Below are 115343 nucleotides of genomic sequence, written 5' to 3'. Positions count from 1 at the left end.
GACTTGTTTCTGTCATTCCATAAATTTGGCGGAAGTCAATCTTAAATGTTTCTTCATACGTCTCAATCATACTCTTTGGCGCTGCCGATCCGCCAGCCCAAATGCTCTTGAGACTACTAATATCACGGTGCTTTTGCTCTATTTCTTGCAGCATATCAATCCATATCGTCGGCACACCTGCTGTCACAGTCACCTTCTCTTGCTGAATAAGATCCGCTAGTATCGCAGCATTAAAATGCGGTCCAGGCAACACAAGCTTCGTTCCAAACCACGTGCAAGCAAACGGCAAGCCCCATGCATTCACATGAAACATTGGAACAACAGGCATACAAACATCAGTTTCTGATAAATTCCCGCCGTCTACAAGACCAAGCGCATAACTATGCAATGTAATACTACGATGTGTATAAATTACACCTTTCGGATCTCCAGTTGTTGCGGATGTATAGCACATACCAGCTGGGTCTAATTCATCCATATCCTTTACAAATGGAAATGTTTCATCTCCTTCTTCTAGAAGCTGTTCATAGTGATAAACCGGTGTTAAACTAGTCTGAGGAATTTCTGGTTGGTCAGTCATAATAATGAAGGCTTGTACGTGGGAAAGCTCATGCTGAATTTGCTCTAATACAGGAACCATATCTTCATCTACAAATATAAATCGATCTTCTGCATGATTAATAATGTAAGAGATATGCTGCGGTGATAAACGAAGATTAACCGTATGTAAAACGGCTCCGATACTTGGAATAGCAAAGTAAGCTTCTAAATGGCGATGATGATTCCAAGCTAACGTACCGACTTTATCTCCTTTTTCTACCCCTAACCTCTTTAAAACGCTCGCAAGTTTGCGCGTGCGCTTTGCAATTTCAAGATATGTAAATGTTCGAATGAAAGAATGTGTACGTGACACAACCTCTTTCTTTGGAAAAAGCTTTTCCGCTCTCTCCATCATCAGCGGCAATAATAACTGTGTATCCATCATCATCTCTAACATACCTCCTAATTAATCTTGTATTGTTCCTGTATTATAGCATAGTATTTTACAAAATAATCCAAATATAATTAGGAGAATATTTACAAATATCGACATATATCTATTTAATCAAACAACCATTCTACATTTCTATACTTGCTTCTCAGCCTAATTTCGCATAGTAAGCAATTTAAATTTCCATATTTCTCCATTTATCGATTTCCTTCTATTAGACAGTAATCTCATTCAATGTTTTAATGATAGAAAGAGTGTATTCTGAAAAAAGAGGTAATACGAATGTCAATGGCAGTTGAAATTATTATTACAATGTTTGCAGTAGGACTTCTATTAGGATTCGTCGGTGCAGGGGGTTCGGGATTTATTATCTCAATCTTAGTACTGTTTGGCATACCTATTCATATTGCATTAGGAACCGCACTTGTTGCGATGATATTTTCATCTCTATCGGGGGCAGTGAGTCACTACCTTGAAGAAAATGTTTCATTAAAGCAAGGAATTGTTGTTGGTATATTTGGAGCGATTGGTGCATGGATTAGCTCGAAGTTTTCTGTTTTTATGCCTGCTGATCAATTAAAATGGATGACAGCAAGTATGTTATATTTGTCAGGAATTGTTCTTTGGCTTCGCATGTTTATTATATCTCGAAAACAATCGATTGATGATAGTAGCACGCCAATGACTGGTATTTTGTTCTTTGTGTCAGCTTGTGGCATCGGATTTATCACAGGTGCCTTATCGGGATTGTTTGGCATTGGATCGACTCCCTTTATCCAAATTGGGCTAATGGCCATTTTAGGAATGTCTGTACGAAAATCAGCAGGAACAACGATGCTTGTCATTATTCTAATCGCCATAGCTGGAGGCACTGGATACTATCATTTAGGCTATCTAAACTTACAACTACTATCGGAGGTAGTTATTGGAACGATGCTCGGATCATACATCGGTGCAAAATTTACAAAGCGCGCTCCCGCTGCTTTTTTGAAAACGTCTATGGTACTGTTCCCAATGATGGGCGGTACGTTATTGCTTATTTAACACTTGTTTAGGAGAGATTCCGTTATGAAAATTCTTGTTTTTTCGATGGCAACCTTTATGAAGGACGTTTCTATGGGAGGCTCACAACGCCATTTACGTGAGCTTTTATTTTATTTTTCTAAGAAAGGTCATACCGTTACCGTCTTAACAAATCATCGAAGCGACAACAGTGAGCCTTTTGAATTATGTGAACATGTTACGGTTTTACCTATTTTACGGTTTAAAGAAACATTTCCAATTCCTTATGACACCCATCCCTTCCATCTTGCTCACTCCTATGAATTAATACGAAGCTATGTAAAGGAGCATGATGTGTTCTATATTCATGATGGACAAATGGATTATGGCTATTTACATCAAGACATTCCAACGGTTACATCCTTAAAAAATTTCGTATATCCTGAAGCTCTCATTTCAGCCTTTCATACAAATCGAGATCGCTTTATCGTCGCTTGCGATTATACGTACCAATGTGTAAAACATACGGTAGGACGTGTGTTGCCTCATATTGACGATATTTTAACTGTTATTAAAAATGGTATTGATTTACATGTGTATAAGCCTACACAAAGCGATTGGAGAAAAAAACTTGGTATTGCAGAAAGTGATACAGTTATCCTGTTCCCACACCGACCAGACCCAAGCAAGGGAATCTATCAATCCTTTGAAGTTGTAGCACGTCTTAAGGAGCTTAGTAATCACAATATCAAATTGCTTATGCCAAAGCATTTTGATGTGAATGTATCGCAAGAAACGGCAGCTTTTTATGAATCATTGCTGGAACATGCAGAAAAGCTAGGCATCCGCGATGCAATCGTATACTATCCTTGGCTTCCAGGTCACGAAATGCCTGGCATTTATTCAATTGCCGATGTAACGCTCTGCATTGGGAATTTTATTGAAGCATTTGGCTATGTACAAATTGAATCCATTGCCTGCGGAACACCTGTGGTAGTTTCTAATGTAGGAGCACAGCGTACTATTGTTCCCGAAGGTTATTATGTAGAAAAAGTAGATTACGGTGATACAGATGCAGCAGTAGAAGCCGTACTTGCCTTACTCCAAGAAACGATTGACATGCAAAAGGTTCATCAATTTTTAGATAAAACCTATAATTATGATGCAAATCTATCAGGATATGAGCAGCTCATCACTTCAGGTACTCGCTATGCAGATGACTTAAGTCGTTCAGCTAAGCCATGTACAGCTTACAAGCTTGCCCCTTGGTGTTATGTATCAAAAAAGGGAATTTATCATGATTACTTCTATAAGTATTTAGAAAAAGATAAACTATATGACTTTTTAGTAGATCAACAGGACAAGCCATTTACAGTAGATGCTCTGCCAGATCAGATTACCGCAGAAGACATTCGGAATGCCGTTGAAGAAGGCATTCTTGTTCCTGATTTATAATGTACCTCTTGCGTTTCAACTACTACTGATTCTATCAAAACCGTTACCATTATTTTAGGATAATTGAATTTTACACAATATATTGACATATCAAAAAATTATTGATAACCTATAACCCATCAAAGACATTTGCTATCACGTAACATTATACAGACTGAAATCTCCATATGAAATCAATGACGAGAAGAGTAGAATATCGTTTTTGTTCCACAGAGAGTCAACAGTTGCTGAAAGTTGATGAATAAATTATATTTGAAAATCATCTCCGAGATGCAAAGCTGAATGATGTAGTAGGCTTTGACGGTATGTCCACCGTTACAAATGGAACACGTATGATGGTACGTTGATTGAGAGCCGCAGTGTATTATGCGGAAGTAGGGTGGTATCGCGAGCTAAAGTTCGTCCCTAATTTAAGGGGACGGGCTTTTTTATTGTCTTTAAACAAAAAAAGGAGCGATCGGTTATGAAACTCAAGGACATCTTTGCTGTAGGACTTATGCTATTTTCCATGTTTTTCGGAGCAGGAAATCTGATCTTCCCTCCCTTTCTCGGAATGAATGCTGGAACATCATTCTGGCCAGCTATTATTGGCTTCGTCGTTACCGGCGTTGGCTTACCGTTTCTTGTTCTTGCAGCAATTTCTCTTGTCAAAGGCGGCGTCCAAGCACTAGGGAGTCGCGTGCATCCTCTATTTGGATTCATCTTTACTCTTATTGTCTATTTATCGATTGGACCATTTTTTGGCATTCCCCGTAATGCCAACGTTGCCTTTGAAATGGGCCTTATGCCATTTGTCTCAAAGGGAATGAATCATTCTCTTCTACTATTTGGATACACAATTTTATTTTTTACCCTTGTTTATTTCGTTAGCATGAATCCATCCAAGATAGTAAATTACATGGGTCGATTGATTACGCCTACTCTTTTGGTTGCCATTGCATTTTTATGCGGCGTAGCTTTCTTCAATCTTCACGCTCCACTAGCAGCACCAACAGCTAGTTACACAGCTGGTCCGTTTTTCAAAGGATTTATTGATGGCTATTCGACACTAGACGCTCTTGCTGCCTTAGCCTTCGGAATCGTTATTATGAATACATTACAGCGAAGCGGAATTAAAGGTAAGAAAGCATTAACAGCATATACGATTAAGGCTGGCCTCGTTGCCGGATCGGCGCTTTCAATCGTATATATAACAATCGGCTGGCTTGGCGCACTTATGAGTGGACAAGGTACATTTAAAAATGGTACTGACCTTCTTGGGGCTGCATCGAATCATCTATTAGGATTAGGCGGCACAGTACTACTCGGCTTTATTTTTACACTCGCTTGCTTTTCAACCTGCGTCGGACTCACGACAGCATGCGGTCAGTTTTTCTCTGAGCTTACGAATAAAGTAAGCTATAAAACGTTTGTTACAATCGTTACGATTGGCAGCTTCTTAATTGCTAACCTAGGCTTAAATCAAATTATTGCTATATCTGTCCCATTTCTTGAGATGGCTTATCCACTTACCATTGTTTTGGTTGTTCTTGTCTTCATTACATCAAGAAGAAAAGTATACGGCTGCGCTATTTTATTAACGGGTATCGTTTCCGTATATGATGGATTGAAAGCATTCCTTCCTTTGCAGTCGTTTGGACACATGATGGATGTATTACCTCTATCGGCTTATGGATTAGGCTGGGTATTACCAGCAATTGTTGGAGCATTACTCGGATTTCTATGGGATAAACTAGATAAAAAACATACTGGATCCTCTGATGAACTACAAGCATCCTAAAATTGTATATTAAACAAAGAAAGGCTGTCTTTTAAGTCAAATTCTGACTAGAAGACAGCCTTTTCTCTTTCTCTAAAGCCCCCTTTTATCTTCCAACACATTTTCATTGACTTTTTTTCAAATTTGCATTAATCTAAAAAAGCAATTTTAAACTTATAAATCCGATAAAATTAGTGGGGGATAAAATATGAAGAAACTACTTACTATCATTCTTTCTTTCAGCCTTGTGCTCGCACTAGCAGCATGCGGTACAAAAAAAGACGACAAAACTGCTTCAACTTCAAACAACCTTTATGACCAAATTAAAGCAAAAGGCGAAATTACCATTGGTACAGAAGGAACGTACGCACCATTTACATTTCATGATAAATCTGGAGCATTAACAGGTTTTGATATCGAAATTGCACAAGAAGTGTTTAAACGCTTAAATATTAAACCAAAATTTGTTGAAACTAAATGGGATGGCATGATTGCAGGACTTGATGCAAAACGCTATGATATGGTTGCTAATGAAGTAGCCGTTCGTCCTGACCGCCAACAAAAATATGATATGTCTGATCCATACATCGTATCAAAAGGCGTTCTAGTCGTTAATGAAAATAACAATACAATTAAATCCTTAGATGACTTAAAAGGTAAAAAGGTTGCACAGTCCTTAGACAGTAACTATCGTAAAATTGCTGAAGACCACGGTGCTACAAACACACCTGTGGATGGATTTAATCAAGCGATTGATTTAATTTCATCTGGTCGCGTGGATGCAACATTAAATGATAGTCTATCTTACTTAGATTTGAAAAAACAACGTCCGGATGTAAAAGTAAAAACAGTATACGAAGAGCCAAATGCAACGAGCAACGCCTTCTTATTCCGTAAAAATAGCGATGACTTAGTGAAAGCAGTCAATAAAGCACTTGCAGATATGAAAAACGATGGAACCTACTTAAAGATATCTCAAAAATGGTTCGGTACAGATGTATCGAAGTAAAGGGCTGAAGCACATATGGTAAATATAGATCAAGCACAACGTATTATAGGAATCCTTAGCGATTCCTTTTTCCCTATTTTAAAAGCCGGTTTGGATTATACGATTCCATTAACACTCATTACGTTTCTACTAGGAACTTTACTGGCTTTTGTAACAGCCTTAGCTCGTTTATCCAGTAATAAACCACTTATCATTCTTGCAAAATTTTATGTATGGATATTCCGAGGAACACCATTGCTTGTGCAATTGTTCATTCTGTTCTACGGACTGCCAAGCCTTGGCTTAACATTGAATCCATTCACGGCTGCAATCATTGGCTTTACTTTAAATGTAGGTGCATATAGCTCTGAAATTATTCGGGCAGCTATTCTCTCCATTCCAAAAGGCCAATGGGAAGCTGCGTATTCTATAGGTATGACAAAATTTCAGGCGATGCGACGTATTATTTTACCGCAAGCAATACGTGTTTCCATTCCGCCTTTAGGAAATTCCTTCATTTCACTTGTTAAAGATACTTCTCTCGCTGCAACGATTACGGTAACGGAATTGTTCCAAAAGGGGCAAGAAATTGCTGCAAATACGTACGAACCTCTATGGTTATACATTGAAGTTGCATTCATTTATTTGATGTTTAGTACGGTGCTTTCGTATTTCCAAGCGAAGCTTGAAAATCACTTTGATCGAAAAACAGCAAAATAAGCGGGAAGGAGGATTCAAATGATACACATACAACAATTACAGAAAAGTTTTGGGGATTTGAACGTGCTAAAGGGGATTGATATCACTGTAGAGAAAGGCTCAACAACCGTTATTATCGGACCGTCTGGTTCCGGCAAGACGACGCTACTACGTTGCTTAAATTTACTCGAAATACCAGATGGAGGATCTATCGAGCTTGGAGATACGATAATCGATTTCTCATCAAAAAAGAAGCTGTCCCATGGGGAAATGACCGCTGTTCGGAAGAAAACAGGGATGGTATTTCAAAGTTATAATCTCTTCCCCCATTTGACAGCACTGCAAAACATAATGGAAGGCCAACTTGTGGTGCTAAAGCGCTCAAAGGAAGAAGCTCGCAAAAATGCGATGCATCTTCTGGAAAAGGTCGGCTTACTTGACCGTGCTGATATGTATCCTCATCAGCTCTCTGGCGGGCAACAACAGCGTATCGGCATTGCACGCGCAATGGCAATGAATCCAGAAGTGTTACTCTTTGATGAGCCAACTTCAGCACTTGATCCTGAACTCGTTGGCGAAGTCTTAAAAGTCATAAAAGATTTAGCGAAAGAAGGCATGACAATGGTCATTGTCACCCATGAAATGAGATTTGCACAAGAAGTGTCAGATCAAGTGATTTTCATGGATCAAGGAATTGTCGTAGAAAAGGGTACTCCAGAAGACATTTTTATAAATCCCAAAAACCCTCGTACCCTTCAATTCTTAAATAAAGTTCATGCAAGATAAAGTGAAACTTCCCTAGGTGGGGGTTTTCTCTCATCCCCCACCTAGGGTTAGCCCGACCAATACGGACTTTTACGGGCAGTTGTCCCCCACTTAGTCTTCTCCGATTACTAAGCCTTGAAGTGGGGGGCTTACTGCCCGTTAAAGCGGGATAAAGTGAAACTTCCTCAAGGTAGGGGGGCTTACTGCCGCGAATAGCGGGATAAACAAAAGGTTTCTGCCATAATTGGCAGAAACCTTTGTTCTATTAGTGAATTAACTTACTTCCTTTTGCGTTTTCAACAAACTTTCGGCTCGACTTATTAATTGGCTTTTTCAAGACCAGTGCAAATATAAGCATAACACCGACCCAGACACACAATGCGAGAAGATCTTTCCATACAATATCCCACAGCATACCGCCAACTGTTTCACGAATCATACTAATCGCATACGTAAACGGTAAAAATGGGTAAATAGCCTGGAAGAATTTCGGTGTCATCTGAATTGGGAATGTTCCACCTGAACCGGCAACTTGTAGTACGAGTAAAATAACCGCCAGTGACTTCCCGATGTTTCCAAATACAGAAACGAGCGAGTAAACAATACAGACGAATACCCCACTAATCAACATACTAAATAGAACAAACCAGAATTTATCTACTACATAAGTACCTAGTAAAAACATATCGCCCATTGCTACGATAAACGCCTGTGCAAGGCCAATCGTTAAGAACGTTAAAAAGCGCCCAAAGTAAATGTGATAAAATCTATGCTCCGCATCTTCCTCATGTACTTCTACTGTTAACAATGAAACCATAAGTAATGCCCCTACCCATAACGCTAGCACTGTATAGAACGGCGACATCGCTGAACCGTAGTTCGGTATTGGGTATAACTTATTCTCTTTTAAGTTTACTGGGTTTGCGAAATAATCACTTTGTTTTTCTACGTCATGCTTTAACAAACGGATGACATCATTTATATCTTCTTGTGATTGAAAGTCGCGGATTTTATTAGCAATGTCTGTTATTTTCTTCTGTGCATCAGGAAGCTCAGCTTTTACCTTTTCAACTTCATCTTTGCCAAGAGTTAAACCTTTCGATGCATCTTCTAATACTTTTTTCACATCAGGAAGACTCTTATTTGCTTCACTTAAGATTGTTGATGTATCTTTTGACATTTGTTTCGTACGTTCAATAGCATCGTTGAAACTTGGAACAATTTCGGAATCATACTTTCCTAAAATGTCACCTAATGCCCCTGAAGCACTTTTAGATGCAGCATTTATACCATCAACTACATCCTTTGCAGGTTTCTGACCTTTATTGATTGCATCTAATGCTAAATTGGCCCCGTCGATTCCTTTTTGGAAATCGCCTTTTACTTTGTTTAATTGATTAATTGTACTTGGTATATTTGTTGTTTTATTTAAATCTCCAGCAATTTTATCTACATCATTTAATACAGGAATAATCCCGTCTATCACTTGGATCCCCGCTGATAAACTTGCTTTTAAAGAATTCAATCCGTTGTTCGCTGGGTCTAAATCTACGCCCGGTTGTTTTAATTGACCCAAATCAGGCCATGTTCCTAAAATACCGTCGATAATCGTAATTCCATCTTTAGCAGCTTGATCTATTGCATTTATCGCATCTTGCGACGGCTGTTGCCCTTGATCTATAGTCTTAATCATATTATCAATCTTCATACTTGTGTTATCTAATACAGTTTTTAAACCTTTCAGTCCATCAATATTATCATTGAAGATTGTTGTGTTATATGTTTCATTAAGAGTTTGTAATAATGAAATGATTGTATCTACTTGTTGACTTCTAACATCAATTTGATTTTTAATGATTTGAAGATTTTGTTTTGTCGTTTTAGGATCAACAACATTATTTTGTTTCATAGCATCTGCCAATTGTTGTGTAGATACTAACACTTGTCGAGTAGATGCTAAAAAGCTTTTTACAGTTTTTGATGATTCGGTTAATGTTTGTTCGTTAATATTTGCTAAATCTAAATTCCCTGCTGGATTTTTCAAGAACTCTGTAATTTGCACGGCACCATCTGCAGACTGTTTTAGAAATATTAGATTGTTTTTTATTGCTTCTGGTGCAGCTTCTAACGTTTTCGTATTCTGTGCAAAAAACACATCTAAATCCTTCGTCATTGCTTGTCCATCTCGAATGACATTCTCAACCGTCGGTAATGTGTCTTGCGCTGTTTTTACAAGTTTTTGTGCCGCACTGGCATCCGTTAATGCTGTATCAACCAAATTATTAATATCCGGAAACTGCGCTTCTAATTTAAAAACAAGTTCTGTTACTTTTTCAATACTTGGCAAATTCGTTTGTAAATCAATCCCAAGTTCATTAAAAATTTTAAAAATCTCACCGTTTGCTGTTTTTACGAAGTTTTTGTCTATTTCCTGTACAACACCTGATGCACCTGATGACGTAATCTTTGGTGCAATAGCATTGACTTTTTCATTCACATAATATTGAAGCTCTGGTTTTTGCGGATTATCACTTAATACCGTTGCAATTTTTTCGGAGAAATCTTTTGGGATGGTAATACTTGCGTAATAATGGCCATGCTTTACACCATCTATGGCCTGCTTCTCATCAACGAACTTCCAACCAAGGTTTTTGTTCTCTTTTAAAGAATCAACAACCTCTTTCCCTATATTAATATCTTTCCCGCGTAAAGTTGTACCAGTGTCTTCATTAGATACTGCAATGGGAATATCTTTCGTATTTCCATAAGGATCCCACGAGGCTTCAATATTAAACCACGCATATAGCGATGGTAAAATTGTAAGCCCCAATATTATAACAATTGCAGCCCAATGTTTTGCCACATTCCGTATATCTGTCGTATAAATACTCCATATTTGTTTCAAATTATCAATCACCTAATACTATGTTTTTTCTTTTTCCCAAATTCATACATACATTGTGACATTATAGCATTGTTTACCAAAAATTTTCAATTGAAATATTAATATCTATACTTTCCTAATGAAAACTCCTGCCACTTATCTCCTTCGGATCTTGAAGTGGGGGTTTCTCGTGTATCACCTTTAGTAGATGCTTAACACGAGTGGAGTTGACACAGCTGCCTGATGGCACAACCCCTCTATTTCATTGGCAAACGCCTTTGAAACTGCTTTTTTTAGGATATTATAGGAACCATTCACATCTGCGTTCAGTAGTTTGTTTTCTTTCGTACGATACAAACCACGTTTAATACGTTTTCCACTGAATACAGGAATGTCTTCCTCACCGTAAGTAGGGATCGCATCATTGTCTAGAAAGGATGCCTTACTTGTGTACGATTCTTCCACTACTTGCACAGGAATACCTTTTCGTTTTGCCTTATAGGTGATCATTTCAATAAGTAGATTGTGGGGGATATGGCAAAAGGATTGATTCTGTCGTTTTCCTATATTACTGTTTTGTTTCCATGAAGTATTTTTCCCAATCACAATCATAGAAATCTTATGTTGAACTGCGAAATGAACAATGTGGTAACTGGTTTTGTGAAAGAAATCTTTTATTTTGAGAAACCGTTTCTCATGAAGCCTCTCTAAACGCGCGGATGTGTGTGGTCCTTCTTTTGGTTCTTTTCCATGACGAAGAATCCCCAGTAAATAAGACTTTTGCTTGTTGTAGTATTGATTGATACTTTTGATGACATTGCCCTTTACTAATACAGGAGTAGCTCCTGTATTCGTTACAATAGTTGCAATGTTATTGGTTCCTAAATCCATACTCATATAGCGATGATTGTCGACATGTTCAGGTGCTGTATTGGTTTCTTCTGTCACAATTTCCACTATAAACTTCCCGTAAGCAGGAGACACCCGTACCTCTTTAAGATTTTTGATAATCCCGAACAATTTACCGATATTTAATTTCAGGCTTGTTTTAGGAAAACGAATGTACTTCTCTTGGAGTTTACAAACTTGATTCGTGAATATAACTTCTCTCATAGATGATTTGATATAGTTTGGAATGCGAGGTCTGCCAGTAAAAGTGGAAGGCTGTTTCTGATATAATTTCATAGAAGCAAAGAATGATTTCCAGTTTTGAAATAACTTCTTCATGACCGCTTGATTCGTTTGCGCTGGCAAGTTTATATAATCTTGTTGTTTCATTGTTTTAAACAAACAATCTAGGAAGTTATACGATAGGGATGATTGCTCTTTTGTCGGCAATGTAAATAGATTACACTTGATTTTTTTCCGTTTTTCAACAGGCTTTTTTTTCTGCCTTTGCACGCGTTTTTGGTACGCACGCAGTTGATTTTCATTCATGATTTCAATATGTTCTTGTAATGTATGGAGAACTTCTTGTTGAAGTGGCTGTAGTGGTTTATCCGTACGTAAGGCCGTATACACTTGGCGAATATAGAAGTTTGTTGTATTGTAAAGATTTTTTGCGTTTTGACACATTTCTAGGAAGTAAGGGTATAACTTATGACCTTTCTTGATCCTAATTTGATAAGTTGCATATTCTTTTTCTTTCTTCATAATTTTCACCTCCTTCTTTCCTTCATAATACTACAAAACCCCAAAAAAGAACATACATTCGTATTAATACAAAACGATATTTACAAATGCGATTCATCCCCTCCTTAAACTGTGCTTATGCCCTGCACGTTTTGAAGGCGGGGTTTTCTTGCCTATTTTTCGATAAAGTGAAAATTCCATCAGTTCCTTTAAATAGCGGGATAAGAAAAAGAGGCTGATTTATTCAGCCTCTTTTTCCTTAGTATGCTCTTCTTTCGTTTTTCGTATATATAGGACAGATACAATTGCCATGATAATGATAAATACTTCTGCAATAACGATGTTCAGACCTATTGTTTTATGGTAAACAGCTACGAAGTTAAAAGCCGTGTGAAGCAGAATAGCAAGCCCTACATAGTGAAGTTTCTTCGAATTGATTGCATATAGTACAAGTAAGGATAAAGCCACTTGAAGTAAAAATGCTCCAATCCGTTCTATTCCACCAAACAAACCATTTGTAAGAGTAAGTGCTTCTAAACTATTTTTTACCGATGCAATCATTTCAGGAGATGCTGTTTTACTGTAAATAGCATCAAATTGACCAGAATTAATGAGATTTGCAGATATCATACTTTGAATGCTGCTCATGAGACCAACTAGAAGCGCTTCAATTCCTCCATGACCAAGACCATACGCTAATCCATCTTTACGTTCACGATTTTCTCCTAAAAATATCATAAACCCTGCATATCGTCCAATTTCCTCAAACACACCAGCCGCTAATGCCCCATATAAAGCATACCAATACGGATTATTTTTAATTACTGCTGTTATTGGATTAACATTCAAAATATAAGCATTCAATGCCGGTTCAAAAACTTGTGAAAAGGCAATAAAAACCATTACCCCAACAGCAATTGGGCGAAGCGAAATAGAATACTTTCTGTTCAAATATGTAAATGCTGCAATTGGGATTAAAGCTGCGATCAGAGCTTGTATCACTAGACCAGCAATAGCTGCATGACTTACCATGTTCCTTCCTCCTTATATATGCTCTCTAATCATTGTTCTATCATGTTCCGTACTTCTTGTTTCACTCTCCTCCCATCTTTACTTCTGGAATAATGATGGTAGATATCGTTCGCTTTCTTCTATCTTGAGATGGCTCGTATTGAAGTGCTTGTTTAAATATCTCCTGAAGTGATTGAATAAATTCCGTAAATTCTTTATCACTCATATACAGATCAGCCTGACGAATCATTACTCCATCTCGCAGTATATCGATCCTTTCTTGATTTACATACTTTCCAAAATCATTAATCAATGTTCCAACAAATTGTATAAATGTTGTCATCTTGTCTTCTTTCGAGCTTTTTTCAAATTCTTCTGCTGAAAGATTCATTCCCTCTCTGGAAATTGCGTACACTTTTTCAACTGTACCACGGATTTGGTTTTCGGATACAACTTCGATAATGCCACCTTGAACTAATCTGTTTAAGTGACGATACAAGGTTGCTTGCGGAATATCTGGCAGTTTCTCTCCAATTTCTTGTACCGTTCGTTTTCGATCACCAACAAGCGTTTGCAGGATCGATATCCGTACAGGATGTAAGACAAGCTTTGCCTTCTCATTCATTGCTATCACCTCTATTTCATACCAATGAATTCTAAATCATTTTCCGAAAACAATATATTATCATTATCAATAATGATAATATTACTTTCTCCATCTTTTTTCAATAATTTCCTCATTCCAATAAAGTGAAACTTCCCTCGGTGGGGGTATTCTCTCATCCCCCACCGAGGGTTAGCCCCACCAATACGGACTTTTACGGGCAGTTGTCCCCCACTTAGCCTTCTCCGCTCTCTCTAAAACCTTGAAGTGGGGGTCTTACTGCCCGTTAAAGCTGGATAAAAAAAGGATGTCTCCAAAAGGTCATTATATTTGACCTTTCGAGACACCCTTTGCCTGTGTTATAACTGTGTTCGAATGTTCTGTATATCCGATAAAAGCAATAAAGCAAAACGAGAAGAAATTGATTTTCCAAGCTGTGCTCTGACTTCATTTTCTAATGCTTGTAATTTGTTTTGTTGCGCTTGTTTCGTAGGTGCTTCCTTAATCCCTTCTATTTTAGCTTGAAGACTCGATACCGTTCCTTGCTTTTGAATGTCATTATTGTTAAAACCAATTGACAATAACTCACTTAAGTGCGAAATATCGATTTTATTTTCTAACGTAAACGTCTGGCTTGTTTTATTTCCCGCATAATCTTCCACATTGACAGTGAATACATGCGATCCTACTAATAAGGATAATGGCGAAACAGTATCTAAACTATCAATAACACGACCATCTAGTGTGTATTGGACTGTTTTTACGCCGCTTAAGGCATCCTCAACTTTTACAGTTACAGGGACCTTCGCATCGGTTTGATAGAACGATGTTGCCCCTTCCATCGTTATAGTTGGTGCTTGCTTATCTATCCAGATTGGAAGTGTTTTGCTGTTTTCTACGTTTCCAGCTTTATCAATGGAACGATAGTCAAGACTATATTTTCCTTCTTCAGAAAGGATAACTTGTCCAGCTACTGTAATCCAATCTCCACCATCTAATCGATATTCTGTTTTTTCTAGCCCTGATCCATTGTCATTTGCAGTAAATGTTACTGTAACGTCCCTCGTATTATATTGATTTTCACCAGATACTCCATCAACGACTGCGTTCGTTACAGGTGCTTGCTTATCAATCCAGATTGGAAGTGTTTTTGCTTCTTCTATATTTCCAGCTTTATCAACCGAACGATATGCAAGGCTATGTTTTCCTTCGTCTGAGATCGTCACTGACCCATTTACCAATGTCCACTCTCCGCCATCTACTTGGTACTCCGTCTTTGCTACTCCTGAACCATTGTCATCGCTTGCTGTAAACGTTACTGTAACGTCTTTCGTATTATATTGATTTTCACCGGATACTCCATCAACGACTGCGTTCGTTACAGGTGCTTGCTTATCAATCCAGATTGGAAGTGTTTTTGCTTCTTCTGTATTTCCAGCTTTATCAACAGAACGATATGCAAGGGTATGTTTCCCTTCGTCTGAGATTGTCACTGGTCCATTTACCAATGTCCACTCTCCGCCATCTACTTGATACTCCGTCTTTGCTACTCCTGAACCATTGTCATCGCTTGCAGTAAACGTTACTGTAACGTCTTTCGTATTATATTGATTTTCACCGGATACTCCATCAACGACTGCTGTTGTAACAGGCGCAGTGGTATCTGCCAATTCAAAATTAGCAAATTCTAACGGCTTTAACTGATACATTCCTTTAAAAATAGAAGAAATTCCGGTAATGTTTACCGAGCTTCCCTCTGGATATTGTTGTTGAAATGCAGACTGAGATATACCTGTTCGACCATCCACCCGAACATGTGTCGTTCCATATTGACCGACCGCATCAAATTCAAATGAACCTGCTGGAGCAGCAGAGACAACATTATGAATCACTACATTTTCAATTTTAATAAGACGTCCCTGGTTTTCATTCGTAACCGCTCCTTGCACCTCAGGTTTCGGCAATGTAGAAGTACCGATCTTCTTTAGTACAACTGGATCGCTTAGCTCGACTTCTCCATTAAATGTTGTTTTGACAGCACTGATGGAGATTCGGTCACCTTTATGAAATCCTGCTGTGTTTTGATAAACGTAAATTCCTGCAGCATCGTCCTGTAAATAAAAACCTTGTCCACCAAATCCACCGGGCTCAGATGTAATCACACCTTCAATCGTAACAAGCGTATTATCTGCAGCTTGTCTCGCAGCTAGAATGGAAGTAGGTGCTGGTACAGGGATTGTATCTCCTGGTAATTCTTCAGCTGGAACATTTGCAATGTTTACACTTTCTGTAATCACATTGTTTGTGCCTTGTTTCAATCGTAAATTTGCTGCCCCTTGCTTTCCTGGCTTAATTTTCACTGTTAATTCCTTCGAAGCATGACCAGTGGCATCTGCAGTAAGTGTAAGGTCAGGACTATACCCGTAAGCAGACCATGTACCATCAGCGTTTTGAAATTGGGCAATTTGCTCTCCGCTTGCTAGATATATACCTGCTTTGAGGCTTGTTTGCGATTGCCCTGGTAATAAATTATCTGCTGTTACGCGAATTTTAAATTCCTGCTGACTTGGCAATGTTGCTTGATGTACAAATTTATACACTGGATTCGTGCTCGGTTGCGTCGTAGAACCATATGATCCTGGCTTAAACGTAGATGGATCATACCACTTATATCCAGGATCTGGAGCAGCCCATGGTTCTGATTGCGGCTCTGTGGAAGAAGCAGGATCTTCCATCGGAAGCAGCTTTGTCGGTTGATCGAGCTGTAAACCTGGAACTTCCGTTAAATTCGTATAACTCTCCTTTTGCGAAAGCCATTCTACTGTTTGTACTAAAAACTTACCGTCGTTAACTTCTTTAAAACCATCATACGTTGTTTTTGCTTTTCCATTCTCTTCTCGTAAATATTTTGGTGTAGCATCTTCTACTGGTGAAGAGTCTCCAATAAATGCCGCCTTTCCTTGTCCAACTTTGGAAATAGCAGCAAACGCACCTTCAGCTCGGCCACCGCCATTATACACACCTTGATCTACCGCTGAAGACCATGAAGGAACTCCTGTTGGTATGTATACGATACCCTTTGCTTTTTGCGGGTCAAGTATTGCAAGTGTAGAACCTGCATGCATAGCAACTGCACTGATACCTTTTGTAATACCAAATGATTGGTCAGCAGTTACAATATCCGTTGCATTTACATCACCAATTGCATTATAACGAAAACGAATCCCGAAATTCGATCCAAGCCAATCAGAGCTTGATACTCCTTGCATTGCTGGCGAATTTGCTTCGTCTGAGGTCATACCTTTTGCCGGATTCGTATAGGCACCGCGTCTATATCCATTCATTACTTCAGATGCATCCCAACGATTTTTATTACGGTCTGCATTGTAATGGTCTGCAATAAAGAAAATACTTCCCCCATTTTGCACATATTGAAGCATCGCATCTTGCTCGGATTGTTTATACGGGATGTTTGCTTCTCCGATAATAAATACATCATAGTTTTTTAGTTTATCATAGGTAATGGCTTGTTCTCCAAATGTATACGGAATTTGACGATCCAATTGTTCTACCGTAAATCCATCGGCTTTTAAGCCGTCAGCAAAATCCGAAAAAGCACCGTCAATAACCCAGTCGGCTGCTCCTGCCGTTTGACCATGAGTATTGTCAAATAATACTTTCTTTCCTGTAGAAACTTCTACTTGATTTGTTACAGTACTGGTAGCTGCAGATACTGCTGGTATAAATGAGATCATATTACATGCGAATACGAATACAGCTAACACAATTACTGCAAACTTATTTCGAAACATTTTACCCATTTTTTCACTCTCCTTCTATTTTTTAATATTCCAACAAATTGATTATACGTTGCGCATTCCATTAAAACTTTATAGTTATGTAAAGAATTTATTAATATTATAATTTTTATAAATTAAGAGAAATATATTATATTAAGTAAAATAAAGGAAGTAATTGAATGCAAAAAACCTCTTATCATCTCTGCTCTACGAAAATGATTCCGTATGGAGCATTGATAATAAGAGGCTTGGTTCTCCATTCTTTCATCGTTAATTTTGATACAATTTTTCTCTTGCAGTCCGAATCTTTACATGTAACGCATCTTCAACCGATTCGTATATACTCATTTCAGCCTGTTTCAAGGCTTCTTGAAATTCCTTCAAAAACACAGCTAATTCTTGCTCTTTCCCAAGTCGTTGCGAAGGAGGCAACTGAGAAATAAGCTCCAGCATATTAGGTAGATCCTTTGTTAAAAACATTTCGTATTTATGCTGCTGCTCATACATTTTGTTAGCCCGGTAATACGGAATACTTTGCATGACTGACGTTACAATCTCATCAATTGTGTGCTGCAAAGTTATATTTACTACCTTTTTATAGTGCCCAATTTGCGAAAGCACTTCCGCATACTCATCAAAGAAAAAAAGACGATAGAAAGATAAATCATGCTTCTTAGTTGGATGGTAATATTCCTCTTCCATATAGTCATGTAACTTGGAAACCGTTTGATCTACATCCTCTTTCGTAAAGCTTCGCTTATGCCGAACTGTACTATGAAGCCTCTTCTGCTCTTCCTTAGAGAGAGATGAGATAATATATCCTTTCGTTACATCGTCGCTAGCACTAAATAGAACAGTCAGCGTTCCTACATCTTGCATACCATCCGTCCGCATCCACTGGCGAAATAACGCACTACGTGAAAACTCATTCAAAAAAGGATACGATTGATTGGAAACACGTACTAGTGATTCTGTTGCTCGTTTGTATGGCTTTTTCCAAGAATAATATAACCTCCGACCTAGAAACACGAGTACAATAACAGTAGTCAAACCAATCGCGACTAGTATCCAAAGAATCATGAATAACAATGACATAATATGCATAGAATCACCTCCAAGTCTTTCTTACATCCTTATTACTTCGTCACATAAGGAATCAGTTTCTTCTTCATTTCATCATTAAAGGCATCGATCTCTTTCACGAACGTCTTACTTGACTGAATAATCCGTTCTGAAGATTCTTCTGAAGCCTGCAGGGCAGCAAAAACATTATCAAATGATTCACGAAGCTTGTCCATTCCAATCGCTGGATTTTCAAGTAAACGTGTTGTCTCTTCTGTATTTTGCTTTAAGGCACGAGAATTGCTAAGTATCATCGTTTCAATTGCTTCATTCGTTGCATTTACGGCATCAATACTCTTACGTTGATTAGCAAGTGCAAGCTGAATGGAAGCAGAAATCGTAACGACATTTTGCGTCATCGAAACAGCATTTCGAATCGCTTCTAGCAGTTTCTCATTGTTTTTCTTTATGATATCAATAGATGCAATGGACTGCAAAAGAATGCTTTTCGCTTGCTGCATATTGCGGGTACGAACAAGTATTTTCTCAAGCGCATCATTAATAAGCGTTATATCCTTGCTTCGTTCTGGCTTTTGCCGTTCTTCTTCTAGCATTTCGGAAAGTCTTCTACCAAGATACACTTGTTTATCAAGCGCTTCTATTTTTTGAATAGATCGTTCCTTTAGTACCTGTAAGCCAACACTATCCTCTTGAAGATTATCACGGCCAACTAACAATGATTTAATAATTGCCTCAATTTGTTTATCAATGGATTGATATTTCAACATATAAGATTCTAACGGATTTTTGCGAAGCACTTTATACATAACACGTTTCAATCCTGATGAATTCGCAGAATTCGGATCTAGCTGAGAAACAACCTTACGTAGTTCAAGCAATGTACTTGGTATTTCATCATTTTTCCCATTCATCATTGCTACAACCGGCTGTTTAAGAGCAGTTAGCGTTTCTCCTGCTTCTCGTTGTTCTTTATCACCAAGTGCTGCTAGCTGAGCTAATACATTCGAAATATCAATATTTCGTTCACTATTTAACTTTTGCACATATAAATCAGCTTCTTTGTTTAGCTTTGTGAGCTCTTCTTCTTTCACAATCAGCTCCACAGGCTCCTCAGTAGAAGCAGTTAGAAGTTCTTTATTTTGGTTATCCAAATGAATCCCTCCTTGACTACCAATACTACTATTGTAGACGAAAAATACAGGATTCACCATACATGCGCTGTCAAAAAGAGTAGAAAGAACAAAAAAACGTATTCAAACGAAAGATTTCCTTCATACCCTTTTGCGCATCAACGCTTACTTATAGCTACTAATGAAAAAATTTGTCGCGTTGTTATTCGTAAATTGTGAAAGGTTTCTTCTTCCTTCATTGCTTCTTCGAATGACATAGGTGCGGGAGTAATCGAAAAATAGGCGGTTAGTCCAAGTTTTGATAAATCGCCGGCAGCTGCTCCTGCCAAACCAATTACAGGCACATCATACTTTTGTGCCAGTCTTGCTACACCTTGCGGAACCTTTCCCATTACGGTTTGCAAATCAAGCTTACCCTCTCCTGTAATAACAAAATCTGCTCCCTGCATATGATCTTCTAGCTTTGTCATCTCCAGCACTACATCGATGCCAGACTCTAGTACACCATGTAAAAAGAGAGCGAACGCAGCCCCCAATCCTCCTGCAGCTCCGGCTCCAGCTATTTGCACATTTTGGTGGATCGTTGTTTCCACCACTTTCGCAAAATGTTTAAGACCTGCATCCAGTTCTTCCACCATCCTAGGCGTTGCCCCTTTTTGCGGAGCAAAGACGCAGGCCGCGCCCTTTTGTCCATACAACGGATTCGATACATCACAGGCTACCTGAAACGTACAAGCATGCAGCAAGGGATGAACGTGATCAAACAAAATCGTTCGAATGGATTGAAGCTCCTTCCCTCCAAAGCCAACCTCTTGTCCGTTCTCATTTCGAAAGGAAAATCCAAGCGCCTGCAGCATGCCAATCCCAGCATCATTCGTCGCACTTCCGCCAAGCCCAATTAGAAAACGACGACAGCCTCTTTCCATCGCATCACGAATCAGTTCCCCCACACCGTACGTCGTCGTTTCTAACGGATTTCGTTTTTCCTCTGGAACAAGCGGTAATCCGCATGCCGCTGCTACTTCGATGACTGCCATATCTTCTGCCAATCCATAGGAAGCTTCCAACCGTTCCCCAAGAGGTCCCGTTACTTCGGCCTTTACCATCTGTCCATGCAGAGCCGCCACCAGTGCTTGCGCCGTGCCCTCCCCTCCATCTGCCATGGGCATCGCAACAATTTTTGCATCTGGATATACGTCTGTAATCCCTAGAGCAACCGCCTGTGCCGCTTGTATAGAGGCAATGCTACCTTTAAAGGAATCAATAGCAATAATAACTTTCATTGGTACACCTTCTTTCTATGCAAAATACCACTTTGTCTCGCCACAATTGAAATCCACCTCTTATTTTTTAGAAGTTGATTTATTGGGAGAAGTAAATAACCACATAAGAATTTCATAAAACACTACTGTAAACAATGTCTGTATAATATTTTCAACCCATTTGAATTGATTGTAATTTACATAGTCAAAATACATAAGAACAATGTACAGCGTTATCATAAGAATGAATGGTCTCTTATATTGCATATCTGATTATCCCTCCCATTTAGGTGACAACACAAAAACACCTCCGATTCATGTACTGATTCCAGTGTAACATTTGCGAAGGTGTTGTATATTGTCTTATTCATTACAAACCAACCCTGTTCAAATAGACCTTGTTGGTTCGTTTTAGATAATAGGAAATTTTACGAGACTTAATAATAAACTATGAAGAAGAGCAACAGGCAAAAACAATAGAATGCTTAAAATCATCGTAATTTCGTAAAAGAAATTGCTTTTTTGAATCGGTTTTCCGCACAAACGACTACGAAAGGCACTTAAGGGGATGCCATACACATTCCCAACCATAATGGCACGGATGGCACCTAAAATGCCTAAAGCCTTTGTTTTTCCATACGTATCTATAATCCTTTGCCACGATTCAGTGGAAGGATTACCTTTTGTATCTGCATAATGTTGTGCAAAAAGGAGTGCCGGAGCTTCCTCCTCAGGAACCTTCTCCTTATTTCCAGACAAAAGCATCTGTATCTCTTCGTTACTCATTCCTTGCTCGAGTGCTATTTTTGTATGCGCATAAGAGCAAATTTCACACCCATTCACTTCCGTTACCGCCAGCATAATTCGTTCTATAAACTCCATCGATATTTGCTTACTTCTTTTATTTTTCACCATATAAGGAATGGTTCTAATTCCTTTATAAAGGGCGACGTAAAACTCACGAGCTGAATACTTTTTTTTATAAAATTCCTGTCCCATTGTATTCTCCTGATCTTTGTCTTTTATACTCTTTACATAAATTATGACTACAACGATTCATTAGGTCTGCTCAATTGTTCGTACTCGCGTAAGAAATAAGTTAGATTTGCAACTCTGTCTTCAATGTCCTGCTTGCATTCGTCTAATTTCTCCCATCCGAGCGAAGTCATATGATAAATCCGCTTGGCCGGCCCCGCTTCACTTGTGTCCCATACCGACTCGACAGCGCCGTGTTTCTCCATTTCTTGTAAACAGCGATACACTGCACCCGTATCTGTATGAAAGGACGGGAGGCTTTCCTGTAAGAAAGAATGAATTGCACCCCCGTGCATAGCTTTCTGCGTAAGCGCCAATAGAATAAATGCTGGCAAATGACGATAGCCTTGCCCTCGTTTTGCAACCAATACAGCCACCTCCCTATCAACTACACCTTACTGTTAATTACAGTATACTGCATAGTATAGTATTATACTAGTCAAATACAAGGGGCCGTCTAAAAAGTCCCTAAAATAACAGTGTCAACGAAAAAAAATTTGTTTTTCGTTGACACTTTTTCACTTTCAATAGACTGTGGGCCATTGCCACGATGCCGAATTCCGCTCTTACTTTATCTAAGCCGTGAAGTGAGAATCGACGGAACGACAGTTTCTTATTGAATGTCTAGTGGTAGGCTCTGATTGGACCGCGGAGGTTTTATCGACGAAATCGATATATTTATCAACGAAAAAGCATCGTTTATCGACGAAAATTAAAATATATCGACGAAAAGAAGACTTTTATCAACGAATTCCCTTGATTTATCGATTATTCGCAAAATCCGACACGTTTCGCCCCTCGCACCACTCAGTTCATACGCCCCCAACTTATTCCGAAATACTCGCTTCAAACGCTGCTTGCAGCTGTTTTGTGATTGTTCCTGGAATGTCTGCTCCAATTTGCTAGCCATCTAGCTGAATCATTGGCATGACTTCAATGCCGGTTGAGGTAAAGAAGCATTCATCGGTCTGAAGGACATCCTCTTGTATACTTTGATATTCTTAAATTTCTCATCATGATAACTCTTACTTGAATTTTCCTTCCTTTAAAAATGCATCTATCCATATTGCTGTTTCTACTTGATGATGTATTTCTTTGTGCCCATAAGGTAATATCATAAAATCTTTTAAATTTGGCAAATAAACCGATTGGACTTCAACTCTACCGTCATTTTTATCCCCAATTAATTTTCCTAATAAAAGATTATTTTTATCACCTGCAATTGCAGCAATTTCAATTCCAGAGTAATTCTCGGTATTAAGTTGTTCAGCGTATTCATAACTTAGAGATTTCAATGTCTTATAAATTTCTACATATAACTTAACGTTCCCAGCAAGATTAGCCAATTTACTGCCTTTATTAGGTGTCGCGATAAGTACACATCTCCCAATTCTATGGGGATATTTCGTACTAGCGATAAATTTCCTAATAACTAATCCACCTGTACTATGACCAACCAAATCGATTTTTTCATCTTCTTTTGAATCTAATTTAATTATCTCTTCTAACATATCCTCTAGAACCAGTGCTGAAAATTCAATTTCTTTATACGTAAGTTCCAAATCTGGTGAAATACAGTCATATCCCAATAATTCTAAGTTTCGCTTCAACGGCTTCATGTCTTTCGAATTTTTATTAAATCCATGCAGTAATATTACTTTTATAAGAAAGCCCCCAATTTCGTACTTTTTTATATCATTTCGTATTCATTATCACTTGAAGTAAAGTGGATAACCTTCTAAAATAGGGCTTCCCACTCCTTAACATAACGTTAACTGTACTCATATACTATTATTTCCAGCTGGATCCGTATGAACCAGGATGTGCTGCTTTCAATTGATTGTAAAATCATTTCATTGCATTAGTAAGAGTTTTTTGACTTGTTTTGTCGGATGAATTGATTTTTATTTACATTCTATTACAATTATAGAAAAACATTGTAAACATATTGTAAATACGAGGATAAACACTTTACAAACGAAGGGGGTCTTAGGATGAAAATCAATGAATATTGTGGTGTATTAGATATGTCTATTTTACAATTTATCTTTTCTATCTCGAATGATATTCATGAGAAGATTACACAAAAAAAGTTGTTTTATAAAGAACAAATTATACGCTATGTACAAAAGCGTATTGATATCTTCTTCAAACAGCATCATTTAAAAAGCGCCTTATTACAAACATACAAATCAGAAGTGTATAACACGATTATGTTTAGATTAAAAAACGAACTAAAAGAGCATCCTGCCATTTTCCAAGTTGTACAATGACAGCTATGACATAATAATAGAGAATTTTCCTTTCTAAAAGTCTCCCTCCATCCACTTATAGCCATTCCATGTATCAACCAATTTTTCTATCGTTTTTAATCTCGGAGCTCATTTGAACTTTTCCGTTCTTGCAAGAAAAAAATGCACTGTTTTACAGAATTCTGTAAAACAGTGCATTTTATAAATTCTATCAAATATCATCTGAAATGTTTTTTCTAAACTTGCCTACCATTGCATATAAAACTGGCACAAATACAAGTGTTAAAAGGGTAGATGTTGTTAAACCGCCAATTACGGTAACCGCTAGTCCCTTTGAGATTAAATCAGATGATGAACCTGACACAGCAAGAGGGATAAGCGCAAATACGGTCGCAAAGGCTGTCATTAAAATCGGACGTAACCGTGTTTTTGCAGCTTCTACAATAGCATCCCCTATCTCCAAGCCGTGCTTTCGATTTGTTTCCACACGATCCAGCAGTACGACTGCATTGGAAACAACGATACCAATAAGCATTAACAAGCCAATTAAGGCGCTCATAGAAAGAGATTGTCCGCTTATAAGTAATCCTCCTAAAGCTCCAATTGGAATGAAAATAAGGGAGGATAAAATGACAAGCGGCGTTAAAATTCCGCCAAATGTAAAGCTTAATACTAAGAAAACAAGCCCAATTGCTGATACCATAGCAATACCCATGCTAGAAAAACCATCACTAATCATTTTTAAACCGCCGCCAAATGTAACGTCCACTCCATTTGGTAAAGACAGAGCTTTTACATCTTTTTGTACGCTTTTTGATACTTGGGCAGTATTATTTCCCTTTATATCAGCAGAGATTTTTACAAGCGGTTTGCCATCATCATGATACAACGTTGTAGGTGCCTGTACTTCTTGTAGCGTTGCTATTTCTCCTACTGTCTTCTTACCTGTTGGTGTATTGATTTCGATATTTTCTATGTCTTCTTTCGATGTCGGTTGTTTATTGTAACTTACGGTTACTTCTTGTTGTGTTCCATTTACTTCATATTCACCTACCGAAACAGGTGACAAATACTCATTAATGGCTTGCATAACTGCTGTATAAGGAACCCCTGCATCATCATTTAGGACAAGCTTCCATTTCGTTTGTACGTCACTTACATTGCTTGAAATGTTTTTAAGCTGATCATTTTTCTTTAATAATTGTACAACTTCATTCGATGCATCTGTAAGTTTATTGTTATCAGAACTGTACAGCTGAATATCAATATTATTTCCTGCTTGCATTCCGTTTTGCTGATTTTCAGTTACCGTTACAGTAGAATCTTTATATTTTCCCTTTGAAATCTCATCTATATTTTTTTGATATTTACTTAATAAGGAATCGGCATCCTGACCATCCTTTAATTGAATAAGGAATGTAATTTTATTTTTGCTACTACCAATAAACATTTCATGCCCATTGGCAATACCAATCGAAACTTGACTATAATTAATCTCGTTTTGATCTTTCAAATACGATTCTATTTGTTTCGCAATATCATCCATCTGTTCCACACTTACTGATTTCGGTACTTCTACTACCGCTTGCATAGCAGTTGCCTTACTTGCTGGCAAGAATGCAACACCTATTTTCGGAATCATTGCAAACGAACCCACTAACAGTAAAATCGATACAGTAACAACAATCCATTTTTTCCGTAACGAAGCTCTAAGAAACTTCTCATACAGAGCAACGAGCTTTCCTTCTTTGTTGACAGGCTTCACTTTTTTAAAGAACATGCTTCCTAGTATAGGAATTAATAGTAAAGCAACAATCAAGGAAACAGAAATAGAAAACACGACTGCAAGCGCAAATGGTCTAAATATTTCCCCAATCATTCCAGTAACAAAGGCAATTGGCACGAACACGACAAGTGTCGTAAGTGTGGAGGCTGTAACAGCTCGCATCACTTCTTTTGTCGCATACAGGGCTACCTGCTTCATGCTAAGTTCGTTTCCTTTTTCTTGACGCCAACGATATATATTTTCAATGACAACAATACTATCATCAATAATACGACCAACGGCAATCGCCATACCGCCTAGTGTCATAATATTAAGAGTGTAATTCGTTTGTTGCAGCAAACTAATTGTAGCCAAAATAGATAATGGCAACGATATAATCGAAATCAATGTAGCACGAATATTACGTAAGAACAACAAGATAATAACTACGGCAAATAAGACGCCATAGCCCCCTTCTTTTAAAAGAGAGGAAATGGACTGATCTACTTCTTTTCCTTGGTCCTGAACAGTATAAGTTGTAACACTATTATTCTTCTGGAATGCATTGATTTTATCTTTTACCTGATTCACTACTTGAGCTGTATTCGCATCTTGTGTCTTTGTTACAGAAAGTAGGTAACTTTCTTTTCCATTAAATCGAGTAATTTCTTGCTGATCAGTTGCATCCTTAATGGTAGCAATATCAGAAAGCTTTACTTTTTGCACAGAAGAAGCAGAACTGCTTATTGTTTGACCGGCAGAGGCTGCTGCATTACCCATCATTTGTCCAGATGCAGCATTACCCAAACCTGCTTGCTTTACAGCTGCCTGCCCTAAGTTCGTTGCTCCACCTGAAATTTCGATTTGATTTAAGTTGTCAGTAGTCGCAGTAGATCCTTCTAAATCAAGTGGAATTTTCGTTCCATCTTGATTTACTTGACCGAGAGAAACTTTATAATTTTTTGCTTGAATCGCATCTTTAATATTTTGTAATGAAATACCATATTCTTTTGCTTTATCTTGATCAACTTCAATAGATATCTTATGCGTTTTCGTACCGTCAACCGTTACATTTCCTACACCCTCCACTTTCTCAAGGCTTGGAACAAGATCGTCTTCAATTGCCTTTTGCACATCTTGATTTGAACCGTTTGCAGAAAGAGCAACTTCATAGATAGGCTGAGCACTAGCGTCAATTTTTTTTACTTCAACTTTAGCGCCATCAGGTACCTTTACTTTACTAACCGCATCATCCAGCTTTGTTTTTTGTTTATCCATATCCGTACCAAACGGATACGTAATGGCTATATTTGCGGTATTATTACTGGACGTACTCGTTAACGTATCATATCCTCTTTGTTGTTTAATCGCATCTTCAAGAGGATTTGTTAGCTGTTCCTCCAATTCACCCGCAGAATGATTCATATACGTAACTTGAACAAATAAAGCTGGAAATGAAATATTCGGAAACGTTTCGACCTTGATCTTGTTAGTAGCATAAATACCACTAATCAATACAAGTACAACAAGTATCATAATAGCCACTGTGTTTTTCAAACTCAGCTTTAAAACCTTACTCACACGTAACACTCCTTCTTCAATGGTAATACATTCAGGATATAAAAGTTTTGTGGCATGAATGTGGCATTTTGAAGAAAAAGTAAAAAGCCCTTCTTAATTAGAGGGCTTCTTACATAATGAAAGATGGAAGGCATTAACTCCTTTTTTCTTATTTAGCTTTTCCTTTCTGAACAGGATCAGAGACAAATTCCCTTTTGGACAATGGGAGGTCGATAGTAAAGGTTGTCCATTCTTGATTACTATTTACAGTGATTTTACCCTTATATTGTTCAATGGTTTTTTTCGCACTTGCCAATCCTATTCCAGAACCTTCTTTCTTTGTTGTAAATCCATAATCAAATATTTTTTCTAATAAATGTGGCGGAATCATGTCGCCATTATTTTGGATGCAAATTTGTAATTTCTTCTCCATAGCTTTTCCAGTAATGGATACAGAACGATTTTCTTCCTCATTTTTTTCCACTTCATGAAAGGAATTATTAAGAATATTTCCAATGACTTTAACTAAATTCGTTATTTTTTCGATATCTAATTCTAGATATTCAAACCCTTCAAATTGATGATCAAATTTGATATTTTTTTCTATACTCTCAGCAATTTTTACTTGCAAGAGTCCAATAAAAGCAGGAATATGGATATTTATTATTGCTGATGTTTCTTTATGAATCTTGCTCAATTGCTTTATATATTTTTCAGCTTCGGAATAATGCTTTAATGAAAGTAACCCTTGTATAGTAAAAATATGATTGGCAACATCATGACGATATTCTCGAATGGTTTTATACAGGCTGTTTACTCTTCCAGCGTACAGGTTTTGAATATCCGATAAGAGTTTCCCTTGTTTCCTGATATGTCGGAATAAAATATAAATCAACACAAAACAAATGATAAAGCAAAAAATAACCACTAAAGACAGTTGAATCATTCCATTCCATAATTCATTAGAAATTTGAGAATAATCAACAGAACTAATAATAATTGTTTTGTATTGATTCGTGTTTCCATCTATTTTAATTTGGATTGGAATGTAAAATTGTAAGATTTTGTTCCCGTTTAAAGTGGCAATTCGGTAAAGGTTTTTGTTTTGATCAATAGCCTTACTGGCAATATTTTTATCTATAATTGATGCATAATTATTGGTTCCACTAATAACTTCGCGATTATGGAAAGCAATTCGATTTGTCCATGACTCACCTGGAGCGATATTGAAATCTCCCGTAAGTCGATTAAAATTTAACACACTGATTTCTTTGATGGATGGGTTGTTCTTGATAAAACTATTGATTGCAGCATCTACCCCTGCGTCTTTTTGATAGTCAACCAGCTTTTTTCCCTCATATGCTGGTTCAATAATATAATTCTTTGTTCCATCATAGTAATAGCCATATTTAAATACTTTGTCGGGGATATTGGCAGAAGAATCAAAAGGACCTGTCCAAAAGTGAGGATAAGCTTCCCCAAAATTGGGTTCCAATGTTACATTTTTATTGTTAACTAACTGAAAAAACATCCGATTCCATTTGTCACCCCACATCTTGCTATTGGTTCCCACTTCAGCAGAAGATGTAGATTGAACTAAATCAAACCATTGTTTATCAGGAACTAGAATGGCGATTTCATCCAACTGTAATTTTTTTGCCAACTCTTGCAATTGGGACCTTGACACTTGTTTGGCATCTGATGGAAGTTGATTACTAATAAAAAGGGAGTCTGTATAAAGTTGTTGTGCTAATGAACTTTCGAACAATTCAACACTTTTTTGGTTATTTTCGACGGTTGACTTGATGTTTTTGGATACATTCTCATTGATTTCTGCTTCTTTTTTTATGAGATTATTTTTTGATGTCCAATAAAATGCAAAATTGATGACGGTAATAATAGCGATCATAATAACAAATGTGTTGAAATAAATTTTATTCATGGAGAATTTGTTCTTCAATACTAGTAAAAGTATATGAAGCCTTTCTGATATTTAAAATCAAACAATATTCTATCAAAACTATCCTTACACTATTACGAATACCCCATCTGCTAAGGGCCAGTTGGTTTTACCTTTTAGTAGTCTTCCCTGACTAGTAATGAAAAGAAGAATTCTGCATATAAATGCAAGCATTTGCCCAGGAAGTATATAAGTCATGATGCCCCCTAAATTTTTTCCTTTTTCTATTTAATTCTAGCATAGAATTTAGAGATATTAATATATTGATTATAAAAACCTCATTTACTTATGGTTCGCTCTCCTAAAAACGCTCTATTATTTTTCCTTTCGCTCAATTCTCTGGAGCCAACTAAAAAATTGCAGATCAACTCTGATCTGCAATTTCCTCCTTACGTTACAGTTTCGGTTTTTTGTTTTGTTAATCGTACGCGGAAGGTTGTTTCTTTTCCTTCGATGCTATTTACAGAAATGGTTCCATTGTGAAGATGGATGATTCGTTTTACAACAGCTAAGCCAATGCCATAGCCTTTTGTTGTTCTTGTGTGGGATTTGTCTACTTTATAAAATCTGTCAAAAATATAAGGTATGTCTTCGGCTGGTATTCCGTTGCCTGTATTAGAAATGATGATTTCGATAGTATCATCGATTTCGTATCCGTTTACCGTAATGGTGCCGTTTGTCCAATTATACTTAATGGCATTGGAGAGTAGGTTGGTCCACACTTGGCTCATTAGGTTTTGGTCCGCATATACTTCCAGTTTTGGTAGGTCGAATTGAATATCAAGCTGCTTTTCCATCCACATAGATTGCATCGCAACAAGCTGCTTACGTATTTGTGAATCTAAGCGGTATACTTTCGGATGAAGTACGTTTTTATTTGCTTCTAGGGACGATAACTGTAACAATTGCTTCGTTAAATTAGATAACCGTTCACTCTCCTGTTCAATCAGGCCAAGATAACGTTTTACATCATTTGGATTTACCATTTCGTCCTTTAATGCGATTGTCATCCCTTTAATTGCAGTGAGTGGAGATTGAATTTCATGGGACACATTCGCAACAAAATCTTTTCTCATTTGTTCGGTCTTATCTAATTCTTCTACCATAAAATTAAAGCTGTTAGCGAGTTCCCCAATTTCATCCTTGCTCGTAATGTTCATTCGAACGCTAAAATTTCCTTTTGCGAGTTCTCTTGTTGCACGAGTCATGTGAACAATAGGCTTTACTAAAAATCGAGTCGTTAAAAGGATAAGGAGAATCCCTACTACGAAAGCAGTTAGTAATGCTGTTAATAAAGTAGTTCTTATTTGATGAACGATTTTTTCATAACTCGGCTTGATAAATAACGCATAGTTCTCATTGTTATATTCAAATGGTAACCCCACTGCTTCCATACGTGGGTTGGACATATTTCGATATACCGTACCTGCTATCACATCATCAATTGTTTTTTGGTTCCATTTTGGTGTCTCTGTATTTTGTGGCACTACTACGGTTCCATGTTGATTATATATATAAATCTCTGCTTGGAAGGAGGACATATTCTTCACATAGTCATTAAACATGTCATTATTTACATTTTGATAGAAAAGAATACTATTTTTTCCTAGTGCAATTAATTCATCCTCGTGTCTTTGTACTTCCTGCTTTTGAAATAAAAAGGAGGTAAGCAAAAACGCAGCAACCAGTGACACAATAATCACAAGAAAATAATTGAGTATATTTTTAACATAGATGGACTTTATCATGATATCTCTACCTTATATCCTAATCCTCTGACCGTAACAATTTGCAGTAGATCTTCAAATTCTTTCAATCGCTTTCGTAACCTTTTTATGTGCGTATCCACTGTTCTTTCATCCCCTTCATAATCGAATCCCCAGATTTTCTCAATCAGTTCATCTCGTGTGAAAATTTTTCCAGGATGAGTTGCTAATGTATATAACAATTCAAATTGTTTAATTGGCAGCGTAACGACCTCTTCCCCAATCTGCACTTCATACCGATTACTATCAATATGGATATTAGTATAGGACAAGCTTCCTGCTAGGGAAATATTGTATCGTTTTAATAGTGCCTTTACACGCATAACGAGTTCCATTGGATGAAACGGCTTTGTCATATAATCATCCGTTCCAATTTGAAATCCTTTAATCGTATCTTCTGCTTCACCTAGAGCAGTAAGCATTAAAACCGGTATCTCATAGTACGACTTAATTTCTTTACAAAGCTGCCAACCATCCATACCAGGCATCATAATATCAATGACAGCACAATCAATTTTCTCCTTTTCTAACATATGAAGAGCTTGTTGACCATCACAAGCTATTTTTGTTTGAAACCCTTCTTTTTCTAAATAAAGCTGCGTAACCATTCTGATATTTTCATCATCATCGGCAAGTAAGACAGTCGGTCTCATTTTATCTGTACACCTCTAACACGTTTTATATGTATGATTATACCTGAAGCCATACTTGGGTGGAAAAAGAAAGAGAGCCTCACTGTTTGAGACACCTTCTTACATTCTCTCGCTTAGACCGATAGCTGTTTGTAGCATCGTCCAGGGATTTTTTTCATCCGGTAGCTTCATTGTAAATCAGATGAAAGAATCCCTTTAGTTTAAACATGTTATTATACTAACAAAAGCCGGTTAGCATGACGTATTGTCACCCAGACCGGCTTTTTATTTAAGAGTTACTATACCCTTTATTATTAACTTTATCATTCAGCGCCAGTTTTTTTAACACCTTTGCTTGTATATGGTTTGGCACTCTTTATTTTCTTCCCTTTCGCTTGCCAACGGTTCCAACCCTTTTTGTCTGTTCCTCTACCTGTTCCGCCTTTACCTTTTGCGTTACTCATATATTCACTCCATTATCATAGTATATATTATCCTCGAAAGATTTATATAAGTTAAAGAGCCTAATCTCTCTAAGGGATTAGGCTCTTTCATATTACATTATTCTGATGACATTAACCACTTCAAATATTAATATAGGGTGAATTTGATTTTTTGCTGAAATCTTGATTGTGTAAAATTGTATGAAATTCGCTCAAATAATTGTAAATATTTCGTTCAACTTATACAGTTAACTTTGCGTCTTCCTGAACCTCTCATGACTAAAGTCACGAGGTTCTAAGGTACATTCATTCAGCCTTCGTCTGAATGACCGAAAACGAGTTTTCGGCTAACATCAGCCACTCAGCTGTTTCCCTTAGACTTTCATGGGCAAGGCAACTTTTGCTGCCATTAGCGCCCTGTTGGCTCGGTTCAAAACCCTTTTATATTGAAGTTTTACAAGCCGATACTACGTAATTGTTTTTTGTTCAAATGTTTGATTCGTTCCATTTCCTGTTCGTGTTTTTCAAAGAAGTGATCCCAAGTTTTATTTGCTCGTCCAACATCGATTTCACGTAGGTTATCTTTTGTATTCATAATCAGGAAAGCACTATACAAATCTCGCTGAACATTACCTTGTTCGAAGTGGTTCCAACGTTCCCAGAGTTTTTTCTTTACGTAAGTTTGTGTGAAGTGTTCAAATTGACTGGCTTTTACTTTAGCGGTGTCAATCCGCTTTAGGGATAAGCCGAAATAGTTTAGTTTGTTGTCGATAATCGTAAGAAGCATCGATGGCGCACGATTCGCTAATGACTTCCCAAAACGTTTTTTACGTTTGAATCGTCCCGTCTTTTCACTAACCTCTGTTTTCTTTGTTTTTGCTTGAAGTCCTTTGAAATTCATTGTTTCCACTCGAATATCTAAACCTAACGAGAGAATATGGTTGGCTAGAATGTTGTGCGCAAGTCTTCTCTTATCCGCTACCTTTCGGCTCATTTCCGCTACTTCTTTTCGAGTTTTTTTGTAATTTTCACTTTGCATCCATTTCTCTCGATTTGATTTATTGATTGTGCCATCTTCATTATATTTGTTAGGGTTATTCGCTCTACGCCTACGATCTAATTTACTCTGTAAGATGCGTTTTTTGTGTTCGCGGGCGGACAAACCTTCCGCTAACTCGAGTAGCTTCACTTCCTTTTCAGAAGCAATGGCGAGTGTGGATGTACCAATATCTAATCCAACACGAGCGCTTTCATCTTTGGAATAATTCTGATTGTGTTTCTTTGGCGGAAAACCACAAGATGATACTGAATGGAGTATACATATCCTCTGCCATTCTTTGCTTCTGCCATATGTTCCACCTCATATTTATAATAACATATGTCAAAAGATTTATGGAATATAATGTCATTATATTAGTGCTTTTTGTACATTTCCAGCTAAGCATATGTCGGATAGTTAACGTGGCATAAGCCACGCCCTATCCGAAGCCGATTCATCTCATGACTAAAGTCACGAGTGTTCTCGGTTATTCCATAAACTGTTTCAATTCTTTCACATTTGGATAAGAGGTTTGCGTTCCTTGCTTTGTGACACTTAATGCAGCAAAAGCTGTAGCCATTTTAATTGCATGGAGCACATCACCATTTTGCACAAAGAAATGAGCAAAACAGCCAATGAAAGCATCGCCAGCTCCAGTTGTATCGATAGCGTCAACCTTATATGAATCTACTGTACAAACCTTCTCCTTCGTTACCCACATAACCCCGCGACTACCCATTGTGACAATCACATTTTTTACACCTTTATCAATTAAAGTGAATGCAGCCTCCCGCATCTGCTCTTTACTCTCAACAGGCATACCTGTTAATAGCTCTAGCTCGCTTTCGTTTGGGATAAAATAATCACATTTGCACACATAATCAAAATCCAAATCCTTTGATGCTGGTGCTGGATTCAAAACAACAGGAATGCCATGCTTATTTCCAAACTCAATAGCCCGATAAATCGTCTGTAGTGGAATTTCAAGCTGCAGAACAATTAATGAACATTTCTTAAGCTTCTCAGCTGCGAGATCAACATCTTCAGGCAAGAGATATTGATTCGCACCCTTAATAATAAGGATACGGTTCTTGGATTCCCTATCTACAAAAATCGGCGCAACACCACTAGAGGTTCCAGGGACTTTACTAGTAAACTCCGTGTCAATCCCATAGCTTTCAAGATTTTTAATCGTGTTGTCTGCAAAAATATCATCGCCAATCTTGGTTACCATCATTACCTTCGAGCCCATTTTAGCAGCGGCCACTGCCTGATTTGCCCCTTTGCCGCCACAGCCCATTTTAAAGTCGGGTGCCTCTAATGTTTCTCCCTCTTTTGGCATTTTATCAATATATGAAATGAAATCTACCATATTGGATCCAATTACTGCGATATCCATTTCTTTCCCCCCCTATTTCTTACCTGTTACGACTGTGAATGATTTTTCTTCCCCTGCACCAAGCTTAATTAATGTTCCAGACTTCTCAGCAGCAAGAAAACCTTCTGGCCGGCATGTACCAGGTAAAACAAACGCCCCTACCTGCTGATCACTGTTATGTAAAATCCATCGTGTTGCATACTTTAATTCCTCTGTTGAAAATTTTGTAAAGAACGTACAACCGTTTGGAGAAACAAGTTCAAACTCTACTTCTTTCTGATATCGATCCAACTTATCGCCAAAAAATACAATCTCAGGATCGTACATTTCAGGCTGATTTAAAACTGTAAGTGTTTCATCACCTGAAATTAACTTTCGATTATAATTCAACCACTTTTCGGTCGGCTTCACATGGGCTGGAACGGATTCTCTCAGCTTGAAAGCAGCAGATGGAATGCTCTGCTTCATTTCTGCATCTTCCAGATAAGCATAGTTTGTATGGCACATATACTGCAATGGCATCTCTGCACCTGAGAGATTTATTACAGTCATGTTGATCTCAATATACGTTTCATCATTAAATATTCTAACGCTCGGACGAGCCAAGTAATGGTGGCCAAATCCTTTTGCATACTCCGTTTCACCACAGATCTTAATACCCTCATCTGTTATTTCTAACCAAGCTCTGTCCATTTCTGCACACGGCATTTCTCCGTGCAATTCATAATCATCTTGTGGTCCCGGGCAGCCATTGCGGATCAAACCTGAGTGAAAAGCAAAGCAACCATATGTATCTACGACATTACTTACTTTTTTCGGCTGGGAGAACATGTTTTTCATTTTAAGATCCACATCATCAAATTCTAAATCCCAGATCATCTGCCCCATATAAGGAAGAACAACCATTCTCCCCCGTGAATTTATCAGTTCAATTGCCTCAACTCCAGATGAATACCGGAATATGCTCGCTGTGATTTTTTCATTATGAAAAATTACTTTGCTCGTTTCTTCAAAAAAATTCCGTTGTAGTTCTACGATTCCTTTCATCATTCCTAATCATCTCCTATTTCAATAAATGGGCAGCCTAATCACAACTGCCCTTATCTAGGTTACTTACTGAGCTATTTTTGTTAATTCCTCTGATGGTTTCTCTACTGCCTGCTGTTTTTTTAATTTACTGAAGAAATAGAAACCAACATAGATAAAGCACATCATTGGTACAAGGAACGAGATTTGCATAGAATGGAATACGTCAGATACATAACCTTGAAGTGCAGGTATGAAAGCGCCACCAACAATGGACATAACCAGAATCGCTCCGGCCATCTCTGTATATTTCTTCTCTTTTACAACTTCCAGTGTTTCCGCATAAATGGTTGGCCAGCACGGTCCAAATAGCATGCTTACTGCGACTGCCCCATACACTGCTGTCATGTTCGGCACGAATGCTACATAAGCAAGCAGAGCAGAACCGATAATGGAGTAGCTAACCAATATCTTGGATGGTGAGAATCGAGTCATAAGAAAATTGGCAATGAACTTGCCTGCAAAAAAACAAATAAAACTGAACACCATGAAATTCGAAGCCATACGCTCATTAATGCCATGGTTGATGTTAAGTGCTAGACGAATTGTAAAAGACCAAACCGTTACTTGCATTCCTACATATAGGAATTGGGCAGCGATCCCTTTACGGAAATCCTTGTTTCTACCTAAGTATTTCAGTGTACTTATAATCCCTGGCGATTTTTCTAACGCTTCACCACTTCCAATTTTCGGTTTACAAGAAGGGAATTTTGTAAGTATAAACAACACGAGTACACCGACAAGTACAAAAATAATATACTTGTATGGTTCCAGCGTATGCTCGAGCATTTTGAGTCCGAAAGCATGTGCCTCTGCTGGCGACATATTTGCCATCTGCGTCTCAAGGCTTGCTCCTTCTTGGAAAACAAGATATTTTCCAAGTAAAATACCTGAAATTGACCCTAATGGATAAAACGTTTGACTAATATTTAAGCGAAGCGTTCCATACTTTCTTGGACCAATCATGGAACTGTATGTATTCGCAGCAGTTTCAAGAAATCCAAGGCCAATTGCAATAGAAAAGATCGCAAATAAAAACATCGTGTATGTAGCCATATGTGAAGCTGGATAAAATAACGAACACCCTGCAATATAAAATAGCAATCCTGTAATAATCGCAAACTTGTAATTCGTTTTCTTAATAACCAATGAAGCAGGAATCGCTACGAGAAAATAGCCTCCGTAAAATGCACTTTGAACTAAAGCGCTCGCAAAATCACTTAACTCAAACACATGCTTGAACTGTGTAATTAAAATATCATTTAAGCTTGCTGCCACCGCCCATAACGGGAAAAGCATGGATAAAAGGATAAACTGGAAAATTGGTGTACGGTTCAAATATCCATCTGGTAATTGAATTAAGGTATTTCCTTTCATTTCAACATCTCCTGAATATTTTATTTTTTGTTACCCTCAAGTCATGAGAGATTAGTAGCCGCTCTCAGCTGTTTCGTCATTCATAATCTTCACTCCAGAACTTGCACCAATTCGATTTGCACCAGCCTCGGCCATGGCCTTCAGATCCGCCAGATTACGTATTCCTCCAGATGCCTTTACCCCTGCTTGTTCTCCAACAACTTTTCGCATTAATGCTACATCTTCAACTGTTGCCCCTCCTGTTGAAAATCCTGTTGATGTTTTTACAAAATCAGCACCTGCACGCATTGCCATTTCACAAGCACGCACCTTCTCTTCCTCAGTAAGCAGAGATGTTTCGATAATGACTTTAACGAGTGCTTTTCCATGTGCGGCATCTACAACAGTACGAATATCAGCTTCTACCTCCCCAGCAGCACCAGATTTCAACTTACCGATTGGGATTACCATGTCCACTTCTTCTGCACCATTCTTTATCGCATCCGCTGTTTCAAATGCTTTAACTGCAGAAGTCGAGGCCCCAAGTGGAAAGCCGATGACTGTACAAACCTTAACATCACTGTCTTCAAGCTCTCCTGCTGCTGTTGTTACCCATACTGGATTCACACATACAGAAGCAAATCCATATTTCATTGCCTCTGCACAAAGGTTCACTATTTGTTCCTTTGTAGCTTCTGCTTTTAACAGGGTATGATCAATCATTTTTGCGATGTTCATGTAAAGAGCTCCTTTTTCTTTAAGATAATTTATTAATTAAAGCGCTTTCATTTTTTGCGGAATGAAAACACCAACATGGTCTTACCCACTGGTGCTCCATTCTTCAATTGCTTGAAAGCATTGCTTATTAACGAAATTTAAACTGTTGTTTTCACTAACCGGCAGGACTGCCTAATTTTTAGCTCAGGCGTCAATAAATATTCCCGTTTCGGAAGAGGCTCTTTAAAGCTAATTCGTTCATATAATAGCTGAAATGCAATTTCTCCTATTGTATTCATAGGCCTTGCAACAACAGTAAGTTTCGGATTTAAAAATGTTGCGATATCAACATCATCAAAACCAATGAACGACACTTCGCTGCCAAGCTTCCAGTTCAAGTCTTCCAAGGCCTTCATACAACCTATCGTCATTAAGTTATTCGAAGAAAAAATAGCGGTCGGCCTGTCCTCAAGTTCAAAAAGTACCTTCGTCGCCTGATAGCCACTCTTCTCTCCGAAATCTCCCATGACTACATATCGCTCATCAAAAGGTTTATTATAATTTTCCAGTGCTTTCTTATAGCCTAAGAATCTTTCTAGCCCTGGAGTAGTATTTTGCGGTCCGCAAATGATAGCGATTTTCTCATGCCCCTGTAAAATTAGATGTTGAACCGCTTGGTACGACCCTTTTGCGTTGTCAATAAGGACAGTATCCACATCAAAACTTTTGATGCTGCGGTCAACCGCAACAATTGGAATATCCTGCTCTTGAAACAGTTTAAGATGTTCGCCATTTTCATTGGCGGTCGTTATAATTACCCCATCAACCCCGCGCTCAATAAAATTCTTCACAATCTTTTCTTCCACAATAGGTGACTCGTTTGTACTACTCAAGATGGTGAAATAATCTTTCTCCCTGGCTTTTTGTTCAATTCCAGCCATTACGAGAGGAAAGAACGGGTTTTTGATGTCAGGGACAATGACACCGATTGTATTGGTTTCTTTTCGCTTCATTGTTCTAGCTGCTGCATTGCGAATATAGCCCAATTCATCAATCGCCTTTTGTATCCTCTCCTCTGTAGATTCACGGACACCTCCTTGATTATTGATCACCCTAGAGACAGTCGCAATAGACACATTTGCAAGCTTTGCTACATCTTGGATATTTGGTTTAGATTCCATTTTAAAACTCCTGAAATGTAAACGTTTACATTTTTCGTTAAAAAAATAAATAAAACAGGGTTTGATCATTAAAACCTGTAAGAATATTTATGTAAACGTTTAGATTTTTGTTTTCTAAATATAAGATATCATTGGTTTAGAAGGAAATCAATAATATTTTAATGACGGTATTGTGACATACTATTTATGTTCTTTAAGCATATTAAAGTCACTTTGTGAATTAGAATGCATTTTCCAAAAATCGATTACTTAAAAAGGGGAGCACAATAAACCTTGCCCACCCTTTTCTTACATCAATGGTAAATTTGAGTTCTAATGATGATGAAAATAGAGTTTATAAAAGCATTTAAAAACATCCCTCTAATTTGAAGTATTAATGTAAGGGTATTTAAGTTCCCAGTTTATAGGTACAGTATTTCTCCTTTCCTGTAATTCACAAACTTACTTTTGCTTTTTCCAGACCAGAAACATTAGACGTTTCTCTAAGGACAATCCGTTTTCGATATACTATTTTTGATAAAGTAATACTAAATTCATATAGTGCCAATAATGGAACCGTAACGATAATATCGGAAACCATATCAGGAGGAGAAATAATCACTGAAATGACCACTAAGACGAAATAGGATACTTTTCTTGCCTTTATTAATCTATTAGGATTAATAATGCCGATTTTTGTTAAAAACATAATGACAGCTGGCATTTCAAATAAAAATCCAAATGGTAATACGAGATTAATCATAAATTTGAAATACTTATCAACTGTAAAAAATAGTTGGAACTGTGATCCTGCTAAGCTTTTTAAAAAGGAAAGAACGATTGGAAACAGAATAAAATAACCAAAGGAAAGCCCTAGCAAAAATAAAAGAAATAAACCTGGGATAAATGCTAATGATGTTTTTTGTTCCTCATTTGTGAGAGCAGGCTTTACGAATTTCCACACTTGAAAGGCTGAAACAGGAATGGTGCAGGCAATTGCCACAATACCAGCAACAGTCATGTAAATCCATAAAATTTCCCCAGGACCTAGTATGGCTAATTGCTCATTCAAATCTTTTAATATAATTTGTAAAATATCTTTTGCAAAAAAAAGGGATAGACAAAGGAAACTAACAAAAGTTACTAATACAATAATGATCCTCTTACGTAATTCATCTAAATGTTCGATCAAACTCATTCTCATAAGAAAGACACCCCCCACTAATAAGAAAGATGTAAATAGGAGCCCCTACCTACATCTCTTTAAACTATTAGCTGTTCGTATTAGTTTGTTTTGTCTCTACAATTTTTGATTCTTTTTTGCTTTGTTTAGAATCACGTTCTTGTTCCCCACTCATCAGATCACTTGTTGCTTTTTTAAATTCTTTTAGAGTATTGCCAAATGCCCGGCCAATCTCTGGTAATTTTGAAGGGCCAAAAATGATTAAGGCAATTACAAGGATAAGGATTAATCCAGGAATTCCAATGTTTTGAAACATAATAATACCTCCTAATAAATTACCTCAAGAATCTTCTACAAAAACGGGCTACGACTTTAAAAGCTTATTTTTCAACTTTTTCTTTTTTCTTTGTTTCATCTAATGGTAGAGGATCCATGCTTTGATCGTTCGCTGTTAAATCTATACCAAAATCCTTCGCAAAAACCATATGAGTTTCTACTAGGACTCCTTCTTTATTCTCATCTAGATTAAATACTCTTGCTCCACGAAGTCTATTTCGATCAGCACCTGAAAGTCCGTAAGTACCAAAACCTGTATTGCCTGCATAACCAAGCAGGACCCCATAATAATTGCCTGTATACGTATTTACATGATCGTGTCCGCAAAAGACTCCCTTGACATCTCCTCTATCCAAAATCGCCGAAAACATGCCGCTGTTAATTGGACCTGGGCTTTCAGATTCATTTCTTTCCCCTACAATATTGTGCTTTTTCACAGCTATTTGATGTTGAGCCTCTGTCATTTCTTGTTTACTAGCAAACCACATATATCGATATTCCCATAGAGGGATATGAATAAACATTAGTGCAGGAATCTTACGCTTATACTTATTTTCTAGTTTTTTGGAAGTCTCATAATACCAATTTACTTGATCAAAGCGAATCCAATCCCAAGTAGGATATCCATTAAAATTTTGTCCTGCAATGGATGATGGAGCATATCTTCCGCTATCTAGTAGCCAAAGATTAAATGCTGCTGTAGTTCCTTTAGAATTGTTAATCAATAAATTCATATTTCCTGTTCCTGTAATCCCTCTTTCTCCTAATTTGTTCATATTATTTTTGAAAGACATATAAATTTTTAACATGTCATCTTCATTCAATCCGCTATTTGGCGTTGAATCTTCATCATGATTTCCATATGTCATTGCCCATTTAATTCCTCTTTGTTCCATTGGCTGAGCTATATTATTAATAGCTTGATGTACTTCTAACGGAGAATCACAGCCAGCTGTTATGTTGTCTCCATTGTGAATGACAAAATCAGGTTTTTCAGAATCAAGTACTTTTTCCATTAGTTCTAACGTCCTACGGTCAATGCGCTCATCATCTTGTACATCGTTAAACTGAATAATTTTGAACTTGCCAGCAGAATTGAATTTTAGCTTTACATCTTCATTTGTCTCAGCCAAAACAGTCGTGTTACCCAAAAAATCTCCTGTAACTCCAGCAGCTCCAAGTGATAAAGCAAGCGCACTCATTCCACCTACTTTTATAAAATCCCTTCTGTCCATACCTGATTTTGAATCATGCGTACTCATTTACAGCCCTCCATTTCATTTTATAAATATTACTAGTCCATCATATAATCATACATTTGGGGTAATATTAAATATAAGTAAATTATAGGTAAAAATAGAAAGTGATAGTGAATTCCTAATTACAATAATGTTTGCACACTACCACAAATTAAAAACCTCCGGCTAAGCCGGAGGTTTTCGTTACCACTTTTATTTTAGGGACTTTTTAGACAGCCCCAGCAAGTTTAAAGTGTATAAAATTACAAATCTATTTACAAAAAATAGAAAGCTATTTGACCTATATCTTGCTACAGGCACTGTTCAGACGGTATTCTATTTTTTCAACCCCTCGTACACATCCTCAAACATATCTTCCACAATCATTGTGTTTGGATAGAAAAATAATAATCATAAACATCAATATAATCTTTGCATAAATTTATTCTTATACTTGAATATATATATCGGCATATACGCAGCGATTATCATTGGTATTATTAAATTTATTGGGAAAAGAATGATGAAAATAAATATAACTGCTATTGGTTTTTTGAGTATTGCACTTGTAAGTGCAGTAGTTAAAATGGTAATGGATGTTACTGGATCTATCGGAAATAACAATGCAATTCCATAACCTATACTTACTCCTGCGAAAATAACAGGAAATATAGGTCCTCCACGCCAGCCAGTTGCTAAACAAAATTCTGTTAGGAATAGCTTTACAATTCCTGCTACCAATAATAAATAAACAGATATATCTGTCCATCCTGCTGCTAATTCTGTTAGCTGGTGCTCTCCTGAAAATAAAGTAATCGGAAGTATAGTTCCTACTAACCCTAACATTAATCCACCAATAACAGCTTTTATTATTTTATAATTTTCAAGTGGTTTAAGTACCTTTTGAAGAATATCTCCAAAAAATTTATATAAACTTGCAAGTAATATTCCTAAAAAGATAAGTGGTATTATGGCTATTACTTCATTTTTCCCTACTATTCCTGAACCAAAATTAGCTAAAGAAAGACTTCTGCCATCTATTTTTGATAAAAGTATAAATACACCAAAACCTGCAGCAGTAGTTATTACATATACAAGTGTTTTTATCAGCTTTATAAGTCTTGAATCATTTCTATCTTCAAAGAATGTGGTAGCACCAAATAGTGGTGCTCGAAAAATCATACTAATGGTAGCTTCCATACTATACTCTGTGACTATATTTCCGTATTCATTTAAAATTGGATTTTTCTTAGCTAAGGATTTAATCGTGTCTCCTGCCCATGTAGAAAGACCTCCTACTAAACCAACTAAAGCCGCCTCAGGGCCAAGGCTAGCTCCAAATGAAAGAACGCAAAATGCTGTTAATGTGCTTGTATGTACGAACTTATAATCAACTCTTTTGGTTTCTTTGAATTCCGCTAATACTTCTTCCATATTACGTGGGTAATTACCAAAGTATTTTTGACATAAACCTACCAAAACGCCTCCAATTAAGCACAATAATAGGGTCCAATTTTTAATAGGAAATGTCTGTGGTAAGGTAACCCATAAAAAGTGAATGATTAAAGAAGTAACAGCTAAAAAACCCCATGTCAAAAGCCCTACAATTCCTCCGATAAGTATGCTATATAGTATTAAAATGCCTAATTTTACTATTTTCATCCTTTTGAATTTATCCTCCATGAATAGTATAGTCATATCCGTTCTGCATTGATGTATGACACAATCCACGAAACCTTAACATAAACATCCTCAGTTCTTGCCTATATTAAAACAATCTCCCACTTACTCGTTATGTAAGTCGTACAAACATCCTCTGCCTTAAAGTGGACTTAGTCGAATTATATAATAGTAGAAATACTGGAACAAGTGACAATCTTTTTACCATCTTAGTTTAAACGATGACGATTACTCCGCTAGATGTGTATTAGACAAAATATATTTTTTATTAATACAGATTTCCCTTATTTACACACTAAAAATAAAAAAATTGATTCAAATCCCTTGTTTTATTGGTGTGTTCGGGTGTAATATAAACTACGTTCAAAAAACGTTCACAATTCAGCTGATAATACAGTTGTACCTCTTATACTATAACAGAATGTATTTTAAGAAAACTGTACGTATTTACTTAGTTAAGTATCCTTCATTAAAAAAGGAAGTGACCTGCATCATGTTTTGAAAACGGGTTAAACTAAGTTTCAGCTATTGACGAGTAGATACATGCTTTTACCACCATTACATAAGAAACGAAGGGAAAAATATGGGAAAGACAATTGCAGATTTACTTATTGAATCATTATTAAATGCTGGGATAACACGAATCTATGGAATCGTAGGGGATTCATTAAACGCTGTATTAGATTCAGTGAGACGTTCAGAAAAAATCGAATGGATTTCCGTAAGACATGAAGAGGTAGCTGCTTTTGCAGCTGGTGCGGATTCTTTGTTAAATAATAGTATTGCTGTTTGTGCAGGAAGTAGCGGCCCAGGAAATTTACATCTCATTAACGGTTTATTTGATTGCCACCGTAGCCGTATTCCTGTTTTAGCTATTGCAGCGCATATTCCAAGTAACGAAATTGGTAGTGAGTATTTCCAACAAACTCGTCCAGAACAAATCTTTAATGATTGCAGTCATTTTTGTGAAACCATTACTAAATCAGATCAAATGCCACGTATAGTGACAATGGCCATGCAAACGGCTATTGCAAAAAAAGGCGTTTCGGTAATCGTGTTACCAGGTGATGTAGCAGCTCTTAAAAGCGAAGAAAAGGTACCAGAACATGTACTTCATGTAGCAAAGCCGGTTGTTCGCCCATCTGATGAGGAACTGCAAATATTAGCTGACTACTTAAACCACGGAAAAAAAGTAACTTTATTATGCGGTGCAGGTTGTGAAGGGGCTAGAGACGAAGTACTCGCACTTTGTGAAAAACTAAAATCTCCAATGGTCATCGCCTTGCGAGGAAAAGAATTTCTAGAATATGATAATCCTTATTATGCAGGTTTAACTGGACTTATTGGCTATTCATCTGGTTACAATGCGATGATGGAATGTGATGTTCTTCTCATGCTAGGAACTGATTTTCCTTATAGACAATTTTATCCGAAAAACGCTAACATTCTACAAGTAGATATTCGCGCAGAACATTTAGGTCGACGCGCTCCACTATCTTACGGTTTATGCGGAGATGTAAAAAGTACAGTAGAATCGCTCTTACCATATATTGAAGAAAAAGAAAACTCACGCCACCTTGAAAAACACGTAGAAGATTATAAAAATGTGCGTCAATCACTAGATAAACTTGCAATCGGTAAACCAGGTCGTAAACCAATCCATCCGCAATATTTAACAAAAGTAGTAAGTGACTTAGCGGATGAAAATACGGTCTTCACTTGCGATGTTGGTACACCTACTCTATGGGCAGCCCGATATGTAGAAATGAATGGACAACGTCGTTTATTAGGTTCATTTAACCATGGAACAATGGCCAATGCCTTACCACAAGCAATCGGAGCGCAAATTGCTAGACCAAATTCCCAAGTGGTAGCCCTTTGCGGAGATGGCGGTCTCTCCATGTTAATGGGTGACTTATTAACTCTTCATCAACATAAATTACCTGTTAAAGTGGTAGTATTTAATAACCAAGCACTTAGCTTCGTAGAACTTGAAATGAAAGCAGCTGGTTACCCTGAAACAGGAACTGGCCTTGATAGCCCGAACTTTGCAGCAATTGCAGAGGCGATAGGAATGAAAGGCGTACGCGTTGAAGACCCTGCTGATCTCGAATCTGCAATGAAACAAGCTTTTGAACACGATGGACCAGCCATTATCGATGTTGCTGTCAACCGTCAAGAATTATCTTTACCTCCAAAAATCAAATATGAGCAAGCCCAAGGATTTACGCTTTGGATGGTAAAAGCCGTTCTTAACGGGCGCGGAAACGAACTAATCGACCTTGCAAAAACAAATTTGATTCGGTAATAAGTATTAGTAAAAAAACTCACATATCCATAATGATATGTGGGTTTTTTCATGAATTAAGAATTTAGCTATCCGTATCTGGTAAATTACTTGAACGCTATTAAACTCTGATTTCATTCGTAAATCCGTTTGGAATCACAATGCACTGCCACAATTATCTTGCCACGTTGTCTACCAAATAACTGTAATCAGTAATCAATATTTTTCTGTTCACAATTTCTACAACCTTTTTCGCGCGGAGCTCCGTTATCATGCGATTGACACTAGTGTGGGAACTTATACCACAAAATCCTGCAAGTTCCTCGTACGTAATTGTAAAATCAATTAATAATCCTTCAGCGGTTTTCACACCAAATCGATCTGCCAATTCTAATAAAATCGCGTGCAAAGCTCCTTTTTTACCATTCATTAACATTCTTTCGCATTTGTGAATAAAGTAATTTAAGTTATCGCGATAATAATTTTTTACATAAGCAAGCAACTCCTGGTTGACATTCACATCTTTCCAAAATTCGATACGGTTAATCTGGTAAAAAGATGCTGATTCTGATTCAATCCGTATATTAAACGGGGCAGTTGTAACCTCGGATGTTTCATCTTTCATTAATGTCACAATTTCGACATCGTTTAGATAAGACAAATTAAATTCTCTGCCATCTTTTAAAATAACGCTTGTTTTAATAATGCCTGATTGCAAGATATATACATAGCTGTCAAGCAATCCTTTGTAGGTAAGATAAGTATGTCTCTCCTTTGAGACAATTTTCGGATTCTTATTTTTCAAATACATTTTTAAATACTGATTACTCATATATCTAAAACTCCTAAATAAATAGTTTTTATCCATCTATGATGAGTATCGATAAAATGGTTTTGCAAATGAATAATATCTTAAATAAAGGAAAACCTTTTCTAGTAGAGGGGAATTACAATCCATAGAGAAGATGTCTTCCCTAAGAATCAGCTTATATCAGATAACGTTCAAGCTAGAAGAAAGAATATAATGGCATCTTTAAAGAAAGGACTTCTGTTATTTACACAATATTCTTGACACTTTACGAGTATGCAAACCCATCATTCAATATCACATAATGATTTATTTCATATACATTTGTATATAACAAAAAATACTGAAGTTTGCAATAAGGATTTGATAGCTTTTTCTCCCGCAAAAGAAGGTAAGATATGTTCGTTACGTAAGTTCGTTGCATAATTTTTTGAGGAGTGAATGAAGATGGTTCAAATTAAACTTCCATATCACAAGTCTACAATTACAGCAGAAATTGAAGACAAGAACTTTCTAGCTTTGTTAGAATCGAAAGCCGAACATTACCATACGGATTTATCTCAAGAAGAGATTGTTGAAAAATCTCTGGATAATCCTATCGGCGCGCCAAAATTAGAAGAATTAGTGAAGGGTAAAAAAAATATTGTCATTATAAGTTCAGATCATACACGCCCTGTACCTTCTAAAATTATTACACCTATTCTGCTACGCAGAATCCGCTCAGTAGAACCAGATGCTCAAATAAAAATTTTAGTTGCGACAGGATTCCACCGTCCATCAACACATGAAGAGTTAGTCGAAAAATATGGTGAAGAAATTGTGAACAATGAAGAAATTGTTATGCACGTTTCCACCGACGATGCTTCTATGGTAACAATCGGACAACTTCCTTCTGGCGGCGACTGCATTATTAATAAATTGGCAGTAGAAGCTGATTTACTGATTTCAGAAGGTTTTATTGAATCCCACTTTTTTGCTGGATTCTCCGGAGGCCGTAAATCCGTTCTTCCTGGTGTAGCATCTTACCGTACAATTATGGCCAATCACAGCGGTCAATTCATTCATGATGAGAAATCTCGTACCGCTGTCATTGAAGGAAATCCAATTCATAAGGATATGTTGTACGCAGCGCAAAAAGCAGGATTGAAATTTATTTTAAATGTGGTATTAGACGGCGAAAAACATATTATCGGATCATTTGCTGGTGATGTAGTTGACGCTCATAAAGTAGGATGCGACTTTGTTTATGATTTAGCAAAGGTAGACAAAATCCCATGTGATATTGCGGTATCCACTAATGGCGGTTTTCCACTTGACCAAAACATTTATCAAGCAGTAAAAGGAATGACAGCTGCAGAAGCCATTAATAAAGAAAACGGCGTAATTATTATGGTTGCCGGATGTGTAGATGGACATGGCGGTGAAGGCTTCTACAGAAACCTAGCGGATGTGAAGGAACCAAAAGAATTTCTAGACAAGGCTATTCATACACCGCAGTTTGAAACCGTTCCTGACCAATGGACTTCTCAAATTTTGGCACGTATTCTCGATAAGCACCATGTCATTTTCGTTTCTGACTTAGTTGATCCATCATTGATTACAAATATGCACATGGACTTAGCAAAGACATTTGATGAAGCATTAGAAAAGGCTTATGCCATTATGGGCAAAGAGGCAAAAGTAGCAGTTATCCGCGATGGGCTTTCAGTTGCAGTGAAATAATTATCATACCTTTTGAAAACCAAAGGAGAATGAAACAATGGCAATTGAAGAAATGGATGCGCAAGAAAAAAAACTACAGCAGTTAAAACATATTATTAAAGGCTACGAGAAACTAGCGATTGCTTTTTCCGGAGGAGTGGACAGCACTTTTTTGGCAAAGGTAGCTCAAGAGGTTCTTGGTGATAACGCGATGGTCATCACCGTTCAAGCTCCGACATTAAAAAATGAGGAACTGGACGATATAATCGATTTTCATCAAGAAACAGGAATGAAACACGAAATTTTCCAACTGAATCAATTTAATATCAAGGAATTCCGAGAAAATGTTCCGCTTCGCTGCTATTTTTGCAAAACAGGTGTATTTGAAAACATCTTAAAAACGGCCAAAAAATATGGCATCCATACTGTCGCAGATGGCACCAATATGGATGATTTAAAAGATTACCGGCCTGGCCTTAAAGCCCTAGGCGAGCTCGGTATTGTCAGTCCATTGAAGGATGCTGGTTTAACAAAAAATGATATTCGGTATTTTTCTAAGCAATACGGGTTGAAAACATGGAATAAGCCATCAAGCGGCTGCTTGGCTACACGGATCCCTTACGGAGAAGAAATCACCCAAGAAAAACTTGATCGTATTGATGCGGCAGAAAAAGTACTAGCAAAACTTGGACTCAAGCAACTTCGTGTTCGATACCACGACAATCAAATGGCGCGTATTGAAGTTTCTCCTAAAGATAGGGAAAAATTCTTTGATATGAAATTGATGGATACCATTTCAGCACAATTTCGCCAAATCGGGTTCACTTATACAACCCTCGATATGAGTGGTTATCGATCCGGAAGTTTAAATGAAGTGCTGAATGAACAGCAAACACAGGTGGCTGAACATGAATCAAAATGAGCTTATTCAATTGATGGAAGCGGTGAAAGATGGAAGGGAAACCGTTGATGATGCTGTTTCTAAATTGAAGCAGATGCCTTTTGAAGATCTCGGCTATGCGAAAGTGGATCATCATCGGCATCTGCGGAACGGCTATCCCGAAGTCATTTATTGTGAGGGAAAAACGATTCCTCAGATACAGGGAATCGTCCGGTCGCTCTTAAGCAGAAACAGCAACATTTTGGGCACAAGAGCAACAAAGGAAATGTATCAAGGTGTATTAGAAATTACAAAAGATGCTAGTTACGATGAGCTTTCCAGATGCATTGTCATCAAAAAAAACGAACAACCAGTAGAAGAAGATCATTATATTGCCGTTGTCTGTGCAGGAACATCGGATATTCCAGTAGCTGAAGAAGCAGTTGTAACCGCCGAAGCTTTTGGCAATAGAGTGGAAAGAATCTATGACGTGGGTGTTGCAGGCGTTCACCGCCTATTAGCGCAGACGAAGAAATTGCAAGAAGCAAAAGTATTAATCGTCATTGCCGGCATGGAAGGAGCGCTTGCCAGTGTGGTAGGTGGCTTGGTCGACAAACCTGTCATTGCGGTGCCAACAAGTGTAGGATATGGCGCAAATTTTCACGGGTTATCTGCTTTGCTCACCATGCTGAACAGCTGTGCGAGCGGCGTTAGCGTCGTAAATATTGATAATGGTTTTGGCGCAGCTTACACCGCTAGCATGATTAATCACTTATAAGGATGATATGAGATGAAGACACTTTATTTGGATTGTTTTTCGGGAATTAGCGGAGATATGCTTATTGGAGCGCTTTTAGACTTAGGAGCAAATCAAGACCAATTAATTGCAGAATTAAAAAAGCTTAACCTTGACGGCTATTCCATAAATATCACGAAAACACAAAAAAATGGCATCTATGGACATGATTTTGATGTGCAATTGGATTGCGGTACAAAAGATTGTGAAGTAGTAAACGATCATGGGGAACATCACGATCACGGGAATCATCACCATCACGTTGAACACCATGATCATGGGGATCATCACCATCATGCGGAACACAGCACTCATCACTTTCATAACGGACACATGCATGATGGACATCAACTCTCACATCATCACAGTACACCATCAAGGAATCTATTTGACTGCATCAAAATCATAGAAGACAGTTCTCTATCTACATGGGTAAAAACACATGCGAAGCTTGTTTTCGAGGAAGTAGCAAAGGCGGAAGCAAAAGTACACAACAAAACGATAGATGAAATCCACTTTCATGAAATAGGTGCCATTGACAGCATTATAGATATTGTGGGTGCTTTTGTAGCGATGGAAATACTGCATATTGAAAAAGTCATTGCTTCTCCATTGCATGATGGCTCCGGATTTATTGAATGTGCACATGGAAAAATGCCTGTACCGGTCCCAGCGGTCATGCAAATGCTTGTAGGCTCCAATATTCCGCTCATTCAAGAAAACGTTCAAACTGAATTGGTCACCCCAACAGGAATGGGAATTGTGAAAGTGATTGCAGCAGAATTTCGCGATCTGCCAAATATGAAAATTGAAAACGTCGGCTATGGAATGGGTAAACGCAATACAGGCGGCTTTAATGCGCTGCGTGCGATCATTGGAGAAATGGATGAAAATCGTTTCGATGAAGACGTACTCGTGATGGAAGCCAATATTGACGATCAAACGGGAGAAACGCTCGGTTATGCCATGAATCAATTGTTGGATAATGGCGCCTTAGATGTTTTCTTTACCCCCATTTATATGAAAAAAAACCGACCAGCTGTTCAATTATCTGTTCTCTGCCATCCGAAACAAAAAGACCAACTCTCTCATCTCATCTTGAAAGAGACAAGCACGATTGGCATTAGAATATACCCTTGTTCCCGGATTGTGATGAATCGCTCTATCCAAGAGGTAAACACAAAATTCGGAAAGATCCAAGTGAAATATGTGGACCTAGATGGCATCCAAAAGCAAGCACCAGAATTTGAAAGCTGCTCAAAGATGGCACAAGAAAAAAAGGTACCCATTAATGAAATATATCAAGCGGCCTATGCTGCACTATATCAAGAAAAACATGAATAAAGTGTGCAATTAAAATTTATTGTATAAAATTATGGTTCAGGAGGAAATTATTTATGTTTCATCATCTTTTAGCTGAGTTTATGGGCACTGCTCTAATGATTATTTTTGGGGTTGGTGTTCATTGCGACGAAGTTCTTAAAAAGACGAAGTATGAAGGTTCAGGACATTTATTTGCCATCACAACTTGGGGTTTTGGGATTACAATGGTACTATTTATTTTTGGCGATGTTTGTATCAACCCAGCTATGGTTTTAGCACAATGTATCCTTGGAAATCTCCCATGGGCAGACTTCATCCCTTATACTGTTGTTGAAGTTGCCGGTGGAGCAGTTGGCGCAATTATCGTATATTTTATGTATGCAGATCATTTCAAGGCATCTTATGGCTCTATTGATCCAGTAAGAATTCGCAATATCTTTTCAACATCACCTGGCATTCGTAATTTGCCACGTAATTTCTTTGTCGAGTTTTTCGCTACATTTATTTTTATCACATCAATTCTTGCAATTGCTTCAACAAAAGGCGGACCAGGTCTTGTTCCAATCAGCGTTGGACTATTAGTTTGGGCAATTGGTATGGGCTTAGGCGGTCCTACTGGATTCGCTATGAACCTTGCACGTGATATGGGTCCAAGAATTGCGCACGCAATCCTTCCTATCAAAGATAAAGCAAATAGCGATTGGCAATATGGTATCCTCGTACCAGGTATTGCACCGTTCCTTGGTGCTGCATGTGCAGCGTTGTTCATGAAACTATTTTTTGGAATGTAATGTAATTTTATGTTATAAAAAAAGGCTGAATAAAGCAAATCATTTGCTTGCTCAGCCTTTTTTTTACGTTTAGACAAAAACGCTTCGGTTCAAATGCTTCCACTACCTTCGTTTTCTAAGCCTCCCTACCGACTACTCTATTCGTTTTCTAAGCCTCCCTACCGACTACTCTATACAAAAATGTCTCTACGCTTGGGGTAGAACCATCGTTTCTTTCAAAGTATGCCGAGGAAAGCAAATATCTTGATAACGCTGCAATGGAAAGCTTCTTAAACAAAAACTCGGTGGAATGAGCCCTCGTACAATACAGGCTTCATTCCACCGAGGAAATTTTCACATTATTTTATTATAGCCGCTGCTGTCATAATAACACCCATAGCCGTGAAACAAATACCTACAACTCTTTTTAGCGTTGTTTCCTTAACCTTATTAGCATAACGAGAACCTAGAGAACCACCAATAATTGCTCCTACCGATAATACAGTACCTAATAGGAAGTCTACGCTCCCCCTTGCAGCATAGCCCACAGTAGAGGAAAGTGCTGTAATAGCCATTATCAATGTCGACGTGCCAATAGCCTTATGAAGTGGAAATGACATTAATACGATTAAAGCTATAAGGATCATTACTCCACCGCCAGCTCCAAATATTCCGCTTAATATCCCTATCCCTAGGCCAATAATTAAAGCTGCAACTGCTTTTTGCCATTCCTTTTCAAAATGAATAAATCTTTTTTTAGTAGATGGTTCACTTTCCTTTTCCTTTTTATAGCTCTTACGTATCATGGAAAAACCTGCAAGAACTAACACAATGCCAAAACTAGTGGTGAGGTTGCCTTCTCCCATTTTACTTGCCAATAAAGCACCGATTTGTGCGCCAACAATAGAAGTTAAAGCAATCCAGATTCCTGATTTAAGCTCGATATTCCCATGCTTGTAGTAAGAATACGTGACCGTTAAAGAAGCGATCACATCAACAAAAAGACTTGTTCCTATTGCGGTATGAACTTTCATATGAAAGAGCATCGTTAAAATAGGAACAATAATCATAACTCCACTAGCGCCTATAAGACTTGTTATACCGCCAGTAAGAACACCTATAATTACTGCTAATAAATACGATCCAACACTCATTACCATAAATCCCCTTTTCTGATATATTTAAGAGATTCACTCTTCCATCATCAGTGAAACTTTTATTTTAAAGAGTCTTACCACATCTTCAGCTTTTATCATATCCATCTCATCGAGCTTATCTATATATTTAAAAATACTTTTACTTATTTCTATTTTGCAATCACTATGTTTAACCATCTCTATAAACTCTTTTACTTTATACGTTTCTACCTTACTATTAAAAATAGATAGAACTTTATAATGTAACAGATTAAGCCATACATCCCGAGTCTTTTCCCATTCCTCATATATGCTTATCTTTTCACATATTAAATCGATAAAAGAAGTTATTACTTTATTCATTTCTTCAATTTTATTATCATATATCAACTCGATAGAACCTATCATTTCAAAACTATGCGCTATTGTTAGCATAATGTCGTTTTTTACAGTTTTACACTCTTCTTTATTTAATCTAGCAAAACTATTATTTTCATAAAATCTATTTTTTATAAATTTTATAAATGTCTCAAAATCCTCAGCATTATTTCCAAGCTCTATTTCAAATAATATTCTAAAAAATAAATTCCATTGAAAATCATTATTTATTAATTGTAATACCGTATATCCAATTTTACTAGAGAACTCATCTTCAAAATGTAAATCCCTTTCAAATTCTATCTCACTGTTAAAATTTATATCATGTTTGCTAATATTATTTAATCGATCCATTGTTTTTAGTAGTGTTTTATTATAATCCTCTAAATTCTCAGCATTTCTAGTTCTAAAAATATATTTCATAATGGTGTCACAGGATTTTTTAAAGTCAACTCCAAAGCCAATACTATTTTGCAATTTCGCTGAAAATATATCATAAATAATTTTCGAAAGAAGGAGTTCTAATTGAGCTTTTCTCATCATAGAATCTATACTATTGAAACTATTAAACTGATTATAAATCATAAGAAGTTGGTTATCTATCATGGTAAGGTTCTTCTTAATCGATCCCATCAATTCCTTTAAAAAACCATCTGCTATTCGATAGTTATTGTTTTTATATATGATTTTATGCTCAAGTTCACTCCAGAATATATTAACCAATGATTTAATTTGAAGTTCAAACCTAATTTTTCTATCATGTATCTCATAAACTCCATCAATTCTAAAGATTTCAAACCCGTTTTTTTGTTCCTGTGGTTGTTTACTAGCTAACTCTAATCTAATATTTTTATTTAAAGCATTATAATAATATCCATCGCCATTTTTTTTGTTAAAAAATTTTTTCAGCATATTATATATTTGCATTTCATCTTCCATAAATCTACATTCTACTCTAACTCCAATCAAGTCTGAAAGATTTAAAATAACTTCCTCACTTGACTTATACTTATTATAATAATTATTTCTTATTATTTTTTCCCTTAAGCTAGAAGAAGACTTTACTCTTGAATTTACTTTTATATCTCCATCACTATTATTTTCTAATAATTCCTGAAAAAATAGTTCTAAATCCCTCGCTTCATTTTGTAAGTCACCATTTATTTTTTCTAAGTTTTCAATCACCTCTTCAATAAAACCAAACAACTTTAGTTCCATAATGCTCCCTCCTGGTTTTAACAGAAAATTTTTTGTTAATTATTGGGTTACAACTATAAAAGTGGTGAAATAAGCCTAACTAATGATTCCATTATTTTCTTGGTTATCGGTCTTTTTATAAACTCTTCTTTCTTTATTTCTCTACAATACTTCATGTCATCCTTAAAGCTATCCTCCAAACCTTTTGTAAATTCACTATTGTAAATAAAACTAGTAACCTCAAAGTTTAATTTAAAGCTTCTAATGTCCATATTAGCTGTACCAATGCTGCAGACATTGCCATCTGCCATCATCGTTTTAGCATGAATAAATCCTCTATCATAGAAATATACCTTTATATTTACATCCAAAAGCTCCAATATATAAGAATTAGCTACCCAACCCATATATATATGATCTGGATTTCCTGGTATCATAATTCTCACATCTACACCAGATAAAGCTGAGAGTTTTAAAGCTTCTAATAATGTATCATCTGGTACTAAATATGGAGATTGGAAAAATAAATTTTCTTTTGCATTATTTATTATTTTTATATAACCATTTCGGATATACTGTTCTTTATGATCTGGTCCACTTGTAACGATTTGCACACCTATTTTACTATCCACCGCATTCATTTTTTTAGGAAAATATCTCTCTATATCTCCTATCTCGCAATTTTCAGCATAACTCCAATCCATTAAAAACCTTTCCTCTAATGAAAAGACTGCATCTCCTATAATTTTCACATGAGTATCTCGCCAATGACCTATACGTTTGTCTTTACCTAAATACTCATCACCAATATTAAACCCGCCAACAAAACCTATTTCTCCATCAACAACTACTATTTTTCTATGATTTCTATAATTAATTCTTCTCGGCATTATCCCTGGAAAGAAAGCAGCAGACTCCACTCCTGCACATTTCAATTCATGTAAATACTTCTTATTATTTAAGGCAGCAGACCCCATGGCATCAAATAATAACCGTACTTCTACGCCCTCCTTAGCTTTACTCATTAAAATATTTAATATCTTTTTCCCTATATCATCTGGACGAAAGATAAAATATTCGATATGAATAAATTTTTTTGCACCTTCTAAAGCTTTCATAAGGGCAGCAAATTTTTCTTTTCCTTCCGTATATAAAGTTACATCATTATTTTGTGTATACAATGCTCCTGAATGTTTATAATTCATATGGATTAAATCTTTATGTTCATAGGATGACAAATCGTATTCATACTCACCCTTTACACGCTCTAAATATCTTTTTTTCGTTTCATCTGTTAAGATCTTCTTATCGAAAATCTTCTGCCTACTTACGTTCCTTCCAAATAATAAATAGAGTACAAAACCCACAACTGGAATAATCATAAAAATCAATAACCAAGCCCATGTAGTGGAAGGGTTTCTTCTTTCAAAAAATATTAGTGCTATAGAAAATAATATGTTTAAAATTAAAACTAATGTAGTTACAATTGCTACAACATCCATTCCATTCCTCCATTCAACGTTTGTAAAATTGTGCACAATCCTAGCCTAGGAATATACTGAATGTGTCCCCCCTATAGAACAGGAAACTATATCTTATTCAGGTTTTAAACCTTTACGCAATACTATTATTTCTCTAATTAATCCCGTGTAACCCTCCTGATTTTCAAAAACTTCTTAAGAAAGTCGTTTCTGAAATCGATATCAAACTCCCGATAATGCTGACTCTCTCCCCACTGACGCATTGCCTTATGCTCGGGATGTTTTGGGTCATTCCATGCTTTAAGAAACTCTTCATAACCGCCAATACCGCCTACGTCCTCAGGCGGGCAAGCCCCCTCACCCTCTAGAATCTGTGGATAGCCAAATTCATAATCATCGATTACTTTCTCAAGCTCTATTCTGTGTCGCCAATAGTCTCCAAAATCATAGACATACTCGAAGTTCTTATCCTTCTCTAAATATTTGTCAATTTTAATAGTTTGGGGCTGCCTAATTGTAGTTTCAATGATCCTGGTTATGATGCCATGGGGATCTGCTTTTTTAGTTGGTTTCTTCCGTTTATACTTTACTGAATAAAATTTGTATTCTTCATATGACTCTTCATCATTGGTAATTCTTAGCTTCTCTTGCGGAAAATCAAATTCATAAAGATGATAATCCCGCCAATCCATTGAAAACTGAATGGTATCATGAAGTCGTCTAAATGTAACATCTGCAGGAATAATGACTCTTCTCCATATTAACGGCCTAGATTCTATTAATTCGATTTTGATTTGATAGGCTTTCATCATTTTTACCTAACACCTTTCCAGGGTTATTTTTGAATCAATTTCTACATTATAATAACCGACAAATCACTAGCTAACCAATACTTTTATAGCCTTTATCTCTGGAGTACCTTCCCATTATACAGTACCCACCGAGCTTAACTTTCCCTACTTCGGCTTCTTCAAAAATAGTTTAACATTCTATAAAGAGATTCTTAGAATCACATGTAGTATATACAAAAAATAGCCAACCTAAGTGAATACTTCACTATAGTTGACTATTCATGTTTTTTTGATACTATCCCTTTTTTGATTTATATGATTTCTCAGTAAACGCCAATTTCTTCTCGTATTTCATTCTCCTGCTCGATACATAATAAGGTTATTATGATAATTTACTTTGTAAATCATTTGTCAGTTTAAAGACCATGACTCTTTCTCCAGTGTGTGTACTAATATCGGTATGAAAACTCACTACTTCTTCATCTGTTAGCGTTAATATAATTCCCTTTAATTCTTCTATACCTGATTCCACTAAACTATTACGATTCTCTTTTACTGATAACAATCCATCTTTATCTTGACATAGGGAATATTCAGCAGGAGTTAATATTCCATGTAAGATAACAATAACCATATCTCGTAAGATATCTGATTTTACTGATACTGAGCCACGTCCAAGATAATGTTTCTCCCAATGAGTTAATGCTTTACTTATTTCAGCTTCAAGAGTTCCTTTTGATTTATCCATAATAATCCTTTTCCTTTATTTAAAGTTATTTATATTAGATAAACGAACATTTGTACATTTTCGATCTTCCCTTGTATTGTAGCTTTAATCGAGCTGGTAAGCAAAGAACCGATCTTATTACGACCAACTTTCCCAGCTTCCTTCTGGATCAATGGATGCGAGTCGAATCCAGCCATTTTTCACTTTTTGATGAAATGTTGCATCTTGTGCAAGCAATCGTTTCACATTCTCCTTCGGTGCTTGAATAACCACGAGCAAATGTAATGGAGAATGATAAAACTCATAATCTGATTGCATGACGGACTGCCAAGGAAGTCCTGCTAGTAAGTCACTGGCGTTGCCCTGCATAACTCCAATCCCGCTTGTTACGGTTTGGGTCGCTTTATTTCCGCTGCCATAATAATGAGGTGCAACGGTAGATGCGTAATATTGCAAGTTAATCCACTGCGTTACTGTAGCAGGCCCAGCGATAATACCTGCTAGTATAGAACCATCCTTATCCTTCTGCCAGTTATAGTTATGAAGAAAAACTCTTCCGCCTAAATTATTCTCTTTCGTAAGGTTACGATCCCCTATAATAAATGCTGCGTTATTTGCCAGTCCCCATTCTGGTCGTACCTCACTCCAGTCGTCTGCAAGACGAGATGCCTCAGCCTTTGGATTATTGTGGCTAGAACTAAAATTTGGTAATTTCGCAATTCGTTCGGCATTTGCTTCCTCACTAACTATTGGTAACACAGCTTGGATACAATTAAATGCTTCTTGTGCTGCATCTGATAGTTTTGGAACATAAATCCACCGTAGTTCTTCAAGGGATGTAATATGCTCTGCAGCCACGAAAACCGTATCTTGCGGAATCAAGATTCCCTCTGTTTCAAGCGCTTGTCTCACATGGGAAAGATTACATAAGGTTGCTAGTACCCTCGCATTAAATCCGCTTGATGCTCCTCCGCATGCCCCGCAGTCTAGTGCAGCAGCATATGGATTGTTGGTGCTGTGACTTCCATGACCGCAAATGACTACTAATGTAGCGAAATGATCGGTAAGTCCCATCATTTTAAGGGCTTTCTGTGCATAGAACACTTGCTCTTCCTCTGAAAATCCAACCGGCAGCTCTGTTTCCGAAGTTTGCATACGGCTAAGCGAAAGTTCCGTAGAAGGTTTACGCAGCCATTTTTCACGAAATTCCCGGAAGAAATATCCTGCACTCCGTGGAACAAAGCTGCGAGCAATGGTTTTCATGCTTAGCCATGGTCCGCTTACTTCAGGAAATACTAAGCTAGAAAGCAAATTATGTTTCATTGTTTTAAACGTATCATGAGCAGAATGGGCTGCCTGCTCTCGCTCTTTGTATGGATTAAAAGCAGAGTCAGTTGAAAATTCCTTTATTTTATATTGTGGTTTGAACATGACCGGTAAGGAGCTATGACTGTGCGTACAGCCAAGTTTACTCGTTTCAATCGGCAGTCCGAAGAAACCAGCTGTTCCAAACGTTTCAAATGGACCAGATTGTTCAAGTTTTCGACGAAAAGGCTCTGAGCGCACATCAATACACAACGAAAATTGGGCCAATGCAGCCTTCCTGTTTTCCGCTATGGGATTGGTAGATGTAATCATCTTCATCAGATGTTCTTCGTATGTCTTTTCCCACGCTTCTAGCCAAAGACGATTGCGAACAATTGTATCGAACCGGTAAGCAAGGATTAAACGCGCTTTTTGTTCTGTGGAAGAAAGCTGTGACCATGCATGGATTGGCAGATCACCCCAGTGAATCCAAGACGCAAGCAATGGTTCGATACGTTCGTAATCCTCTCTTGTTTCCTCAGATACATGGATACTGGGATAAACCAAAGCCCACTCCATAGAAATTCGGACAGCCAAATATTCAGTAGGCAGTGATTGTTCTCCTTTTGATTGCTGCGAACGCCACAGCATCATTCCTGCCCAGCCTGGAAGCGCAAGTAAGTGGGCTTCCAGATAATCTTCTATTTCGGAATAAGGGATTTCGAGACGGAGCAACGCTTCCTTTAAAGCCTCACCAGCTTCTTTTGGCAAATCATGCAGCTGTTTTCGCACAGAATGATGGAGTGCTGGATCATGCTGGATAAGTGTCCGCCACGCATGATAGAACCCTTCTTCACGACTTGGCATCCCCCAAACAGCCTGCGAATCATCTAAGTACAGCTTACACCACTTAATCATATGATGATTTAGATTTTTCTCAGACCCGTCTAGCTGTTCCAAACGTTGGCTCAATGTTTGTACGCTATGCTGTTTCGGAAGTTGAGATACAAATCGGCTTAATTTCTTCGCCAAGCTCTCTCGTTCCGGAACATTAGGAAGTTCTGAACTAGGCTGTTCTTTCGTTAAAGCGGCCCAGCAGTATCTCTTTGCAACCTCGCGCGGTAAATCAATTAACTGTGAATCAAGCCAATCATAGAGTCTATTTTTAAGAAAATCGAGATTAATTTCGCCGCGGTTCCGCGCTGACTGTAATATGAAATCACTCGGATATATATCTACATCACGAGCATCCTTAAGCCGGCGGGCAATCTGTTCAAATGTTTGCCGTTCCAAGTTCGCCCAAGGGCTCCGCGCAGCAAACTCTTGAATAGGTCCAAGTGGTACGATGACTTTACTAGCCGCTTCCACCAAATCGTGAATATCAAGATTAAGGTAATCATATTCTTTGTCTACATGGTATAGACTCGCTAAGGTTGTATTCATCGTAATTTACCTCCTACAGGAAATAATTGTGTCAAATACTTTGGATGGCTTTCGACCAAATCCTGTTGAGGCTCACCCAATCGCACAAGCCAAAGATAAATAATTGCAAATAAAGTAGAGGAGCGATTATGGGATAACCATATACCGACGCCGCTTGCAACTAACAAGATAAACAAGAGAAAAACGGCTGCTGCAGGCGGCTGTATTCCTGTCTGTACAGCTTCATGTAACAGCTTATAAAAAGCGGTATGAACGATAAAAAACACAATTGCCACTCCTGCAAATATAGACATTCCTGCGATGCGGCCGATAAGGCCCAAATTAAATACCACAAGCTGTGTCCACGCAAGCACCACAGACCACCCCAAGATAAAGGCACTGATCAATTGATACGTCTCTCCAGGAGATGTTAACCAAAATCCCATCCCCACTAGAAAACCTAGCACTCCTCCAGTGATTGTCCATAAAACGGACGTTGGCTGACTAGTCCGAGGCATTAACTCGCTGCGTTTGGCAGCAGAACCTGCTTGTAAGAATAGGGTGGATTTGAATAAACCGTGCAACACAGCATGAATAATCGCCGACAAGTTGGCACCTAATGCACACTGAATTAACATAAATCCCATTTGTGCAATCGTAGAGCCGACAAGTTGGCGCTTATAGTCAACATGAACCAACATAATTCCAGTTCCGATTAAAACGGAAATGCTAGACAATACGAGCAAAATCAGTTGGGCTACATCCCCGCTGAAAAGCGGTGAAAATCGGGTAAGCAAAATTCCGCCGGCATTCACGATTCCCGCATGCATAACTGCAGAAACAGGAGTCGGAGCAACAACTGAGTCTAACAACCATCTTTGGAACGGCCACTGTGCCGCTGGAATGACAACCGCTACAATGAGCAGGAGATTGATACAGGTTTTTTCCCATGTAGGAAGCTTTGCAAGACTATCTTGCGTAAGGATAAGCGACAACTGAAAATGTCCCGTTGCCTCTGTTATCCAGATGAATGCCAGCAATAAGAAAAGCCAGCTAATCGTAAACAAACGACCAGACACGATAGCAGCATTTCTAGCTACGTTCCACTCCTTCTTTAATCGAATAAGCAAGGTCAACCCAAGAAGGGTAGCTCCCCAACATACCAATACAAGACGAACATCATCACTGAGCCAGGCAACGGAATCCGCTACCGTAGTACATGTCAACAGAGCAAAATAGCTTCGATACGACCGATCACCGAATAAGTACCGAACCGAATACCGCTGCATAATTAAACTCATCGTAAGAACAAACAACGCCAACAGCCATGATAAGGAATCAAACCGCCAAGGACCGATTATCATACTCCCTCTATTCGAAACAAGACCAACCAAAGCAACAATCGGCGGAAGTGCTATAACGCCGATATGAATGCGAACATAGGTTAAGGGAACCCTTGGATATAACAAGATGAATGCGCTAAGCAAAGAGGCAGCAAGCAATAGAAATAATACGGCTGGAAGTGAAACAACATCTAGGAAACTTACCATCTTGCTTTCCCCCCTTGAAAGAGTTTGAAGCACGGAATTCCGAACATATAATCCTTAACGATTTGCTTCATTGTGTAACTTTCCTTTCTATACATAACATTTTTTACAATAAAAAAACCGACAGATTCATATGTTTCATGGCCGTTTAAAACCATAAAACTATGAATATGTCGGTTTACCGTCTACTAACCTAAATAGGTTTTTAAATAGTCTACCTTTATGATATACAATTCCTTCCTTACCAATAAGGAAGGATATTCCCAGTTCACTTTGTTTCTGACCTCTACGTTTTAAGTACTTTTTCATATGGTCAATGATAAGGATATTAACTGTATGCTAAAGTGATAGAGGTTGTTTAAAATATGTTTATGGTGAAAATGTTACTATTTGTTGAACATTCTGTCAAGTTAATATTGGTGATGTATTCTATTTTAGAATATCAAAAGAAAACAATAGAATGAAAATGACTGAGTATAGTAGCCTATTTATTCTTCTTCTCAAAAAAGCCTTTCTTTACCCATTGTTACATCCTATCTTTAATCTTTTTCTTTTTACCATGTATTCTCAGTTTGGATAATTTAGACCCCATTGCAAAAGAATTTTAACTCAATTGACAGTTTTATGATATTAGTGTACTATGTCAGTAATACACTAACACATCAGGACTGGAGGTGGAAAAGTGGAATTTAGCAGCAATCTACCTATTTATATTCAAATTATGAATTTGATCAAAACGAAAGTGGTGTCCGGAGAAATCAATGGAGGTGAGAAATTGCCATCGGTAAGAGATTTTTCAAAGGAATTAAAAGTAAATCCTAATACGATACAAAGAGCCTACCAAGAACTAGAGCGGGAAGAGTTGGTGATAACGCAAAGAGGAATGGGGACATTTGTTACAAAAGATATCCACGTAATCGTAAAATTAAAACAGAGCATGGCAACTGAATTAATTGATCGTTTTATAACAGAAATGGAGAAATTAGGATTTCAATCTACTGAAATAAAAACAATGATTTCAAAAAGGTTTGACGAGGAGGAGATTGAATGAAGAATATTGTGGAAATCAGTGATCTGACAAAAAAATATTTTCATAAAAATGCCTTGGATCATTTAAATTTAACTATCGAAGAAGGAAAAGTCGTTGGAATATTAGGTCCCAATGGCAGCGGCAAAACAACGCTCATCAAGATATTGACAGGTTTATTAAGACAAACAAGCGGGGATGTGCTGATAGATGGTCTAAAGGTAGGAGTGGAGACCAAATCCATTGTTTCCTATTTACCTGATCGAAACTTTCTCTACAAATGGATGAAGATTGAAGATGCTTTTAAACTCTATAATGATTTTTATGCTGATTTCGATGAAAAAAAGTTTGCAGAATTACTAGATTTCATGAAATTAGAAAAGAGTATGAAGATTAATACCCTTTCAAAGGGAATGCATGAAAAGCTTAATTTATCTCTTGTCTTATCAAGGAATGCCAAGCTCTATATTTTAGATGAACCGATTGCAGGGGTAGATCCAGTAGCAAGAGACCAGATATTAAATGCAATTATTAATAACTACAATGAAAAAAGTTCGATGATTATCACCACTCACTTAGTACGAGACATGGAAAGTATTTTGGAGGATGTCATCTTTTTACAAGATGGGCATATGGTCTTAACGGGAAACGCAGAGGCTTTAAGAGAAGAAAAAGGCAAACAAATAGACGAAATCTACAAAGAAGTTTTCGGGGCATAGGGGGGATGAGAGAATGTTTAAATATATGAAATACGAAATAAAAGGCACATATAAGTTTATATTAGGTTTATTAGCTCTGGTTCTCATACTCTTTACTGGTATTTACGCCTATATCAGTAAGGCTGATCGAGTTTTCACTCTAGGAAGTCTTTTTATAGGACTGTCCATCATGATTATATTTGGTGCAGCTCTGGTTGTTTTCTTATATATTGTAGGCTCCTTCAGAAAAGAATTATATGAGGATAGCGGATACTTAACCTTTACCTTACCGCTGACAGGAAATCAAATCGTTGGTTCTAAACTCATTGTTGCTTTATTGTGGTTTTTAATTTTAGGAATGGTAATTGCTATTTACAATTTTATAATGGTAATGATTTTTATCCCAGTTGAAATGAATATAGTAAAACTTTTCTCTATGATACAGGGAGTATCGATTAAGGAAATCATTTTTGTCGTATTAACACCCGTTTTTAGTGGAGTTAGTATATTGATCCTTATCTACTTTTCTATGTCCCTTAGTAAGGTCACTTTTCGTAATAAAAAAATCGGCGGTTTATGGTTTATACTATTTTTGTTATTAGGCGGAGTATTAGCCTATGGTGATTATGAAATTTGCAAATTACTCCCCTATTATTTAGACTTAAACTCTTTTCATCTGACAACTATGGAAACGCTAAATGGCCAATATCACTTGGTGAATAATAATGATGGGTTTTACATGAGTGTTTCAGGAGCCTTTGCAATAAATATAGCATCTTGCGTCTATAATGTTGGAACGATAGTTGCATTATTTTTAGGAACCAGCTATTTGATTGAAAGAAAAATAAATTTATAATAACATTGGTCGAATGTGTCTTACTCCTCTTAGTCTAGAAAACTTCCAAATGTATTTAAAGGAACCATTAATTAATGAGTTCGACCTTTATTATCTTCATAGATTCCTGCAGCTTGAATGGATTGTTCTTAGAAACAAGAAGCATCACAATCCCAACATTTAAATAGAAGCAGGTAACCCCTTATCGGGTTCCTGCTTCTTCCTTTAAAACAATCCGCGCGCAACACTCCACATGTCCAGAGATTTACTTTAAGTTTTTAACTCCAGTTTCTAATATTTCCATTTGCAGCAGTGTCTGTTCGTCTGTAATGGTTTTATCTTTACCATTTATGATAGCTTCATATAAATCATCATATACTCTTCCATAATCACCATTTACGGATTTCACTTTTTCTTCGTGGATTGTACCTTCTTCATCAATATATGTCAGTACACCATAATGTTTTATTGTATCTATACCAAAATCTTTGTTATCAGGCATGTAAAATAACTTTAAATGTTCTTCCTGACGATCTTTGGTTTCTTTCACAAAGCATCCCTTTTTGCCATGAACGACGAAGCTGGGTCTTTCTTTAAGTCTAAAATAACTGGATTTTACAGATGTTTTTAACTTACCATAATATAAATCTAAATCAAAATAATCATTCATTCTTCCTTGTCCTAATAATTGCCTTACATCATAATGGATATGATCCGGCTTGCCAAAATAGCTGATAACCTGATCCAGTGTATGACAGCCATGTCCAAATAAAAATGACCAAACAGGATTAAAAGAATGAACAGACTCAGGTACTTCGGGACGATAATAATCATAATGCATTTCCACTTCCAGCAAGTCCCCTATTTTCCCTTCCTCAATGACCTTTTGAACGGTTAAAAAATCACTATCAAAACGTCTGTTTTGATACGCCTGAACAATTAATCCTTTCTCTCTTGCCAATGCAAATATTTCTTTTGCCTGTTCTGAGGTTTCTATAAATGGCTTTTCAACTAAACAGTTTTTATTATGTTCTAATACTAATTTTGCGTATTCATAATGACTGTCATGTCTTGTGCAAACCACAATGAGTTGAATGTCCTTGTCATTTAATAATTCATCTAAATCAGAAATATAATTTATTCCTGCAATCCTATCCCAACTTTCATGCTCAGGATTTCTTTGATAAATTGTTTTTACCTTTATATTCTCTCTTTGCAGTACGAATGGTAGATGATATCTGTTAGTGCTTTTCCCATTTCCAATATAACCAATAGTAAGCATAGCAGCCCCCTAAAATATGTTTATATTTTCTTGTGATTGTTTGGACTTCAAAACTATCTTTTATTTGGCATGAACATTTTTAGTATAGCATGAGAGCTCATGACCGTTTGGATGATTACTCCATTGGTAGAAGGAAATTTCCGCGTTGCTCATTTTGATGGTGCAATGAGATTTGGTATGTAATGTAACGGGGACAATGGTAAGATTTTTGTTTTGGCATATGAAAAGCACCTCCTTACCAGGAGGTGCTGCTCTGTGTCTTTATTTATTACATTAAGTGTATTAAATGGAATACGATACCAACAACGAACAATCCAAGAATCATAACGATTGGAGAAACTTTCTTCTTAAGCAACCACATGCAAAGAAGTGTTAACGCCAATCCAGCTAAACCAGGAATTAAGCTATCCAAGTTGTTTTGTAAAGTAGTTACTTTAGTAGGGTCTAATGCAAGACCAGAGGCTTGCTGTTCCAACGCAGTTTTAATTCCTTGCGCTCCAGCAGGTAAATTACTCCAGTCAATATAAGCACCTTTGTCCAGTTGAACTGAAGATACAATTGGCGTGAATTTTACAGCTACCCAACGGTTAACTAATGAACCAAGGATGAACATCCCCAGGATTGATGCACCTTTAGTAATATCTTGAAGTACTCCACCAGATAAGTCGTCAGTAATTTTAGAACCAGCTTTGTAACCAAATTCTTGGGTATACCACATGAATCCCATACGAATGATATTCCATAAAACGAAGTAAAGAATTGGCCCAAGTATATTACCAGTCATAGCAAGAGAAGCCGCTAAAGCACCAAGGATTGGTTTAACCGTGAACCAGAAAACTGGATCCCCGATACCTGCTAAAGGCCCCATCATACCGACTTTAACCCCTTGAATTGCTGTGTCGTCAACCGGCGCACCATTTGCACGTTCTTCTTCAAGCGCTAAAGTTACACCAATAATAGGTGAAGCTACATATGGGTGAGTATTAAAGAACTCTAAGTGACGTTTTAGTGCAGCAGCACGATCTTCTTTTGTTTTATATAATTTTTTGATTGCGGGAATCATTGAAAATGCCCAACCACCGTTTTGCATACGTTCATAGTTCCAAGAACCTTGAATGAAAGTTGAACGCCACCAAACAGAAATACGATCTTTTTTCGATAATTTCAATTCTTGTGCCATTTCTATGTCCGCCTCCCTCTTAGTAATTATCAATAATATCGCCTAGTGGATCACCAGTGTTTCCATTTCCGCCCTTACCTGAACCGCCGCCTTGTTTGGAAAGCGCTAAATAGATAAGTGCAAGAGCCACACCGATACCACCTAGACCGATAAGTGTAATTTGTGAAACAGTCGCTAATACGAAACCAATTGCGAAGAATGGCCATACTTCTTTTGTAGCCATCATGTTAATAACCATTGCATAACCAACGGCTACGACCATTCCCCCACCGATTGCTAAACCGGCTGTCAACCAAGTTGGCATAGCTAGAAGTAAGGCTTGAACTGGAGCTGCACCAATAGCTAAAATTAATGCAGCTGGGATTGCAATACGTAACCCTTGCATGCAGATAGCGGCGATGTGCCAGAATTCAACTTTTCTTATGTTTCCTTCGGTAGCTGCAGCATCCATAAAGTGAACGAATGCTGTTGCAATCGTACGGCCGATGATTGTTAATAATAAACCTGCAACTGCAAGCGGAACGGCAATCGCGATTGCAGACGCTACACCTTCTTTACCTTGTCCACTTAAAACTAAAATAATTGCAGATGCAACTGATGCTAGCGCAGCATCCGGTGCTACGGCAGCTCCAATGTTTGCCCAACCTAAAGCGATCATTTGAAGGGTACCACCTAAGATAAGACACGGTACTAAGTTACCTGTAACTAAGCCGATTAACGTACAAGCAATTATTGGTTGGTGGAAGTGGAATTCATCCAAAATTCCCTCAATACCAGCTAAAAATGCTACGATAATGACTAATAATATTTGAATAATATTCAGTTCCATGATTATTAATCCTCCTTTTTCTTTGATAATTAGGATTATTTTTGTTTGTTTAGCTCATCTTGAGCCTTCTTGATAATTTCGCCCATGTCGCCTTTTGAATCGTTCGGAACTTTACGTACATCGAAGTTCACACCAGCTTCTTTTAACTTAGCGAAAGTATCTATATCATCTTGGTTAAAGGCCAACACCTTATTCGGTTGAACTTTACCAGGTGAGTGTGCCATAGAACCAACGTTGATTGTCTCTAGTGGAACCCCACCTTCAACCGCTCTAAGCGCATCTTGTGGGTTTTCGAAAAGAAGTAACGCGCGCTGGCCGCCAAAGTGTTGTTCATCTTTTGCAAGTTCGATCATTTTATCGACAGGAACAACGTGTGCCTTTACACCTGGAGGAGCAGCCTGTTGGATCAATTTCTTACGAAGATCATCCTTAGCTACTGCATCAGATACAACGATGATACGTGTAGGCTGTGTAGTTTTTGTCCAAGCAGTCGCTACTTGTCCGTGAAGTAAACGAGAGTCAATACGTGCTAACACGTATTTAAATTTACCAGGTGCGCCTGCATTTGATGGCCCGGCAGCAGCTGTAGTAGATGCTGTTGCTGGTTCTGTTGTTGGTTCTAATTCTTCAGGTTTTACCTTAACGCCTTCTTTAGCTGTGCCCAAAATAGCCGCGGCAATTTCACGCGCTGTGTTCATTGAGAAGCGCGATGCATAAGCTTCAATCACCATTGGTAAGTTCACACCGGCAACGATTGCCCATTTGTCTTTGTGGTCTTCAAACAAGCTGTTGGCTTGGTTGAAAGGAGTTCCACCCCAAAGATCGACTAAGAATAATACTTCGTCTTGGTTGTCGAAAGAGGCGATTGCTTCTTTCATTTTTGCCTTTACATCATCAGGTCCTTCGCTCGGCATCAATGTAACAGCTTTTACATTTTCTTGTTCTCCAAAGATCATCGCTCCAGATTGCAAGATACCATTGGCAAATTCACCGTGACTAGCAATAATAATTCCTACCATCTTTTTACCTCCTATTATTATTATTGTTACAGCTTTTTCAGCTCATCTAAAGCGGTTACAGTTTCAACAAAAAAACAACAAAAAAGGCATGAGAAAAAAGTCGATTAATGAAGGTTTGGGTATAGGATGCCCCTAATACTTCATTTCAATCAATACTTTTCACTCATGCCTGATCGAATCAGTAACACGTAAAAAATAATGGCTATTTAATTTTATTCTGTAAACGCTGTCAATGTAGTGTTAAACAAGACAGCTTCTACATCAAATACATTCTTTTTCAATGTTTGCTGCATCACTTTAATGAGCTTCCATAGGTATTGTAGCACACCGGATATTCCTCTTTCAAGAGGAAAGTTATTTTTTCTGCTTCCGCCACCTTCCTCATTAACTCGACCACTTCTGAAGCAATTTCATACTCAAACCGATAAAACGCTTTAGTTTCCACTAAAATGAGATTCTTTAAATCTATCAATATAAATAAGTTCTAAAAAACATGTAACTAACAAAAAAAGACAAGTTCCAACCTGTCTTGTATGTAAAACTATTACTTTTTAAATATACCCTTCAAGCCGCGTTTGACAACATCAAAGAAACTTAATGATTGGACCATATGATTCGGATCAACGTATTCACGAATTGCTCGCAAAACTTTTTTCGGCTCTTTAGAAGAAAATGTATAATTCCCATTTCGCTTAGTTTGGATAGCATAACGTGGGATCCATTTCCCTTTGAACATGACTGAAGCGATCACGTTATCAACTTCTTCCCAAGGAATTTGAATAAACTTACGAGCATCACGATTATTGAAGAATTCAAATCCTTTGTCTCCAATCATAATTTTACCATAATCTGCAATTCCACTATGTGAAGTTGCATCAATAACTAAATCGACTTTTGTATTGATTGATTGGACCATTTGATCTACTCCATTTCTTTCTTTTAATAAATAATTATTATACTCTTTTTATCACTTTTGTTATTGAAATATGGGTTCTATATCGGCGATATCAACTTTATTTGTAATTGTATGATATCCGTATTTTAGTATATCCAATCTCTACAATTTTTTTCATATATAAAATGAACAGTTTTCGACAGCTCTAATCTAACAAGCAGCCTATCGATAACTTCCTGGCTCTTACGGCTAGATTCTTTTATAAATTCAAACACGTGGTATACGTTGCCTTTGTATAACTAAACCCAAGGCGAGTCGGCTATTATTTTTTAAGTTTTTATTGAAAAATATTGACAAACCATTAGCTGATTTAGGAAAGTGTTAATAAATCCGGCTGACCAAAACGCATAATATCATTGAATTATCGTAGATGTCAAATGTAATTTTTTTGGTAAATTCGTTATTCCGCAAACATTTAAGATAAGCCTTTTTTACCAGCAAAAGGATGGTATAGACAACTATATATTGCAAATGATACTATCTAAAGAGTATAGAATGGAAGGAATAAGCTTTAGATATAATGACGCAAGTACTTCCGGGTCATCACCGTGAATCAGGTGCTGCGGGAGTTGCCCTTTTGAACCCATTATTATGAATTTACTATTTGTTTTTTTGGAGGAATAAGGCATGAAAAAATTGAGGATTGGCATTGTAGGATTAGGAAATATCGCACAGAAGGCTTATTTACCTATTCTTTCAAAAGAGGAAAATTGGACACTGTCTGGAGCATACACCCAAAATGCCAAAAAAAGGGAGTCTATCTGTTCTCAGTATAGAATCAATCCCTTTCAAAGTTTAGAAAACTTGTGTGACCATTGTGATGCTTTATTTGTTCATAGTTCAACTTCATCACACTTTGAGATTGTACGTTATATTTTGTCTAGAGGAAAAGATGTCTATGTTGACAAACCTCTTGCAGAAACAGTGGAACAAGCTGAAATTTTAGTGGATTTAAGTCAAAAGTATAAAAGAAAGTTAATGGTTGGCTTTAATAGAAGATTTGCACCTATGTATGTAAAAGCAAAGGATGCATGTCATGACATTGCTTGGGTCAGGATAGATAAGTACAGGAAAAATAATATTAATAATAGTTTTTATGCAGATTCACTTTTGGACAGTTATATCCACCTTATTGATTTAGCAAGATGGATCAGTGAAGATCAAATTACCTTAACAGGTGGGCATATACAACAAAATGAAAATAACAATTTAGTATATTCTCATCATAGTTTTCAAGTGCAAAATGGAATGCAGATATTCACAGGATTTCACCGAAATGCAGGTACAGGATCAGAGCTTTTGGAAATAGTGAATATGGGAAAAGTTATCAGGGTGAAAAACCTTCATACATTTGAAGTTGAAGAAAATGGCGAATTAAAAATAACAGAAACCGGTTCATGGGAAACAATCCTTAAAGAAAAAGGTTTCGAGGGGGCAATTAATCATTTTATTTTTTCCATACTGGGAGATACTGCTCCAATTGTTGACGGTTTAGAAGGATTAAAGAGCCAAAAGTTAGTGAGCGCCATTATAGATCAATCCTAATGATATTTATAGAGACAAATTCTTACTCAAGGTAAAGAATATATTCTAAAAGTGGCAGATGGAAACCCGAACATCTTTTACCGATGCTCGGATCCATCTGGCTTATTCTTCGATTCTCTCTATCAACGCACAGCACTCCACATGCATCGTCTGCGGGAACATATCCACCGGCTGAATCTCCTTCGTCTCAAACCCGCCGTCTTCCAATATCCGCAAATCTCTCGCTAACGTTCCAGGATTACAAGATACATACACCACACGCTTCGGTTTCATTGCAATAATCGTATCCAAAAGCTCTTGACCACAGCCTTTACGCGGCGGGTCCACAACGATAACATCAGCTGAAATACCTTGCTTATACCAATTAGGAATAACCTTCTCTGCTTCTCCAACTGCAAACTCCACATTCGTCATTCCGTTTAGCTCAGCATTGCGGTTGGCATCTTCGATTGCTTCTTTCACGATTTCGACACCATAAACCTTCTTTGCTTGTTGTGCTAAAAATAAGGAAATCGTACCGATGCCGCAGTAAGCATCAATAACTGTTTCTTCACCAGTTAAGTTCGCATACTCAAGTGCTTTGTCATAAAGTACCTTTGTTTGGACTGGATTTACCTGATAGAAGGATCGTGCGGAAATGGCAAATTGAACGTTTCCGATCCGATCATATATATATTCCGAGCCGTAAAGCACGGTTGTTTTGTCTCCAAAAATAACGTTTGTACGTTTATCATTTACATTTTGGACGATAGACTTAATTGATGGAAATTTCGTTACTAACTCGTTTATAATTTCATCACGATGCGGGAGATGTGCTTTTCGTGTGATTAAAACGATCATGATTTCTCCAGATGTTGCGCCGTAACGAGCCATAACGTGACGAAGAGTTCCTTTATGAGATGCTTCATCATAAGCCTGTATACCAAATTGGTTACAAATGGATTTCACCTCTTGCACAAGTTCATCGTTTAGTTCCATTTGAATCAAGCATTTGTTCATATCGATGATGTCATGCGTTCCTTTTCTATAAAAACCAGCAATAAGACCTGCTTCGCTTTCCCCAATTGGAACCTGTGCTTTGTTGCGATAGCTCCACGGCTCTTCCATGCCAAGTACAGGATGAATGGATACGTTCGTTAATTTTCCGATTCGCTGCATGACGTCCCTTACTTGCTTTTCCTTCATCTTTAATTGTCCTTCATACGTCATATGCTGCATTTGGCAGCCGCCGCATTGCTTATAGACCGGACATGGCGGCTCCTGCCGATAAGGGCTTTCTGTTTTTAGCTCGATTAACCGACCGAACGCAAAGTTTTTGTTTACCTTTATCACTTTTACCTCTGCCTGTTCTCCCGGCAAACCATTTGGTACGAAAATCGGATAGCCGTTGATTTTTGCTACTCCGGCTCCTTCATGTGTCATATCTTCAAATACTACATCTATATATTCATTCTTTTGAATTGGTGGTGTCATAACGTTCCCTCTTCTTTCGAATTTGCTGCGTATCATTGTAACATATCTGGTCTTTGTTTTTCTATTGCAGAATGATAAGGAGAATGCAAGAAAATATATAAATATGGAACAATAACATTACATTCAGATCCTTTATGTAAAAACTTCTTATAGAAATTACACCAAATATTCCAACTAGGAGATGACCAAATAGGAATGAAAATAGCCTTTATTATCCTCACTTCTCTACTTAGTATGCTCTGGAACAGCATAACTGTTACTGCCGCGCACGTATATCCAGGCGATCTTTCCATAAATAGAATTGCATATGATTCTGTTCCATATGACTCAACCTCTACCGCTATTTATATAAAAAATAATACAGGAGATTGGAAGGAGATCCTCTATTATATATGGCGAACTGCTGATGGAAGAAGCAGTAGGAAGTCCTTCTCTTCTTCGGATATACATAATCATTTCTCAATTGTATTGGACACAAAGAAATTTATGAATAAGCGTGGAGAATACAGTATAGAAGCTTATGGTATAAAACAAGATGGAACTGCCATCCTGTTTGGAGAAGATAGATTTACGTTTTTGCATCCCATTCCAATTGTTATGTACCATGCAATTGATGAATATCACGGCTTAGGGATAAAAGACTTATTTGTGACCCCAGCAGCATTTGAAAAACAAATGCAATATTTAAAAGAAAATGGGTATACCCTATTAACATTTGAACAGTGGGAAAAACGATATGAAGTGAATAAGCCTATTTTTCTCACATTTGATGACGGTATGAAAAACAATATACACGCGTTTTCTATTCTAAAAAAAATAAAGGATACCTCCTTTAATCCGAAAGCAACCGCTTATGTTATCGCCAACGCTACCGGACCTTCTTGGCTATCACATGAAGACTTAAAAGAAATGGTAAACTCCGGGCTTTTCTCTATACAATCTCACACGCTTTCTCACGCTGATCTTCCAACGCTTTCTAATTGCAAAGTAGAACTTAAAGATTCAAAGGAAAAAATCGAATCCATTACAGGAAAACCAGTTATCGCAATTTCTTATCCATTTGGGCATGTGAACGACAGTGTAGTGGAAGAGGCGAAGAAATATTATAAATTTGCCACAACGACAAAACCAGGACAATTTGAAGAGCATGGAACTCCGAATGAACTTCTTCTCATGCAGCGAGTTCGTATTCATAACAGTACAACAATCGATCAATTTGCCTCACTTGTGAAGGAAAAGTAAGACTTCGTATTATAGCCGATATTGATATCTCATTTATACGCATGACATCCCTCTTCTCTCGTGTTTCCAGCGTTCATCGTAACTTATCTTGTTCTTATTTTTCTATTCATGTGTAGGTAGAATGCAAGAAATTTCGAAAATGTGGAACAATAACATTATGTTTAAGAAAGAAGGGATAGTATGCGTGCTGCAATTATATATACAACGCTTGTTTTACTGATGTCTTCTGTTACATTTGCTTCACCAAAAGCCGAAATTGTGCATGATCCCATTTCAGCTGAAGCAACTTCTGTTACCCTCTCCATCAAACAAGCTCCTTCGAATACAAATGAAGTAATGTATCGTATTTGGCGCACAGCTGATGGACCTGAACATATAAAAACCTTTACATCTGCTGACAAACAATCTAACTTTTCCTTTACGCTAGATACGAAGCAATTCGAATCGAGTCGTGGTCAATATGAAATAGAAGCATTGCGACTAAAGAATGGCAAGCCTACTGACACAATTGCAAAAACACAAGTCACTTTTCAGCAGTACGTTCCTATTTTAATGTATCATTCTATTGCTGAATTTAAGGGGAGTGGCTTAGAGGAATTGTATGTTTCACCAGAAAACTTTGAAGCACAAGTTAGATATTTAAAAGAACATAACTATACACCGTTAACATTTGAACGCTGGAATGAAGTAAATACCGTAAATAATCCCGTTTTTATTACTCTTGATGATGGCTATGAGAATAATATAAATGCCTGGAATATTTTTAAAAAGATGAAAAGTGCAGAATTTCAACCTGTTGGTACAATTTTTGTAGTAGCCGGCTACGTAGGAAGACATCATCGACTAACAGCTGAACAATTACGGGACATGTCTCAATCTGGATTTTTCTCGATTCAATCCCATACGATGACGCATCCAGATTTACGAGAGATTACAAATTACCAATATCAATTAGGAAAGGCGAAAGATGTACTAGAAGCCATAACAGGAAAGCCTGTCTTTGCCTTTGCCTATCCATACGGCAATTATAATGAAGAAGTCGTGCAAGAAACAAAAAAATATTATCAATTCGCTGTAACTGTCCATCAAGGACTATTTATTGAAAAGGGAACTCCAAACGAATATCTAAAAATGCCACGGCAATATGTACAGTACAAAACAACACTGGAGCAATTTGCCAAAATGTTAAAACCTCAAACTGATCATTCTAGCTAGCCTCTAATAAGTAAAAGAGCGTGTTTTGAAAAATAATGGATCAAAACACGCTTTTACTATATATAATTCAAACCGCAGTAATAAGACATTCGGAATGATTGACGGGAACCCGAGGTGTTGTTAAAATTATCATTGGAAACATTGTGAAAAGTTTCACAATATCTATCATTGTGAATGTTTTTACATTACTTAACTTAAAAACTATTTCAAAAGGGGCCGCGCATGATGAAAAGAATCGTAACACTAAGCACTCGTAAACTAATGGATACTAAAAAACATGGTGGATGCGGCGCATGCCAAACATCTTGCCAATCCGCTTGCAAAACGTCTTGCGGAGTTGCAAATCAAAAGTGTGAAAACACAATGAACAGATAGAAACAGAAAATGTACCGCCCAGGCTGCAAAGCAACTGGGCGGCAATTTTTTGGACAAAAGGAGCTTGTTATCAAGTATGATTCATCAATATAAATTAAACGGATACAACATCGTGCTCGACACCTACAGTGGATCGGTACATGTTGTCGACGACCTCGCCTATGAAGCCATCGAACTTTATGAGAATACACCAAAAGAAGAAATTGTAACAATGCTGCTGGAAAAGCACGCACATGATGCTGACATCTCTGAGGAAGACATTCGCGAAACAATCGCGGCTGTCGAGGAATTAAAGAATGACGGCCAACTCTTTACTGAGGATGAATATAAGGACCTCTCAATTGATTTAAGAAATCGTAAGACTTATGTAAAGGCCCTCTGCCTCAATGTTGCGCATACGTGTAATCTATCATGCGAATACTGCTTCGCAAGCCAAGGGAAATACAACGGAGACAGAGCAATCATGAGCTATGAGGTTGGACAAAGAGCCATCGATTACCTATTGGAAAACTCCGGTCATCACCGAAATCTTGACGTCGACTTCTTTGGCGGGGAACCCCTTATGGCCTGGAAGATTGTCAAGCAGATTGTTGCTTACGCAAGAAGCAAAGAAAAAGAGTATAAAAAGAAGTTTCGTTTCACCTTCACGACGAATGGTATGTTGTTAAATGATGAGGTCACCGATTTCTTGAATCAGGAAATGTACAATGTCGTATTGAGTCTTGACGGAAGAAAAGAGGTCCATGACCGACTTCGCAAAACGGTCAATGGAAAGGGCAGCTACGATTATATCGTTCCGAAGTTCCAAGAATTCGTCAAAAAGCGTGGAGACAAAGAATACTATGTACGTGGAACCTACACTCATAACAATGTAGACTTCACCAATGACATTTTTCACATTGCAGATCTTGGTTTCGACAAGCTTTCAATGGAACCGGTCATCTGTGATCCACGGGAGCCATATGCACTTACCGAGAAGGACCTCCCAGAGATTTACAACCAGTACGAGATTCTTGCTAAGGAAATGCTAAAGCGCGAGGAAAACGGCAATGGCTTTACCTTCTACCATTACATGCTAGATCTATCAGAAGGTCCTTGCATCCAAAAAAGAATCTCTGGCTGCGGCTCAGGAACTGAATATCTCGCTGTCACACCATGGGGTGAGCTTTTCCCTTGCCATCAATTCGTTGGGGATGAAGAATACAGCATGGGAAACATCTGGGACGGAATCACAAAACCAGAGACGCAATGTCAATTCAAAGAGAGCAACTGCTACTCGAAGCCAGAATGCCAAGACTGCTGGGCGAAACTTTACTGCAGTGGCGGATGCCCTGCCAACGCGCTGCACGCAACCGGCTCCATAAACGGAACCTACGACTTCAGTTGTGACATCTTCCGTAAGAGAATCGAATGTTCCATGATGGTGAAGGTAGCTGAATCTATCAAAGCTATGGAAGCAGACGAACAAACTGTGGCAAAATAAATATAGATACAAATAGAGGCTGGGACATAAGTCAGAAGAGAATCTGATTTATGCTCAGCCTTTACATATTTTTATATAAGCAATGAATAGAATTATATACTATAAAGGAAAACCCCAAAAACCATTCCCTATTTTGTAATATTATGGTACATTTGAACTAATTACGTATAAGGGAATGAAGATGATGATAAAGTATGCACTTGTAATCCTACTTGCTTCTATGATTACTGTCGGCTGTTCATCTCCTGAACAACGATTGAAACAAGAAGACAACGCAGTGGCAATACCAACACCAGCTGTGAACCAAGCATCTGTTCCTCGTTCACAAGGTCTTATCACCTGGGATCCCATTACTGACAAATCTAAGCAAACCACACTTTATTTGAAAGACCTCCAAGACAACTTAACAGAAGTACAATATACGATTTGGCGTATCGCAGATGGTCCTCAAAGCGCACACATCTTCTCTTCTAAAGATACGGAGAAAAACTTTGCCTTACCTTTCTCTATACAAGCATTTAACTATAAACGCGGTGAATACCAGATTGAAACAGTTGGGATAAAGGAAGATGGTTCTAATATTCCTCTTGTAAGTTCAACAATCACATTTGAACAGACTGTTCCTATATTAATGTATCATGGTATTGATGAATACCGCGGGGTAGGTATTAAAAGTCTATATGTCCCTCCAACCCAATTTGAAACGCATATGCAATACTTAAAAGACAATAGCTATACCCTATTAACATTTGAACGATGGAATGAAAGAAACCGTGTTAATAAACCTATTTTCATTACATTTGATGATGGCATGAAGGATAATTTTAATGCATACAATGTGTTGAAAAAACTAAAGGATGATTCGTTCCAACCTGCAGCTACTATTTATATGATATCCGCATTAATCGATATGGATGGGTACCTATCAGCAAATGATATAAAATTGATGTCTGATTCCGGTATTATTTCAATGGGATCTCATTCTGTGACCCATGACTATTTAACAAAGGTACCGAATCTTGAACAGGAGCTTGAAGATTCCTCGAAAAAAATTTCGTCTATAACTGGAAAACCCGTTGTTTCCCTTGCATATCCTATTGGCGTATATAATGATAAAGTAATTGAACATACGAAAAAGTACTATGATTTTGCCGTCACAACAAACGATGGGCACTTTGTTAAAAGAGGTTTACCGAATGAACACTACTTAATGGAGAGAATTTATATTACACCTACTATGTCAATGAATCGGTTTATCGATGCGATTCAGGAAACATGATTTGAATAGTATATGTATTAGATAAATAGAATCCCTACTTACAAAAAAGTAGGGATCTCTTGTAAGGAACCCTTTTTTACTATTAAAAAATCTGACAATCTATCTTCTTTTTTGTAAATCATTCGTAAATTTATTAAGAGAATATAAGGATCTTGCGAACTTTATATTTTGTTTAGTAGAGAGTGGTATGATAAAGTGAAACTTCCCTCGGTGGGTTTTTTTTCCACCGAAGGTTAGCCCGACCAATACGGACTTTTACGGGCAGTTATCCCCCACTTAGCCTTTTCCAATTTCTCTAAGCCTTGAAGTGGGGGTCTTACTGCCCGTTAAAGCGGGATAAAAAATAGAATTATTATATAAAGGGATGAAGAATAAAATGATATGGAAATATACAGTTATTTTACTTCTTGTTTCTCTTATTGCAGCAGGCTGTTCCTCAGCAAACTTATCATTAAAATCTGAAGAAAAATCAATTGTTGCTGTTCAAAAAGCGAATGTGAAGCAAGAAAGTAAACCTATTCTGACAACACAAGGAATCATTACGTGGGATCCTATTAACTATGAGTCAAAACAAACCGTTCTTTATACGAAGGAACTAAGAGATTCATTTTCTGAAGTACAATATCGAATATGGCGTGTTGCAGATGGAGAAAGCAGCGCAAAAGTTTTCTCTTCTAAAGATGCTGCAAACAACAACTTTGCTTTGCCATTCTCTCTCCAATCGTTTGATTGGAAACGAGGCGAATATCAAATTGATACAGTTGGCATTAAACCCGACGGTACTTCTACTCCTCTTGTACATTCAGCTATTACGTTTCAGCAAAGTGTTCCTTTTTTAATGTACCACGGAATTGATGAGTATCATGGACAAGGACTTAGAGGACTTTTTGTTTCACCTAGTACATTTGAAGCACATATGAAATATTTAAAAGATAATGGATATACACTGCTAACCTTTGAACATTGGAATGACATAAATAAAGTTAATAAGCCTATATTCATTACATTTGACGACGGAATGAAAGATAACTTAAATGCTTTCTACATTTTCAAAAAACTAAAGGATGATCATTTTACACCTACAGCTACTGCATTTGTGATATCAAGCTTTTTTGGTAAGCCCGGATATTTATCGGCAGAAGAAATCAAAATGATGTCAGACTCTGGCATATTTTCAATCCAATCACATACTGTAGATCATGCAAATTTACCTTATGTACCAAATGCGGAACAGGAACTTAAAGATTCCCGCGATAAGATAGCAGAAGTAACAGGAAAACCGGTCATCTCCCTCGCCTATCCAGTTGGGTATTATAACGATCATGTCGTTGAACTTACTAAAAAATATTATGAATATGCTGTAACAACAAAGAAAGGGGTCTTTGTAGAAAAAAGGGATCCCAATGAAAAATATGTAATTAATCGCTTTGACATTACCCCTATCATGACGATGAATCAGTTTATTGAAATTGTGCAAGAAAAGAAATAACAAAAAGGATTGTCATAATCCTTTTTGTTATTTAGCTTTGAGGGACAAATACCTCCAGGTAATGATACATATTCTCGAATTCCATTGGTGTGTCTCCACCGTACTCACCATCTAAATTAATCATTAATTTATCCGGTGTATGTACTTTAATACGATTTGCTTGCGTATATAGAATTTGCGGGTTATTAATATGTTCTCCGCGAACTGCCTGTGTTGCTGCTTTTATGAGATCTGCTAGTGTTCCTTTTCTTAATACAAGCAAATCAAACAAACCATCATTAATGGATGCGTCTGGTGCTAATTTTTCAAAGCCTCCGACCGAATTGGTATTTGTAATTAAAAACAACGTAATTTCTTCTTGTAACAATTTCCCATCGTATTCAATTTCAACGTAAGTAGGATTTAAGGAAGGTAGCATTTCAATACCTTTCAGATAATAAGCGAGTTGTCCAAGGACTGTTTTCAGCTTACTCGGCACTTCATATGTTAGCTCTGTAATTCGCCCGCCACCAGCAATATTAATAAAATACTTGTCATTCGCTCGCCCGATGTCAAGGGGAATAGAATATCCGTCACATATGATGTCTATTGCTTCTTCTATAGAACGTGATACTCCAATTGCACGAGCAAAATCGTTCGTCGTTCCACCAGGGATGATTCCTAACTTCGGACGGTGTTTTTGTCCCACTAAGCCATTTACAACTTCATTTAATGTACCATCGCCCCCCGCTGCAACGACAATATCAAATCCACGCTTTGCCGCCACTCTAGCTGCTTTCGTTGCATCACCTGCACACTTCGTAGCGTGACAGGATGCTTCATAGCCGGCTGATTCTAATTTATGAAGTACATCTGGCAAATATCTCTTAAACATCTCTCTACCAGATGTCGGGTTATAAATCACTCTTGCACGTTTCATTTCCCATCATCCTTAATATTGTAAAAAATTCCTTCTCTTCATACATGTATCATTATGAACATAATTTTGCAACTATAATTTCATATAATCAAACGTTTGATTATATTTTTTATAAGATTCCCCTATATAAAAGAGAGGATGACAAAAAGAGTAAGTATATCCTCTTTTATGTACATCCTCGTCCATTCTTTCTACTGTTCGTTTTCTTCTATTAACGTTTGTTTATTTCTTCTAATAAAATCTTGTTTACAAGCTGTGGATTTGCTTGTCCTTTTGTCGCCTTCATGATTTGTCCAACTAGGAAGCCAATAGCACGGTCTTTCCCGTTCTTATAGTCTTCAATAGACTGTTCATTTTTATCAAGAACGTCTGTAACAAATTTTCGAAGTGTTGCTTCATCAGAAATTTGCACAAGACCTTTTTCTTTAATAATCGACTCAGGATTTCCGCCGTTTTCCACCAATTCAGCAAATACTTTCTTCGCAATCTTAGAAGAAATCGTACCATTTTCAATAAGCTGAATCATCTTAGCTAAGCTTTCCGGCTTTAACGCAATCTCATGAAGTTCTTTTTGATTCTTATTTAAATAAGCAGATACTTCACCCATGAGCCAGTTAGAAGCAAGCTTTGCATCAGCGTCGTTTGCTGCTGTCGCTTCAAAGAAGTCAGACATTTCCTTCGTTAAGGTTAATACTTTCGCATCGTACTCAGGAAGTCCAAGCTCTTCTACATAGCGTTTTTTACGTACATCTGGTAGTTCAGGAATCGTTGCACGAACACGTTCTTTCCATTCATCATCGATATAAAGCTCGACAAGATCTGGTTCTGGGAAGTAACGATAATCATCGGATCCTTCCTTTACACGCATCAAAATCGTTGTCTTCGTTGTTTCGTCATAGCGGCGTGTCTCTTGCTCAATTACACCACCAGAAAGCAATACTTGTTCTTGACGTATTTCTTCGTATTCAAGTCCTTTTTGAACGAATGCAAAGGAATTTAGATTCTTCAATTCTGTTTTCGTACCAAATTCTTCTTGACCTACAGGACGGATTGAAATATTTGCATCACAACGAAGAGAACCTTCTTCCATCTTACAATCAGATACACCTGTATATTGAATAATGGACTTTAATTTTTCTAAGTAAGCATAAGCTTCTTCTGGTGTACGAATATCTGGTTCAGATACGATTTCAATAAGGGGTGTTCCTTGACGGTTGAAATCGACAAGAGAATGATTGCCCGCAGCATGCGTTAACTTACCAGCATCTTCCTCTAAGTGAATACGAGTAATACCGATACGCTTCTTCTTACCGTTCACTTCAATTTCGATCCAACCATGTTCTCCGATTGGTTGATCAAATTGTGAGATTTGGTAAGCTTTCGGATTATCAGGATAGAAATAGTTCTTACGATCAAATTTCGTTTCCGTTGCAATTTGGCAATTTAAAGCCATTGCAGCCTTCATTCCAAAATCAACCGCTTCTTTATTTATCACAGGAAGAACACCTGGATAGCCTAAATCAATTACGCTCGTTTGTGTATTTGGGGGCGCTCCGAAGATATTAGGACTTGCTGAGAACATTTTTGTTTTTGTTTTTAATTCTACATGGACTTCTAAACCAATAATTGTTTCAAAATTCATCTCGTTTCGCCTCCCTTATAATTGTGGTTTTTGTTCATGATAGTTAGTAGCTTGTTCAAATGTATGTGCTACGCGATAAAGCGTTGCTTCGTCAAAATACTTACCGATAATTTGCAAGCCTAATGGCATACCGTTTGCTGCGAAACCGCATGGTACGGAGATACCTGGAACACCTGCAAGATTCATTGGGATTGTTAAAATATCATTTGCATACATCGTTAATGGATCATCAATGATTTCTCCTACTTTAAATGCTGGAGTTGGAGTTGTTGGTCCAATAATAACATCGTAATTCTTAAACACTTCATCAAAATCGTTTTTAATTAATGTACGAGCCTTTTGAGCTTTCTTATAATACGCATCATAATAACCAGAGCTAAGAGCAAATGTTCCAAGCATAATACGGCGTTTTACTTCATCACCAAAGCCTTCGCTGCGCGTATGCTTGTACATTTCTAATAGGTTTGTAGCATTATCTGTACGGTAACCGTAGCGAACACCATCGAAGCGAGCAAGATTGGCTGAAGCTTCAGAGGAAGAAAGCAAATAATAGGTTGCAAGTGCGTATTTAGAATGTGGAAGAGATACTTCTTCCCACGTTGCACCAAGACCTTCTAATACTTTAAGTGCGTTTAACACAGATTGGCGTGCTTCTTCGCCCACACCTTCTCCTAAGTATTCTTTCGGAACTGCAATCCGTAGTCCCTTTACATCTCCTGTTAAAGCTGATACATAATCTGCCACCGGTACATTTGCAGAAGTGGAGTCATTTTTATCTAATCCGGAGATAGCTTGTAATAAATACGCATTGTCTTCAACTGTACGTGTAATTGGTCCAATTTGATCAAGAGAAGATGCAAAAGCTACAAGACCGAAACGTGATACACGACCATATGTAGGTTTTAAACCAACTACGCCGCAAAAAGACGCAGGCTGACGTATAGAACCACCAGTATCAGAGCCTAATGAGAATAAAACTTCTCCAGCTGCCACTGATGCAGCAGAACCACCGCTGGAACCACCTGGTACATATTCGATATTCCAAGGATTTTTTGTTGGATAAAAGCTTGAGTTTTCATTAGAAGAACCCATTGCAAATTCATCCATATTTAATTTACCGATTGTTACCGTTTCTACTTGATTTAGCTTTTGAACAACGGTTGCATCATAGATAGGATCAAAATTTGCTAGAATTTTACTAGCACAAGTTGTACGAAGACCCTTCGTCACAATATTATCCTTAACACCTATCGGCATACCGAAAAGTAAACCAGTTTCGTCTGACTTAGCTAGCTTTTCATCTAGCAATTTTGCTTTTGCACGCGCGTTTTCTTCATCTAATGTTAGAAATGCGTTTACCTTGTCCTCTACCTTTGTAATACGCTTGTAGGATTCATCTACTAAATCGGTAACAGAAATTTCTTTGCTATGTAGCTTTTTATGTAATTCTGATACGGGATAGTCAAATAATGACACAGTCAGTTCCCCTCCTCTATTCTATAATCGCTGGCACGCGGACTTGATTGTTTTTATGATCAGGTGCGTTCTTCAGTACATCCTCAACCTTTAAGCCTGGTACTGGTACATCTTCACGCAAAACATTCTTCATGTCTAACACATGGAATGTCGGCTTTACATCATCCGTATTTAATTCATTTAATTGCTCAGCAAATCCAATAATAGCATCAAGCTGTTTAGATAACTTCTCAGCCTCTTCTTCAGTAAACGTAAGACGTGCTAAATGCGCAACGTGCTTAACAGTATCAACAGAAATTCTCGACACGTTCAGACACCTCCATACATATTTCGTTCATTACACAATAATATTGATGATACCAAACTTTCTTACATACAAGCAAGACATGTAGAAAGAATGACTTGTTTTTCCACAATAAAGTGAAATAATACGTCCTGACGAATTATCAAAAAATTAGAATAGTTGTACCTGATTCATTATACCACTCGTACTGACGATATAAACGGAAAGTTATATAGGAAGTATTGCGTTCGAAGTAATACATGTAGCCTAATGATAAATGTTAAGATTATTCTTATATTTTTTTATATATTTTATAATTTTTTCACAATATATAAATTCAATTACTTTCCATTATATGTTACGATATATTGCGAAATAGTTTGTTTTACTAATGTTTTATATTTATAGTATTTATTTTCACTAGTATTTTTATAATTTATTTTTTTATTTGATTCATAAATAAAAAATACTCGCTACCCTATCATTCCATAGAATTCTACATACATTGATTTGTACCCATTCCAAATTCTTGATTATAAAGGGGGGAATGGATATAAGTAATGCTTATATCCTTCATAATGAATGCATCAACAAATACTCTACTTATTGGCTCATTAGTTGCTAGCGGACTTTCTGTAATGGCAACAAACGTCCATGCAGAAAATACTACAACAGAACAAGGCGTAATCGCGACTTTACACTTGAATGTCCGATCCGCTCCCTCAACAAACAGTACAATTTTAGGCACTCTCGTACAAGGACAATCCGTTTCTATCATCAACAAAAGCAATGGTTGGGGTCAAATTTCATACAATGGTAAAGAAGCTTATGTTTCGCTAGACTTTGTCAGACTTACTAGTTCTTCTACTACTAGTTCTTCTACTACTAGTTCTTCTACAGTTAGCGGACAAGGGCAATCTGCTACTGTTAATACCGATCGCTTAAACGTTCGTTCTTCCGCTTCTACTTCCAGTAGTATCATAGGATCTCTTCTCAAAGGACAATCCGTTTCTGTCCTTAGCTCTGCCAATGGCTGGGCCAAGATTTCCTTTAACGGCAAAGACGCTTTCGTTTCCTTAGATTTCTTACAACTTGCTAATTCTGCAGGTAGCTCTAATCCGGCGAATCCGAGTTCTCCGGCTCCGGCTCCTGCGCAATCTGCTACTGTTAATGCTGATCGCTTAAACGTTCGTTCTTCCACTTCTACTTCTAGTAGTGTTGTTGGATCTCTTCTCAAAGGACAATCCGTTTCTGTCCTTAGCTCTTCGGGCGGCTGGGCTAAGATTTCCTTTAACGGCAAGGACGCTTTTGTTTCCTTANGTTTCTGTCCTTAGCTCTTCGGGCGGCTGGGCTAAGATTTCCTTTAACGGCAAGGACGCTTTTGTTTCCTTAGATTTCTTACAGTTTGCTGACTCTTCCAGCGGCTCTAATCCGACGAATCCGAGCTCTCCGGCTCCTGCGCCTGCGCAGTCTGCTACTGTTAATGCTGATCGCTTAAATGTTCGTTCTTCTGCTTCTACTTCTAGTAGTGTTGTTGGATCTCTTCTCAAAGGACAATCTGTTTCTGTCCTTAGCTCTGCCAATGGCTGGGCTAAGATTTCCTTTAACGGCAAAGACGCTTTCGTTTCCTTAGACTTTTTACAGTTTGCCGACTCTTCCAGCGGCTCTAATCCGGCTCCGGCTCCTGCGCAATCTGCTACTGTTAATGCTGATCACTTAAACGTTCGTTCTTCTGCTTCTACTTCTAGTAGTGTTGTTGGATCTCTTCTCAAAGGACAATCTGTTTCTGTCCTTAGTTCTTCGGGCGGCTGGGCTAAGATTTCCTTTAACGGCAAGGACGCTTTCGTTTCCTTAGACTTCTTACAGTTTGCCGACTCTTCCAGCGGCTCTAATCCGGCGAATCCGAGTTCTCCGGCGCCAGCGCCTGCGCAATCTGCTACTGTTAATGCTGATCGTTTAAACGTTCGTTCTTCCACTTCTACTTCTAGTAGTGTTGTAGGATCTCTTCTCAAAGGACAATCCGTTTCTGTCCTTAGCTCTTCGGGCGGCTGGGCTAAGATTTCCTTTAACGGCAAGGACGCTTTTGTTTCCTTAGATTTCTTACAGTTTGCTGACTCTTCCAGCGGCTCTAATCCGACGAATCCGAGCTCTCCGGCTCCTGCGCCTGCGCAGTCTGCTACTGTTAATGCTGATCGCTTAAATGTTCGTTCTTCCGCTTCTACTTCTAGTAGTGTTGTAGGATCTCTTCTCAAAGGACAATCTGTTTCTGTCCTTAGTTCTGCCAATGGCTGGGCTAAGATTTCCTTTAACGGCAAAGAGGCTTTCGTTTCTTTAGACTTTTTACAGTTTGCCGACTCTTCCAGCGGCTCTAATCCGGCGAATCCGAGCTCTCCAGCTCCAGCGCCTGTGCAGTCCGCTACTGTCAATGCCGATCGCTTAAACGTTCGTTCTGCCGCTTCTACTTCTAGTAGTATTGTTGGATCTCTTCTCAAAGGACAATCCGTTTCTGTCCTTAGCTCTGCTAACGGCTGGGCTAAGATTTCCTTTAACGGCAAGGACGCTTTCGTTTCTTTAGACTTCTTACAGTTTACTAATTCATCTGGCGGCTCTAATCCGGTGAATCCATCTGTCCCAACGACTACGGCAACTATCACAGTTCCACAAGTGGATGTTCGAGATGGGGCATCGTATACCTCAACCTCAATTGGTACCCTTAACAAAGGGGGCAGTGTTAGCATAGTAGAACAAAGCGGAGATTGGATAAAAATCATATTTAACAACAAGGAAGCATATATCCCGGCTCTTTCAATTAAACCGCTAGCCCAAGAACAAACGACAACAGTTACAGCTACAGTTCTAAATGTGCGTAATACACCATCTACTTCAGGGAAGATAATCGGTAAGCTAAACAAGGGTCAGACAATACAAGCCATAAGCTCAGAGAATGGATGGACGAAAATTCAATACAATGGCTCCTATGCATACGTTTCGTCCGGATTCCTATCCCAAGTCACAACCGACGTATCCTATACCGTTATCACACCTAACAACAAGATCCTAAAAGGCAATCTTACGGATGCGGAATCCCTATTATCTTCATCTCAAGAAGATGGCTATGTGACACGTAACGGACAAATTATTGATATGAAAAATGGCTTTGTGCGAACCAATGGCGTTGTGAACATTTACGACCCTGTTACAAATCAAAAGCTTACCTATGTAGCACCGAATACTGATTTAAAATTTGAAAAAGCGGTCGGATCACTTATTTATGTCACACTTGATGGATTAAAAGGATATGTAGCACTGCAAGATGTCACACTATTCCCAGCTATGCTGCATTCTCCAACATCGTATTACACAGTTAATAATGGCAACCTAATATACAATTTATACGACGCCAGTAACAGCAACTATTATTCCTATAACGTCGGCTATGCTCCGACTCATTTAACACAAGGAGTACAATATGCAGCATATGATCGAACTTCTATCGGAGGGCAAGATAGCTATCAATATTTCGAATATATGCCGCTTCGTGTTACAGCAAACTACACCGCTGACCAGCTTAATCAATTTATAAAGGCAAATCGTCCTGACAGTCCTCTAGTTGGAACGGGGCAATATTTTATTGATGCGGCAAATAAATACCATATTAATGCAGGTTATTTATTATCTCATGCAATTATAGAATCAGGATGGGGAACAAGCAGCATTGCTAGAGATAAAAACAATCTATTCGGATTTCAAGCAATTGATTCCAATCCTTACGGAGGCGCAGCATCCTTCGCTACCCTGCAACAAGGCATAGACTATTGTGCACAATATATTGATAAAAACTATTTAACTCCTAATTCTCTCTTTTATAATGGCGGGTTTTTAGGTGATAAAGCACGAGGTATGAATATGTATTATGCCAGTGATAGCAACTGGTCAAATGAAATCTCATCAGTCATGCATAAATTAGACGTCATGTACGGAAACAAAAATCTCCATACGTATCAATTAGGAAAAGTACAATCAGGCGTAAAACTTGTACAAAATTTAGCAGGGCAAACTGCATACGTAACGAATCACGAAATTATTGCGGCCATTAAGAATACGATTCAAACACCGGAAGGCACGATGTATGAGCTTGTTTCAGACAATCCGCAGTATAGCAGCGTATATGTAAGTGCTAGTAATCTAACTCTTATTCAATCTTATTAAATTCAAAAAGGGGCCTCCTCAAAAGGGAGAAAACCATTCCCTTTTGAGGAGGCCCCTTTCTTACTACATATCATTCTTAAAACATCTCAGATATCGTTTTTCCTTGCATATGAAGCAGTAAGTAGTCTGGTCCACCAGCCTTCGAGTCGGTACCTGATAGATTGAAGCCTCCGAAAGGCTGATACCCAACAATGGCTCCTGTACAGCCTCGGTTAATGTATAAATTACCAACATGAAAATCTTCTCGTGATTGCTCGATATGTTCACGATTATTTGAAATAACTGCCCCTGTTAATCCATACTCAGTGTTATTGGCAATAGCTAAAGCATGGCTAAAATCGGTTGCTTTGCAAAATGCAACGACAGGTCCAAAAATTTCTTCTTTCATAATATGAGCATCTTCCGGTACATCTGCAATAATCGTTGGCTCGATAAACCAGCCAATCCGATTGTCTCCCTCTCCTCCTACCTTCAGCTTCCCTTCTTCTTTGCCAATTTGAATATACTTCATTATTTTTTCATATGCATTCTTATCAATAACAGGTCCTATGTTAATATTGCTTTCTTCAGGGTTTCCTAGTTTCAACTGTTTGGTTAGTGTGATTGCACGTTCTATAACATCATCGTACACATCTTCCACAATAATAGCCCTTGAACATGCCGAACATTTCTGCCCTGAAAATCCGAACGATGAAGTAACAATGGAACGTGCTGCTTGTTCTATATCCGCCTCTTTATCTACAATAATGGCATCCTTGCCGCCCATTTCAGCAATGACTCGTTTAAGCCAAATTTGTCCCGGGCTGACTTTCGCTGCCCGCTCATAAATACGCTTCCCTACCTCTTTTGAACCGGTAAAGCTAATAAAACGTGTTCGTGGATGATCGACTAAAAAATCACCAATATCCGTACCGCTTCCTGGTACAAAATTAACAACGCCTGCTGGAAGCCCTGCCGCATATAGGACTTCAACAAATTTTGCGGCAACCACCGGCGTCGCACTGGCTGGTTTTAATACAACGGTATTCCCAGCCACGATAGCTGCAACCGTAGTTCCAGCCATAATGGCAAGCGGAAAATTCCACGGAGAAATAATGACTCCCACTCCAAGAGGTATATATGTAAAGCGATTACGTTCACCTAGGCGGCTTTGCACAGCTACGCCATCTTTCATCATTATCATTTGGCGTCCATAGTATTCGAGAAAATCAATAGCTTCCGCTGTATCTGCATCTGCTTCATTCCATGGCTTTCCTGCTTCTTTCACTAATAGCGCTGAAAACTCATGCTTTCTTCGTCGAATAATGGCTGCAGCACGAAACAGAATATTAGAACGCATTTCAGGGTTCGACTTTCTCCATGTTGCAAAGGTTTCATCCGCCACCTGCATTGCCTTCTGTGCAAGTTCCAGATTCGCCTTTGCAACATAACCAATCACTTCTTCTCGATTTGCTGGATTACTTGATATGATTTTCTCTTCTGTCGTAATCAATGCTCCGCCAATTCGCAGCGGATACTGCTGACCTAGATAGGAATTTACCGTCCGTAATCCTTCTTCAAATGCGAGTCTATTGTTCGTTAAACTGAAATCTGTGAATGGTTCATGCTTATATGCAACTACCATAGAATGCACCCCCCTTTTTTATAATCCATTCCACTTTCAATCATTATATGATTTAGCATAGGATGAGTATTCAAAGAATATAATGTTGAATCCTCTATGCTTAACTAGAAAATCTCCTTGTTCGACTATCCTCTTTCCTTTACGTTCATAGCAATATGCTGTACGATACGAATGAATGTATGTATGGATTCCCTGTACCCGAGGTGGAAGAATGAAAAACATATGTGTATATGCAGGTTCTAATCTAGGAGTACGTCCTCAATATAAAGAACATGCTAGACAACTAGGCGAAGAAATTGTAAGACAAAACTTACAGTTGATTTATGGTGGATCTCGTATGGGCTTAATGGGAGAGCTAGCAAACACGGTGCTAGCTCTTGGAGGCAATGTTATTGGTATTATGCCAAAGGGCCTATTTATCGGCGAAATGGCGCATCAAGGCATAACACAGCTAATTGAGGTAAACGATATGCATGAACGAAAGGCAACGATGAGTGAAATGGCTGATGGCTTTGTAGCACTTCCTGGCGGATATGGCACATTAGAAGAGTTGTTTGAAACATTATGCTGGGCGCAAATTGGAATCCATAAAAAGCCGATTGGACTCTATAATATTGAAGGATATTACAATCCTTTGCTTGTAATGATGAAACAATCGATAACAGAAGAATTTATGAACTCCAACCATTTCGACCTTATGGTATCCTCAGACAACGCAGCTGACCTATTACAAAAAATGAAACAATATATCCCGCCAGTACTAGGAAACAAATGGAAACAGTTGGAACAAGATAACAAATACAATCGAGGATAACACCCAACCTCTTATTCCACAAAATAAATTCTCACGTAAAAAAGGCAGCAATCTCGCTGCCCTTTTTCTTACATTAAATGAAAATAGTCCACAACATTTTTCCCAATTAATAATACGGTTACAACGAGAAATAAAATGCGTACATATCCTACTCCCTTTTTCATTGCAAATTTTGTACCAGTATAAGCCCCAATGATCATAGATACTCCCATTACAATTCCGTATTCATAATGAATTGTACCTAAGAATATAAAAGCAAGTAGGGCAGTAATATTACTAGCAAAATTTAATATTCGACCATTTGCGGCCGCAGAAATAAAGTCAAATCCAATCGTTAAAAAAGCGAAGATAAGAAAAGATCCGGTTCCAGGACCAAAAAAACCATCGTAAAAACCTATCAGCAGAATCACGCCTAAAAATAAAATACTTTTCCCCTTCGTTAACCCCTTATACGTAGAAACAGTTCCCCAATCTTTCTTTAAAAAAGTATACAGAGCAACAAGGACTAATAAAATTAACACAAGCGGCCGTAATATTTCAGAAGATATGTATTTTAAAACAAATGCCCCAATCGTAGCTCCTACAATAGTAAACGGTAATAAGCGTTTTATAATTTTCATATCAACTTTTTTTTGACAAATAAAATACACTGTACTTGTTAAAGATCCCATAGTTGCTGCAAGCTTATTTGTTGCAATTGCAGCAGAAGGCGGCAATCCCACAAAAAGAAGGGCAGGAATGGAGATCAAGCCTCCTCCTCCTACAACCGAATCAATAAATGATGCGATAAATCCAAATGCCATTAGAAATACTATGATTCCTATACTTATATGATCCATATACTTTTCCCCTCGATTCAAATGTCATAATGTTATCCATTATATCAGAAATTTGTATGTATTCTTAAAACTTTGTTTTTCTAACATCACCATGGATACCCCATAAGATCACTATCATCGTATACAAAAAACTGACGCAAAAAGTCGTTCTTTCAACGACCTTTTTGCGTCAGTCTAAAATGATTAATCAAAAATTTGAACCGTTGGTTTATCTTGATTCACATCACGAGTAATCATCGCCTCTTGTTTATCAGTAGAGTGAATATTTACTTGCACTTTAATATAATTTGGAAACTGTTCCATCACAAGACCTGCAACATATTGGGTAAAGCCAATTACCTCTGCTTTTCCTTTAAACTGCACTGGAATATCCAAATCCATACTCTTTAGCTGGGTATCCTTATAGAAGCCTTTGCCTACTACAGCTGTATAGTCATTTGGAAAATAATCAGAAAGACTGGTTTTAAAATTTAATATTCTCGTTGCATCGTCTTTATGATCATTTGAAGCTTGGGCAGATGGAAATAAATAATATTGCTCGTTAACATCCTTCCACCCATCCACTTTTGTTTGCCCTTTATCTAGGTTCACATACGTTACATAATTACCTGGTACTAAAGACGATTTAGCTTGCTGACGATAAATGGCAATTGTAATCGGAACATTCCTTGCTTCTTCATTTTTAGTAAGGAGTGTATCTAAAACTGATTGTGCCATTTGCTTTCCTTGATTAATTGTATCCTGAAGCGGAATTTCATACTCACGTGGATATCCACCTTCATTATCAGGAAGATTTGTGTAATAAACGCTATTCATAGCAAGTCCAATTACAATTCCGCCTAGCTTCGCTTTCCCGTTGCTATCCTTTGTTACGTAATCATTCTCTAAAATGTTAGAAAGATAGATAGGACTCTTTTGATTTTTTTGATCCGTTGTTCCGGGTGCATTTGGATCATATGCTGGATTCAACCCAATATTCGGTACTTTTGGTTTCGTACCCGTGGTTGCGGGTATCTTACTCTCGGCATCCTTTTGCTGTGCATCGGTTCTTTTCCGAAGAAGAAGCTGCTGCACTGTTGTTGAATCTAAATATTGACCTTCTTGATAGTAAAAATCTTTTGTGCTAAATGTATTTTGTGCAATACGCATAAGACCCATTTCAAACTCATCTATATCCATGCGTGTATTCAATCCTTGTAACACTAAACCTCTTGCTGCTCCTGGTTTAAAAGGAAGAATCGTTTTATAATAATCATCTGAAATTGAATATTTCGGAATGATCGTATTATTCGATTGACCTGACTGCTGACTGGATTGTCCATTCTTTTGCATGCCTGAACTACATCCACTGAGGATCAGACCTAGACTCATTATTAGCACTGCTAGCTTTTTCATTTTTCGTTTGCACCTCTTATTTCATTAGCTCCTGTGTAAACCTAGCTTCATCCCAAATCTCAATACCAAATTGCTCAGCCTTGGCAAGTTTCGAACCAGCTGCCTCGCCGGCAATGACTAAATCTGTGCTTTTACTTACACTTCCTGCTACATTACCGCCTTGTTCTTCAATACGCTTCTTTGCATCGCTTCGTCCCATCGTCTCTAGCTTCCCTGTTAGTACAATGGTTTTACCAGAAAAATAAGAAGCAGCCGTCTCTACTTCAGAAAGATTAGGACCCTTGTATGTCATCGTAAGACCATACTCTTGTAACTTCTCAAGTAAATGATGGACCTCATCATTTTCAAAATAGGTAGCGATGGAATCGGCCATTTTTTCTCCAATTTCATGAATAATCGTTAATTCTCGGGCAGTAGCATGTTGTAGGCTTTCCATTGTTTCAAAATGAAGAGCCAAAGTACGAGCTGCCTTTGCCCCTACATGGCGAATGCCCAAACCAAAGAGAAGTTTTTCTAATGAATTTTGTTTAGACGCTTGAATGGCAGTAATTAAATTCGATGCAGACTTTTCACCAAATCGTTCTAAGGAAAGCAGCTGCTCCTTCGTTAACGTATAAATATCAGCTACTGTATGCACAAGATGCTCTTCGTAAAGCTGCGTAATCACACGCTCTCCTAACCCATCAATATTCATCGCATCACGCGAAACGAAATGAATCAATCCTTCACGAATTTGTGCTGGACAAGCAGGATTTAAACATCGAAGCGCAACTTCACCCTCCAATCGTACAAGCTCATCCTCACATTCTGGGCAATGATCCGGCATATGAAACTCCAGCTCTGAGCCTGTTCGGCGTTCCTTTAACGGATGTACAACTTCTGGTATAATGTCCCCTGCCTTTTTCACTACAACATAGTCACCTATTCGTATATCCTTTTCACGAATTAGATCCTCATTGTGCAAGGAAGCACGACGAACAATTGTACCTGCTACACGAACTGGTTCTAAGTTTGCTGTTGGCGTCACAACTCCAGTACGACCTACGTTCAACTCAATCGAAATAAGCTTTGTTACAACCTCTTCTGCTGGAAATTTATAAGCAATCGCCCAGCGCGGGCTTTTCACAGTTGTTCCGAGTACTTCCTGCAATTCTATATCATCTACTTTAATAACTATTCCATCAATTTCGTAGTCTAGTGTAGGACGCTTTTCCTTCCACTCCTCTACATAGGCAAGCACTTCTTCAATGGTCTCGCAAACACGGCGATGAGGATTTGTCTTAAATCCTAGTTCTCCAAAGAAATTTAATGCTTCGCTATGGGAAGAAATCGGCTGACCTTCTAGCCCTGCCATCGCATAGACGAAGAAGGAGAGATGCCTTTTGGCAGTAATTTTCGGATCTAATTGACGCAATGACCCTGCTGCAGCATTACGCGGATTAGCAAACAGCATTTCACCTTGTTCTTCTTTTTCGCGATTCACTCGCTCAAACGACCGCTTTGGCATATACGCTTCGCCGCGCGCTTCTAAGGTCAGCGGTCTATGCAGACGGAGTGGGATCGCTTTAATCGTCTTTATATTATTCGTAATGTCTTCCCCGACTACACCATCTCCACGGGTAGCGCCTTTTACGAACTTTCCCTCTTCATAATGAAGGGAAACGGCAAGTCCGTCAATCTTTAGCTCACATACATATCTGACATTTTCTTTCCCTGTTCCTTGACGTACCTTACGATCAAAGTCCCGAATATCCTCTTCATTAAAGGCATTGCCCAGGCTTAGCATAGGTGATTTGTGGATTACTTTTTCAAACATATCTAGCGCCTCGCCGCCAATGCGTACAGTCGGCGAATCGTCAGACTTAAACTCAGGATGCTCCTCTTCAAGACGAATTAGCTCTTGCATATATCGATCATATTCTGCATCAGAAACAGATGGATTGTCTAAAACGTAATATTCGTGATTCAGTTTGTTTATTATTTCTCGAAGCTCTTTGATGTGTTGTTTTACCACTTCGTTTGACATCGTCTCATCCTTTCCTTACACTTTTGAAATCGGCGCAAACTTCGCTAATAATCGCTTAATTCCGGTTGGACTCGGGAATGCAATATCAAGCTCCATATCTTTGTCTTCCCCTTTAACCCTTACTACGGTTCCAGTACCCCATATTTTGTGTGATGCTTTGTCTCCTACTTTCCAGCCGATTTGTTCTCCGCCCGTTGATTTATATGGAGCATGCACCGTACGACTCGTACGACTAGATGTAGATGTAGATCTAGATACAGCTGCTGCTTTACGCTTTTGCGGCACATTGTGAAGCGGTTCAAGTAAGTTAGCAGGAATTTCTGATAAAAAGCGAGATTCCGGATTCATATTTGTTTTTCCGTAAAGAGTCCGCATTTGCGCATTCGTAACATATAATTCTTCCTCTGCACGCGTAACAGCCACATAGGCAAGGCGGCGCTCTTCTTCCATTTCGGTTTCATCCATTAGCGAGCGCATATGTGGAAAAATTCCTTCCTCTGCCCCAGCGATAAAGACGACAGGAAATTCAAGCCCTTTTGCAGAGTGCATGGTCATAAGCAACACTTCTTCTTGACTCGCTTGCTCATCCACTTGGTCGATATCTGCAATTAAAGCAAGATCTGTTAAAAAAGCAATAAGGCTCTTATCTTCGCTTTGCTTCTCAAAGTTTCGTGTAACAGATAAAAATTCCTCCAAGTTTTCTAAACGAGACTGTGCTTCTAAAGATCGTTCACTTTCAAGCATATCTCGATAGCCTGTTTTATCTAATACATCTTCAACAAGCTCAGTAATGGATAAATAATCGCTCATCTTAATCCAACCAGATGTTTGTTCATAGAATTGTGAGACTGCATTTGTTATACGCCCACTTAATCCAACAAAGTCAATTTGAGTGAGAACCTCTGATAAAGGAAGATTTTGCTCTGCCCCATAATTAATAATCTTATCTATGGAAGATGCTCCAACTCCTCGCTTTGGTACGTTGACAATTCGTCTGAAGCTAATTTCATCATTAGGATTCGAAATAAAGCGAAGATAGGCTAGAATATCTTTAATTTCTTTTCGGTCATAGAACTTTGTTCCGCCAATGATTTTGTATGGAATATTGGATTTTAAAAACACTTCTTCAATCACACGTGATTGTGCATTTGTCCGATATAATATCGCGAAATCATCATAGTTCCGCTTACCAGATTCTACTTGCTCGCGTATTTTCTTGGCGATAAAATACGCTTCATCCTGTTCCGTCACCGCATGATAGTACGAAATCATGTTTCCCGTTTCATTTTCTGTCCATAATTTTTTCGGCTTTCGATTGCCGTTATATCCAATTACAGCATTGGCAGCTTGCAGTATGTTTTTTGTAGAACGATAATTTTGCTCTAACATAATCATCTTCGCATCCGGATAGTCTTTTTCAAAGGAGAGGATGTTTGAAATATCTGCTCCGCGCCAACGATAAATCGATTGGTCCGAATCACCAACAACGCATATATTTTTCAAACGCTCAGCGAGCATCTTTACGAGTACATATTGCGCTTTATTTGTATCTTGATATTCATCCACATGAATGTATTGGAATTTCCGTTGGTAAAATTCGAGTACCTCTGGAACACGTTCAAATAGTTGAATCGTTGTCATAATTAAGTCATCAAAATCAAGGGAACTGTTTTTTTGAAGTCGCTTTTGATACTCATCGTATATATCGCTAACTAGCTGCTCATAGGGATCTGCTGATGCTTGTTTTGCAAATTGTTTTGGGTGAATTAATTCGTTTTTTGCACTGCTAATAGATCCAAGAAATGCACGTGGATCAAACTTCTTCGGATCAATATTTCGTTCCTTAACGATTGCCTTCATAACAGATAGCTGATCACTGCTATCCAAAATGGTAAAGTTACGGCTAATCCCAATACGATCAATATCACGGCGCAATATACGAACACACATCGAGTGGAAGGTTGAGATCCAAACATCATTTGCATCTGGACCAACAAGCTTATCGATTCTGTCTCGCATCTCGCGAGCCGCTTTATTGGTAAAGGTAATCGCCACGATGTTCCAAGGAGCAACTCCTTTTTCCTGAAGTAAATAGGCAATGCGATGTGTTAATACACGTGTTTTTCCACTACCTGCACCGGCCATAATTAATAATGGTCCGTCTGTCATTTGTACTGCACTTCGTTGCTCAGGATTTAACCCTGCTATCAATTTATTGATATTGCTCATTTTGTCACCTTCCTTACTTCCCTTTCACTGCTTGTACCGTTTTCAATGCTTCTTTGATGTTTTCATATATTAAATTTCCGATGACAATCGTATCTGCATACTGAGCTATTTCCTTTGCCTGCTCTGTGGTTTTAATTCCTCCGCCATAGTAAAAATGAGCATGCTCCAAATTTTGCTTCACTTGCTTTACGATGTTAACATCTCCGTACGTTCCGCTATATTCTAAATAAAAAATAGGAAGATGAAGCAGCTTGTCTGCTAGCTGTGCATAAGCAACGATATCATGTGCATCCAGGTTGCAATTGGCATTTGTAAGCTGCGCTACCTTCGAATCAGGATTGCAAACACAATATCCCTCCATGAAAATTTCTTCCCAATTCATAATATCTCCGTATTCCTTAAGTGCTCGTTGATGAAAACCGGTAATCCATTCTGCATTCCGACTATTCAAGACAGAAGGTATGTAATAATAATCAAATCCCGGTGTTAATGATTCTAAATCCGATACTTCTAGCACACAAGGAACGCTATATCTACGAATACTTGCGAGCATATATAATACATTATCTAATGTAATCCCATCACTTCCACCAACGATCACTGCATCTGTTCCAGATTCACAAATGCGCTCTAAATCCTGTTCACTTAACTCCTTTTCTGGGTCAAGCTTAAATACATGCTTCCATTCTTTTATTTCGTACATGAACACACCTCTTCCATACGTTGTGCATTATTTCATTATACCAAAGAATTGTGGATTAACGAACATACGATATGTATATTTCCAGTGTGCCTATGCGCAGTTATTCTACATGAACAGACAGTAATGCTAAGGATGGGAAAAACTACTATCTACTAAAAATCTTGAAACAGCTAAAAGTTGGTTCGTATAGAGAAAAATTTGAAGTGAGACACTACATGATGAAATAGAATTTCTATTTCCAATGTTATGTCTGAAAGGAGCTGTTAATCGTGTTTAAACCGAATATTGGGACGTTAAATGCCCTCATTCGCATTACAATTGGCCTAGCAGTGGTAAGCTTTGCGACAGCAAGATTAGTACGTACACCTTGGAGAGTTTTTCCTAAGCTAATGATCTGGATAGGCGCAATGAGGGTTGCTGAAGGAATCGTACGTTTCTGCCCAATCACAGAAGTATGTAAGCTAAGCCGTTATCTAAATGTAACGAAGTGCTGCAATCATGACACCAAAGAAGATGCTACTCCTAATAAAAACAATGCAACGAAGCCTTCATCATCATACAATGCTTCCGATGAAAAAATGGAAGCAAAAATAGCATCAGATATTTTGGGAATCTAACAAAAAGAATGGCTAGCAAATCTGCTAGCCATTTGTTCATTGCATATAATCAATTGCTTTTTGCCCTATATCCGAGCGGTAAAACAATCCTTCACTTTGTATATGCTGTAATTCTTGATACACTTTTTCTTTTGCTGAAGCTAAATCTTTACCGCGTCTTGCTACAAATAGTACCCGTCCTCCATTTGTCACAAACATGCCGTCCTTCATTTTCGTACCAGCATGAAAGACTAGTGCTTCATCTGTTAGTTCACCAAAGTGAATAACGTGTCCCTTCTCATAACCTTCTGGGTACCCTTTTGCGGCAAGAAATACACCAACTACAGCTTCTTCTGACCATTGAAGCGAGATTGGATTCCCATCTAGTACACGGTTCATTACATCTACCAAATCATTTTCTAACCGAGGAAGAACTACCTCTGTCTCAGGGTCACCAAAACGAGCATTAAATTCAATTACTTTCGGACCTTCTGTCGTTAGAATAAGACCTGCATAGAGAATACCTGTAAAAGATCGATTTTCCGTAACCATTGCATTTGCAACCGGCTGTAGAATCGTTTCAACTGCTGAATCAACAATACTTTGCGGGATTTGCGGTACAGGAGAATAAGCACCCATTCCTCCTGTATTAGGTCCCTCATCACCATCAAATGCACGCTTATGGTCCTGCGAAATGACCATTGGATAAACAGTCGTACCCTTAACAAATGCCATTAAAGAGAATTCTTGCCCTTCCAAAAATTCTTCAATTACGACTTTTTTACTTGCTTCTCCGAATTTTGCTCCCTGCAGCATATCTTGAACTGCTGATAGAGCTTCCTCTTCCGTCATTGCAACGACTACACCTTTACCTGCTGCTAACCCGTCTGCCTTAATGACAATAGGTGCTCCGACTTTCTTCACATAAGAGACAGCAGAATCATAATCTGTAAATGCTTCGTAGAAAGCAGTCGGAATTTGATACTTTTTCATAAGCTCCTTCGTAAACGCCTTACTGCCTTCAATAATAGCAGCCTCTTTACGAGGACCAAATATACGTAATCCTTTTTCTTCAAAATGATTGACAATACCCGCTGTAAGAGGAACTTCTGGTCCTACTACAGTTAGGGCAATCTCTTTCTCTTTTGCAAAGGATGCTAATGCGTCAAAATCAAGTTCTTCAATAGGAACGAGCTTTGCAATTTCCTGCATACCTTCATTTCCTGGCGCTACATATACGGTATCAACAGAGCTGGACTGCGCTAGCTTCCACGCTAGCGCATGCTCCCTGCCCCCACGGCCGATTACTAATACATTCATGCATCTTCCTCCTTAATGCTTGAAGTGGCGTACTCCAGTGAACACCATCGCAATGTTATATTCATCTGCTTTTTTGATAGAATCTTCATCACGGATACTTCCACCTGGTTGAATAATCGCAGTTATTCCTGCTTTAGCAGCTGCCTCAACTGTATCAGGCATTGGGAAGAATGCATCGGATGCAAGTGCAGAGCCACTAACCTTTTCTCCTGCTTGTGCAATAGCAATGTTTGCAGAACCAACGCGATTCATTTGTCCTGCCCCAATTCCGATTGTCATGTTGTCCTTTGCTAGAACAATTGCGTTTGATTTAACATGTTTTACAACTTTCCATGCAAGTTTTAAATCTTCCCATTCTTTCTCTGTCGGCTGACGCTTTGTTGGATACGTAATCGTTACATCTTCTAAAGATACAGTATCTTCATCTTGAATTAATAAACCACCGCGAACGGATGTAAACTTACGTTTTGTTTCTCCTTTTTCTAAATCAACAGTTAGAAGACGAAGGTTTTTCTTTCCTTCAAGGATTGTTAATGCTTCTTCTGAGAATGATGGCGCGATAATAATTTCTAAGAAAATTTCATGCATTTTTTCTGCTGTTGCTTTATCAATTTCACGATTTGCTGCAATAATACCGCCAAAAATGGAAATAGGATCAGCTGTATACGCGCGTTCGTATGCTTCAAAGATATTACCTCCAACACCGACGCCGCATGGGTTCATATGTTTAACGGCAACTACTGCAGGCTCAGAGAAATCTTCTATCATACCAAGTGCTGCATTTGCATCGTTAATGTTATTGTAAGACAATTCCTTGCCGTGTAATTGCGTTGCGTACGCAATAGAAGAAGTTTCTGCAAATGGGCTCTTGTAGAATGTTGCTTTTTGATGTGGATTTTCTCCATAACGTAAATCTTGTTTCTTTTCAAATGTTAATGTAACAGTTTCAGGACTTTCTTCACCAACCTGCTTTGTTAAGTATTCAGAAATAAGAGCATCGTATGCTGCTGTATGACGAAATACCTTAGCTGCCAGCTTACGCTTTTGTTCTTTTGATACTTCTCCGTTTTCCTTCAGCTGTGCAAGTACGATATCATAGTCTGCAGGATCAACAATAACCGTAACATATTCATGATTTTTCGCTGCAGAACGAATCATAGTTGGGCCGCCGATATCAATATTCTCTATAGCATCAGCGAACGTTACGTCTGGTTTTGCAACCGTTTCTTTGAATGGATACAGATTTACCACTACGAAATCGATTGGTTCAATACCTAATTCTTTCATTTGTGCCATATGTGTTTCGTTGTCACGTACAGCTAGTAAGCCCCCGTGAATATTAGGATGTAATGTCTTTACACGACCGTCCATAATTTCAGGGAAACCAGTTACTTCTGAGATTCCAATTACATCCACACCGTTTTGCTCTAGTAATTTATGTGTACCACCTGTTGAAATAACCTCTACTCCTTGTTCTTTAAGACCCTTTACAAATTCAACAATTCCTGTTTTGTCAGATACACTTACTAATGCACGCTTCTTCATCGTTTTATCGCCCCTGTTACTAAATTTGAAATCGTTTCAATATATAGCTGATGCTCCACTTGTTGAATCTTTTTCTGCAAACTATCATGCGTATCATCTTTCTCAATTGAGACAGCTTGCTGTGCAATAATCGGACCTGTATCCATACCTTCATCTACATAATGGATGGTTACACCTGTCGTTACAGCGTCAGCTGCAAGTGCTTGTCCAATGGCATCCTTACCTGGAAAGTTAGGAAGTAAGGATGGATGAATATTAATAATTCGTCCTTCATAAGCGCTAAGAAGGGTTTCCCCAATCAAACGCATATACCCTGCGAGAATAATCCAATCCACTTCTAATTTGCGAAGCTGCTTGCATATTTCCGTCTCAAATGCCATTTTCGATTGATAGCTTTTCGGCTGAAATACGAAGGTTGGAATCTGATGTGCCAATGCTCTTTCTACTACTCTCGCATTCGGTTTATCACAGACAAGGATACATACTTGTGCATCAAGTACACCGTCCTCAATCGCATCAACAATTGCTTGAAAATTAGAGCCTGTTCCGGATGCAAATACTGCTAATCGGTTCATTCCATCTGACCTCCGCTAAACGTTACGCCTTCTCCAGCGATTGTTCTACCAATTACATATGCCTGTTCGTCTTCTGATTGTAGTAGATCAAGTACACCTTCAACGTCAGCTTCTTTTACTGCAAATACCATCCCAATTCCCATATTGAAAATATTAAACATATCTTTACGATTTAGCTTACCTGTTTCTTGAAGCAAGTCGAAAATCGGTAGAATAGGCCATGAACCATAATCGATTTCAGCTGCAATCCCCTCAGGCAACATACGAGGAATGTTTTCAATAAATCCTCCGCCTGTGATGTGAGCAATTCCTTTTAGCTCATACTTCTTCATCACTTCACGAACTGGCTTTACGTAAATTTTCGTTGGACGTAGCAATTCTTCTCCTAACGTTGTATCTAGCTTGCCATATGTTTCATGAAGGGAGAGCTCTCCTTGTTCTAGAAGCACCCTACGAACGAGTGAATACCCATTACTATGGATACCGCTTGATGCAAGACCAATTAGAACATCTCCCTGCGCTATATTCGCTCCCGTAATAAGCTTTTTCTTATCCACAATTCCAACCGTAAAGCCTGCAAGATCGTATTCATTTTCTCCATACATGCCCGGCATTTCAGCTGTTTCTCCGCCAACTAATGCACAGCCAGCTTGCTGACATCCATCTGCAACACCTTTCACGATACTTTCAATACGAGAAGGGTCTGCCTTTCCGCACGCAATATAATCTAAAAAGAACAATGGTTCTGCACCTTGTGAGGCGATATCATTGACACACATCGCAACCGCGTCAATTCCAATCGTATCGTGCTTGTCCATCATAAATGCAACCATGAGCTTCGTTCCTACCCCATCTGTGCCGGAAACAAGAACTGGCTCTTCTAATTGAAATGCAGAAAGATCAAACATCCCTCCGAAGCTGCCAAGTCCGCCAAGTACCTCTTTACGCATCGTCTTCTGTACATGCTTTTTCATACGATTCACTGCTTCGTATCCTGCTTCAATATCCACTCCTGCTTGCTTATACGCATCTGCCATTATGGTTTTTCTCCTTTCAATTCAAAAAAGTGGACATATGGAAACAAACCAAGTCCTAAATCCGAACAATTTATTTAAATCTATAAAAACCGGAAGGAAATGATTAAAACAAGGGGGGAATCCCCCCTCTAGTCTTTAATCACGTTGATGAATAAGCTCATCTTCATAAGTCGGCGTTGGATACTTTCCATTAAAGCATGCCATACATTGTCCACGACATTCGCTTGATTGCTGACTTCCGATTACTTCTTCTAATCCTTCTTCACTTAAAAATGAAAGGGAATCTGCGCCAATCATTTCACGGATTTCTTCAATGGAATGATTAGCTGCAATCAGCTCTTCACGAGAGGAAGTATCAATGCCATAAAAACAAGGATTTACAATCGGCGGCGCTGCAATACGAACATGTACTTCCGTTGCACCGGCATCGCGAAGCATTCCCACAATACGTCTGCTCGTCGTTCCACGCACAATGGAATCATCAATCATCACGACCCGCTTTCCCTCTACAATACCTCGTACAGGAGAAAGCTTCATCTTCACGCCACGTTCCCTAAGTTCTTGGGATGGCTGAATAAAGGTTCGACCAACGTACCGATTTTTAATAAGTCCAAGTTCATATGGGATCCCCGAAGCTTCAGCAAATCCGATAGCTGCTGAAATGCTGGAATCCGGAACGCCTGTTACAATATCTGCCTCAACAGGTGCTTCTTTCGCAAGTTGTTTCCCCATACTTTTCCGTGCTGCATGTACGTTAATCCCGTCAATATTACTATCTGGCCGTGAAAAATAGATATACTCCATACTACAGATTGTATGCTTCGTCTTTTCAGCAAATATTTGAGATTCTATACCTTCATCGGAAATGACAAGCAATTCTCCAGGCTCTACATCACGAATATATGTTGCTCCAACGATATCAAAGGCGCATGTTTCTGACGCGACCACATAGGCATCGTCTAATTTACCAAGTGCAAGAGGTCGGAATCCATTCGGATCCAGAGCCACTATCAGCTCTGATTCCGTCATGATAAGAAATGCATAGGCACCTTGTATTTTATTAAGCGCTACCTTCACACGTTCTACTAATGGAAATTCATTATAACGTCTTAGCAGATGAGCAAGCACTTCTGTATCTGATGTTGTTTGAAAAATGCTGCCTTGCATTTCAAGCTCAAGCTTAATTCGATTCGCATTTACTAGATTACCGTTATGAGCAAGTGCGAGACTTCCCGTTTGAGAATGAAACAAAAGAGGTTGGACATTTTCATATCCTCCGCCGCCTGCTGTTGCATAGCGAACATGCCCAATTGCAGCGTCACCGCTAAGCTGACTAAGTTCTCCGTTCGAGAATACATCTGTAATGAGTCCTAGCCCTTTATGTCCTTCAAGTTTTTTACCATCGTTCGTAACAATTCCTGCTCCTTCTTGACCACGATGCTGCAAGCTGTGAAGTCCATAATACGTAATTTGTGCTGCATTACTGTGGCCCCAAATTCCAAACACGCCACATTCTTCATTTAAGCCCTTTATTTCAGCAAGCATGGAATAGCTCCTTTCCAAGCATCTACCAGCTCATCAACCTGTGCAGTCACAAGGCTTTCTTCACCATCTTGAATTGTAAGTATAGCAGTATCAGTGACCTCTCCAATAAGCTCTGCATCTACCATGTTTTCAAAAGCTTCTTTATTTTCTTTTTTAACCGAAATAACAAATCGTGACTGTGTTTCTGCAAATAATTCTGCTACAGCTTCACCCTTAATCTGTACCGTTGCACCAAGTGCCTTTGCACTAATAAGTGATTCAGCTATGGCTACAGCAAAACCGCCTTCAGCAATATCATGAGCAGACTGAATTAAACCAGCTTGAATCGCAGTAAGCAATTGCTTTTGACGTCTTGCTTCTACTTCTAAATCTATGCTAGGAGATGGTCCACAAATCATACCATCCATCATTTTTTGTAATTCACTGCCACCAAATTCTTCTTTTGCTTCACCGATCACATAAATGAGATCGCCGGCTTGCTTAAATTCTTGCGTTGTTACATGTGACAAATCGTGAACTAATCCTACCATACCAATTGTTGGTGTTGGGTAAATAGCTTCTCCGCTCCGTTCGTTATAAAGAGAAACATTCCCGCCAATAACAGGTGTTCCAAGTGTAGTACAAGCTGCACTCATTCCGTCAGCTGATTTTTCGATTTGCCAGAAAATTTCTGGCTTTTCAGGGTTTCCAAAGTTCAAGCAATCTGTAATTGCAAGAGGCTCTGCACCTGAGCACACGATATTGCGCGCTGCCTCGGCAACCGCAATTTTTCCGCCGATTTCCGGATTTAAATAAATATAACGAGAATTACAATCCGTTGTCATCGCAAGTGCCTTCTTCGTACCGCGTACGCGAACAACAGCAGCATCTGATCCTGGGATTACAACAGTATTGGTTCGCACTTGATAATCATACTGATCAAAGACCCACTCTTTACTTGCAATCGTAGGCTGACGAAGAAGCGCTAGTAATGTTTCTTTATAATTTTCAAGCTTTGGAGCCGGAATCGTCATATTTTGAAATTGTGAGAAGTAAGCAGGCTCTTTAGAAGGCTTATGATACACAGGTGCCTCCTCTGCAAGTGCATCTACTGGAACGTCTGCTACCTTTTCACCCTTATGGAAAAGACGAAGCATTTTATCATCGGTTACTTTTCCAATTGCAACCGCTGCTAGATCATATTTTTTAAACAAGTCAACAATCTCTTGCTCTTGACCTTTCTTAACTACAATTAACATACGCTCTTGGGATTCAGATAACATCATTTCATAAGCCGTCATGCCCGTTTCACGCTGCGGCACATCGTCTAAATACATTTCAATTCCCATACCGGCTTTACTTGCCATTTCAGCAGCAGATGAAGTTAATCCCGCTGCCCCCATATCCTGAATACCCACAAGAGAATCGAAATGAACAAGTTCAAGACAAGCTTCTAAAAGAAGCTTTTCCATAAATGGATCCCCTACTTGCACAGCAGGACGTTTCGATTCCGATTCAGAAGATAATTCTTCAGAAGCAAAGGTAGCACCATGAATGCCGTCACGGCCAGTGGAAGCACCTACATACATAACCGTGTTGCCGACGCCGTGTGCCTGCCCCTTTTTAATATCACTATGATTGATAAGCCCTACGCACATAGCATTAACAAGTGGATTTCCCTCATAGCATGGATCAAATTGAACTTCTCCGCCTACTGTTGGAATCCCGATACAGTTCCCATATCCAGCAATTCCTGCAACAACTTCCTCAAATAAATATTTAACGCGTGGTGTTGTTAGCTCACCAAAACGAAGAGAATCTAAGATAGCAATAGGACGTGCTCCCATTGAAAATACATCGCGAATAATTCCACCTACACCAGTTGCAGCTCCTTGATAGGGCTCAATGGCAGAAGGATGGTTATGGCTTTCAATCTTAAATACAACTGCCTGTTGATCACCGATATCAACGATACCAGCCCCCTCGCCAGGTCCTTGCAGTACGCGATCTCCTGAAGTTGGAAACTTACGAAGCACTGGTTTTGAATTCTTATAGCTACAATGCTCGGACCACATAACAGAGAATAATCCAGTCTCCGTATAGTTCGGCATACGGCCGAGAATATTCTTTACCATTTCAAACTCTTCGTCTGAAAGTCCCATTTGGGCATAAAGCTTTTGTTCTTGAATTTGCTCTGGACTTGGCTCAAGCTGTAACATGATGTGATTCCCTCCAATACTTCAAAATCGATTTAAATAACTTTAATCCGTCGTCTCCGCCTAGGAGCGCATCTACAGCGCGCTCTGGATGCGGCATCATGCCGAGAACATTGCCGCGCTCGTTCGTAATTCCTGCAATATTTGCAATGCTTCCATTCGGATTATCGATATAACGGAAGGCAATTTGGTGATTTTCTTCAAGCGCCTTCAATGTTTGTTCATCGCAATAATAGTTTCCTTCACCATGGGCAATCGGAATACGAATAATGTCTCCAATCTCATATTGAGAGGTAAAGAGCGATTTGTTTTCAACCCGTAACTCCACCGTACGGCACATAAACTTTAAGTTTTTATTTCGAATTAAAGCACCAGGGAGAAGACCTGCTTCTACTAAAATTTGAAATCCATTGCAGACACCTAGGACTGGCTTACCAGCATTAGCAGCTTCGATTACTGCATTCATAACATTTGAGAACCGTGAAATAGCTCCGCAACGAAGATAATCACCGTATGAAAAACCACCCGGTAATAGAATCGCGTCATACTCATCTAAACTCGTTTCATCATGCCAAACATATTCCACTTCTTCGCCTAGTTCATCTTGAATCGCATGATACATATCTACGTCACAATTCGATCCTGGAAAAACGATTACGGCAAACTTCACTGTGCGACTACCTCCTCGATCTCATATCGGTAATCTTCAATGACAACATTGGCTAATAATTTTTCGCACATCTCTTTAATCATGCTGTCAATATCAGTCACGTTCTTATCTACCATCAATTCCATATATTTTCCGATACGGACATCTTGTACGGAAGTAAAGGATAAACTATGCAACGCATTTTTCACTGCTGCTCCTTGTGGGTCTAATACGCTCTTGCGAAGTGTTACATAAACCTTTACTTTAAACATGTGAAATTCCCCCTAATCGTTTTAAGATTTCTTTATAGGCGTCAGTCAAATTTCCAAGGTCTCTACGGAATACATCTTTGTCGAACTTTTCATTCGTTTCTTCGTCCCATAGACGGCATGTATCTGGAGAGATTTCATCAGCAAGAAGGATTTCGCCTTCTTTTGTAAGTCCAAACTCTAATTTAAAGTCCACTAATCTCACTTTGCAACTTGCAAAATGCTCTTTTAACACTTCATCAACACGCAATGCTAATGTGCGAAGCTCTTGCAATTGTTCGGGTGAAGCAATGTTTAACACGCGAATATGGTCTTCTGTTACAAGAGGATCACCAAGGTCATCATCTTTATAATAAAATTCTACAATCGGTTCTTCGAGAGGAGTTCCTTCTTCTAATCCAAGTCGTTTTGCCAAACTTCCAGCAATAATATTTCGAACAACAACTTCAAGAGGAATAATCGTTACTTTCTTTGCAAGTTGTTCTGTATCAGAAATTTTTTCAATAAAGTGGCTCGGAATGCCAGCGTCCTTCAGCTTAGTAAAGAGAAGCGAAGTAATTTCATTATTTAAATGGCCTTTTCCTGCAATGGTTGCCTTCTTTTCTCCATTAAAAGCAGTTGCACTATCTTTATATTGAACCCATACGACATCTTCTTGTTCTGTACGGTACATAATTTTTGCTTTTCCTTCATATAGCTGCTCTAGCTTTTGCATGTCATAAGCCCCCTGTTATTTTTATAATTATGAATCATCAGACTAATGAAGCTATACTTCACTAAAGAAGGGAAGGCTCTTTCCCTACTTTAGTGGTGGCCCCGTAAGCCTGATCTTCGATTTCCATGGAACCTTGGTGAAATTATCCCGCCCCTATATATCAGGATAAAAATGGCACAGACTGAAATCTGTGCCCTATATTATTTTCAATCTAGACCAAGGCGTTTGAAGATGGTGTCCACGTGACGCATATGGTGTTCATAGTTAAAGCACTCATCAATTTCTTCCTGTGTTAACTTGCTCGTAATTTTTTCATCTGCTTCTACAAGATCTTTAAATTGAACTTGTTTATCCCATGCTTCCATTGCTTTCGGCTGCACAGTATCATATGCTTCCTCACGAACCATTCCCTTATTAATAAGAGAAAGCATAACGCGTTGAGAATAAATAAGTCCAAATGTTCTTCCCATATTCCGTTTCATATTTTCAGGGAATACAGTTAAGTTTTTCACGATGTTTCCAAAACGATTGAGCATATAATTCAATGCAATGGTAGCATCCGGTAAAATAACGCGTTCTGCTGAAGAATGTGAAATATCACGTTCGTGCCAAAGTGGAACATTTTCATAAGCGGTTTGCATATAACCACGAACTAAGCGAGCCATACCTACCATATTCTCTGAACCAATTGGATTACGTTTGTGAGGCATTGCAGAAGATCCTTTTTGACCTTTCGCAAAGAATTCCTCAACTTCACGTGTTTCACTTTTTTGCAAACCACGAATTTCAACAGCCATCTTTTCAATAGATGTCGCGATTAACGCTAATGTTGCCATGTAGTGTGCATGACGGTCACGTTGCAACGTTTGTGTTGAAATAGGAGAAGCTTGAAGTCCAAGCTTTTCACACACATATGCTTCAATAAATGGATCAATATTTGCATATGTACCGACAGCCCCAGACATTTTTCCAACGCGTACTCCATCTGCAGCTTGCTTAAAGCGTTCTAGATTTCTCCGCATTTCTTCATACCAAAGTGCCAACTTTAATCCAAATGTTGTTGGCTCTGCATGAACACCGTGCGTACGACCCATCATAACCGTGTATTTATGTTCGTTTGCCTTATTTTTTAGAATTTCAATAAATGCTGTAATATCTTTTAGCAAAATATCGTTTGCTTGTTTTAATAAATAGGAAAGCGCAGTATCTACCACGTCAGTAGAAGTTAATCCATAATGCACCCATTTCCGTTCTTCTCCTAACGTTTCTGATACAGCTCTTGTAAAGGCAACCACATCATGACGAGTATCCTTTTCAATTTCATAAATGCGATTTATATCAAATGACGCATTTTCCCGAAGCTTCTTTACGTCTTCTTTCGGAATATCTCCTAGTGCTGACCAAGCTTCGCAAGCAAGAATTTCTACTTCTAACCAAGCGTTAAACTTATTTTCTTCTGTCCAGATTGCTCCCATTTCCGGGCGCGTGTAGCGATTAATCATCGTTTTCCCTCCAACCATTGTTCTTCGCGTTCCCAAATGCGAAGTGCACTTGCTTTCTCTAAAGCTTCCTTTGTACTTTGCGCTAAAATGTTTAAATGACCCATTTTCCGCTTTTTCTTCGCTTCTGCTTTACCGTACATATGCAGCTTTGCATTGGAATACTGGTCAATCTTTTGATAGACCGCCTCTATATGTTCTCCTAAAATATTAAACATGACAACTGGTTTTAATAAAGTTATTTCACCAAGCGGCCATCCGCAGATCGCGCGAACGTGTTGCCCGAACTGACTTGTCGCACAAGCATCCATCGTATAATGCCCAGAATTATGCGGTCTTGGCGCTAATTCATTCACAAAAATATGCTCATCCTTCGTTACAAACATTTCAACCGCTAAGATGCCGATTAAACCAAGCTCATTTGCTAATGTTTCTGCACATCTAACTGCCTGTGCTCTTAATTCATCGGAAATACGAGCCGGAACGATGGAAGCATGTAGGATATTTTCGACATGAATATTCTCAGCAACCGGAAATACGCTTGTTTCGCCGCCTATACCTCTTACTACAATAACGGAAACTTCCTTATCGAACGGAACCCAATCTTCTAAAATACATTCACGCTGTTCAATAAGTTGTTTTGCTTCTGCTAAATCTTCCTCACTTTTCAAAACAATTTGCCCTTTACCGTCATAGCCACCCGTTGTTGTCTTTAACACACAAGGATAAGAAAAGTCTTCAACACCGTGGATTAAATCGTCTTCTGTTTGGCAAAGACGAAAAGCTGCAACTGGTATGCCAGCTTCCACAATCGCACTTTTTTCTGTAAATCGATTCTGTGTTACATGCAGCAGCTGACTTCCCTGCGGCAAATACGAATGCTCCTCAATCCATTGTAAGCAATCATAATCGATATTTTCAAATTCATAGGTAATCACATCGCTAACACTTGCAAGCTTTTCAATCGCTTGCTGATCGTTATAGGATGCAACAATTTCTATATCTGCAACTTGCGCACATGGCGAATTAGGCGTAGGATCCAGCACTGCAATACGAAAACCCATTTCCTTTGCAGAAAGAGCTAACATTCTGCCTAGCTGACCACCACCGATAATCCCAATCGTCTGACCAGGAAAGATAACTTTGTTCATCATAGTTCACTATCCTCTAACACTTTTCGTCTAATATCGTCACGGCGCTGTTCTAGCGCTTTATAAATTGATTCATCAAATGCACCTAGTATTTCTGCTGCTAATAAACCAGCATTTAAAGCTCCTGCTTTCCCGATGGCAACCGTAGCAACCGGAACACCACCTGGCATTTGCACAATGGACAACAAAGAATCTAACCCATTCAACGCCTTCGACTGAACAGGAACACCGATAACCGGTAGCGTCGTTTTCGCTGCAATCATACCGGGTAAATGTGCCGCTCCTCCAGCACCAGCAATAATCACTTTCAAGCCTCTATCACGAGCGGTTTCAGCATATTCAAACATATAATCTGGTGTACGATGCGCTGAAACAACTTTCTTCTCATATGGAATCGAAAGCTCATCCAACATATCGCACGCATGCTTCATCGTTTCCCAATCAGATGTACTCCCCATAACAACTCCGACTATTGGCATTGCTCGTCCCCCCTGTCCTATTAAAAAATGCCTAAGCAGAACACACCCCAATATATAGGGAAAGTATTCTACTCAGGCATACTACTCTCGTACAAACGAACACAAGCTGAGTAACTTTCCCTCATAGTCCAAAAATTTACGGTCATTGGGTAGAAACTCGCGGGCCATATCCCCGCTATTATATGAGGTGTCCGTATTTAAATTATCCATCGCTATAATATCAAATTCAAGCAAGAAATGTCAATAAAAATCGAACGTTTATAGAAAACATCAGTAAAATTATTCGTATTTCGCTAGAACGACAAACTTCTATTCGTATTTCAGCAGAATGTTAAAATCCCTTCTAGCTTCAATATCTCACCATTTGGTATTTTCTATATATTAAGATAATTTTTACATTGCAATATATTGACATTTAATTGATTTTACTTGTATGATTTAAAAAGTAGATTAACTCTAAATAACTAATTATTATAAACATTTCATTTTGCTTTTATTCTCTAACTTTAATATTTGAATATATAGAATAGGTGGAAGCTATTATGGTACTCGATGGAATGATTATTTCAATTATAGTTGGATTTTTAAGAAGAGGTAGCTTAAAGGAGCTAGCAAGCTTACATATTAAAGGTGGAATAATCTTTCCGATTCTACTAATCCTAGAAATTCTCGTATTCATACTACAAGATCGATTTTCTACATTAATGTTAGTAAGTAATACTTTTTACATGCTGGTCTATGTGTTAGGTCTTACTTTTCTATATTTGAATCGGCATTATAAAGGATTTTATCTTATTTTATTAGGTGTATTCTTAAATTTTCTAGTAATGATCATTAACGGTGGAAGAATGCCCGTTTCACTTGATGCAGCTAGTGTTCTCGACCCTATGTACGGAGATGCATTAAAAAACGGTGGTGTGTATGCAAAACACCAAGCACTTACAGCTAGTACGCATCTCGGGTTTTTAGGCGATATCATCCCCATTACTCACCCCTATCCGAAAACACAGGTAGTCAGCATCGGTGATATTATTATGAACATTGGAATTTTTATATTTGTCCAATGGCTTATGATTACAAAACCCCGTTCGAAAACAATTAAAGGAGGTGAGACAATATGAAAAAGCTAGCTACTAGTCGTGTTTTATTTAATGCTATTATTCTTGGTTCTTTGATTGTTGCTTTGACTTCTGGATTTAGAGTAGGATAAATTTCATAAAGTTGTAATTAGAAAAATAGCAATGTGTCTATTTTGTCTCAATGAGCAGATTACTATAATCAAATCTGAAATTTAAAATGGGATACTTTTAATAGCATATTGCTATTTTTTTATTAAATATTATTTAAGTTTATATATTAATCTAGATGAGAGTGAGAGATATGAACACCACCTTAATTAATCCTATAAAATTAATTGTTACTTCACTAACCATTCTAGGAGTATCTTTACATATTGTTTTTTCCCATAGTACTTTATTTTCTTTGTCCAATATTTATTTTAAAATTTTTTTAGCAATTAGTTTATGTCTAATTACGTACTATACTATTATTTTGCCACCTAAAGGAAATTCATTATCAATGGATTCTGCTATTTTTATTGCTACTTGTTATATGTTTGGTTTAAGTTTCACCTTAAACATTCTTTTATTTAGTTCTGTCTTATTTATGGTTATTTATAAAAAAATTGCGTGGTGGAAACATTTATTAAACTTTGCAGTATATAATTTTATGCTAATTGGATTCTACTATACTTTTATTGGTTTAGGCGGAAATATCGGAAAGCCTCCCTTTGATTACAATTTTTACCCATTTCTATTTTCTATATTTATATACTGTCTAATTAATATTGTTATTTTAAGTATATATTTAAAGCTTATTTCTAAGGATAACTATTTATCAATACTGTATACAATGTTAAAAGAGGGTATATCTTTATATGTGGTAACCATATTATTATCAGTTATATTGATAATATTAGTTCAAAATGAGCTAATATTAGGTTACCTTTTACTAATATGTGTTTTATTATTATTATCCTTTGCTTTCCGAAAACACTTTGAACTTTACTTAAAAACAAGTGAAAAAGCCAACAAAGATTTTCTAACCGGCCTCAGCAATCACGCTTATTTTAAAGACGTATTAGAAGAAAAAGTAAAGGAAGCTAGTTCTTCCAATCAACCATTAAGTCTTGCTCTTCTTGATATTGATGATTTTAAAAAATACAATGACTTTTATGGCCATATACAAGGGGATTCTCTATTAAAGTTTTTTGGTGCCTTTCTCGAAACCGAGTGTAATAAACATGGATATTTTGTTGCACGGTATGGCGGTGAGGAATTTACGATTTTAATGCAGAATACACCGGTTAAACAGGCAGCTATGTTTATGGATCGTCTTCGTAAAAAAGTAAATGATTCGTATTTTGATGGAGTGGAACGTCTTCCTTATCATTGTCTATCCTTCTCTGCCGGAATTTCAGAATATAAAAAAGAATTATACGATTCACAAGAACTGCTAAACAGAGCCGATCAAGCAATGTACAGTGCCAAAGAGCAAGGAAAAAATATGATTCGTATTGCTGATGAAGAATATTCCATGCAAAAAACCCTCTCATTTGAAAAAGAATTGAATGAAGCGGAACAACAGCTCAATATCTTTCTTTCAAAGGACGTCTATACATATCGACATAGTAAGCGCGTATACCAATATGCTGTTGATTTTAGTGAAGAGCTAAAATTAAGCGACGCTGAGCGTAAAACATTTATTTTAGGTTCACTTGTTCATGATATCGGTAAGCTTGAAATCCCGCGAGATATCATTAATAAAAAAGGAAAATTGGATCCACATGAATGGGAAATTATGAAAAAGCACGTATTATGGGGAAAGGAAATTATCTCTACGAATAAAAATTTAATTGACCTAATCCCTCTTGTCGAACTTCACCATGAGAGATTTGATGGAAACGGCTATCCACATGGCTTAAAGGAAGACAAAATACCAAAGCTAGCACGCATTTTATGTATTATCGATTCATTTGATGCTATGACAACCGAACGGCCGTATCAAGCGACGAAGACATTCACAGAAGCTATCCAGGAGCTACGCACTTGTGCAGGCCAGCAGTTCGATCCCCAATACGTGGAACCCTTTATCAATATGATTCAAAAAGCATATGCCCTGCAGCTTGAAATGGAACAAATAACAGTATAAATCAGTGTAATAAAAGGACTCAGCAGAGTCCTTTTATTTCGTATAATATTTGTCTTATATTTTGTAGCAAACTACTTACTATATAACTAGTTTGCTATAGTACACAAGTGGTATAATTTTTTAGTAAAAAAAGAGATCACTCATTAAGAAATGAGTGATCTCTTTTTGCCTAGCGACGTCCTACTCTCACAGGGACAAAGTCCCAACTACCATCGGCGCTGAAGAGCTTAACTTCCGTGTTCGGTATGGGAACGGGTGTGACCTCTTCGCCAT

General features: G+C 38.0%; 93 protein-coding genes, 1 rRNA gene, 1 pseudogene, 1 riboswitch and 1 other annotated feature (1 of these 97 running past the window's edge). Of the genes and pseudogenes, 29 read left to right on the top strand and 66 right to left on the bottom strand.

Features of this window, described 5'->3' with window-relative positions; genetic code table 11:
- Positions 1-988: the 5' portion of a long-chain fatty acid--CoA ligase gene (locus ACM5BR_RS15655; protein ID WP_416828942.1), read on the bottom strand. 632 nt of this gene lie to the left of the window's left edge; 988 of the gene's 1620 nt are visible here — the first part of the coding sequence; the start codon lies at positions 986-988; its stop codon lies beyond the left edge, outside the window.
- Positions 989-1279: 291 nt separating this feature from the next.
- Between ACM5BR_RS15655 and ACM5BR_RS15650 the strand changes: the two genes are divergently transcribed.
- The 6 genes from ACM5BR_RS15650 (at position 1280) to ACM5BR_RS15625 (ending at position 7680) form a co-directional block, all read left to right on the top strand.
- Positions 1280-2035 (top strand): sulfite exporter TauE/SafE family protein, encoded by a 756-nt coding sequence (locus tag ACM5BR_RS15650; RefSeq protein WP_416829061.1) that lies wholly within the window; start codon positions 1280-1282, stop codon positions 2033-2035.
- A gap of 24 nt (positions 2036-2059) precedes the next feature.
- Complete coding sequence (locus ACM5BR_RS15645; protein WP_416828941.1) at positions 2060-3448, top strand: glycosyltransferase family 4 protein; 1389 nt, start codon at positions 2060-2062, stop codon at positions 3446-3448.
- A gap of 167 nt (positions 3449-3615) precedes the next feature.
- Positions 3616-3858 (top strand) — a binding site (T-box leader).
- 53 nt (positions 3859-3911) lie between these two features.
- Positions 3912-5228 carry a branched-chain amino acid transport system II carrier protein gene (gene brnQ, locus ACM5BR_RS15640; RefSeq protein ID WP_416828940.1) on the top strand — a complete coding sequence of 439 codons (1317 nt, stop codon included), beginning with the start codon at positions 3912-3914 and terminating at the stop codon, positions 5226-5228.
- Between the two features lie 187 nt (positions 5229-5415).
- The gene (locus ACM5BR_RS15635) at positions 5416-6216 is read left to right on the top strand and encodes an amino acid ABC transporter substrate-binding protein (protein WP_416828939.1); all 801 of its coding nucleotides are present in this window, start codon (positions 5416-5418) and stop codon (positions 6214-6216) included.
- Positions 6217-6231: 15 nt separating this feature from the next.
- On the top strand, positions 6232-6915 hold the full coding sequence (locus ACM5BR_RS15630) for an amino acid ABC transporter permease (RefSeq protein ID WP_416828938.1): 684 nt from the start codon (positions 6232-6234) through the stop codon (positions 6913-6915).
- Positions 6916-6933: 18 nt separating this feature from the next.
- On the top strand, positions 6934-7680 hold the full coding sequence (locus ACM5BR_RS15625; protein ID WP_416828937.1) for an amino acid ABC transporter ATP-binding protein: 747 nt from the start codon (positions 6934-6936) through the stop codon (positions 7678-7680).
- 244 nt (positions 7681-7924) lie between these two features.
- On the opposite strand, the gene ACM5BR_RS15620 is transcribed toward ACM5BR_RS15625, so the two are convergent.
- The 12 genes from ACM5BR_RS15620 to ACM5BR_RS15565 all read right to left on the bottom strand — a co-directional run bounded on the left by ACM5BR_RS15620 (position 7925) and on the right by ACM5BR_RS15565 (position 23749).
- A complete protein-coding gene (locus ACM5BR_RS15620; protein ID WP_416828936.1) occupies positions 7925-10564 on the bottom strand; it encodes a YhgE/Pip family protein in 2640 nt (879 codons plus the stop codon).
- A gap of 180 nt (positions 10565-10744) precedes the next feature.
- The gene (locus ACM5BR_RS15615; RefSeq protein ID WP_416828935.1) at positions 10745-12196 is read right to left on the bottom strand and encodes an RNA-guided endonuclease InsQ/TnpB family protein; all 1452 of its coding nucleotides are present in this window, start codon (positions 12194-12196) and stop codon (positions 10745-10747) included.
- Between the two features lie 219 nt (positions 12197-12415).
- Positions 12416-13207, bottom strand: coding sequence for a YhfC family intramembrane metalloprotease (locus tag ACM5BR_RS15610; RefSeq protein ID WP_416828934.1), 792 nt, complete (start codon positions 13205-13207; stop codon positions 12416-12418).
- A gap of 61 nt (positions 13208-13268) precedes the next feature.
- Positions 13269-13811, bottom strand: coding sequence for a helix-turn-helix domain-containing protein (locus ACM5BR_RS15605; RefSeq protein WP_416828933.1), 543 nt, complete (start codon positions 13809-13811; stop codon positions 13269-13271).
- Between the two features lie 338 nt (positions 13812-14149).
- Positions 14150-17602 carry an OmpL47-type beta-barrel domain-containing protein gene (locus ACM5BR_RS15600; protein WP_416829060.1) on the bottom strand — a complete coding sequence of 1151 codons (3453 nt, stop codon included), beginning with the start codon at positions 17600-17602 and terminating at the stop codon, positions 14150-14152.
- Between the two features lie 258 nt (positions 17603-17860).
- A complete protein-coding gene (locus tag ACM5BR_RS15595) occupies positions 17861-18694 on the bottom strand; it encodes a DUF3974 domain-containing protein (protein WP_416828932.1) in 834 nt (277 codons plus the stop codon).
- 32 nt (positions 18695-18726) lie between these two features.
- Positions 18727-19776 (bottom strand): toxic anion resistance protein, encoded by a 1050-nt coding sequence (locus tag ACM5BR_RS15590; protein ID WP_416829059.1) that lies wholly within the window; start codon positions 19774-19776, stop codon positions 18727-18729.
- 185 nt (positions 19777-19961) lie between these two features.
- Positions 19962-21086, bottom strand: coding sequence for a glycerate kinase (locus ACM5BR_RS15585; RefSeq protein WP_416828931.1), 1125 nt, complete (start codon positions 21084-21086; stop codon positions 19962-19964).
- 60 nt (positions 21087-21146) lie between these two features.
- Entirely contained in the window at positions 21147-21332 is a 186-nt protein-coding gene (locus tag ACM5BR_RS15580; protein ID WP_416828930.1) for a hypothetical protein, read from the bottom strand.
- Positions 21333-21476: 144 nt separating this feature from the next.
- Complete coding sequence (locus tag ACM5BR_RS15575) at positions 21477-22064, bottom strand: carboxymuconolactone decarboxylase family protein (RefSeq protein ID WP_416828929.1); 588 nt, start codon at positions 22062-22064, stop codon at positions 21477-21479.
- 47 nt (positions 22065-22111) lie between these two features.
- On the bottom strand, positions 22112-22468 hold the full coding sequence (locus ACM5BR_RS15570; RefSeq protein WP_416828928.1) for a helix-turn-helix transcriptional regulator: 357 nt from the start codon (positions 22466-22468) through the stop codon (positions 22112-22114).
- A 657-nt stretch (positions 22469-23125) separates the two neighbouring features.
- Complete coding sequence (locus tag ACM5BR_RS15565) at positions 23126-23749, bottom strand: alpha/beta fold hydrolase (protein ID WP_416829058.1); 624 nt, start codon at positions 23747-23749, stop codon at positions 23126-23128.
- Between the two features lie 345 nt (positions 23750-24094).
- On the opposite strand from ACM5BR_RS15565, the gene ACM5BR_RS15560 reads away from it, so the two are divergent.
- A complete protein-coding gene (locus ACM5BR_RS15560) occupies positions 24095-24373 on the top strand; it encodes a hypothetical protein (RefSeq protein WP_416828927.1) in 279 nt (92 codons plus the stop codon).
- A 190-nt stretch (positions 24374-24563) separates the two neighbouring features.
- Here the strand turns inward: ACM5BR_RS15560 and ACM5BR_RS15555 are convergent, their stop codons facing one another.
- The 15 genes from ACM5BR_RS15555 to ACM5BR_RS15485 all read right to left on the bottom strand — a co-directional run bounded on the left by ACM5BR_RS15555 (position 24564) and on the right by ACM5BR_RS15485 (position 43633).
- Positions 24564-27698, bottom strand: a complete 3135-nt coding sequence (locus tag ACM5BR_RS15555; protein ID WP_416828926.1) for an efflux RND transporter permease subunit — start codon at positions 27696-27698, stop codon at positions 24564-24566.
- Positions 27699-27846: 148 nt separating this feature from the next.
- Positions 27847-29619 carry a sensor histidine kinase gene (locus ACM5BR_RS15550; RefSeq protein WP_416828925.1) on the bottom strand — a complete coding sequence of 591 codons (1773 nt, stop codon included), beginning with the start codon at positions 29617-29619 and terminating at the stop codon, positions 27847-27849.
- Between the two features lie 407 nt (positions 29620-30026).
- Positions 30027-31385 carry a sensor histidine kinase gene (locus ACM5BR_RS15545; protein WP_416828924.1) on the bottom strand — a complete coding sequence of 453 codons (1359 nt, stop codon included), beginning with the start codon at positions 31383-31385 and terminating at the stop codon, positions 30027-30029.
- On the bottom strand, positions 31382-32056 hold the full coding sequence (locus tag ACM5BR_RS15540) for a response regulator transcription factor (protein WP_416828923.1): 675 nt from the start codon (positions 32054-32056) through the stop codon (positions 31382-31384). The genes ACM5BR_RS15545 and ACM5BR_RS15540 overlap by 4 nt, the downstream gene beginning before the upstream one ends.
- 302 nt (positions 32057-32358) lie before the next feature.
- Positions 32359-32499: a DUF3934 family protein gene (locus tag ACM5BR_RS15535; protein ID WP_416828922.1), complete on the bottom strand. Its 141-nt coding sequence runs from the start codon at positions 32497-32499 to the stop codon at positions 32359-32361.
- A 433-nt stretch (positions 32500-32932) separates the two neighbouring features.
- Positions 32933-33517: a hypothetical protein gene (locus tag ACM5BR_RS15530; protein WP_416828921.1), complete on the bottom strand. Its 585-nt coding sequence runs from the start codon at positions 33515-33517 to the stop codon at positions 32933-32935.
- Positions 33518-34004: 487 nt separating this feature from the next.
- Positions 34005-34916 carry a ribokinase gene (rbsK, locus tag ACM5BR_RS15525; protein ID WP_416828920.1) on the bottom strand — a complete coding sequence of 304 codons (912 nt, stop codon included), beginning with the start codon at positions 34914-34916 and terminating at the stop codon, positions 34005-34007.
- A gap of 12 nt (positions 34917-34928) precedes the next feature.
- On the bottom strand, positions 34929-35945 hold the full coding sequence (locus tag ACM5BR_RS15520) for an aldose 1-epimerase family protein (protein ID WP_416828919.1): 1017 nt from the start codon (positions 35943-35945) through the stop codon (positions 34929-34931).
- Between the two features lie 63 nt (positions 35946-36008).
- A complete protein-coding gene (gene fucP / locus ACM5BR_RS15515; RefSeq protein WP_416828918.1) occupies positions 36009-37358 on the bottom strand; it encodes an L-fucose:H+ symporter permease in 1350 nt (449 codons plus the stop codon).
- A gap of 51 nt (positions 37359-37409) precedes the next feature.
- Entirely contained in the window at positions 37410-38075 is a 666-nt protein-coding gene (gene deoC / locus ACM5BR_RS15510) for a deoxyribose-phosphate aldolase (RefSeq protein WP_416828917.1), read from the bottom strand.
- Positions 38076-38212: 137 nt separating this feature from the next.
- Positions 38213-39235 carry a LacI family DNA-binding transcriptional regulator gene (locus tag ACM5BR_RS15505; RefSeq protein ID WP_416828916.1) on the bottom strand — a complete coding sequence of 341 codons (1023 nt, stop codon included), beginning with the start codon at positions 39233-39235 and terminating at the stop codon, positions 38213-38215.
- Positions 39236-39668: 433 nt separating this feature from the next.
- Positions 39669-40418 (bottom strand): twin-arginine translocase subunit TatC, encoded by a 750-nt coding sequence (gene tatC, locus ACM5BR_RS15500; protein ID WP_416828915.1) that lies wholly within the window; start codon positions 40416-40418, stop codon positions 39669-39671.
- A gap of 67 nt (positions 40419-40485) precedes the next feature.
- Positions 40486-40713 (bottom strand): twin-arginine translocase TatA/TatE family subunit, encoded by a 228-nt coding sequence (locus ACM5BR_RS15495; protein ID WP_416828914.1) that lies wholly within the window; start codon positions 40711-40713, stop codon positions 40486-40488.
- A 64-nt stretch (positions 40714-40777) separates the two neighbouring features.
- Positions 40778-41995 (bottom strand): metallophosphoesterase family protein, encoded by a 1218-nt coding sequence (locus ACM5BR_RS15490; RefSeq protein ID WP_416828913.1) that lies wholly within the window; start codon positions 41993-41995, stop codon positions 40778-40780.
- Between the two features lie 396 nt (positions 41996-42391).
- Complete coding sequence (locus tag ACM5BR_RS15485) at positions 42392-43633, bottom strand: chloride channel protein (RefSeq protein ID WP_416828912.1); 1242 nt, start codon at positions 43631-43633, stop codon at positions 42392-42394.
- A 601-nt stretch (positions 43634-44234) separates the two neighbouring features.
- Between ACM5BR_RS15485 and poxB the strand changes: the two genes are divergently transcribed.
- On the top strand, positions 44235-45959 hold the full coding sequence (gene poxB / locus ACM5BR_RS15480) for a ubiquinone-dependent pyruvate dehydrogenase (protein WP_416828911.1): 1725 nt from the start codon (positions 44235-44237) through the stop codon (positions 45957-45959).
- Positions 45960-46113: 154 nt separating this feature from the next.
- Here poxB and ACM5BR_RS15475 read toward each other — a convergent pair whose 3' ends face one another.
- On the bottom strand, positions 46114-46770 hold the full coding sequence (locus ACM5BR_RS15475; RefSeq protein WP_416828910.1) for a Crp/Fnr family transcriptional regulator: 657 nt from the start codon (positions 46768-46770) through the stop codon (positions 46114-46116).
- 423 nt (positions 46771-47193) lie between these two features.
- Here ACM5BR_RS15475 and larA point away from each other — a divergent pair, with 423 nt between their 5' ends.
- The 5 genes from larA to larD are packed head-to-tail and all read left to right on the top strand — an operon-like array spanning position 47194 to position 52237.
- Positions 47194-48468 (top strand): nickel-dependent lactate racemase, encoded by a 1275-nt coding sequence (gene larA / locus ACM5BR_RS15470; RefSeq protein WP_416828909.1) that lies wholly within the window; start codon positions 47194-47196, stop codon positions 48466-48468.
- A 37-nt stretch (positions 48469-48505) separates the two neighbouring features.
- Complete coding sequence (gene larE / locus ACM5BR_RS15465) at positions 48506-49369, top strand: ATP-dependent sacrificial sulfur transferase LarE (protein ID WP_416828908.1); 864 nt, start codon at positions 48506-48508, stop codon at positions 49367-49369.
- Positions 49356-50105 carry a nickel pincer cofactor biosynthesis protein LarB gene (gene larB / locus ACM5BR_RS15460; protein WP_416828907.1) on the top strand — a complete coding sequence of 250 codons (750 nt, stop codon included), beginning with the start codon at positions 49356-49358 and terminating at the stop codon, positions 50103-50105. Before larE ends, larB begins: the two co-directional genes overlap by 14 nt.
- A gap of 12 nt (positions 50106-50117) precedes the next feature.
- Positions 50118-51467, top strand: coding sequence for a nickel pincer cofactor biosynthesis protein LarC (gene larC / locus ACM5BR_RS15455; protein WP_416828906.1), 1350 nt, complete (start codon positions 50118-50120; stop codon positions 51465-51467).
- 53 nt (positions 51468-51520) lie between these two features.
- Positions 51521-52237: a D/L-lactic acid transporter LarD gene (gene larD / locus ACM5BR_RS15450; RefSeq protein ID WP_416828905.1), complete on the top strand. Its 717-nt coding sequence runs from the start codon at positions 51521-51523 to the stop codon at positions 52235-52237.
- A 338-nt stretch (positions 52238-52575) separates the two neighbouring features.
- Here the strand turns inward: larD and ACM5BR_RS15445 are convergent, their stop codons facing one another.
- The 7 genes from ACM5BR_RS15445 to ACM5BR_RS15415 form a co-directional block, all read right to left on the bottom strand.
- Positions 52576-53370 carry a sulfite exporter TauE/SafE family protein gene (locus ACM5BR_RS15445; RefSeq protein ID WP_416828904.1) on the bottom strand — a complete coding sequence of 265 codons (795 nt, stop codon included), beginning with the start codon at positions 53368-53370 and terminating at the stop codon, positions 52576-52578.
- A 36-nt stretch (positions 53371-53406) separates the two neighbouring features.
- Complete coding sequence (locus tag ACM5BR_RS15440) at positions 53407-54948, bottom strand: GTP pyrophosphokinase (RefSeq protein ID WP_416828903.1); 1542 nt, start codon at positions 54946-54948, stop codon at positions 53407-53409.
- Between the two features lie 53 nt (positions 54949-55001).
- Complete coding sequence (cls, locus tag ACM5BR_RS15435; RefSeq protein ID WP_416828902.1) at positions 55002-56429, bottom strand: cardiolipin synthase; 1428 nt, start codon at positions 56427-56429, stop codon at positions 55002-55004.
- Positions 56430-56566: 137 nt separating this feature from the next.
- Complete coding sequence (locus ACM5BR_RS15430) at positions 56567-57220, bottom strand: plasmid pRiA4b ORF-3 family protein (protein ID WP_416828901.1); 654 nt, start codon at positions 57218-57220, stop codon at positions 56567-56569.
- Between the two features lie 361 nt (positions 57221-57581).
- Positions 57582-57947, bottom strand: coding sequence for a Na-translocating system protein MpsC family protein (locus ACM5BR_RS15425; RefSeq protein ID WP_416828900.1), 366 nt, complete (start codon positions 57945-57947; stop codon positions 57582-57584).
- A gap of 117 nt (positions 57948-58064) precedes the next feature.
- A complete protein-coding gene (locus ACM5BR_RS15420; protein WP_416828899.1) occupies positions 58065-60674 on the bottom strand; it encodes a DUF2309 domain-containing protein in 2610 nt (869 codons plus the stop codon).
- On the bottom strand, positions 60671-62203 hold the full coding sequence (locus tag ACM5BR_RS15415; RefSeq protein WP_416828898.1) for an NADH dehydrogenase subunit 5: 1533 nt from the start codon (positions 62201-62203) through the stop codon (positions 60671-60673). The genes ACM5BR_RS15420 and ACM5BR_RS15415 overlap by 4 nt, the downstream gene beginning before the upstream one ends.
- A 679-nt stretch (positions 62204-62882) precedes the next feature.
- On the opposite strand from ACM5BR_RS15415, the gene ACM5BR_RS15410 reads away from it, so the two are divergent.
- The 3 genes from ACM5BR_RS15410 to ACM5BR_RS15400 are packed head-to-tail and all read left to right on the top strand — an operon-like array spanning position 62883 to position 64781.
- Positions 62883-63251, top strand: a complete 369-nt coding sequence (locus tag ACM5BR_RS15410; RefSeq protein ID WP_416828897.1) for a GntR family transcriptional regulator — start codon at positions 62883-62885, stop codon at positions 63249-63251.
- On the top strand, positions 63248-63946 hold the full coding sequence (locus ACM5BR_RS15405) for an ABC transporter ATP-binding protein (protein ID WP_416828896.1): 699 nt from the start codon (positions 63248-63250) through the stop codon (positions 63944-63946). The genes ACM5BR_RS15410 and ACM5BR_RS15405 overlap by 4 nt, the downstream gene beginning before the upstream one ends.
- 13 nt (positions 63947-63959) lie before the next feature.
- Positions 63960-64781 (top strand): hypothetical protein, encoded by an 822-nt coding sequence (locus ACM5BR_RS15400; protein ID WP_416828895.1) that lies wholly within the window; start codon positions 63960-63962, stop codon positions 64779-64781.
- Between the two features lie 244 nt (positions 64782-65025).
- On the opposite strand, the gene ACM5BR_RS15395 is transcribed toward ACM5BR_RS15400, so the two are convergent.
- From ACM5BR_RS15395 to ACM5BR_RS15370, 6 genes and pseudogenes are all read right to left on the bottom strand, one after another.
- Positions 65026-66042: an oxidoreductase gene (locus ACM5BR_RS15395; RefSeq protein WP_416828894.1), complete on the bottom strand. Its 1017-nt coding sequence runs from the start codon at positions 66040-66042 to the stop codon at positions 65026-65028.
- A 268-nt stretch (positions 66043-66310) separates the two neighbouring features.
- Positions 66311-67222 (bottom strand): PTS system mannose/fructose/sorbose family transporter subunit IID, encoded by a 912-nt coding sequence (locus ACM5BR_RS15390; protein WP_416828893.1) that lies wholly within the window; start codon positions 67220-67222, stop codon positions 66311-66313.
- 19 nt (positions 67223-67241) lie between these two features.
- Positions 67242-68051 carry a PTS mannose/fructose/sorbose transporter subunit IIC gene (locus ACM5BR_RS15385; protein WP_416828892.1) on the bottom strand — a complete coding sequence of 270 codons (810 nt, stop codon included), beginning with the start codon at positions 68049-68051 and terminating at the stop codon, positions 67242-67244.
- Positions 68052-68086: 35 nt separating this feature from the next.
- Complete coding sequence (locus ACM5BR_RS15380; protein ID WP_416828891.1) at positions 68087-69070, bottom strand: mannose/fructose/sorbose PTS transporter subunit IIA; 984 nt, start codon at positions 69068-69070, stop codon at positions 68087-68089.
- A gap of 202 nt (positions 69071-69272) precedes the next feature.
- Positions 69273-69440, bottom strand: a pseudogene (locus ACM5BR_RS15375) (glucose PTS transporter transcription antiterminator GlcT); the annotation flags it as partial.
- A 174-nt stretch (positions 69441-69614) separates the two neighbouring features.
- Positions 69615-69986, bottom strand: coding sequence for a DUF956 family protein (locus ACM5BR_RS15370; RefSeq protein WP_416828890.1), 372 nt, complete (start codon positions 69984-69986; stop codon positions 69615-69617).
- A gap of 666 nt (positions 69987-70652) precedes the next feature.
- On the opposite strand from ACM5BR_RS15370, the gene ACM5BR_RS15365 reads away from it, so the two are divergent.
- Positions 70653-71570: a Gfo/Idh/MocA family protein gene (locus ACM5BR_RS15365; protein ID WP_416828889.1), complete on the top strand. Its 918-nt coding sequence runs from the start codon at positions 70653-70655 to the stop codon at positions 71568-71570.
- A 102-nt stretch (positions 71571-71672) separates the two neighbouring features.
- On the opposite strand, the gene rlmD is transcribed toward ACM5BR_RS15365, so the two are convergent.
- Positions 71673-73043: a 23S rRNA (uracil(1939)-C(5))-methyltransferase RlmD gene (gene rlmD, locus ACM5BR_RS15360; protein WP_416828888.1), complete on the bottom strand. Its 1371-nt coding sequence runs from the start codon at positions 73041-73043 to the stop codon at positions 71673-71675.
- 195 nt (positions 73044-73238) lie between these two features.
- Between rlmD and ACM5BR_RS15355 the strand changes: the two genes are divergently transcribed.
- From ACM5BR_RS15355 to ACM5BR_RS15330, 6 genes are all read left to right on the top strand, one after another.
- Positions 73239-74285 carry a polysaccharide deacetylase family protein gene (locus ACM5BR_RS15355; RefSeq protein ID WP_416828887.1) on the top strand — a complete coding sequence of 349 codons (1047 nt, stop codon included), beginning with the start codon at positions 73239-73241 and terminating at the stop codon, positions 74283-74285.
- 180 nt (positions 74286-74465) lie between these two features.
- Positions 74466-75500, top strand: coding sequence for a polysaccharide deacetylase family protein (locus ACM5BR_RS15350; protein WP_416828886.1), 1035 nt, complete (start codon positions 74466-74468; stop codon positions 75498-75500).
- A gap of 225 nt (positions 75501-75725) precedes the next feature.
- Positions 75726-75875, top strand: coding sequence for a six-cysteine ranthipeptide SCIFF (gene scfA, locus ACM5BR_RS15345; protein ID WP_416828885.1), 150 nt, complete (start codon positions 75726-75728; stop codon positions 75873-75875).
- A gap of 76 nt (positions 75876-75951) precedes the next feature.
- Entirely contained in the window at positions 75952-77358 is a 1407-nt protein-coding gene (scfB, locus tag ACM5BR_RS15340) for a thioether cross-link-forming SCIFF peptide maturase (protein ID WP_416828884.1), read from the top strand.
- Between the two features lie 184 nt (positions 77359-77542).
- Positions 77543-78637, top strand: coding sequence for a polysaccharide deacetylase family protein (locus ACM5BR_RS15335; protein ID WP_416829057.1), 1095 nt, complete (start codon positions 77543-77545; stop codon positions 78635-78637).
- Between the two features lie 376 nt (positions 78638-79013).
- Positions 79014-80126, top strand: a complete 1113-nt coding sequence (locus tag ACM5BR_RS15330; protein ID WP_416828883.1) for a polysaccharide deacetylase family protein — start codon at positions 79014-79016, stop codon at positions 80124-80126.
- A 31-nt stretch (positions 80127-80157) separates the two neighbouring features.
- On the opposite strand, the gene ACM5BR_RS15325 is transcribed toward ACM5BR_RS15330, so the two are convergent.
- From ACM5BR_RS15325 to gatC, 4 genes are all read right to left on the bottom strand, one after another.
- A complete protein-coding gene (locus ACM5BR_RS15325; RefSeq protein WP_416828882.1) occupies positions 80158-81045 on the bottom strand; it encodes a diacylglycerol kinase in 888 nt (295 codons plus the stop codon).
- Positions 81046-81256: 211 nt separating this feature from the next.
- Positions 81257-82687, bottom strand: a complete 1431-nt coding sequence (gene gatB / locus ACM5BR_RS15320; protein ID WP_416828881.1) for an Asp-tRNA(Asn)/Glu-tRNA(Gln) amidotransferase subunit GatB — start codon at positions 82685-82687, stop codon at positions 81257-81259.
- A 15-nt stretch (positions 82688-82702) separates the two neighbouring features.
- Complete coding sequence (gatA, locus tag ACM5BR_RS15315) at positions 82703-84163, bottom strand: Asp-tRNA(Asn)/Glu-tRNA(Gln) amidotransferase subunit GatA (RefSeq protein WP_416828880.1); 1461 nt, start codon at positions 84161-84163, stop codon at positions 82703-82705.
- A gap of 16 nt (positions 84164-84179) precedes the next feature.
- Positions 84180-84470, bottom strand: coding sequence for an Asp-tRNA(Asn)/Glu-tRNA(Gln) amidotransferase subunit GatC (gene gatC / locus ACM5BR_RS15310; protein ID WP_416828879.1), 291 nt, complete (start codon positions 84468-84470; stop codon positions 84180-84182).
- A 536-nt stretch (positions 84471-85006) separates the two neighbouring features.
- On the opposite strand from gatC, the gene ACM5BR_RS15305 reads away from it, so the two are divergent.
- Complete coding sequence (locus tag ACM5BR_RS15305; protein ID WP_416828878.1) at positions 85007-85780, top strand: SH3 domain-containing protein; 774 nt, start codon at positions 85007-85009, stop codon at positions 85778-85780.
- Positions 85662-88655 (top strand): SH3 domain-containing protein, encoded by a 2994-nt coding sequence (locus ACM5BR_RS15300; RefSeq protein WP_465245459.1) that lies wholly within the window; start codon positions 85662-85664, stop codon positions 88653-88655. The genes ACM5BR_RS15305 and ACM5BR_RS15300 overlap by 119 nt, the downstream gene beginning before the upstream one ends.
- Before the next feature lie 76 nt (positions 88656-88731).
- Here the strand turns inward: ACM5BR_RS15300 and pruA are convergent, their stop codons facing one another.
- Complete coding sequence (gene pruA, locus ACM5BR_RS15295; protein ID WP_416828876.1) at positions 88732-90279, bottom strand: L-glutamate gamma-semialdehyde dehydrogenase; 1548 nt, start codon at positions 90277-90279, stop codon at positions 88732-88734.
- A gap of 211 nt (positions 90280-90490) precedes the next feature.
- Between pruA and ACM5BR_RS15290 the strand changes: the two genes are divergently transcribed.
- Complete coding sequence (locus tag ACM5BR_RS15290) at positions 90491-91093, top strand: LOG family protein (protein ID WP_416828875.1); 603 nt, start codon at positions 90491-90493, stop codon at positions 91091-91093.
- Between the two features lie 68 nt (positions 91094-91161).
- Here the strand turns inward: ACM5BR_RS15290 and ACM5BR_RS15285 are convergent, their stop codons facing one another.
- The 5 genes from ACM5BR_RS15285 to pcrB all read right to left on the bottom strand — a co-directional run bounded on the left by ACM5BR_RS15285 (position 91162) and on the right by pcrB (position 98285).
- Positions 91162-91932, bottom strand: coding sequence for a TSUP family transporter (locus ACM5BR_RS15285; RefSeq protein ID WP_416828874.1), 771 nt, complete (start codon positions 91930-91932; stop codon positions 91162-91164).
- A 183-nt stretch (positions 91933-92115) separates the two neighbouring features.
- Positions 92116-93327 carry a CamS family sex pheromone protein gene (locus ACM5BR_RS15280; RefSeq protein WP_416828873.1) on the bottom strand — a complete coding sequence of 404 codons (1212 nt, stop codon included), beginning with the start codon at positions 93325-93327 and terminating at the stop codon, positions 92116-92118.
- A gap of 16 nt (positions 93328-93343) precedes the next feature.
- A complete protein-coding gene (gene ligA / locus ACM5BR_RS15275; protein WP_416828872.1) occupies positions 93344-95353 on the bottom strand; it encodes an NAD-dependent DNA ligase LigA in 2010 nt (669 codons plus the stop codon).
- 15 nt (positions 95354-95368) lie between these two features.
- Positions 95369-97582, bottom strand: coding sequence for a DNA helicase PcrA (pcrA, locus tag ACM5BR_RS15270; protein ID WP_416828871.1), 2214 nt, complete (start codon positions 97580-97582; stop codon positions 95369-95371).
- A 13-nt stretch (positions 97583-97595) separates the two neighbouring features.
- Positions 97596-98285 carry a heptaprenylglyceryl phosphate synthase gene (gene pcrB, locus ACM5BR_RS15265; protein ID WP_416828870.1) on the bottom strand — a complete coding sequence of 230 codons (690 nt, stop codon included), beginning with the start codon at positions 98283-98285 and terminating at the stop codon, positions 97596-97598.
- Between the two features lie 269 nt (positions 98286-98554).
- On the opposite strand from pcrB, the gene ACM5BR_RS15260 reads away from it, so the two are divergent.
- On the top strand, positions 98555-98902 hold the full coding sequence (locus ACM5BR_RS15260) for a YgaP family membrane protein (RefSeq protein ID WP_416828869.1): 348 nt from the start codon (positions 98555-98557) through the stop codon (positions 98900-98902).
- Between the two features lie 36 nt (positions 98903-98938).
- Here the strand turns inward: ACM5BR_RS15260 and purD are convergent, their stop codons facing one another.
- From purD to purE, 12 genes are all read right to left on the bottom strand, one after another.
- Complete coding sequence (gene purD, locus ACM5BR_RS15255) at positions 98939-100201, bottom strand: phosphoribosylamine--glycine ligase (RefSeq protein WP_416828868.1); 1263 nt, start codon at positions 100199-100201, stop codon at positions 98939-98941.
- 12 nt (positions 100202-100213) lie between these two features.
- Positions 100214-101746, bottom strand: coding sequence for a bifunctional phosphoribosylaminoimidazolecarboxamide formyltransferase/IMP cyclohydrolase (gene purH, locus ACM5BR_RS15250; protein WP_416828867.1), 1533 nt, complete (start codon positions 101744-101746; stop codon positions 100214-100216).
- Complete coding sequence (gene purN, locus ACM5BR_RS15245) at positions 101743-102321, bottom strand: phosphoribosylglycinamide formyltransferase (RefSeq protein WP_416828866.1); 579 nt, start codon at positions 102319-102321, stop codon at positions 101743-101745. The genes purH and purN overlap by 4 nt, the downstream gene beginning before the upstream one ends.
- Positions 102318-103358, bottom strand: coding sequence for a phosphoribosylformylglycinamidine cyclo-ligase (purM, locus tag ACM5BR_RS15240; protein WP_416828865.1), 1041 nt, complete (start codon positions 103356-103358; stop codon positions 102318-102320). The genes purN and purM overlap by 4 nt, the downstream gene beginning before the upstream one ends.
- 135 nt (positions 103359-103493) lie before the next feature.
- Positions 103494-104903, bottom strand: a complete 1410-nt coding sequence (gene purF, locus ACM5BR_RS15235) for an amidophosphoribosyltransferase (RefSeq protein ID WP_416828864.1) — start codon at positions 104901-104903, stop codon at positions 103494-103496.
- Positions 104888-107104: a phosphoribosylformylglycinamidine synthase subunit PurL gene (purL, locus tag ACM5BR_RS15230; protein WP_416829056.1), complete on the bottom strand. Its 2217-nt coding sequence runs from the start codon at positions 107102-107104 to the stop codon at positions 104888-104890. The genes purF and purL overlap by 16 nt, the downstream gene beginning before the upstream one ends.
- Entirely contained in the window at positions 107088-107768 is a 681-nt protein-coding gene (purQ, locus tag ACM5BR_RS15225) for a phosphoribosylformylglycinamidine synthase subunit PurQ (RefSeq protein WP_416828863.1), read from the bottom strand. Before purQ ends, purL begins: the two co-directional genes overlap by 17 nt.
- Positions 107765-108019 (bottom strand): phosphoribosylformylglycinamidine synthase subunit PurS, encoded by a 255-nt coding sequence (gene purS / locus ACM5BR_RS15220; RefSeq protein ID WP_416828862.1) that lies wholly within the window; start codon positions 108017-108019, stop codon positions 107765-107767. Before purS ends, purQ begins: the two co-directional genes overlap by 4 nt.
- Complete coding sequence (purC, locus tag ACM5BR_RS15215) at positions 108012-108731, bottom strand: phosphoribosylaminoimidazolesuccinocarboxamide synthase (protein ID WP_416828861.1); 720 nt, start codon at positions 108729-108731, stop codon at positions 108012-108014. The genes purS and purC overlap by 8 nt, the downstream gene beginning before the upstream one ends.
- Positions 108732-108937: 206 nt before the next feature.
- Positions 108938-110233, bottom strand: coding sequence for an adenylosuccinate lyase (gene purB / locus ACM5BR_RS15210; RefSeq protein ID WP_416828860.1), 1296 nt, complete (start codon positions 110231-110233; stop codon positions 108938-108940).
- Positions 110230-111381 (bottom strand): 5-(carboxyamino)imidazole ribonucleotide synthase, encoded by a 1152-nt coding sequence (purK, locus tag ACM5BR_RS15205; protein WP_416829055.1) that lies wholly within the window; start codon positions 111379-111381, stop codon positions 110230-110232. Before purK ends, purB begins: the two co-directional genes overlap by 4 nt.
- Positions 111381-111860 carry a 5-(carboxyamino)imidazole ribonucleotide mutase gene (gene purE, locus ACM5BR_RS15200; protein ID WP_416828859.1) on the bottom strand — a complete coding sequence of 160 codons (480 nt, stop codon included), beginning with the start codon at positions 111858-111860 and terminating at the stop codon, positions 111381-111383. Before purE ends, purK begins: the two co-directional genes overlap by 1 nt.
- Positions 111861-111964: 104 nt before the next feature.
- Positions 111965-112066, bottom strand: a riboswitch (purine riboswitch).
- 336 nt (positions 112067-112402) lie between these two features.
- Between purE and ACM5BR_RS15195 the strand changes: the two genes are divergently transcribed.
- Both ACM5BR_RS15195 and ACM5BR_RS15190 read left to right on the top strand, forming a co-directional pair.
- Positions 112403-112981, top strand: a complete 579-nt coding sequence (locus ACM5BR_RS15195; RefSeq protein WP_416828858.1) for a DUF5317 domain-containing protein — start codon at positions 112403-112405, stop codon at positions 112979-112981.
- Positions 112982-113438: 457 nt separating this feature from the next.
- Positions 113439-115070 (top strand): diguanylate cyclase, encoded by a 1632-nt coding sequence (locus tag ACM5BR_RS15190; protein ID WP_416828857.1) that lies wholly within the window; start codon positions 113439-113441, stop codon positions 115068-115070.
- Positions 115071-115237: 167 nt separating this feature from the next.
- Here ACM5BR_RS15190 and rrf read toward each other — a convergent pair.
- Positions 115238-115343: ribosomal RNA gene (gene rrf, locus ACM5BR_RS15185) — 5S ribosomal RNA — on the bottom strand; the annotation flags it as partial.

This window comes from Ectobacillus polymachus, from assembly GCF_048159605.1.
Classification (GTDB): domain Bacteria; phylum Bacillota; class Bacilli; order Bacillales; family Bacillaceae_G; genus Ectobacillus; species Ectobacillus polymachus.
Note: the sequence above shows the minus strand (reverse complement) of the source record. Positions and strands in the feature narration are given on the sequence as shown.

Excerpts from the sequence above, each read along its gene's own strand:
- ACM5BR_RS15650 (WP_416829061.1), top strand. The coding sequence starts at position 1,280 with ATGGCAGTTGAAATTATTATTACAATGTTTGCAGTAGGACTTCTATTA.
- ACM5BR_RS15645 (WP_416828941.1), top strand. The coding sequence starts at position 2,060 with ATGAAAATTCTTGTTTTTTCGATGGCAACCTTTATGAAGGACGTTTCT.
- brnQ (WP_416828940.1), top strand. The coding sequence starts at position 3,912 with ATGAAACTCAAGGACATCTTTGCTGTAGGACTTATGCTATTTTCCATG.
- ACM5BR_RS15635 (WP_416828939.1), top strand. The coding sequence starts at position 5,416 with ATGAAGAAACTACTTACTATCATTCTTTCTTTCAGCCTTGTGCTCGCA.
- ACM5BR_RS15630 (WP_416828938.1), top strand. The coding sequence starts at position 6,232 with ATGGTAAATATAGATCAAGCACAACGTATTATAGGAATCCTTAGCGAT.
- ACM5BR_RS15625 (WP_416828937.1), top strand. The coding sequence starts at position 6,934 with ATGATACACATACAACAATTACAGAAAAGTTTTGGGGATTTGAACGTG.
- ACM5BR_RS15615 (WP_416828935.1), bottom strand. The coding sequence starts at position 12,196 with ATGAAGAAAGAAAAAGAATATGCAACTTATCAAATTAGGATCAAGAAA.
- ACM5BR_RS15610 (WP_416828934.1), bottom strand. The coding sequence starts at position 13,207 with ATGGTAAGTCATGCAGCTATTGCTGGTCTAGTGATACAAGCTCTGATC.
- ACM5BR_RS15605 (WP_416828933.1), bottom strand. The coding sequence starts at position 13,811 with ATGAATGAGAAGGCAAAGCTTGTCTTACATCCTGTACGGATATCGATC.
- ACM5BR_RS15600 (WP_416829060.1), bottom strand. The coding sequence starts at position 17,602 with ATGTTTCGAAATAAGTTTGCAGTAATTGTGTTAGCTGTATTCGTATTC.
- ACM5BR_RS15595 (WP_416828932.1), bottom strand. The coding sequence starts at position 18,694 with ATGCATATTATGTCATTGTTATTCATGATTCTTTGGATACTAGTCGCG.
- ACM5BR_RS15585 (WP_416828931.1), bottom strand. The coding sequence starts at position 21,086 with ATGAAAGTTATTATTGCTATTGATTCCTTTAAAGGTAGCATTGCCTCT.
- ACM5BR_RS15580 (WP_416828930.1), bottom strand. The coding sequence starts at position 21,332 with ATGCAATATAAGAGACCATTCATTCTTATGATAACGCTGTACATTGTT.
- ACM5BR_RS15575 (WP_416828929.1), bottom strand. The coding sequence starts at position 22,064 with ATGGGACAGGAATTTTATAAAAAAAAGTATTCAGCTCGTGAGTTTTAC.
- ACM5BR_RS15560 (WP_416828927.1), top strand. The coding sequence starts at position 24,095 with ATGAAAATCAATGAATATTGTGGTGTATTAGATATGTCTATTTTACAA.
- ACM5BR_RS15550 (WP_416828925.1), bottom strand. The coding sequence starts at position 29,619 with ATGAATAAAATTTATTTCAACACATTTGTTATTATGATCGCTATTATT.
- ACM5BR_RS15545 (WP_416828924.1), bottom strand. The coding sequence starts at position 31,385 with ATGATAAAGTCCATCTATGTTAAAAATATACTCAATTATTTTCTTGTG.
- ACM5BR_RS15540 (WP_416828923.1), bottom strand. The coding sequence starts at position 32,056 with ATGAGACCGACTGTCTTACTTGCCGATGATGATGAAAATATCAGAATG.
- ACM5BR_RS15535 (WP_416828922.1), bottom strand. The coding sequence starts at position 32,499 with ATGAGTAACGCAAAAGGTAAAGGCGGAACAGGTAGAGGAACAGACAAA.
- ACM5BR_RS15530 (WP_416828921.1), bottom strand. The coding sequence starts at position 33,517 with ATGCAAAGTGAAAATTACAAAAAAACTCGAAAAGAAGTAGCGGAAATG.
- rbsK (WP_416828920.1), bottom strand. The coding sequence starts at position 34,916 with ATGGATATCGCAGTAATTGGATCCAATATGGTAGATTTCATTTCATAT.
- ACM5BR_RS15520 (WP_416828919.1), bottom strand. The coding sequence starts at position 35,945 with ATGATGAAAGGAATCGTAGAACTACAACGGAATTTTTTTGAAGAAACG.
- fucP (WP_416828918.1), bottom strand. The coding sequence starts at position 37,358 with ATGAAAGGAAATACCTTAATTCAATTACCAGATGGATATTTGAACCGT.
- deoC (WP_416828917.1), bottom strand. The coding sequence starts at position 38,075 with ATGAACATCGCAAAAATGATTGATCATACCCTGTTAAAAGCAGAAGCT.
- ACM5BR_RS15505 (WP_416828916.1), bottom strand. The coding sequence starts at position 39,235 with ATGGAATCTAAACCAAATATCCAAGATGTAGCAAAGCTTGCAAATGTG.
- tatC (WP_416828915.1), bottom strand. The coding sequence starts at position 40,418 with ATGAGAATGAGTTTGATCGAACATTTAGATGAATTACGTAAGAGGATC.
- ACM5BR_RS15495 (WP_416828914.1), bottom strand. The coding sequence starts at position 40,713 with ATGTTTCAAAACATTGGAATTCCTGGATTAATCCTTATCCTTGTAATT.
- ACM5BR_RS15490 (WP_416828913.1), bottom strand. The coding sequence starts at position 41,995 with ATGAGTACGCATGATTCAAAATCAGGTATGGACAGAAGGGATTTTATA.
- ACM5BR_RS15485 (WP_416828912.1), bottom strand. The coding sequence starts at position 43,633 with ATGAAAATAGTAAAATTAGGCATTTTAATACTATATAGCATACTTATC.
- poxB (WP_416828911.1), top strand. The coding sequence starts at position 44,235 with ATGGGAAAGACAATTGCAGATTTACTTATTGAATCATTATTAAATGCT.
- ACM5BR_RS15475 (WP_416828910.1), bottom strand. The coding sequence starts at position 46,770 with ATGAGTAATCAGTATTTAAAAATGTATTTGAAAAATAAGAATCCGAAA.
- larA (WP_416828909.1), top strand. The coding sequence starts at position 47,194 with ATGGTTCAAATTAAACTTCCATATCACAAGTCTACAATTACAGCAGAA.
- larE (WP_416828908.1), top strand. The coding sequence starts at position 48,506 with ATGGCAATTGAAGAAATGGATGCGCAAGAAAAAAAACTACAGCAGTTA.
- larB (WP_416828907.1), top strand. The coding sequence starts at position 49,356 with ATGAATCAAAATGAGCTTATTCAATTGATGGAAGCGGTGAAAGATGGA.
- larC (WP_416828906.1), top strand. The coding sequence starts at position 50,118 with ATGAAGACACTTTATTTGGATTGTTTTTCGGGAATTAGCGGAGATATG.
- larD (WP_416828905.1), top strand. The coding sequence starts at position 51,521 with ATGTTTCATCATCTTTTAGCTGAGTTTATGGGCACTGCTCTAATGATT.
- ACM5BR_RS15445 (WP_416828904.1), bottom strand. The coding sequence starts at position 53,370 with ATGAGTGTTGGATCGTATTTATTAGCAGTAATTATAGGTGTTCTTACT.
- ACM5BR_RS15440 (WP_416828903.1), bottom strand. The coding sequence starts at position 54,948 with ATGGAACTAAAGTTGTTTGGTTTTATTGAAGAGGTGATTGAAAACTTA.
- cls (WP_416828902.1), bottom strand. The coding sequence starts at position 56,429 with ATGGATGTTGTAGCAATTGTAACTACATTAGTTTTAATTTTAAACATA.
- ACM5BR_RS15430 (WP_416828901.1), bottom strand. The coding sequence starts at position 57,220 with ATGATGAAAGCCTATCAAATCAAAATCGAATTAATAGAATCTAGGCCG.
- ACM5BR_RS15425 (WP_416828900.1), bottom strand. The coding sequence starts at position 57,947 with ATGGATAAATCAAAAGGAACTCTTGAAGCTGAAATAAGTAAAGCATTA.
- ACM5BR_RS15420 (WP_416828899.1), bottom strand. The coding sequence starts at position 60,674 with ATGAATACAACCTTAGCGAGTCTATACCATGTAGACAAAGAATATGAT.
- ACM5BR_RS15415 (WP_416828898.1), bottom strand. The coding sequence starts at position 62,203 with ATGGTAAGTTTCCTAGATGTTGTTTCACTTCCAGCCGTATTATTTCTA.
- ACM5BR_RS15405 (WP_416828896.1), top strand. The coding sequence starts at position 63,248 with ATGAAGAATATTGTGGAAATCAGTGATCTGACAAAAAAATATTTTCAT.
- ACM5BR_RS15400 (WP_416828895.1), top strand. The coding sequence starts at position 63,960 with ATGTTTAAATATATGAAATACGAAATAAAAGGCACATATAAGTTTATA.
- ACM5BR_RS15395 (WP_416828894.1), bottom strand. The coding sequence starts at position 66,042 with ATGCTTACTATTGGTTATATTGGAAATGGGAAAAGCACTAACAGATAT.
- ACM5BR_RS15390 (WP_416828893.1), bottom strand. The coding sequence starts at position 67,222 with ATGGCACAAGAATTGAAATTATCGAAAAAAGATCGTATTTCTGTTTGG.
- ACM5BR_RS15385 (WP_416828892.1), bottom strand. The coding sequence starts at position 68,051 with ATGGAACTGAATATTATTCAAATATTATTAGTCATTATCGTAGCATTT.
- ACM5BR_RS15380 (WP_416828891.1), bottom strand. The coding sequence starts at position 69,070 with ATGGTAGGAATTATTATTGCTAGTCACGGTGAATTTGCCAATGGTATC.
- ACM5BR_RS15370 (WP_416828890.1), bottom strand. The coding sequence starts at position 69,986 with ATGGTCCAATCAATCAATACAAAAGTCGATTTAGTTATTGATGCAACT.
- ACM5BR_RS15365 (WP_416828889.1), top strand. The coding sequence starts at position 70,653 with ATGAAAAAATTGAGGATTGGCATTGTAGGATTAGGAAATATCGCACAG.
- rlmD (WP_416828888.1), bottom strand. The coding sequence starts at position 73,043 with ATGACACCACCAATTCAAAAGAATGAATATATAGATGTAGTATTTGAA.
- ACM5BR_RS15355 (WP_416828887.1), top strand. The coding sequence starts at position 73,239 with ATGAAAATAGCCTTTATTATCCTCACTTCTCTACTTAGTATGCTCTGG.
- ACM5BR_RS15350 (WP_416828886.1), top strand. The coding sequence starts at position 74,466 with ATGCGTGCTGCAATTATATATACAACGCTTGTTTTACTGATGTCTTCT.
- scfA (WP_416828885.1), top strand. The coding sequence starts at position 75,726 with ATGAAAAGAATCGTAACACTAAGCACTCGTAAACTAATGGATACTAAA.
- scfB (WP_416828884.1), top strand. The coding sequence starts at position 75,952 with ATGATTCATCAATATAAATTAAACGGATACAACATCGTGCTCGACACC.
- ACM5BR_RS15335 (WP_416829057.1), top strand. The coding sequence starts at position 77,543 with ATGATAAAGTATGCACTTGTAATCCTACTTGCTTCTATGATTACTGTC.
- ACM5BR_RS15330 (WP_416828883.1), top strand. The coding sequence starts at position 79,014 with ATGATATGGAAATATACAGTTATTTTACTTCTTGTTTCTCTTATTGCA.
- ACM5BR_RS15325 (WP_416828882.1), bottom strand. The coding sequence starts at position 81,045 with ATGAAACGTGCAAGAGTGATTTATAACCCGACATCTGGTAGAGAGATG.
- gatB (WP_416828881.1), bottom strand. The coding sequence starts at position 82,687 with ATGAATTTTGAAACAATTATTGGTTTAGAAGTCCATGTAGAATTAAAA.
- pruA (WP_416828876.1), bottom strand. The coding sequence starts at position 90,279 with ATGGTAGTTGCATATAAGCATGAACCATTCACAGATTTCAGTTTAACG.
- ACM5BR_RS15290 (WP_416828875.1), top strand. The coding sequence starts at position 90,491 with ATGAAAAACATATGTGTATATGCAGGTTCTAATCTAGGAGTACGTCCT.
- ACM5BR_RS15285 (WP_416828874.1), bottom strand. The coding sequence starts at position 91,932 with ATGGATCATATAAGTATAGGAATCATAGTATTTCTAATGGCATTTGGA.
- ACM5BR_RS15280 (WP_416828873.1), bottom strand. The coding sequence starts at position 93,327 with ATGAAAAAGCTAGCAGTGCTAATAATGAGTCTAGGTCTGATCCTCAGT.
- ligA (WP_416828872.1), bottom strand. The coding sequence starts at position 95,353 with ATGTCAAACGAAGTGGTAAAACAACACATCAAAGAGCTTCGAGAAATA.
- pcrA (WP_416828871.1), bottom strand. The coding sequence starts at position 97,582 with ATGAGCAATATCAATAAATTGATAGCAGGGTTAAATCCTGAGCAACGA.
- pcrB (WP_416828870.1), bottom strand. The coding sequence starts at position 98,285 with ATGTACGAAATAAAAGAATGGAAGCATGTATTTAAGCTTGACCCAGAA.
- purD (WP_416828868.1), bottom strand. The coding sequence starts at position 100,201 with ATGAATGTATTAGTAATCGGCCGTGGGGGCAGGGAGCATGCGCTAGCG.
- purH (WP_416828867.1), bottom strand. The coding sequence starts at position 101,746 with ATGAAGAAGCGTGCATTAGTAAGTGTATCTGACAAAACAGGAATTGTT.
- purN (WP_416828866.1), bottom strand. The coding sequence starts at position 102,321 with ATGAACCGATTAGCAGTATTTGCATCCGGAACAGGCTCTAATTTTCAA.
- purM (WP_416828865.1), bottom strand. The coding sequence starts at position 103,358 with ATGGCAGATGCGTATAAGCAAGCAGGAGTGGATATTGAAGCAGGATAC.
- purF (WP_416828864.1), bottom strand. The coding sequence starts at position 104,903 with ATGCTTGCTGAAATAAAGGGCTTAAATGAAGAATGTGGCGTGTTTGGA.
- purS (WP_416828862.1), bottom strand. The coding sequence starts at position 108,019 with ATGTTTAAAGTAAAGGTTTATGTAACACTTCGCAAGAGCGTATTAGAC.
- purC (WP_416828861.1), bottom strand. The coding sequence starts at position 108,731 with ATGCAAAAGCTAGAGCAGCTATATGAAGGAAAAGCAAAAATTATGTAC.
- purB (WP_416828860.1), bottom strand. The coding sequence starts at position 110,233 with ATGATTAATCGCTACACGCGCCCGGAAATGGGAGCAATCTGGACAGAA.
- purK (WP_416829055.1), bottom strand. The coding sequence starts at position 111,381 with ATGAACAAAGTTATCTTTCCTGGTCAGACGATTGGGATTATCGGTGGT.
- purE (WP_416828859.1), bottom strand. The coding sequence starts at position 111,860 with ATGCCAATAGTCGGAGTTGTTATGGGGAGTACATCTGATTGGGAAACG.
- ACM5BR_RS15195 (WP_416828858.1), top strand. The coding sequence starts at position 112,403 with ATGGTACTCGATGGAATGATTATTTCAATTATAGTTGGATTTTTAAGA.
- ACM5BR_RS15190 (WP_416828857.1), top strand. The coding sequence starts at position 113,439 with ATGGATTCTGCTATTTTTATTGCTACTTGTTATATGTTTGGTTTAAGT.